This window comes from Blastococcus capsensis (assembly GCF_030165005.1).
Classification (GTDB): domain Bacteria; phylum Actinomycetota; class Actinomycetes; order Mycobacteriales; family Geodermatophilaceae; genus Blastococcus; species Blastococcus capsensis.
Genome location: NZ_JASNNW010000001.1, coordinates 224,872 through 340,214, shown reverse-complemented (window position 1 = coordinate 340,214; position 115,343 = coordinate 224,872). Strand labels below are relative to the sequence as shown.

Sequence of the window (115,343 nt, the reverse complement as noted above, 5' to 3'; positions counted from 1 at the left end):
ATGGCCGCGCGGGTGGGGGCCCGGCTGCGGAAGTCCGCGTACTCCGGGCGGACCGTCACCGTCAAGCTGCGCCGCTACGACTTCACGACGCTCACCCGCTCGCAGACGCTGCCCCAGCCCACCGACGACGCCCGGCTCATCGCCGCCACGGCCCGCCGGCTGCTCGCCGAGGCCGGCGCCGCGGGCGGGCTGCGCCTGCTCGGCGTCGGCGTCTCGGGGCTGTCGCTCTACGCGCAGGGTGACCTGTTCGCGACCGACGACGGGCCGGAGCCGGAGCTCACTGCCGCGCCCGAGGCCGAGCCGGAGCCCGAACCGGCCGAGCTGCCCATCGAGAAGCGCTGGTGGCCGGGGCAGGACGTGCGCCACGACGAGCTCGGTGCCGGCTGGGTGTGGGGCCGCGGGCTCGGGCGGGTCACGGTCCGCTTCGAGGGGCCGTTGACGCCGCCCGGACCGGTGCGCACGCTGGCCGCCGACGACCCGCTGCTGCACCCCGCCGAGCCGCCCGACTGGAGGACGACCGAGTGACCGGAACCGCGGAACGCTCCTGGTGGGGCTGGGGCACCACCGACCGGGCGCTGAGCGACGACGAGTGCGCCGCGGCCGGCGCGCTCCTGCCAGGGCTCCCCGACCGGCCTCGACCGGTGCCGGCCCTGGCCGAGCTCGCCCTGCCGGAGTCGCGGGTGTCCCCGCCGTCCTCCCTGCCACTGTCCCGCTCCGTGCCGGACCGCGCCCGGCACACCTACGGCAAGGCCTGCCGCGACGTCGTCCGTGCGCTTTCGGGCAATCTGGTGGGCGCGCCGGACGCCGTCGGCTTCCCGCGCGACGAGCGCGACGTCGTCGACGTGCTCGACTGGGCCGGGTCGGCCGGGATCGCGGTGGTGCCCTTCGGCGGTGGCAGCTCGGTGGTCGGAGGCGTGGAGTACCGCGGGGAGCGGCCGTGGGTCTCGCTGGACCTCACCGGCCTGGACCGGGTGCTCGAGGTGGACCCGGTCAGCCGGGCGGCCCGCATCCAGGCCGGCGCGCTCGGTCCGGTGCTGGAGGACCAGTTGCGGCCCCACGACCTCACGCTGCGGCACTTTCCGCAGAGCTTCGAGTTCTCCACGCTCGGCGGCTGGCTGGCCACGCGGGCGGGTGGGCACTACGCCACGCTGCACACGCACATCGACGACCTGGTCGAGTCGCTCCGCGTCGTGACCCCGACCGGGGTCAGCCAGTCGTGGCGGCTGCCCGGCTCGGGAGCCGGGCCGTCCCCGGACCGGCTGTTCCTGGGCTCGGAGGGGACGCTGGGCGTCATCACCGAGGCGTGGATGCGGCTGCAGGACCGGCCCCGGTCCAAGGCGTCGGCGTCCGTGACGTTCCGCGAGGCCGGCGCCGCGGTGGACGCCGTCCGGGCCATCGCGCAGTCCGGGCTGCACCCGGCGAACTGCCGGCTGCTCGACCCGGGCGAGGCGGAGCTGGCGGGGACGTCGACCGGGGAGTGGGTGCTGGTCCTGGGCGTGGAGTCGGCGGCGCACCCGGTGGCGCACCGGCTCGACGAGCTGACGGACCTGGCCCGGAGCTGCGGGGGAGCGGTCGCTCCGCGCGACGGCGGCCGCGATGCCGCCGCCGACACCTGGCGGACGGCGTTCCTGCGGATGCCCTACGTGCGCGACGGTCTGGCCCGGATGAGCGCGATCGTGGAGACGTTCGAGACGGCGTGCACCTGGGACCGGGTGGCCGAGCTCTACGCGACGGTCGGCGCCGAGGTCGGGGCCGCGGTGCGCGAGGTGACCGGCGGCCCGGGGCGGATCACCTGCCGGTTCACCCACGTCTACCCCGACGGGGCGGCGCCGTACTTCACCGTCGTCGCCGCCGGCCGGCCCGGATCGGAGGTGGCGATGTGGGACGAGGTGAAGACCGCGGCGTCGGAGGTGCTGGGCCGACTCGGCGCGACGATCACCCACCACCACGCCGTCGGCCGCGACCACCGGCCCGGCTACGACCGGCAGCGACCGGAGCCGTTCGCCGTCGCCCTCCGGGCCGCCAAGGCCGTCCTCGACCCCGCCGGGGTGCTCAATCCCGGCGTGCTGATCGACCCCGTGTAGAACGGCGTCATGACCGAACCGAGCATGTGGACGCGGCTGACCGAGGAGAACCCCGAGCACTCGGCCGCCTACATCCAGCGCTTCCGGGACCTGGCGCAGGCCGGGCACGACCTCGTGGGCGAGGCGCGGCTGGTCGACGCGATGCTCCCGCGGGGGGCGCGGGTGCTCGACGCCGGATCGGGCACCGGGCGCATCGGCGGCTTCCTCGCCGCCGCCGGCCACCGCGTGGTCGGCGTGGACGGCGACCCCGTGCTGGTGGCGGAGGCGCGGGGGCAGCACCCGGCGGCCCGGTGGCTGGTCGGCGACCTCGCCGAACTGGAGCTTCCGGCGGCGGGGGAGGCCGACCCGTTCGACGTGATCGTGTGCGCCGGCAACGTGGTCACCTTCCTGGCGCCGTCGACACGGGGCGCGGTCCTCCGCCGGCTTCGGGCGCACGTGGCCCCCGACGGCCGGGCCGCGATCGGGTTCGGCGCGGGGCGCGGATACGAGTTCGACGAGTTCCTCGACGACGCCCGCGCCGCCGGCTGGACGCCGGACCTGCTGCTGGCCACCTGGGACCTGCGGCCGTTCACCGGTACCTCCGACTTCCTGGTCGCCCTCCTCCGGCCGGCGTGAGCAGGAGAGATCGCCGCCTGTCTCGGCCTGGCTGCTCACCGCTGGCGTTTAGTCTCAGTTCACGACCAGCCGCTTCACCCCACAGGCCACCGAGTACGCGGCGACGATCAACGCCCGCGTCATCCTGATCGACGGCGACAAGCTCGCCCGGCTGATGATCCAGTACGGCGTCGGCGTCCAGACCAAGCACATGTACCGCCTGGTCGAGGTCGACGAGGACTTCTTCGAGTAACCGCTAACCTCGGATCATGAGCACCGCAGATGGCTGGGAGCTCACCGTTCCCGAGGACGCCGCTGAGCTGCTGGCTGAGCTGCTTCGCCATGGCGTGCGACCCGGCCAGCGCCTGCACGTGGTGAAAGCCACCGGGTCCGGCGAGGAGGCAGCGACGCAGCCCGGGCCGGCCGGGACGTCGCCTCGGAGCTTCGACTTCGCTGCGTCCTTCTCTGCGGAGCCGGATCTCTCGGAGCGCACCGATGAGTACCTGCGGCGGGATTTCGGTCGCGAGTGATCCTGGTCGATACCAACGTCCTCGTCGCAGTGGCCAACGCCGCCGACTCTCACCATCGCGCGGCTCGCGAGCTGCTGGAGGCCGAAGCCGACCGACTGCTGGTGCCGGCCACAGTGATCGCCGAGGTCTGTCACCTCATTGGCAGCCGGGACCGCGGTGGCGCGGCCGCCGAGGCCCGGTTCCTGCGGTCGTTCTCCGCCGGCGTGCTCGAGCTTGCCGAGCTGACCCCGACTGATCTGGCACGATGGCCGAGCTGGTCGATCGGTACTCGGATCTCGGCCTCGGCGGCACCGACGCGTCGGTGATCGCGTTGGCCGAGCGGTTGGGAGTCGAGCGCATCGCCACATTCGACCGCCGACACTTCAGCGTCGTGCGGCCCGCCCACATCGAGGCGTTCACGCTCCTGCCTGCGTGAGCACCGACTCGGCTTCTACGGCCCGCCATTGTCCATCGGTCCAGACGTCACGTGAAGGCGTCACTGGGGCAGGCCACTGCCGCCAAGCGATCTTCCGTGGGCCGACCTCGGCGACACGCCGACCGACCTCATGGAACCAATCGGCCAGCTCGTCGGTCTCCTTCTCGGAGCACACCGTCACAAGACGCCGTTGGCCCGCAGGAGCACCAGGGCCTGCACGGTGGAGTGCCCGCGCCACTCCAGCGTCGCCGCCGGCGAGTAGCTGTCGAAGTCGACGGACCACCCGCCGTCCGGCTGCTGCGCGGCCGCCAGCCGGTCGAGCTCGGCCTCCACCACGTCGGGAGCGAACAGACCGCGGGCCGGGCCGCCCGGGAGAGGCGCGAAGTCCAGCGGTCGCATGAACTCCCCCTCCGCACCGCCCGCCACGTGCACCAGCCCGTCGGCGGGGACGTGGCTCCGCAGCTGCTCGACGAGCTCGGTCGCACGGGGCTCGGCCGGCACCGCGGCGTCCAGGAACTGGGCGCTGAAGGCGAGCACCATCGCGTGCGGATCGTCCCCGAGCCCGCCGATGGCGGCCAGGCAGTACTCCGTCGCCCGGGCCAGCCACGGGTGTCCGGCCACCGCGTGGTCGACCGCGGCGACCCGGTGGGCGGCCGCGGCCACCCCGGCGGTGATCTGCAAGGAGGAGGCGCCGGCGTTCGCCCCGGCCCAGAACGGGGCGCACGCCACCGGGTCGGGGACCGGGAGCGCGAAGGGCAGCCCCCCGTCGGGCAGGCTCACCGCCGCCAGCCAGTCGCACAGCTCCACGGCTCGTGGGGTGGTGGCCGGAACCACGTCGGCGAACGCCTCGAGCGCGTGCAGTGCGCCGCCCGGCTGACTGGTGGCCGAGCGCAGGTCCGGCTCCAGGCCCCAGCCGTACCCGCCGTCCGGGTTCCGGTAGCCGTCGACGGCGGCCAGGACGGGCTCGGGCCCGCCCGCACCGGTCAGCAGGTCGAACCGGCGACGGTCCAGCACGCGGGCGGAGGTGGCGAGGAACCCTGCGGCAGCGGCCAGGTCGACGGTCATCCCGTCACCCTGCCGTCCGGTGCCCGCTCGACACCAGACCGGGCGGACGGCGGTAGTAGCTGCACCGCTCCGGCCGAGTGCGACGAACTCGTGGCCATCACGGCCCGATCGCCACGACGTCGTCGCATTCGTGGCGGGGCCGACGTCGACGAGCTGCCGGCGGTGGTGCGGCTGACCCGCGCCGAGCTCGAGCACGTCGTCGCCACCAACGACCAGCGCCGGTTCCGACGGGACAGCGAGACGGTCACCAGGCGTTCCCCGGCACCTCGCCGGTGGGAGTCACCGCCCCCAGCGCGACGGTGAGATCCAGGACCGTGCGCGGGTCCTCCAGCTTGGGTCCGTAGAGCTCGCGCAGTTGCGTCATCCGGTAGCGCACCGTCTGCGGGTGGACGAACAGCGCCGCGGCCACCTGGTCACGCCGGCCCTGGTGCATCAGCCAGCTGCGCAACGTCTCGGTGAGCTTCTCCCGCGCGGTGTCCCCGACCGACTCCAGGGGCGCCAGCACCCGGGCCCGCAGGTCGGCCAGCGCCTCCTCGTCGGCGCGCAGGACCAGCTCGGCGAGGTGGGCGTCGGTGTCCACCGGCCCGCCGTCGACGGAGGTCATCCCGAGGCGCAGCGCGCGGAGCGCCCGGCCGTAGGAGGCATGCGCGTGCCACCAGGTCCGTGCCGGCCCCACCACCGCCTCGCGGCCGCCCAGACCGCGCAGCAGGGCGCCCCTCGCGGCGCCTTCCGCGTCGGGCACCAGCAGCACCGCGAGATCACCGGTCCGGTCCAGGTCCGGGACGTCCTCGGCGGCGACCAGGGTGCGCGGGTCGAGGGACGCCAGTGCGCCGCGCGCCCTGCCCTCCGGGAGCAGCACGACGGTCAGGGTGCGCGGCGACGCCCACTCGGCGCGCTGGGCCATGGCGGCCAGCTCGGTGCGCGGGCTGCCGGTGAGCAGGCCGTGCGCGAGGCGCTCCAGCAGCCGCTGGCGGGCCCGGCCGCTGGAGGCGAGCTCGTCGGCGTGCCCGGCGACGCTCGCCGCCGACAGCCGGTCGATGTAGGCGAAGACCAGCTCGGCGAACCGGGCCACCGGCTCCGGGCCCAGGCCGGCGGCGACCGCGGCGGCGCTCATGTCGCGCCAGGAGACCCGCGCCCCGACGCGGTAGGCGGCCAGCAGCGCGTCCATCGAGCGGCCGCCGCGCGCCTCACCCCGGCCCAGGGCGTACGCGGCCTCGACGACGGACCCGCCCGGGGTGGCGGCGTCGGCGTTGCCTCCGGCGGAAGCCAGCTGGAGGAACCCGCGCAGGGTCAGCTCGACGGCGGTGGATATCTTGCGGCCCATCGGGCCGAGAAAGGCGTCGGCGTAGCTCGGCACCGCGACGATGATCTCTTCGACCGCCCGCTCGGCCACCTTCGGCAACTCGGCGCGCATCGCCTCCGCGACCGCTTCGGGGAACGGAGGGAGGTCCGGCGTCATCTGGGCTCCTTTGTCCTCGGCGAACAGAACCTACCCGTCGATTCACGTCCCGGGCACAGGTATTTGGTCGCCGCACCGGGAAAACTGAGTACATGACAGCCACCGCCCCGCGTTCCGCCGTGACCCGCACGCCGGCGCGGACCGCGCTGCGCGATCGGGTGCTCAAGTTCGCCGAGCTGGTGACCACCCCGCTGCTGCCCGTCGACTACCTCGACCTGTTCGACCCGCTCCGTTCCGGGGCCGCCCTGCGCGGGCGGATCGAGGCCGTCCAGCCGGAGACCCGGGACGCGGCGACGATCGTCATCCGCCCCGGCCGCGACTGGCTCCCCCACGTGCCGGGCCAGTACGTCCGCATCGGCATCGACGTGGACGGTGTGCGCCAGTGGCGCGCCTACTCGATCACCTCGATCCTCGATCGCGCCGACGGCTGCTTCACGATCACCGTGAAGGCCATTCCCGACGGCAAGGTGAGCAACTACCTGGTGCGCCGGGCGCGCCCGGGCACGATCATCCAGCTCGACCAGGCCACGGGGGAGTTCTGCCTCCCGGAGCAGGCGCCGGCCAAGGCGCTGTTCGTCACCGCCGGCTCCGGCATCACCCCGGTCATGGGCATCCTGCGCAACTCCGCCGAGCAGCTGACCGACACGGTCCTCGTCCACTCGTCCCCCACCGCCGACGACGTCGTCTTCGGCGATGAGCTGCGCCGCCTGGCCGCCGAGGGCCGGATCCGGCTCATCGAGCAGCACACCGACACCGCCGGGATGCTCGACGCCCGGTCCATCGCCGAACTGGTGCCCGACCTGCACGAGCGCGCCACCTGGGCCTGCGGCCCGGTCGGGATGCTCGAGGCGCTGGAGGAGCACTGGGCGGAGGCGGGGCTGGCCGACCGGCTCTACACCGAGCGGTTCCGCCCGCGGATCCTGGTCACCGGCGAGGGCGGCACCGTCACGTTCACGAAGAACGGCACGACGATCGAGGCCGACGGCGCGACGCCGATCCTCGACGCCGCCGAGGACGCCGGTGTGCTCATGCCGAGCGGCTGCCGGATGGGGATCTGCTTCGGCTGCGTCCTCCCCATGCGCGAGGGCGCCGTCCGGGACCTGCGCAACGGCGAGATCACCACCGCCGCCCCCGGGGACGGCGTCCTCATCCAGACCTGCATCAGCGCCGCCGCCGGCGCCTGCGACATCGACCACTGATCCAGCCCGACCAGAGGAGCGCCGGACCATGACCGTCATCCAGAAGAAGCCCGAGAACCCGATCGAGCACCTCACCCGTGAGGACATCGAGCTCATCGGCAAGGAGCTCGACACCATCCGCCAGGAGGTGCGCGACAGCCTCGGCGCGGACGACGCGAAGTACATCCGGACGGTCATCGACGTGCAGCGCAAGCTCGAGCTGGGCAGCCGCGCCGTGCTGCTGTTCTCGAAGTTCCCGCCGGCCTGGGTGCTCGGTACCGCCGGTCTCTCGGTGGCCAAGATCCTCGAGAACATGGAGATCGGGCACAACATCCTGCACGGTCAGTGGGATTGGATGCGCGACCCGAAGATCCACTCCACGACCTGGGAGTGGGACATGGCCAGCCCGGCCGAGCAGTGGAAGCACTCGCACAACGAGCTGCACCACACGTACACGAACGTGATCGGCAAGGACAACGACCTCGGCTACGGCATCATGCGCGTCGACGAGGACCAGAAGTGGCACCCGATGTACCTGGCGCAGCCGCTGTGGAACTTCATCAACGCCTGCTTCTTCGAGTACGGCATCGCCGCCTACGACCTCGAGCTGGGCAAGAACCTGGCCACCAAGAAGCGCCGCAACGACCCGAAGTTCAGGGCCGCCACCAAGCAGGTGCTGAAGAAGATCCGCAACCAGGCGGCCAAGGACTACGTCGTCCACCCGCTGCTGTCGGGCCCGTCGTTCCTGCCGACCCTGGCCGCGAACTTCACCGCCAACGTGGTGCGCAACCTCTGGTCGCACTCGGTGATCATGTGCGGACACTTCCCCGAGGGCGTCGAGACCTTCGAGAAGACCTCGATCGACGGCGAGACCCGCGGTGAGTGGTACGTCCGGCAGATGCTCGGCTCGGCCAACATCTCCGGCAGCAAGGCCATGCACATCATGACCGGGAACCTGTCGCACCAGGTGGAGCACCACCTGTTCCCCGACCTCCCCAGCAACCGGTACGCCGAGATCGCCCCACGGGTGAAGGAGATCTTCGACCGGTACGGCCTCACCTACCACTCCGCCCCGCTCTACAAGCAGGTCGCGAGCGCCTGGCACAAGGTCATCCGGCTGTCGCTCCCCAACGGCTGGCTGGCCGAGACCACGCCGAAGAACGCCCCGGCGCAGGTGGTGAAGCTGGTCCGCATGACGACCGGGGGCAAGAAGGTCCGCCGCCAGCTGATGCGCGCCGCCGCCTGAGGAAGGACCCCACCTCTCCGGGCGGGGCAGTGAACGGGAGAGGCCCAGAACCGAGACGGTTCTGGGCCTCTCCCGTTCAACCGCGATCGGTCAGGGGCGCGTTGCGGGGGAGGGGTAGTTCAGCGGCAGCAGCAGAGCCGGGTCGCTGATCGGCGCTTCCCACACCGGGCCGAGGCCGTCGGGATCGACCACCTGGTCGTTGCCGAGGAACTCGGCGACCTGCTCCTGCGCCTGCAGCGCCCCCGTCGGGAACTGCGGCACGTTGAGCAGGAAGCTGTGCGGGTTGAGCTCTCTCTGGGCCGTCAGGTCGTTGCGGTACAGGCTGGTCCGCGACCACAGGCCGCCGGCGTCGACGAGGGTGTAGGACGTGGGGTTGGGCACCGTCTCGTCGCCGAACGCCACCTGCACGAGCACCCGCTCCGGCTCGATGAGCGGCGCGAAGGTCTCCGGGCTGCCCGAGCGGGACAACCACGTCGCCCGCGCCAGGTACTCCTGGATCTCCACGGCACCGTCCACGGTCACCGTCACCGGGCCCTCACCACGCAGCGGCAGCTGCTCGTGGAAGAAGTTGCGGGTCGGGTCGTCGCTGTTGAGCAGCCCGGCGGCGCGCAGCGCCTTCGTGGTGAGCGGGCGGAAAGCCGGCGAGAGCCGGGCGATCTCGCTGATCGGGCCGCCGGGGACGTTGAGCACCGAGCGGGCGACCTGCCCGTCGACGCCGGTGAGCATGGTGCCGTAGATGCCGCCGAAGCTCTGCCCGAAGTAGGTCACCTCGTCGCCGGAGAGGTCCGGCGCTCCGTCGCCGTCGACGTCGGCGCCGCCCAGCGAGCGCACCAGCGTCATGACGTCCGCGGCGGTCTGCCGGAGCGCGTCGCGGGACGAGGCGGGCGCGGCGTCGCCGGTGGCCGATGACCCCTCGGTGCTGCCGATGACCCCATCACCGTTCTGGTCGACGCCCCGGCCGTAGGTGAGCAGTCTCGTCTGCTCGGTCCCGCTGCTGATCAGCCACGCGCTCTCCGGCCCGGTTCCGTGCCCGACCACGTTGGTCGCGATGGTGGCGATGCCGCTCTGCGCGTTGGTGATAGCCGCCAGGAGGACGTCGGCGGTCGACCGGGTGAAGCCGTGCCCGAACACCGCCGTCGGCCACCCACCGGCCGGCGGCGCGCCGGGCGGCAGGACGGCGAGGAACGGCAGCCGCTCCGCCTCGACGGGCTCGGGCCCGGCGTCCCGCGTAGGCGTCTGCGGGAGGGTGACGTCCGGGCCCAGCCAGGAGGGCGCGAGGAACGAGCCGAAGGCCAGCGTGCTGGTGGGCGGCAGCTGGGCGAGCGGCTGCGGCGCCGGATCCGGATCCGTGGTGCCACCGTCCTTGGCCCAGGTGAGCGTCGTGCCGCCCACGGGGAAGACGCCGTCCACCTGCAGGCCGGGCTGCTCGATGCCGACGGCGGCGAAGGCCGCGCCGCTGTCGATCTGGCGACGCAGGTCGAGCAGCCCGTCGGTGGCGCTCATCGTCGTGAACGTCTCGTCCGTGGCCTCGTGGCCTGGAGCGTCGTGCACGCGGAGCCGGTAGGTGGTGCCGGGAGCCAGCTGCTCGGCCGGGTGTGCGTAGAGGGTGTTCGCCGCCGGGTCCCAGACGACCCGGTCGACACCGGTCCGCCCACCGTCGGGGGCCTCGAGGGTGATCCGCTGGGCGGCCCCCTCCGGGTCGACCGGCTGGGTGAACCGGACGGCGATCCGCGGGTCGAGGTCGAAGCCGTCGAGCTCGTTGAGCTCGCGGACCAGCCCGCAGAGGACCGGCTGCGCGCAGTTCCCGGCGGGCAGGGCGATCCGGCGTCCGGTCAGCTGATTCGGGTCGCGGACCGTGAGGTCGTCGGACGGGAAGACCGAGACCACCATGGGCTTGAGGGGGTCGGCCGCCGCGGGAGTGGCGGTGACCGAGACGGTGGCCGTCAGGGCCAGGACGCCGAGGACCGAGCCTGCGACGTGACGCCGTGAGGGATAGGGCACTGGGTCTCCAATGTTTCAGGGGACCTCTTCCTAACCGGCCGTGATGTGAGCCACAACTCGCCGTAGGGCCGTCGCGACAACTCGTAGCGCAGCGCTGAACGGAACGGTCCTCCCAGAGTGCTCCCAGCCCAATGACGCGCCATGGCGCGATCCCTGCGGCCTTCCGGCACCCATCGTGGCCGTACGGCGCGGGGTCCGGGACCGACTCGTCCCGGGCCCCGCAGCGCTGCGTGCCGGTCAGTTCGCCATGTCGACGAAGCGGCTGTAGTGACCCTGGAAGGCGACCGTGACGTTCGCGGTCGGGCCGTTGCGGTGCTTCACCAGCATGATGTCGGCCTCGCCGGCCCGCGGAGACTCCTTCTCGTACATGTCCTCGCGGTGGATCATCATCACCATGTCGGCGTCCTGCTCGATGCTGTTGTGGACGGCGATTCCCTCCGCCACGAAGTTGTGGCCACCGAGCACAGTGGCGTCGTAGACCTCCTCCACGGCACCCGCCTCGATGGAGACTATTTCGTCCCAGAGCAGGTCGTTGACCGCCTGCATCTCCAGGTCAGCGGCGCCGAGGATCTCGGCGACCCGCCCCAGACGCTCCCGACTGGGGGCGTGCTTCCACATCGTGCTTCCGCAGAACGCGGACCCCATGGCGGCGGCGAACGCGCGGTGGCTCATGCCCCGCTCCGCCAGGACGTCACGAACGCGCTCCCAGACCTGCGTGGGGATGGTGTCCACGTTCGTGTTCCCGGAGAGCCCCCGCACGATCTCCAGAAGGCGCTCAGCGGCTTCACCGCGTGCCCCGTGGACGCCGACCTCCCCGAGGAACCGCCGCTGGTCGTCGCAGCCGCTGATGTCGAGCGTCCAACCGTCGCGGTAGCCGCTCTTGCTGACCCGGCGGACTCGGCAGGAGATGCCAAATCGGAGCAGCAGGCGGGAGACGTCGTCGACGAGCTGCCGGCTGGTCGACGCGTAGTAGACACGGCCGCCACGGCCGTTCTTGTTCACCGTCACCGATCCGTCGGTGGCCCAGAGGTGGCGCAGGAACATGGCGATCTGCTTCTTGGGAAGGCAGAACACGGGCTCCGGCACGAACTTCTCGTGGCTCCGCAGCCCGATCAGCCCCAGCTCATCGAGCCAGGCGGCGATCGGATTGCGGTTTCCGTGGGTGAGGGGGAACGGTGCCCGCAGCCGCAAGGTCGTGCACCGAGCCGCGGGGTACTCGTCGCGAACCGCGACCACGCCGAAGTGGAGCGCCGCCGTCGTGACCGCTCGGAGGTTGGCCTCGTCGATCGACGCATAGCGCAGCGGCTGTCGCTTGACGAAGCTGCCATCACCAATCAAGTGCGCCAGGAGGGTGACCTTCTCGTCCTCCCAGACCGTCATCCGATCGGGGGCCGGCACATGGCGGGGGACCGCGATGCGGTCACCCAGTGCCAACTCCCCCAGTGCCCGGAAACCGTCGAAGGTGAGGAAGGGGTGGTTGGCCGTAGCTCGCACCGTCTTGCCCGACGACGTCGTCAGCTGGAAGACCTGCTTTCGGCCGGTCGAGAAGACGTGCGTGAGGTGGCGCCGGACGTAGCGAAGGTTGTCGTCGAGCGACCACACCGGCACGTCGGTAGCCCCGGTCTCGAACAGCTGCCCCATCGTGGTCTCCGCGCCGGTGTCCGCGCGCAGGATCCGCGTGTCGGCCGTCAGGCAACCGGACTCGCGGAGGTCGGAGAGCATCGGCTTCTTGTCCTGACGCTGCTCCGAGCCACGGTTGAGCTGCGACATCGCGATGACCGGGACCTCGAGCTCCTTGGCCAGCAGCTTCAGCGCTCGGGAGAACTCCGAGACCTCCTGCTGCCGGCTCTCGACGCGCTTGCCCGAGGTCATCAGCTGGAGGTAGTCGATGACCACGAGCTTGAGGTCGTTGCGCTGCTTGAGCCGCCGCGCCTTGGCCCGGATCTCCATCATCGTCATGTTCGGCGAGTCGTCGATGTAGAGCGGGGCGTCGGCCACCTCGCCCATCCGGCGGGCCAGCTTCGCCCAGTCCTCGTCCGAGAGCGTGCCGGCGCGCATGTGGTGCAGCGGCACCTTCGCCTCGGCCGAAAGCAGACGCATCGTGATCTCGTGCTTGCTCATCTCGAGCGAGAAGATCACCGCGGGCATCTGGTGCTTTACCGTAGCTGACCGAGCGATGTCAAGCCCTAGCGTCGATTTGCCCACCCCAGGCCGGGCCGCGATGACGACCATCTGACCGGCCTGCAGACCGTTGGTCAGCTCGTCGAGGTCGCGGATGCCGGTCGGCACGCCGCGGGCGGTGCCGCCGCGGGACGCGATGGCGTCCAGCTCGTCCATCGTGGGCTGGAGGACGTCCTCGAGGCGCGAGTAGTCCTCGCTCATCCGCTTCTCGGTGACGTCGTAGATCTCCTGCTGGGCGCGGTCGACGATGTCGTCGACGTCGCCCTTGCCCCCGGCCGCGCCGTACCCGAGCTGGACCACGCGGGTACCCGCCTCGACCAGGCGGCGGAGCACGGCCTGCTCGGCGACGATCGCCGCGTAGTAGCCGGCGTTGGCCGCCGTCGGCGTCGAAGCGATCAGCGTGTGCAGGTAGACCGCGCCGCCCATCTTCGACAACTGGTCGGTGCGGTTGAGCTCCGCGGCCACGGTGATCGCGTCGGCCGGCTCGCCCCGCCCGTAGAGGTCGAGGACGCAGTCGAAGACCACCTGGTGCGCCGGCCGGTAGAAGTCGTTGCCGTGCAAGACCTCCACGACGTCGGCGATCGCGTCCTTGCTCAGCAGCATGCCGCCGAGCACCGACTGCTCTGCCGCGACGTCCTGCGGCGGCTGCCGGTCGTACTCGGGCGCCGTCGGGGACGGTCGGCTGAACTCGTCGGCCACCGCCACGGGGGTACCTCCTTCTCCTTGCGGGCGCGCTCGCATCACCACTGCGCGCAGGGGAAGTACGCGAGCTCGGCGGGCGGCGCCGGACCGAACGTCCGTTCGGTCATTGCCTACCGGAGCGGACTGACAGTTCCGTCCCGCCGGCGGCCAGAGAGGACGTTAGGAAGCTGCGGCGGGAGAGTCCACCACCGCTGTGCACCCCGATCTGCACAACTTGTGGACAAGTCGGTGGACGGAGGCGTGTCGACATGTGGACGGATCGGGGGACGCAGCGGCCACCTGTGCACCAGCCACCGGGCTGACCTGCACGGACGCCGCACGCCGGATGTGGACCCAAGATTCCCCGGAAGAAATCTTCCCGCGTCGCACCACGAGTCACAGCGGTGCGCGGAAGCGACCGGCGCGGTCCGACCCGCTCTGGTGGCGCTGCTCCCGCAGTGGGCGTGCTGCAGGCCCACCAGGGGCAAGGAACCCACCCTGCGCCGCATCGGCGGTCCCCGCACGGCCCATACCGAGCTGTCCCCCGCAGGGACCCTGAGACGCCCCGAGGGGCGCCGGACCGCAGTCCGACGCCCCTCGGGGACGGTGCACGCCACATGGGCGCGTCAGGCCCTCCTGCAGGGTCCCGCCGCGAGCGTGCGAGCGGTGGGGGCAGGAGGGTCCTTGAATCAGCCGGCGACGACGTCGATCGTCAGCTGGGAGGTGACCTCTGGGTGCACCCGCACGGTGACGGTGTGCTGGCCGGTGGTCTTGATGCTGCTGGGCAGCTCGATCCGGCGACGGTCGAGCTCCGGGCCACCGGCCGCGGTGACCGCGGCGGCGACGTCGGCGGTGGTGACCCGGCCGAACAGGCGGCCGCCGTCACCGGCGCGAGCCGGCACGCGGACGGTGAGCCCGCCCAGGCGACCGGCCACGGCCTGCGCCTCCTCGAGGGACCGCACGTCGCGGGCGGCCCGCGCCCGGCGCAAGGACTCGACCTGCTTCTCGGCACCCCGGGTGGCCTGGATGGCCAGCCCGCGGGGCAGGAGGTAGTTGCGGCCGTAGCCGCCCTTGACCTCGACGGTGTCGCCGGAGGAGCCGAGACCGGTGACCTCCTGCGTGAGGATCAGCTTCATCGTGCTCATGATCAGCGCGCCGTCGAGGTGTAGGGCAGCAGCGCCATCTCACGGCTGTTCTTCACGGCCGTTGCGACGTCGCGCTGGTGCTGGCTGCAGTTGCCGCTGACGCGGCGGGCACGGATCTTGCCGCGGTCGGAGATGAACTTCCGCAGCAGGGTCGTGTCCTTGTAGTCGATGTAGGTCGCCTTGTCCTTGCAGAACTGGCAGACCTTCTTCTTGGGCTTGCGAACAGGGGGCTTGGGCACCTGGTTCTCCAGAGAGATTCAGTGAAAGAGGAAGTGGGGGATCAGAACGGCGGTTCGTCGGACGGCCCGGCGGGCGTGGACCACGGGTCGCTCGCCCCGCCGCCGCCACCACCGAAGCCGCCACCGCCGCCACCGCCGCCGCCGCCGAAGCTGCCACCGCCCTCACCGCGCGAGGCGCGGGTGACCTTGGCGGTCGCGTAGCGGAGCGACGGGCCGATCTCGTCGACCTCCAGCTCGATGACGGTGCGCTTCTCGCCTTCCTTCGTGTCGAAGGAGCGCTGCTTCAGCCGGCCGCTGACGATGACCCGCGATCCGCGGGTCAGCGACTCGGCGACGTTCTCGGCCGCCTGGCGCCACACGTTGCAGCGGAGGAACAGCGCCTCGCCGTCCTTCCACTCCTGCGACTGACGGTCGAAGGTCCGCGGCGTGGAGGCCACGGTGAAGTTGGCGACGGCGGCGCCCGACGGCGTGAAGCGCAGCTCCGGATCGGCGGTCAGGTTGCCGATGACGGTGATGACGGTTTCGCCGGCCATGGTCAGTGGACCTCGGGCCGCATCAGCTTCGTGCGCAGGACCGACTCGTTCAGGTTGAGCTGCCGGTCGAGCTCGGAGACGGCGGCGGGCTCGGCATCGATGTCGATGACCGCGTAGATGCCCTCGGCCTGCTTGTCGATCTCGTAGGCCATGCGGCGACGGCCCCAGATGTCGACCTTGCCGACCGTCCCACCGGACTTGGTGATGACGGTCAGGAACCGGTCGAGCGAGGGCGCGATCGTGCGCTCCTCGAGATCGGGGTCGAGGATGACCATCAGTTCGTAGTGACGCACGGAGAACCCCACCTCCTCTGGTCTCAGCGGCTGCAGGACATCTGCAGCAGGAGGGTCGTACACGCGTCGCGCGCCCCGGCATGAGCCGGAACGCGCGCTCACCACCCTACCAGCGCCGCGGAGCGCCCCGGCCGGCGGACGAGCGCGGCCGCCGTCCCCTGGGGGGACGACGGCCGCGTACCGGCGCATGTCCGGGTCCGGGCGACTGCCCGGCGGCCGGGACGGATGTGCTCAGGCTCAGCGCGATTCGCGGGCCGCCTGCGAGGTGCGGACGAGGGCGGTGGTGACCGCGGCCAGTGCGACGACCGCGGCGAGCGCGGCGGCCGGCAGCGTCAGCGGTCGGGCCTCCGACGCCGTGACGACCTCGCTCGTGGCGCCCTCGTCCGGGGCGGGGGGGTCCAGGCCGGCCAGCTGGCCGAAGACCGGGACCGAGGCCCCGTCGTAGGAGCCGGCGACCCCACCGGCACCGGCCGAGCCGGCCCGGTCGGCACCGCCGAGCCTCTGCCCTGGCACGACGAGACGCGAGGGGTCGAAGGCTGCGGCCGCAGTGGTGTCCGAGGGGGACAGCCGGACCGCACCGGCGCCGACGTCGTACGTGTACTGGCTGCCCGGCGGGTCCTGCATCGCCGGAGGGGCGGCGGGCGGGGTCTGGACGACCGCCTCCTCGCGGTCATCGCCGGGCGCGGGCGGCGCGAGGGGCGCGGACGGCGCGGGCGGCGCGGGTGGCCTGGTCGGCAGCGGCGGCAGGCTGACCGCCGGCAGCGGGGGCAGGTTCGCTCCCTGCAGGTTCGGCACGGCCGGCAGGATCGTGTTGACGACGAAGGGCGTGGGCGCGGGCAGCGGCGGGAGGGCCTCGAGCGCGGCGTCGGTGAGGGGCGCGGTGAGCGAGCCGTTGCTCTGCAGCTCGTAGGCGTAGGTGATGGTGCAGGTGGCGCAGCTGCGGTCGAAGCGCTCGGTGACCGAGGCCCCGGGGGTGCCGGGTGCGGTGAGCAGCTTCTCGCCCGAGGGGAGACCGAGCGTGACCTCGGTGGACGCCGTGACGCTGACCAGCGTCGGCAGCAGGCCGCCGCCACCGACCTGGACCGTCTTGTCCTGGATCTCGTTGACGAACGTGACGGAGCCGCCGGCGTCCACGGAGACCACCGGTGCGGTCAGGTCCCGGATCGGGACGGTGACCGAGGGGGTGGCGAGGGCGAGTGGCGCCACGACGGAAGCCCCGGCCACGCCCAGCCAGGCGAGGACGGCCACGGCGATACCGCGACGGGCCGAGCGACGGATGCGACCCGTTGCCATGTTTGCCTACCTCCACCTGGACACCTCACCCTTACCGGTGAGTAACCCTCGTCACGTTGAGAACGATGATGTGGCCCGGGCGATACGGATGAACCTCGAGCTGATCCGGAATCGGGAGTCCGAGCATGGGTCTGCACCCGATCGGCGTACACGTGGGCGACGTGCTGGTCGTGGTCCACGCGCCCTACCTGCTCGACGTCGCGTCGACGAACAACCGCATCCGCCAGCCGCAAGCTGCTCGACCAGCATGCGCGGGCGGCCGCCGCCGTCGGCGCCCGCGGCCTGGTGGTGCACGGCGAACACGTGCTGGCGAAGGGCGACCCGGCCGTCGGCGTGGACAACTGGCACAAGACCTTCGCCCGCCAGGCCGACCAGGGTGGCTTCCCGGTGCCGGTGCTGATCGAGAACACCGCCGGCGGTGGCAACGCCATGACCCGAGACCTGGACGTGATCGGCCGGCTGTGGGAAGCGGTCGGCGAGTTCGGCACCGGTTTCGTGCTGGACACCTGTCACGCCTGGGCCGCTGGCTGGGACCTGGCCACCGTCGCCGAGGCGGTGCGCGCGGTCACCGGCCGCATCGACCTGGTGCACCTCGACAACAGCCGCGACCGCGCCGGCTCGGGGCGGGACCGGCACGCGCCCCTCGCCGGCGGTGAGATCCCGGCCGACCTGCTGCTCGAGGTGGCACGGCGCGCCGACTGCCCCGTCGTGCTGGAGACCCCCGGCGACGAGGCGAGCCACGCCGAAGCGATCGCCCTCCTGCGCGAAGCGCTGGCCTAGCGTCCGTCCTCCCGCACCTGGGGCAGCCCTCCCTCACTGCCCACGCTGAGGTATGACCATTGATGATCAGGTGAGCTGATCATGGCGCGCCGGCCGCGGGGGGACGCGGTCGGGGGCGTGGTCCAGCGGGCCCCCGCCCGGGTCGTCGACGCCGGGCCAGCTGGTCCGGACGACGTCCCGGTCGGGGTCGAGCACGTCCCGCACGACCAACGCCATCAGCACGACGACGGCGACGTCCCGCACGGTCACCGCGAGGAAGAACCACTCCACGTCGACGCCGTTGTTCTCCGGGGCGAGGTACCAGAGCATCCGGGGCACCCACAGCAGCGCCTCGGTGGCCTGCCAGGCGAGCAGCGACCGCCACCGCGGGCGGGCCAGCACCGCCAGGGGCAGCAGCCACAGCGAGTACTGCGGGCTCCAGACCTTGTTGGTCAGCAGGAACACCGCCACCAGCAGGAAGGCCACCTGGGCCACCCGTGGGCGGACCGGGGCGACGCGCGTCAGCCACGCCACCGCGGCCACGCCCGCCAGCAGGGTGACGGCGACGACGGAGTTCAGCACGGTCGGCGTCTCGCCCTCGGCCAGGGGCCCGTCGAACAGCCGGTTCCCGCTCAGGTGCAGGGCGATGTTCCAGAGGCTGTCCGGGTCGACCGGCCGGGTGCGGTTGAGGCTGAAGAAGCGGGACCAGGTCTCCGGTGCCAGCAGCGCGACGGGCACGTCGACCGCCAGCCAGGCCACCAGGGCCGCCGCGGCCGTCCGCACCCACGTGCGCAGCCGGCCCGCCCGCAGGCAGAGCAGGAACAGCGTCAGCAGCAGGAGCACCGGGTAGAGCTTGGCGGCCGCACCCAGGCCCAGGAGGGTGCCGGCCAGCACCGGTCGCGAGCGCGCCCAGGCCCACAGGCCCAGGCCGGCCAGAGCCACGGCGAACAGGTCCCAGTTGGTGAAGGCGTGCACGACCAGCAGCGGGGACAGCCCGATCATGGCGGCGTCCCAGGGCCGGCGACCGGCGAGCGCCAGCGTGCTCCGGACGACCAGGAAGGCGCACGCCGTCAGCAGCAGGCAGGTGACGGCGTAGTAGCTCTGCACCTCCGGCACGGCCGGCAGCAGATCCGAAGCGGTCGCCGCACGGTCGTACAGGGCGGAGAGCGCGGCCGCCACGGCCATGAAGCCGCCGGTGAGGACCGGGTACTCGACGGGGGAGTCCAGGTAGGGGAGCGCCCCCTCACCCAGCCCGTACAGGGCGAACAGCGGAACCCCGTCCGAGTAGCAGAGGTGGGTGTACTGCAGGAAGCCCACCCAGTTGCCGTCGGAGCACGGCGCCTGCTTCAGCCAGGCCACGGCCGCGGCGAGCGTGGTGAGGAGCAGGCACACCCGCAGCGGCGTCCAGAACAGCGCACGGCCGGTGTCGGCGAACCGGCCCCACGGTCCTCCGACGGCCTCGCTGGCCTGTCGGACGACCGGGTCGTCCCACGACGGGATCACCCGGTCCGGCCGCTCGGCCGCCCGCGTTCCACGTGGAACGACCACGGGCCCGTCCGCGGTGGCGGACGGGCCCGTGGTGGTGCTGCTCATGGGAGCAGTGTGCGGGATGGAGGATCAGCCCTGGCTGCCGTTCCCGCCACCGTTGCCGCCACCGTTGCCGTCACCGGGCGGCGCGGGCGCGCCCGGTAGCTGCTCAACCGGCTCCTCGACCACCGGCTCCGGCGCTGGCTCCGGCTCCGACTCTGGCTGCGGATTCGGGACGTTGGCGTCGTTGTCGTCGGGATCCTTGTCGGACAGGACCCCGTCCCCGTCGGCGTCCACCAGCTTCGGCTTCGGCTTCGTGGTCACCGAGGGATCCCGCGGCGAGTAGTCCTTGTCGTCCGGGACGCCGTCCCCGTCGGTGTCGACGACCACCGGCCGGGGCGCCGGCTCCGGCCGGGGCTCCGGCCGGGGCGCCGGCTCGGGCTCCGGGAGCTCCACGCCGTTGCCCGTGTCCCCCTTGATCAGGGCCTTGTCCGGCAGGTCCTCCTCCGGCGTCCCGGCGAGGACGGCGTTCATGTACTCCTGCCAGATGGCGCCGGGCAGGCCGGCGCCGTAGACGATCCGCTCCCGGGAGTCGATGATCGGGTCGCGGGGGGAGTCGTTGCCCATCCACACCGCGGTGGCGACCGACGGGGTGTAGCCGACCATCCAGGCGTCGGAGTTGTTGTCCCGGTCGAGCCCCTGGGTACCGGTCTTGGCGGCGACCTCCCGGTCACCGTCCAGGTCCCGGCGCGAGTAGGACGCGACGTCCTTCAGGGCCACGGTGACGTCGTTTACGACGTCGGCCGGCAGCACCTGCTCGCCCGCCTGGCCCGGCTGCTCGTGGAGCACCGCGCCGGCGCCGTCGGTCACCTTCGACACGAAGTACGCGTCCCGGAAGACGCCCCCGGCTGCCAGGGTGGCGAAGCCCTGCGCCTGGTCGAAGGGGCGGAGCTCGTACTCGCCGATGCCGATCGAGGACCCGGTGGAGCCTTCACCGCTCACCAGGACCTTCTTGTCCGCCAGGATCCCCGAGTCCCACACGTCCGGCAGACCGGTGGCCGCGCGGATGACCTCTCGCACCTTCTCCGGGCCCACCTCGTAGGCCAGCCCGTAGAAGGTCGTGTTGAGCGACTTGGTCATGGCCTCGGTCAGCGTGCAGGCCGCGCAGCTGGCGTTCCCGGAGTTGGTCACCGGCAGACCGGGCCGGTCGTCGAACTCCTGCGGCGAGCTGCCGTCGCGGCGCGCCTGGATGCCGATGCCCTGCTCCAGGGCCGCGGCCAGGACGTAGGGCTTGACCGAGGATCCGGGCTGCCGCTGCGCTGTCGCGTAGTCGATGACTCCCTGGCCGGCGCCCTGCGGACCGCCGTAGTAGGCGATGACCGCGCCGGTCTGCGGGTCCATGGAGACCAGCGCCTCCCGCAGGTTCTCGGGCTCACCCTCCATGACCTGCTGCACGGCGGCCACCGCGGCGTCCTGCGCCGGCTTGCTGATCGTCGTGGTGATCTGCATGCCGCCGGCGTTGAGCTGCTGCTCGTCGTAGCCCTTCCCCAGGAGCTCGTCGATCACCTGCTGCACGATCAGGCCCTCCGGGCCCTCGGGGATGCCCAGGGCGCTGCCGGTCCTGGGCAGCACGGTCGGGTACACCGAGGCCGCCCGCTCCTCGGCGGTCAGCCAGCCCTCCTCGACCATCGCGTCGAGCACCAGCCCCCAGCGGTCCTGCGCACCCTCGGGGTTGGTCTCCGGGTCGTAGCCCGACGGGCTGCGGACGAGTACGGCGAGCACGGCGCCCTGCTGCGGGGTCAGCTCGGCGGCGGGGACCCCGAAGTAGGTGTTCGCCGCGGCCTCGATGCCGTAGGCGCCACGGCCGTAGTAGATGGTGTTCAGGTAGTTCTCGAGGATCTGCTCCTTCGAGAAGTTGTTGTCCAGCTTGATGGCCAGGAACAGCTCCTGGAACTTGCGGCTGAACGTCTGCTCGTGGGTCAGGAAGGCGTTCTTGACGTACTGCTGGGTGATCGTCGAACCGCCCTGGGTCTCGCCACTGGTCAGGTTGTTCCAGGCCGCCCGGACGATGCCGGTGAACGAGATGCCGGGGTCGGTGTAGAAGCTGCGGTTCTCCGCCGCGAGCACCGCGCGCTGGGCCGCCTCGCTGACCTGGTCGAGCGGAACGTTCGTCCGGTTCTCGTCGCCGAGGCGGGCCATCTCGGTGACGCCGTCGGAGTAGTGGAGGACCGTCGTCTGCTTGGTGGAGACGGAGTCGGGGCTCGGCACCTCGGTGGTGGCGTAGACGACGCCGACGAAGACGCAGAGCAGCGCGAACAGGCCACCCATGACGCCGGCGGCCATCTTCAGCCGGCGGTTGCGGCGCTGCTTCGCGGTGCGGGCCGCCTTGCCCTTGCCCTTGCCCTTGCCCTTGCCGGCCGGACGGGCGGCGGCGCTGCCACCGCGGGACGCCGGCGGGCGGCGGGAGGCGGGAGTGCCGCCCCGGGATGCGGTGGTGCCACCGCGCGAGCCCGGGCGCCCCGGGACCGGCGGGCGACCCGACCCGCCGGCGGGGGGGCGGCCGGACCCGCCTCCACCACCGGTGCTGCGGGTACGGGCGGCCGACGGCCGGCGGACCGAGCCGGCCCGCGGTGCTACGGGCGAGGTCTCGTCGTGGCTGGGCACGAGCACACCCCTTCCTGAACTGTCTTGGTCGACGCCGGGCACCTGCCCGGGACGCGCGGTTGTATTCAGCTGTGCGGAGCGGGTGGGACCGCCTGGTGCGATCCCAGGTCCGCGCGTCGCGCGGGCCGTCTGCCGGTCGGCCGGCTACTGCTCGGTGGCCGTCCGGCGCCGGCCGCGACGGGGCTGGCGCCCCGGCTCCGGCTCGGCACCCAGGACGTACGAGCAGTCCAGGTGGTTCCAGCCGCATCCGCGGCACACCTCGACCCGGTACACGGAGAACTCGTCCTGGGCGGCGTCCATGCGGGCGAGTTCAGCCTCGGTCTTGGCCTGACCGGCCACCGGCCCGAGGTGCTCGCCGTACACGTAGTTCACCAGGGTGAGGCGCTCCCTGCGGCACACCGGGCAGGCCACGTCGGTCGGCTGCCCGTGGTACTTGGCGGCCCGGGACAGGTAGGGGCTGGCGTCGCACACCTCGAACAACCCGGTGCGACCGGCATGTACTCCCGCGAGGACGGCTCGCCGCTGCAGCGAGTAGTCCACGACGGAACGACGTCCGGGCACGGCGGCCAATGTACGCACCGGCCCCGCGTCCGTGCGGTTCCCGAGCACGAGCCACGTCCCGCGCGGCCCATCGGCCCCACGACTCCGGGCTGCGCCCGTCGTGCGCAGCCGATGTATCGTCCCGATACATCGGCGCAGGGCGGAGCGAGGGAGGGCGACATGCTGGAGTTCGCCATCCTCGGTCTGCTGCAGCAGACGCCCATGCACGGCTACGAGCTGCGCAAACAGCTCGCGCAGATGCTCGGGGGACTGCGCAGCATCTCCTACGGGTCGCTGTATCCCGCGCTGCGGCGGATGCAGGGGGCCGGGCTGATCACCACCGATGAGCCACCGCCGCGTGCGCTGCTCCTGGCCGACGCGCCGCCGCTCACCGGCCGGCGGGGAAAGGTCGTCTACACGATCACCGCGGACGGCAAGGAACGCTTCCACGAGCTGGTCGGCCAGACCGGGCCGGAGGCCTACGACGACGGCGGTCTCTTCGGCGTCCGCCTGGCGTTCTTCCGGCACACCGCCCAGGACGTGCGGCTGCGGATCCTCGAGGGCCGCCGCCGCACCGTGGAGCGGCAGCGGGAGGGACTGCGGTCCTCGCTGAGCAGGACCCGCGAGCGGCTCGACCGCTACACGCTCGAGCTCCAGCGCCACGGCCTGGAGTCGGTGGACCGGGAGGTCCGCTGGCTCTCGGAACTGATCGACAGCGAGCGCCGGGAGGCGTCGGAGCCGAGCACAGCACGCCGGGAGGCGTCGGAGCCGAGCACAGCACGCCGGGAGGCGTCGGAGCCGAGCACAGCACGCCAGGAGGCGGGCGGGACCACGCAGCCCGACCCGACCGAGGCGGAGCCACCGCCGACCACTTGAACGAACCGACGGGGTGTCCGTCCCCGCCGGCAGACAGCACCGGACCGCTCGCGGTTCATGTACACGGGACCAACGGTCCAGGGAGAAGGAGAGTCATGGGGTCAGTCAAGGTCGCCATCGTCGGCGTCGGCAACTGCGCCGCGTCGCTCGTGCAGGGCGTCCACTACTACCGGGATGCCGACGAGACGGCGTCCGTACCCGGACTGATGCACGTCCGGTTCGGCGAGTACCACGTCTCCGACGTCGAGTTCGTCGCCGCGTTCGACGTGGACGCCAAGAAGGTCGGCCGCGACCTCTCCGAGGCGGTCGTCGCCAGCGAGAACAACACGATCAAGATCTGCGACGTGCCGCCACTGGGCGTGACCGTGCAGCGCGGCACCACGCTCGACGGGCTCGGCAAGTACTACCGCGAGGTGGTCGAGGAGTCCGACGAGCAGCCGGTCGACGTCGTCGCCGCCCTGCGCGACGCGCAGGCCGACGTCCTCGTCTGCTACCTCCCGGTGGGCTCCCAGCAGGCCGCCGAGTTCTACGCGCAGGCCGCGCTGGACGCCGGTGTCGCCTTCGTCAACGCGCTCCCGGTCTTCATCGCCGGCACCAAGGAGTGGGCGGACAAGTTCACCGCCGCCGGTGTGCCGATCGTCGGTGACGACATCAAGAGCCAGGTGGGCGCCACCATCACCCACCGGGTGCTGGCCAAGCTGTTCGAGGACCGTGGCGTGCAGCTCGACCGCACCATGCAGCTCAACGTCGGCGGCAACATGGACTTCAAGAACATGCTCGAGCGGGAGCGCCTGGAGTCCAAGAAGATCTCCAAGACCCAGGCCGTCACCAGCCAGATCGAGCGGGACATGGGCGTGGGCAACGTGCACATCGGCCCGTCGGACCACGTGCCGTGGCTGTCGGACCGGAAGTGGGCCTACGTGCGCCTCGAGGGCCGCGCGTTCGGCGATGTCCCGCTGAGCCTGGAGTACAAGCTCGAGGTCTGGGACTCGCCCAACTCCGCCGGCATCATCATCGACGCCGTCCGCGCCGCGAAGATCGCCAAGGACCGGGGCATCGGCGGCCCGCTCCTGTCGGCGTCGGCGTACTTCATGAAGAGCCCGCCGGTGCAGTACCGCGACAGCGAGGCCCGCGACATGGTAGAGGCGTTCATCCGGGGCGACTAGAAGGACCACCCTTCCCCCCACGCCTCGCACGCTCGGCGCGGGACCCTGAAGGGTGGCCGCTCCAGCACCTCACCAGGGCCCACGCCCCGCACGCTCGGCGCGGGACCCTGAAGGGTGGCCGCTCCAGCACCTCACCAGGGCCCACGCCCCGCACGCTCGGCGCGGGACCCTGAAGGGTGGCCGCTCCAGTACCTCACCAGGGCCCACGCCCCGCACGCTCGGCGCGGGATCCTGCAGGGTGGCCGCTCCAGCACCTCACCAGGGCCCGCATTCCTTCGGGGATGCGGGCCCTGCGCGTTCCTGCGCCGGATCGGGTGGCCTCCCTGCAGGGACCCGCCGCGAGCCTGCGAGTGGCGGGGAGCAGGGGGGTCCTTTCACTACCCTTCGGCCATGCCTGCCCGCCGTGCGCTCCTCCCCCGGGCGGGGCTGGTCGTCGTGCTCCTCGCCGGCTGCGACTCCGACGAGCGCGTGGCCGGTGAGCCGGTCACGGCCGAGGACGCCGCCGTGCTGGCCGGGCTGCTGCACCGCAACCACGAGGAGGGCGGCGCGGACTTCGTCGCCACCGCGCCGTTCTCCGACGACGCGGTCCTGACCCTCACCGGCGAGATCGACTTCCGCCGCGGGGTCGGGCAGGCGCAGGCGGTGACGACGGTGGACGACGAGGAGGTCGACACCCGCACCCTCTTCTTCGACCGGGACGAACTCTGGACCGGTGACCTGCCCGGACTTCCCGAGGCCCTCGCCGGGGACGGCGCGCCGGCGGCCAGCTACCTCCGCCGCTCCCTGCCCGCCGGGACGCCGGAATCCCCGCTGATCGACGTGGTCGTGCAGGCGCTGCAGAACCTGACCGCCGGGACCGCCGACGAGCCGGAGAGCTTCCTGACCGGTCCGTACAGGTGGCAGGGCGAGCAGGCGATCGACGGCCGGCCCACGACCGTCTACCGGCTGCGGGAGGGGCGCACGGTCGCGGTCGACGACGTCGACACCACCCTCGTGCAGTACCGCAGCCCGCTCCGCGACGACGGACCCGAGCTGACGATCACACTGGCCGACCACGGCGCCCGCAGGCTCGCGCTGCCCACCGAGGAGGAGACCGCCGCCGCGGCGGACCATCCTGGGATCGCCGACACGTTCGGGGTCTGACGGACCCCTTCGCCGTCGGCGTGGGCGCTGACGCCCGGTTCTCGTGCCGCGTACTTCGCCTGAGCGCACACGCTCGCCGCGCGGTCAGCCGATCGCGGACAGCGGAAAGGGGCGGCCTCTTCCCCAGACCGCCCCTTCCCGGGCTCTTTCCTACCAGATAGCCGGAGATCACGCTGCACGGCGCGCCGGGTTCAGTTGGCGGTCGGGTCAGCCGTTGCGGAGGAGAGCACGGCGAGCCGGCCGGTCTGGCGGCCCATCACCAGGCGCCACAGTTCGGGCCCCGGGAGGTCGCCGAGCACGTCGCCGGGCCGGCTGGGGACACAGGCCCAGGCTCCCTCGGCGATCTCGCCGGCGAGCTGACCCGCGGACCAGCCCGCGTAGCCCGCGAACACACGCAGCCCCTGCAGGTGCCCGACCAGGGCCTCGGGGTCGCCATCGAGGTCGACGAGGTGCACGTCGCCGGCCACCGGGCGCAGTCCGGCGGCCGGAAGTTCCGGCAGCGCGGTCGCCAGGCACAGCGCGGTGTCGGTCTCGCAGGGTCCACCCACGTGGAAGACACCGGGCGGGACGGCGAGATCGGACCAGCCCGGCAGGACGTCGCGGATCTCGACCTGGCTGGGCCGGCCGAGCACGACGCCGACCGTCCCGGTGTCGGAGTGGTCGAGGACGAAGACGACCGCCGCGGCGAACGTGGGGTCGGTCAGGACCGGCATGGCCACCAGGAGGGAGCCCGGGGCGACGTCGTCCAGACCACCCACCGACAACGCCGGGACCGCACCGGCACGTCGACGTCCTGTCGCGGGACGCACGGGCGGACCGGACTCGGGTTCGGGCGACGCAGGGACCGGCGACATCTTTCCCAGTGTGCCCCAGATGAGGCCGGCTGCGACGGGCCCGGCCGCCGTCCGGGGGTCCGGCTCACCGAACCGGGCGTCCCCCGGCGTGCCGGCGACGCGGTCGTCCCGGGCGCCCGGGGTGGCGGTGACCCTGGGGGCCGCGTGGATCGCCTTAGGGTGACCGGGTGGCCGAGGCGGGGACGACCGTGCGCGGCCTCCTCGTGCGACGCGACTTCCGCCGTCTGCTCGGAACCCGGCTGCTGTCCCAGTTCGGCGACGGCGTCTTCCAGGCCGCGCTCGCCGGCACCGTCCTGTTCAACCCCCAGCGGGCCGCCGACCCGGTCGACATCGCCGCGGGCTTCGCCGTCCTGCTGCTGCCCTACTCCCTCGTCGGGCCGTTCGCCGGGGTGTGGCTGGACCGGTGGAGCCGGCGTCACGTGCTGCTGCGCGCCAACGTGCTGCGCGCGGGCCTGGTGGCGGTGGTGGCCGCCCTCGTCCTGGCCGGGGTGCAGGGCCCTGCCTTCTACGCCGCCGGGCTCGCCGTCTTCTCGGTGAACCGGTTCATCCTGGCCGCGCTGTCGGCCGGGTTGCCGCACACCACCGACGAGTCGTCGCTGGTCTCGGCCAACGCCGTGTCGACGACCTCCGGTGCGGTGGCCACGGTGGTCGGCGGCGGTGCCGCCCTGGCCCTGCTGCAGTGGACCGGGTCCGACGATGCCGGTTACGCCGGGCTCGCCCTGTCGGCCGCTCTGCCCTACCTGGCCGCCGCCGCCGTCGTCGCGGGGTTCTCACGCGGCCACCTGGGTCCCGACCACATGGCCCGCTCCGCACGGCTCTCGGCCGGGCAGGTGCTGGCCGGCATGGCTTCGGGCGCGCGGCACGCCTGGCGGCACCGCCGCGCGGCGGCCGCGCTGACGGCGATCAGCCTGCACCGCGTCTGGTTCGGCGTCCTCACGCTCATGGCGCTGCTCCTCTACCGCAACACCTTCGTCGAGGCCTCCGGGCCGTTCCCCGGCGGGCTGGTGGGCCTCGGTGAGGTGGTGGCCGCCGGTGCCGTGGGCACCCTCACCGCCGCGGCGGTGACGCCGGCCGCGGCGCGCCGGATGGGCAAGGCGCGCTGGATCGGTCTGCTGCTGGCGGTCGGCGGCGTGGCGCAGGTGGGGCTCGGGCTGCTGCTGCAGCCACCGGCGGCGGTGGCCGCGGGGTTCGTGCTCGGCTTCATGGGCCAGGGCGTCAAGATCTGCGTGGACACCACGCTGCAGGAGTGCATCGACGACGACCACCGCGGCCGGGTGTTCTCCGTCTACGACACCCTGTTCAACGTCGGGTACGTCGCGGCGCTGATGGCCGGTGCGTTCGTCCTGCCGGAGTCCGGGGTCTCCCGCCCGCTGCTCCTCGTGGTCGGCGTCGGGTACGTGGCCACCGCCGTGCTGCACGGCCGCATGGTCCGCCGCTGAACGCCGGTCACAGCTCCGGAACGCACGGCCCCTGGCCGAGAACCGCCAGACCGGTGCGGTCGCCGTCGGCGAAGTCGGCGACTCCCCGCCGCGCCTCGGGGAACATGAGCTCGCGGTCGTCGTCGACGTGGGAGAGCCCCACCAGGTGGGCCAGCTCGTGCAGGATCACCGACCGCAGCGTGGCCGCGCCATCCGGCTCGGCCAGGATGTCAGGGGCCTGCACGGCGTCCAGGCTCACCGTGCCGGTCACGTAGACCCGCGGCCCGTCCCCGAGGGAGACGGCGGTGCTACCCGCCTCACCGACCACGTTCCCGGCCAGCGCGGGGTTCTCCGCCTCGACCTGCCAGCCGATCAGCACCGGAGCCCACTGGTCGCCGTAGCGCTCCGGCTGGAAGGGCGGGCGGTCACCTGTGAGCGGCTCGTCGGTGTAGCCGTCGAAGACGAATGCCAGCCCGGTGAGCTCGGTGATCCGGGCGACCGCGTCGTGCACCAGCCCCTCGGTGCCCGGCGGGGCCGCGTCGGGCCGCAGCACGTAGTGGATCTCCTGGCACGGGTCGTAGGTCACCGGGGTGACCCCGTCCTCCTGCAGCGAGGCGTAGGCGTACGCCCCACCCGCCGGCGGGGGGAGCGGCGGGCGACCCAGCGGGGTCCTCGCCCCCGCCGGGGTCGGCCGGTCGGTCGGCGTCGCCGACGAGGTCGCGGCCGGCGGGACCGGGGCGGCGGCCGGTGCGCCCGGCGTCCACTGCCAAGCCGGCGGCTCGGAGAAGGCCAGGCCCGCGGCCACGCCCGCGACGACCAGCGGGATCGCCCACCGGCCCCGCCGGCGACGGCGGGGGAGCGGAGGCGTCGCCGGCGCTGCCGTGCCGGTCGCCTCGTCGACGACCCACTGCGGCGTCCGCCCGCTCGGCGACATGGGCATGCGGGGAGCGTCGACCCCGGGGTCCTGCGGGTGCACACCCGTCATGTCGGCACCACCCCTCCTCTCCTGGAGGGCGCAACGCCCACGACGGGCCGCCCGTTCCGCACCCGGCGGCGATCTCAGCCGGTGCGGCCCGCCCACCACTCCCGCAGCGCCGTCTCGGCCTCGTCGCGATCCAGCGGCCCGCGCTCGAGCCGCAGGTCCTTGAGGAAGCGCCAGGCCGCACCCACCTCGGGGCCGGGAGGCAGGCCGAGCAGTTCCATGATCACGTTGCCGTCGAGGTCCGGCCGGACCCGTGCGAGGTCCTCCTGCTCGGCCAGCTCGGCGATCCGCTGCTCCAGGGAGTCGTACGTGGCCGACAGCGCCGCGGCCCGCCGCTTGTTGCGCGTCGTCGAATCCGACCGGACCAGCTTGTGCAGGCGGGGCAGCAGGCTCCCGGCGTCGGTCACGTACCGGCGGACGGCGGAATCGGTCCAGTGACCCTCGCCGTACCCGTGGAAGCGCAGGTGCAGGAAGGTCAGCCGGGCCACGGCCTCGACGACGTCCTTGGGGTAGCGCAGCGCGGTGAGCCGCTTGCGGACCAGCTTGGCGCCCACCACCTCGTGGTGGTGGAAGGAGACCCGCCCCCGGGGCTCGTGCCGCCGGGTCGCCGGCTTGCCGATGTCGTGCAGCAGCGCCGCGAGCCGCAGCACCAGGTCCGGCGACTCGTGCTCCGGATCGGCCCGCTCCAGCGCGATCGCCTGGTCCAGCACGGTGAGGGAGTGGGTGTAGACGTCCTTGTGCTGGTGGTGCTCGTCGATCTCCATGCGCAGCGCCGACAGCTCGGGCAGGACGACGTCACCCAGCCCGGTGGCGACGAACAGCTCCAGGGCGGCCCGTGGCGACCCCTGCAGCAGCGTCTTCGAGAGCTCGGTGTTGACCCGCTCGGGGGTGATCCGGGCCAGCTCGCCGGCCAGCGAGGCCATCGCGGTGACGACCGCCTCGTCCGGCGTGAGCCCGAGCTGGGCCACGAACCGCACCGCGCGCAGCATCCGCAGCGGGTCGTCGGCGAAGGAGTCGACGGCCGCCCCGGGAGTGCGCAGCCTCCGGGCGAGCAGGTCGCCCAGGCCACCGAAGGGATCGGTGACCGTGCGGTCCGATCCCAGGGAGACGGCCATCGCGTTGACCGTGAAGTCCCGGCGGGCCAGGTCGTCGACCAGGGAGTTGCCCCATGCCACCTCGGGATTGCGCGACTCGCGGTCGTAGCGGTCGGCCCGGAAGGTGGTGATCTCCACCCGGATCCCGCGGACGTCGGCCCCCACGGTTCCGAACGCGATCCCGGTGTTCCACGTGGAACGCGCCCAGCCGCGCAGCAGCTCCAGCACCTGGTCGGGGCGCGCGTCGGTGGTGACGTCGAGGTCGCCGGGCGGGTGGGTCGGCTCGTGCCCAGCACTCCCGGCACCGGCCGCGAGCAGGGCGTCCCGCACCGAGCCGCCGACCAGGTGGGCCTGGTGACCCGCGGCCGCGAACCGCTGTCCCAGCTCGGTGAGCACCGGGGAGAGCTCCACGAGCTCCCGGACGGTCTCCTGGACCGCGGACGGCACCGGGTCGGGGTCGGCGGGGTTCGACGGGGTGGCGGACACGACGAGGCAGCGTAGTGCGGCGGCGGAGCGACTCCGGTCCGGCTCCGCGCCCCGTAGAAGGACCCCGCTGCCCCCCACCGCTCGCACGCTCGCGGCGGGCCCCTACAGCGCGGCCACCTGATCGCTCGCCGGACTCGCGCTACCCTCCTGACATGGCTGGATCGGGCGGGCGAGGGCGCCCGGGCCGCCGGCTGCGCCGGGTCGACGAGACCTCCGCCGGGGGCCTGGTGGTGGCCGACGACGGGGTGACCGGGCCCCGTGCCGCCCTGATCGGCCGCACCGACCGCCGCGGTCGACTGCTCTGGTCGCTCCCCAAGGGCCACATCGAGGCGGGCGAGACACCCGAGGACACCGCCGTCCGCGAGGTGGCCGAGGAGACCGGGATCATCGGCGAGGTGATGGCCCCGCTGGGCATCATCGACTTCTGGTTCGTCGCCGAGGGCCGCCGCGTGCACAAGACCGTGCACCACTTCCTGCTCCGGGCGGTCGGTGGCGCGCTCTCCGACGCCGACGTCGAGGTCACCGAGGTCGCCTGGGTCCCCCTGGACGAGCTGAGCACCCGGCTGGCCTACGCCGACGAGCGCGCGCTGGTCGAGCGCGCGCCCGGGCTCCTGGCCGACAGCGCGTGACACGGCCGGCTGCCGCACGCCCCGGCGGCCGCCCCGCCGCCGACGCATCCGCCCGGCCGGGCGCCGCCCGGCGTGCGGCCGCGCTCGCCCCGCTGCTGGCCGGAGCGATGGCCGTCGTCGGGCCCGGGCTCGCCGCCGTCGCCGTGCCGGCTCCGGCGGCAGCCGCACCGGGTCCGACGACCGCGGACGAGGCGACCGAAGCCGACCGCCAGGTGCACATCGACGTCGCCCGGTTCGAGCCCCGGACCGTGACGCCCGGATCGTTGATCACCATCACCGGCACCCTCACCAACACCGGGACCGAGCCGATCACCGACCTGGCCGTCCGGCTGCAGCGCGGCACCGTGCTCACCGGCCGGCAGGATCTGGCCGAAGCGGTCGGTGATCCCGATCCGGCGACCGCCGTCGAGCCTCCCTTCGTCCCGCTGCCGGGCGCGCTCGCCCCGGGCGCCAGCATGGAGTTCAGCTACACGCTCGACTCCGCCGAGCTGCGGCTCCAGCAGGACGGCGTCTACCCCGCGCTGATCAACGTCAACGGCACCGTCGGCGGCGACCTCGAGCGCCGGGTCGGGGAACTGCCCACCTTCCTGGTGCAGCAGCCGGTGGTGCCGTCGTCCCGCACCACCGTCGCCTGGCTGTGGCCCCTGTCGGAGCCGAGCCACCGGAACGCGGCCGGAGCCTTCGTCGACGACGGGCCGATCGAGGAGATCAGCTCGGGCGGCCGGCTCGACCGCGCCCTCACCGTCCTCGAGCGGCTGCCCGCCGGCCCACCCGCGGGCGGGACCGGGGAGGCGGCCCCCCTGCCGGTCACCCTGGCCCTGGACCCGGCGCTGGTCGAGGAGCTGGCACTCATGGCCGCCGGTCCGTACGCCGTCGGCGGGGTGCCGGGCGCGGGCACCGGCACCGAAGAGGCGCGGGCCTTCCTCCAGCGCCTGCGTGCACTGGCCGCCGTCCACCCGGTCGTGGCCCTGCCCTACGGCGACGTCGACGCCGACGGCCTGCAGTCCGCCGGGCTGGGGCAGGTCGTCACCCGCAGCCTGCCCGGGACGCCGGAGGGCACCGCGCAGGCCCGGCAGCTCTCCCGGCCCGACCCGGCGACCGGGGACGGTGCCACCCCGACCACCCCCGCCGAGACGCCGACGACCGGTGCCGGAGCGCAGATCCTCGCCGATGTCCTGGACGTCACCCCCGTCACCGACCTGGCCTGGGCCGCCGACGGCGCCTACAAGCTGCAGACGCTGGACACCCTCCGCGACGGCGGGATCGACCGGGTGGTGCTGGGCAGCGGCGCGCTCACCGCCGGGGACTCCGCCGTCGGCCTCGACGGCTCCGACGCCGTGGCCCGCACCGTCGTCGGCACCGGGGAGGACCCGCTGGACGTACTGGTCGCCGATCCGGCGCTCAGCGCGGTCGTGGGCGCAGCCGAGGTGACCCCCGGTGGCCCGCGCATCGCCGAGCAGCGCTACCTGGCCGAGCTGGCCGCGCTGACCATGCAGGGGCCTCCGGGCAGCGAGCAGACCGTGCTGGTCGCCCCGCCGCGCGACCTGGTGGCCGGGCTGGATGGCGCCGGGGCGATGATCTCCGACACCGTCGGGCTGCCCTGGCTGCGGCCGGGCAGCGTGGCCGGGCTCGGCGGCGTCCCGCCTGCCGACGCCGGGTCGCTGGCCGACCCGGCGCAGGAGACGGAGCTGGACGGCGTCGGGATGGCCGCCCTCGGCGAGGCCGTGGCGGCCCGGGAGGACCTGGCCGCAGCGGTCGCCGGGGACGCCGGCCTCGCGCTGCGGCCCTACGACGCGGGCATCGCCCGGGCCGCGTCGGTGCTCCGGCGGGAAGCCCCCGACGAGTTCACCGAGGCCGCGGCCGACGTGCGGGCGACCATGGCCGCTCTCCGGGGACGGGTCACCGTCGTGGCCCCGGTGGACGGGACCTACAGCCTCGCCTCCAGCGATGCACCGCTGGTCCTGACGGTGGACAACCCGCTCCCCTTCCCGGTCCAGGTGCGCCTGCAGGTGCAGACCCCGGGCGATCGGGGGATCTCCGTCGGCGACATCGGCATCCAGACGCTCGCCCCCGAGCAGCTCACCACCCTGCAGGTGCCCACCGAACTGCGGCGCTCCGGCGGCTTCTCCGTCACCGCCCAGCTCACGACGCCGTCGGGCAGTCCCCTGGGCGATCCGGTCGAGATCCAGGTGAAGAGCACGGCGTACGGCCCCATCACGCTGATCATCACCGTCGGCGCGGCGTCGCTGCTCGGGCTGTTGTTCCTCCGCCGGCTCGTGCGCTTCGTCCTCCGTCGGCGCCGGGGGGCTACCTCGGGCGCCGACGCGTCCGGCCCCGTGTCACCCGATCTCGCCGAGCCGCCCGCACGGAGCCCCGTGTGAGCGACGATTCCCGACCCGCCGCCGGCGACTCCGCATCACCGCTCCCGGCCGAGGCTCCCGCGCGTCCGCAGCCGGTCCGCCTGCCCCCTCCGCCGGCGCCGCTCCGTGCCACGGGCGAGCGACGTCCGTGGGGGACGCCGGCGCCGTTGCCACCCGCCCCCTACCTGGCGACCCCGCCCAGCGACGCGGCGTTCGCCGCACCCCCCGTCGCCGACGGCGAGCCGGCCGGAGCGGCCACCGACAGCGCCGTCCCGCCACCGGTACGTGCGGCGTCCGCGCTCCCGCCGGTCCCCCCGCCGGCAGCACACCGGACCGCCGTTCCCCGGCCGGCGACCCCGGTCCCGCCGCTCCCGCCGCTGCGGCACCGCTGGGTGCCGGCCGCGGACGAGACCCAGGTCTTCCCGATGCCGGTGCTCCCGCCGGTGCCCCGCACCGAGCAGGAGACCGACGAGGACGTCGAGCGGCGCGAGGGCGCGCCGGGCGCCGCCGGAGGCATCCTGCGGGCCGCCGGGACGATGGCGGTCGCGACGCTGGTGTCCCGCATCACCGGGCTGCTGCGCACGATGGTGCTGGCGGCGGCCCTCGGCGTCGGTCTGGTCGCCGACGCATACAACACGGCCAACACGCTGCCCAACATCGTCTACGAGCTCCTGCTGGGCGGCGTCCTCACCTCGGTGATCGTCCCGCTGCTGGTCCACGCGCAGGAGCGCGACCGCGACGACGGAGTCGGGTACGCGCAGCGGCTGGCCACGCTGGCGATGGCCGGGCTCCTGGGAATGACGGTGCTGGCCGTCCTGGCCGCCCCGCTGCTCACGGCGCTGTACGGCCTGGACGAGGACCCCGCTCAGTACGAGCTGGCCACCTGGCTGGCCCGGATCCTGCTGGTCGAGATCGTGTTCTACGGGCTGGGCGCCTTCGCCCAGGCGCTGCTCAACTCCCGGGGAATCTTCGGACCCCCCGCCTGGGCCCCGGTGCTGAACAACGTCGTCGTCATCGCCACCGGCCTGGTGTTCCTCGCCGCCAGCGGCCCCGGACCCCTGCAGCCGGCCACGATCGCGCCGGGCCTCGTCTGGCTCCTCGGCCTGGGCACGGTGCTGGGCATCGCGGTGCAGGCGCTGGTGCTGGTGCCGCTGCTCCGCCGGGCCGGCATCCCGCTGCGCCCTCGCTGGGGTGTGCGGGACACCGGGCTCCGGGAGGCGGGCGGGCTCGGGTTGTGGGTGATCGGGTACGTGGCGGTCAGCCAGGTCGGGGTGCTGGTGGCCCTCCGGGTCGCCAACGAGGCGCAGCGCGACGGCGGCCTGGGCTCCTCGGCCTTCCAGTACGCCAGCCTGCTCTTCCAGATGCCCTACGGGATCATCGGGGTCGCGCTGCTCACCGCTCTGGTGCCGCGGATGAGCCGGGCCGCGGCGCGCTCCGACGTCCCCGGTGTCATCGAGGACCTGTCCCTGGGCACGCGGCTGTCGGCGGTCGGACTGCTGCCCGTCACCGCCCTGCTCACCGTCCTCGGTCCGGCGCTCGGCGTCCTGGCCTTCGCCCGCGGCAACACCTCCGTCGACGAGGCGCAGGCGATCGGGACCGCGCTGGCCGTCGGGGCGTTCGGCCTGCTGCCGATGGCCGTGACGCTGCTGCAGCTGCGGGTCTTCTACGCGATGAAGGACGCCCGGACGCCGACCCTCATCCAGATCGGCATGGTGGCCGTCCGCGTGCCGCTGCTGCTGCTGGTGCCGGTCGTCGTCGAGGCCGAGCACGTCGTCGCGGGGCTGATGCTGGCCACCAGCCTCACCTACGTCGCCGGGTGGGCCCTCGGCGACCTGGCGCTGCGCCGCCGGCTCGGGGGCCTGCGCACCCGCGAGACGTTCGGCCCCGTCGCGCGGGTCGCCGCCGTCGCCCTGGTCGCGGGCCTGGTGGGCGGTCTTGTCCAGATCGTGACCGACGACCTGCTCGGACGCTCGACCGCAGGGTCGCTCCTGGAGGTGCTCATCGGTACCGTGGTCGTCGGCGGCGTCGCACTGGTCGGTCTGGCGGTGGCCCGTGTTCCGGAAGTCCGAGAGCCCCTGACCGCGGTCAGGGCCCGGCTGGGACGCGGGTGACCGGAGACCGCCCACCGGGGCCGACCGTGCCGGAGCGTCCGCCTCGGCGGCAGGAGCAGCACAGGGAGTCGACAGTGTCGATGGCGTCCACGACCACCGGCCTGCCCGACCGCTACCGGCCGCTGGACCAGATCGGTCCCGACGAGGTCACCCCTACCGGCATCATCCAGAGCTGGCGGGCCAAGGACCGCGTGCTCAACCGGGACGTCGCCATCCGGGTGCACATCCCGGCCGGGCCCGCGGCGCACACCTGGATCACCCGGGCGCTGACCGCCGGCGGCCTGGCGACCCCCGCGCTGGCGATGGTCTACGACGCCTCCGAGGGCAGCCTGGGACAGCCGGGGGACGACGGCACGGAGGAACGGGTCGGTGGCCACGCCGCCTACGTCGTCAACGAGTGGATCGACGGCGAGACGCTGGCCGACCGGCTGCGCTCGGGGCCCATGCCGGAGCGCGAGGTGCGCCTGGTCCTCCGCCGCCTGGCCGAGGGGGTCGCGGAGGCGCACCGGGTCGGGCTGGCCGTCGGCGGCCTGTCGCTCGAGAACGTCGTCCTGCGGCCCAACGGTCTGGTCGGGTTGCGTGCGGTCCCCGCCGCGGCCGGCACCGTCGACGGCGACATCGCAGCCCTCGGGGCGCTCCTGGAGGCGTGCCTCTCCGGGGTCGGCCCGGGCGCACGCCCCATGTCCGGCCCGTCCGACCTGGTCGCGCTGGCCCGCCGGGCGCGGTCCACCGAGCCCGGCCAGGGGTTGTCCAGCGTGGCCGCGATGGCTGCCCTCCTCGCCGAGCGGCCACGGACCGGCCCGACCCAGTCGATCACCCCCTCCCGTCCCGGGGACGGCGACGGCGGCCGGTGGCGCCGTCCGCGCGACCGCCGGGGCGGTTCCGAAGCCCCCGTCCGGCTGGAGCCGGGTGCGCTGCCCCCGGTGCCCCCGGTGCCCCCCGTGCGGCCGGTCCCGCAACCGCTCCCCGGCGCCGCACCCGGCGGGGACACCATCAGCGTCGGCACGGTGGGGCCGGTCGCCCGGAGCGCCCCCGGCATCCCCCGCGAGGACAACCCGTTCGGCGTGCTGCATGCCGACGATCCGGGGGCCGACGACGGGTACGGGGCCTATCCGGCCGACCCGTACGCCGCCGAGGACGATGACGCGGACGCCGCGCGCAGGCACCGGCTGTTCGTCGTCGGCCTGCCGCTGCTCGCCGTCGCCGTCGTGATCGCCATCGCATGGTGGTTCGGCTCCAGCGTCCTGTCCGTCGCCGACTCCGTCGACGAGAGCATCGACGGGTCCACCCCTCCGCCCAGCAGCGCGCCCGCCGCCGGTGAGGCCGCGCCGGAGTCCGTAGCACCGGGGGCGGTCGCCGCGATCGAGGCCGCCGAGGTGTTCGACCCGTTCGGCGACGGCGAGCCGGAGAACGACGGGGACGTGCCGCTGTCCTACGACGGCGACCCGGCAACGGGTTGGTCGACGCTGACCTACCGGGGGTCGCCGGCCTTCGGCAACCTCAAGCCCGGCGTCGGCGTGCTGTACGACCTCGGCAGCGTCCAGCAGCTGGCCGGCGTCTCCCTCGACAGCCCCTCCACCGGCGCTCCCGTCGAGGTGCGCACCAGCGACTCCACGGGCGCCGCACCCGAGGACTTCGCCCTCGCCGCCGACGGAACCCTGGACGAGTCCACCGATCTCCCGTTCGAGGAGCCGGTGACCGCCCGCTACGTCCTGGTGTGGCTGACCGGTCTGGTCGACGGGCCGGACGGGTTCTCCGCGCAGCTCGACGAGGTCGAGGTCCGCACCGCCGGGTGAGCCCGGCCCGGGACGCGACCGCACGGGAATGGGCACCCTACGATCAGGGGTTGTGCCGCCCGTGAGTGACTTCCCGACCCCTGGCCCCGCAGTGACGACCGAGGAGATCGAGCAGCCGACGATCCCGCCGGCAGAACACGACGGAATCCGTGATCTGATCATCATCGGGTCCGGGCCCGCCGGGTACACGGCGGCCACGTACGCCGCCCGCGCCAACCTCCACCCGCTGGTGTTCGAGGGCTCCCAGTTCGGCGGCGCCCTCATGACGACCACCGAGGTGGAGAACTTCCCGGGTTTCCCGGAGGGCATCCAGGGCCCGCAGCTGATGGACGACATGCGGACGCAGGCGGAGAAGTTCGGTGCCCAGCTCGAGCCGCGTGATGTCACCGAGGTCGACCTCACGTCCGAGCCCAAGATCGTCAAGGTCGGCGCCGAGGTGTTCCGTGCCCACGCGGTGATCGTGGCCACCGGGTCCAAGTACCGGTACCTGGGCCTGGACAACGAGCAGCGGCTGCTCGGCCGCGGTGTCTCCGCCTGTGCCACCTGCGACGGCTTCTTCTTCCGCGACCAGGACATCGTGGTCGTCGGTGGCGGCGACTCCGCGATGGAGGAGGCCACGTTCCTCACCCGCTTCGCGAAGAGCGTCACCGTGGTGCACCGGCGGCAGGAGCTGCGCGCCTCGAAGATCATGGTCAAGCGCGCGCAGGACAACGAGAAGATCCGCTGGGCCCTGGGGAAGCAGGTCACCGACGTCCTGGGGGACAGCACCGTGTCTGCCGTCGAGCTCACCGACACCGACACCGGCGCCACCGAGACGGTCCAGGTCACCGGCCTGTTCGTCGCCATCGGCCACGACCCGCGCAGCGAGCTGTTCGCCGGTCAGCTGAAGCTGGACGACGAGGGGTACATCGTCGTCGACCACCCGTCGACCCGCACGAACATCGACGGGGTCTTCGCCTGCGGCGACGTCGTCGACCACATCTACCGCCAGGCGATCACGTCGGCCGGCACCGGAGCCGCCGCGGCGATCGACGCCGAGCGGTGGCTCGCCGAGACCTTCGACGAGCGCTGACCCGGGCATAACCGGCGCCAGACGCCGGTTGTCCCCCGCAGGCAACCTCGTCAGCACCATCACCGAGCCAGTCGACCGAGAGGGAGAACGACCATGGCAGGCAACACCGTGACCGTCACCGACGCCAGCTTCGCCACCGACGTGCTGGGCAGCGACAAGCCCGTGCTCGTCGACTTCTGGGCGGAGTGGTGCGGCCCGTGCAAGATGGTCGCCCCCGTGCTGGAGGAGATCGCCTCCGAGCACGGCGACAAGCTCACCATCGCCAAGCTCAACATCGACGAGAACCCGCAGATCGCTCGGGACTACCAGGTCATGTCGATCCCGACCATGACCGTGTTCCAGGGCGGCAAGCCGGTCAAGAGCATCATCGGTGCCAAGCCGAAGGGTGCGATCCTCAGCGACCTCGCCGACTACCTGTAAGGGCTCCAGCACGTCACCAAGGCCCACCCGTTCACCTGGACGGGTGGGCCTTCGCCGTGACCGAGGGAGGGAGCCCTGCCCCGAGTGGGCCATCACCGGTCAGAAGGGCGACAATCGGTGACACGATGATGAGAACGGCGAAGCTCTCCGGTTCCCCAGCGGAGCTGTGCTGGGAACTGACAGCCGCATGCAGCCGCTGAGGCCGGGGGACCGTGGGCCGGCGGTGGCCGACGTGCACGCCGCCCTGCGCAGCCTGGGCCTCCTGCCGCCTTCCGACGGCGGCGACCCGGGCCTGGAGTCGGCGGAGTACGACTCGGGGACCGAGCTCGCCGTCCGCCACTTCCAGCAGGTGCGCGGTCTCTCCGTCGACGGCCGCGTCGGCGAGGAGACCTACCGGGCGCTCAGCGAGGCACGCTGGTCGCTCGGCGACCGGCTGCTGCGCTACGACCCCGAGCGCCCCATGCGCGGCGACGACGTCACCAACCTGCAGGAACGCCTGCTGGAGCTGGGCTACGACGCCGGACGCGCCGACGGCATCCTGGGCCCGGAGACCGAGGCGGGTCTGCGCGCGTTCCAGCGCGACTACGGGCTGACCGCCGACGGGACCTGCGGCCCCGCGACCCTGCGCGCCCTCCGGCAGCTCGGCCGCAAGGTCACCGGCGGCCGGCCGCAGCTGCTCCGCCAGAGCGCCTCGTTCGTGGAGAGCGGACCGCACCTCATCGGCCGGCGGATCGTCATCGACGCCGGGCACGGCGGCCCGGACACCGGGTTCACCGCGGGCGAGACCACCGAGGCAGACCTGGTGTTCGACCTCGCGTCCCGCATCGAGGGCCGGCTGGCCGCCGCCGGCGCCACCGTCTACCTCACCCGCGGCCGCTCGCAGGGGCCGGCGCTGGCCGAACGCACCGCGTTCGCGAACGACGCCCGCGCCGATCTCTTCATCTCCCTGCACATGGACGCGCACAGCTCCGAGCACGCCCGCGGGGTGTCGAGCTACTACTACGGCACCGGGTCGGGTGCGTCCTCCACGGTGGGGGAGCAGTTCGCCAACCTGGTCCGCCGCGAAGTCGTGGCCCGCACCGGCATGCTCGACCTCGGCTCGCACCCCAAGACGTGGGACCTGCTGCGGATGACGCGCATGCCGTCGGTCCGGCTCGACAGCGGCTACCTCTCGCACCCGGTCGACCGGCTGCTGCTGCTCGACGCGCGGGTGCGCAGCGCCATCGCGCACGGCGTCCTGGCCGCCGTCCAGCGGCTCTACCTGCCCGCCGATGCGGACCCCCCCACCGGCACCTTTGTGCTGCCCTGAGCCCGCACCGGCATAGGAACCTATGCATACGGATTCGCGGTCGAAACCGTATGCATAGGTTCCTATGCCCGGGAGCGGGAGGCCGGGTCCGTCCCTGCGAACGCTGCACGGCCCGCTGCCTACACTCGGCAGGGTGGTCACTCCTCCGCCCGGCTCGCCTGCCGGTCCCGGTCAGCCGGGGACGCACCTGACGCAGGGTGCGCATCCCCACGTCGTCCCGCGGCACCCGCGGCTGGACCCCCTGGCCGACCGCTACGCAGCACGCACGCACGGGATGAAGTCCTCGGAGATCCGGGCGCTCTTCTCGGTGGTGAGCCGGCCCGAGGTGGTCTCCCTCGCCGGTGGCATGCCCGCCGTCACCGCGCTCCCGCTGGACGCTGTCGGCTCGATGATCGGCGAGCTGGTCTCGGGCATGGGTGCCCAGACGCTGCAGTACGGCTCCGGCCAGGGAGACCCGCGGTTGCGTGAGCGAATCTGCGACGTCATGGCGCTCGAGGGCATCAACGACGCCTCGCCCAGCGAGGTCGTCGTCACCGTCGGCTCCCAGCAGGGCCTGGACCTGGTGACCCGGGTCTTCGTCGACCCCGGTGACGTCATCCTCGCCGAGGGGCCCTCCTACGTCGGTGCGCTCGGCGTCTTCCAGGCTGCACAGGCCCGGGTCCGGCACGTGGCGATGGACGAGCACGGCCTGATCCCCGAGGCGCTGGAGGAGGCGCTGGCCGACTGCCGCGCCAACGGCGACCGGGTCAAGTTCCTCTACACCGTGCCCAACTTCCACAACCCGGCCGGCGTCACCCTGTCCGAGCCGCGCCGCGAGGCGGTCATGGCGTTGGCCGAGCAGCACGACCTGCTCGTCATCGAGGACAACCCCTACGGCTTGCTCGGTTTCGAGCACGAGCCGTTGCGGGCCCTGCGAGCCCGGAACAGCCAGCGGGTCATCTACCTCGGCTCGTTCTCCAAGACGTTCTCGCCCGGCCTCCGCGTCGGCTGGGTCCTGGCTCCCCTCGCCGTCCGGGAGAAGCTGGTGCTCGCCACCGAGGCGCAGGTGCTCTGCCCGCCGTCGCTCACCCAGTACGCCGTCGCCCGGTACCTGGACACCCAGCCCTGGCGGGAGCAGATCAAGCTGTTCACGGAGCTCTACCGCGAGCGGCGGGACGCCACCCTGGAATCCCTGGCCGCCCTCATGCCCGCCGGCACCGCCTGGACCAAGCCCGAGGGCGGGTTCTACGTCTGGCTGAAGCTCCCCGCCGGACTGGATGCCAAGCTCATGCAGCCGCGGGCGGTCGCCGCCCACGTGGCGTACGTGCCCGGCATCGGCTTCTTCGCCGACGGGAACGGCCAGGAGTACATGCGCCTGTCCTACTGCTACCCGGAGCCGGACCAGATCCGGGAGGGTGTCCGCCGCCTGGCCCGCGTCATCGAAGCCGAGCTGGACCTGCACACCACGTTCGACAAGGTGGACACCGGTACGTTCCGGGCGGTGCGCGGCACGCCCGGGCACGAGGCGGAACAGATCGTCGGCCCCGCCAACAGCGACACCTACGAGGACCCGCGATGAGCGAGACGGCCCCCGCACCCGAGACCGCCGGCGGCACCCCACCGCACCCGCTGCGCGCCGTCGTCCTCGCCGGTGGCCTGACCTTCGAGCGCGAGGTGAGCCTCTCCTCGGGCACCCAGGTGGTCGAGGAGCTCACCCGTGCGGGCCTGGATGCCGAGCTGCGTGACGCCGATGCGGAGCTGCTCCCGGGACTGGCCGCCGCGCCCGCCGATGCCGTGTTCATCGCACTGCACGGGGCCACGGGGGAGGACGGAGCGCTACGGGCCGTCCTCGACCTGGCCGGGGTGCCCTACGTCGGGTCGCCGGCCGCCGCCTGCCGGCTGGCCTGGGACAAGCCGGCCGCGAAGTCCGTGGTTCGCTCCGCCGGCGTCACGACGCCGGACTGGGTGGCCCTTCCGCACAGCACGTTCCGCGAGCTCGGCGCGGGCGCCGTGCTCGACCTGATGGTCGCGCGGCTGGGCCTGCCACTGATGGTCAAACCCGCGTCCGGGGGCTCGGCTCTGGGCGTGCAGAAGGTCAGCCGGGTGGAGGACCTCCCGGCGGCCATGGTGAGCTGCTTCGCCTACGGGGACACCGTGATGGTGGAGCGGTTCGTCGAGGGCGTCGAGGTCGCCCTCGCCGTCGTCGACCTCGGCGACGGACCCGAGGCGCTACCCGCGGTGGAGATCGAGCCGGAGTCGGGCGTCTTCGACTACGCGTCTCGCTACAGCCCGGGGCTCACCGAGTACCACTCACCCGCCCGCATCCCCGACGAGGCGGCCGCCCGGGCGGCCGAAGTCGCCGTCCGGGTGCACGAGGTGCTCGGCCTCGCGGACCTCTCCCGGACCGACGCCATCGTCACCCCCGACGGAGAGGTCCACTTCCTCGAGGTCAACGTGTCACCCGGCCTGACGGAGACGTCGATGTTCCCCATGGCCGTGGAGGCGGCCGGTCACGAGCTGGGCGACGTCCTCGCCCAGCTCCTCGCCCGCCGGGCGTTCGCCGGGCGGTGAGTGAAGGCCCTCTGCGGACGGCCTGGGCGGGAGATCGGTACCGCAACGGGGATTCGCGCCTGACCGGTCATCCGAGATCTCTGCCGACAAGGGGATCCTTGACGATGACAACGCAAGGAATCTGCCCGCCCATGTGAGTTCTCCGATGTGGTCCGGCTTGTCCGGATCGGAGACATCGGTCATGAGTTCGGCCTGTCACCATTTCAGGTCCGGTAACTGGCCGATACCGGTGTCATCCCGTTCGAGCGCTCACCGGGCGGTCATCGGGTGTTCGATCCCGGCCAGGTCCGTAGCGCCTTGACGCGCGTCGCCACCAGTGCGGTGGTCGAGGGACGGTGGTCGAGTCCGGAGTGAGCGACGTGGCCCGCGGAACCCGCGTGCCCTGGGAAGCCGGCCCGGCCACCGACCGATGCTTGACGGACGTCTTCGCGGAGTACACCGACGAGGACCACGCGTTCACGCAGACACGGACTACCGTCCGCCTGTTCGGCTACGGGGTTCCGGTTCATCAGCCGCTCCGAAGCCCGAGCGACTGCTCCGGGGACTGGAACGCTCTCGCGAGGTCCGCGTCGGTTTCGCTGGCGTCGAGGAGGTGGGCCAAGGCTTCGTCGACGAAGTGTTCCACGTGTGGCCGTCGCAGAACCCCCGACGACAGTCGTGCCCTTCGGCATGGCCGGCCCGGTGAAGTTCATGGTGCGGAGAGGACTGCCTGGGGGCGAGCCGCTCCAACGATCGAGCTCACCGATCGGTCGGACAGGCTGCGACAGACTGACCGCGCGACAGCGGACGGCACGCGACCCGAGCAGGACGACCGACGCCCTGTTTCGTCAGTGACGCAATGCGCCCGTTTCCGTGAGTGAGCGTCGTTCAGGCGTCGGGACGGCGTCCGGTGATCTCCGGCGCCATGACGCCGATGATCCGCTGCAGGTCGTCGACCGACCCGAACTCGACGACGATCTTCCCCTTGGCCCGGCCGATCTGGATCTTGACCTTGGTCTCGAACATGTCGGAGAGGCGCGAGCCGAGTTCCTCCACGCCGGGGGCGCTGATGTTCCGCGCCCGCCGCTTGGCCGCAGGTTGCTCGGCGGCCGCCATGGCCACCGCTTCCTCCGTGGCGCGGACCGACATGCCCTCCGCCACGATCCGGGTGGCAAGGGCGTCCTGCGCCTCGGCATCGTGCAGCCCCAGCAGGGCGCGCGCGTGACCGGCGGAGATGACGCCCGCGGCCACCCGGGTCTGCACCTTCACCGGCAGCTTCATCAGCCGGATGGTGTTGGTGACCTGAGACCGGCTGCGGCCGATGCGGCCGGCGAGCTCCTCGTGCGTCGCGCCGAACTCCTCGAGGAGCTGCTGGTAGGCGGCCGCCTCCTCGAGCGGGTTCAGCTGCACCCGGTGGATGTTCTCCAGCAGTGCGTCGCGCAGCATGGCGTCGTCGGTGGTGTCGCGGACGATCGCCGGGACGCTCTCCAGCCCGGCCGCCCGCGCTCCGCGCAGCCGCCGCTCGCCCATGATGAGCTCGTACCGACCCTCGCCGGCTTCGCGGACGACGATCGGCTGGAGCAATCCGAACTCGCGGATGCTGTGCGTGAGCTCCTCCAGCGCCTCGTCGTCGAAGACCTGCCGCGGCTGCTTGGGGTTGGGCACGATGTCGTCGACGGCGACCTCGCGCAGCTGAGCACCGGGTACGCCCACCGTGCCGGTCTCCGGCGGAGCCGTGGGGGAGGGGACCAGGCTCACCGGGGAGGACGTCGCGGAGGCGGCGGCCACGTCGGCCCCTGCGCCCGGTGCCGGCTGCACGGCTGGGCGGTCGTCGCGGTCCGTCGGCTCCGTGGCCGGTGCGGGGACCGGGGACACGGCCGGCGACGGCGTGGGAGCCGGACCGGTGGGGATGAGCGCCGCCAGTCCGCGTCCCAGCCCGCCTCGCTTCGTCATGACTGCTCCTCGCTCGACCGGGTGCTCACTGCGAATCCTGGGTCCGGAAGGGGACCGCGGTCTCCCCGAAGGAGAGCGCCCCGACCGGTGTGGCTCCGTTGCTGCCCGCGGCGCCGTCGAGCGGCTGCAGGGCGGCACCGCGGTGCGCCAGCTCGCGCGCGGCCTCGACGTAGCTGGTCGAGCCCCTGGAGCCCGGGTCGTAGGTGAGCACCGACTGGCCGTAACCAGGGGCCTCGGAGACCCGGACGTTGCGCGGGATCACCGCGCCCAGGACCAGCTCGCCGAAGTGGTTGCGCACCTCGTCGGCGACCTGATCGGCGAGCTTCGTCCGGCCGTCGTACATCGTCAGCAGGATGGTGCGGACGGCGATTCCCGGGTTGAGGTGCTGGCGGACCAGGTCGATGTTGTTGAGCAGCTGCCCCAGGCCCTCCAGCGCGTAGTACTCGCACTGGATGGGGATGAGCACCTCGTCCCCGGCGACGAGGGCGTTGAGCGTGAGCAGCCCCAGCGAGGGCGGGCAGTCGATCAGCACGTAGTGCGGCCGGCGCTCCTGGGGCAGCGCCGCGACGTAGGACTCGATGGCGCGGCGCAGCCGGTGCTCGCGGGCGACGACCGCGACCAGCTCGATCTCGGCACCGGCCAGGTCGATGGTGGCCGGGACGCAGAGCAGGTTCGGGCTGGCCGTCGTCGGGTGCACCACCTCGGACAGCGTGCTGTCGCCGACGAGGGCGTCGTAGATCGACGGCGTCCCCACGGTGTGCTCCACGCCGAGGGCAGTGCTCGCGTTGCCCTGGGGGTCCAGGTCGATCACCAGCGTGCGGAGTCCGTAGAGGGCCAGGGCGACGCCCAGGTTCACCGTGGACGTGGTCTTCCCGACCCCGCCCTTCTGGTTGGCGATGGTGATGACCCGGATCCGGCCCGGAGCCGGGAAGGGCTCCTGGTCCGAGGCGTGCAGGACGCGGGTGGCCCGCAACGCCTCCATCGCGATGGGGCTGTCGAAGTCCGCCAGACCTCCGGACGGCGCGGACGACGCGGCCGGCGACTGGTCGGCGGCCAGACTGCTCCGTAGCCGCTCGCCCGGGTCGGTCATCGCGGATCCCTCCTGTGGCGCCGTTTCACGTGGAACGGGTCGGGTAACTGCGTCTGTTCCACGTGGAACGCCGACGGTGCGCTCGCGCGAAGGCATCGTCAGAGGTGTCCACGCGTCATGACCACCACGGTAGTGGCAGCGTCCCCCAGGGATGAACCGACGGCTCGCGTCTCGATGTCCCGCATCCCCGCGGCCCGGAGTTCGGGCAGGAGCGCCGGTAGCTGCTCCACGGCACGCGAGCCGACCAGGGCCACCAGCTGCGCGCCCGGCCGGAGCAGACCGCGACACCAGCCCACCAGACGGGGGAGCGGAGCCACCGCACGCGCGGTCACCACATCCACCCTGCCGACGGACGAGACCACCGAGCGGTCCTCTGCGCGGCCGCGGATCACCCGCCAGGGCTGACGGGCGTCGTCCACGAGCTCGGCCACGGCCTCCTCGAGGAACTCCACCCGCCGAGCCATCGGCTCGACCAGGGTGAGGGCGATGTCGGGCCGCGCCAGGCCGAGCGGGATGCCCGGCAGCCCGGCACCGCTGCCGACGTCCACCACCCGGGCGTCCGCCGGTACCGCCTCGGAGACGGCGGCGCTGTTGAGGACGTGCCGCTCCCACAGCCGTGGCACCTCCCGCGGACCGATCAGGCCCCGGGTCACCCCGTCGGTCGCGAGCCGGGCGACGTAGCGCTGCGCCGCCGCGAGGCCGGCACCGAACACCTCCGCCGCCGCGGCCGGCGGCGCCGGAGGTGCTCCCTCAACCGACCCGGACGCCGGCCGCCCCTCCGTCACGCGTCGGGCAGGACCACGACGCGGCGGTTGGGCTCCTCGCCCTCCGACTCGCTGTGCACCCCGGAGACCGAGGCGATGACGTCGTGGACGACCTTGCGCTCGAACGGGTTCATCGGGTTCAGCCGTTCCGGCTGGCGGCTGGCGGACACCCGCCGGGCGGTCTCCGCGGCCAGCGTGGTCAGGCCCGCCCGGCGCTTGGCGCGGTAGCCGCCGACGTCCAGCATCAACCGGCTCCGCACGCCCGTGGACTGGGCGACAGCGAGCCGGGTGAGCTCCTGCAGGGCCTCGAGGGTGCTGCCGTCGGAACCGATGAGGTCGGTGAGGCGACCGCCGACGATGGCCACCGATGCCCGGTCACCCTCGACGTCGAGATCGATGTCGCCGTCGACGTCCAGGATGTCCAGGAGGCGCTCGAGGTAGTCGCCGGCCACGTCGCCCTCGCGCACGAGCAGGTCGTCCCCGACCCCGCTGGACCCACGGGGACCACTGGTCTCGACGTCGACGGGCTCCACGACCGCGTCGTCGCCGGTGGCGTCGTCGTCGGGCAGGGCGGGCGGATTCTCTGTCACGGGCTGCTGCGGAGCACTCACGGGTGTTCCTCCCAGGTCGGTGCGGCGGCCGGGTTGCCCCGGTGGTCGATGTGCCGGACGAGCCGGCGGGGGTGCGATCAGGCGGGCGTCAGCGACGCTTCCGCTTGCCGCGGTTGGCCGGGCCCTGGCCGGCGCCGGGGCGGGAGCCGCCACCGGCGCGGGTGGCACCGCTGTTGCCGCCGGAGGCCGGGCCGGCGCCGTTGCCGTCAGAGGCCGGGCCGGCGCCGTTGCCGTCGACCGTGCTGCCGGCGACGTCGGTGACCGGGTCGGGGTTCACGACGGGACGGACCGGCTTCGGGCGGACCGGCTTCGCCCCGGGCTTCGGGGCCAGCGTCTTCGGGTCGACAGCGGGCTTGTCGGCGGCGGCCTTGGCCTTGGCGGCGTCGGACCCGGGCGGCGGCATCTTGCGCAGGACGAAGAACTGCTGGCCCATCGTCCACAGGTTGTTCGTCATCCAGTAGATGAGCACACCGATCGGGAAGATGAACCCGGAGATGAAGAGGCTGATCGGGATGCCGTAGAGCATCAGCTTCTGGACCATCGCGGCCTGGCCCTCGACCGGGCCGGAGCGCCGCATGATCTGCTTCTGCGTGAAGTAGGTGGTGAAGCACATCACCACGATCAGCGCGAAGGCGACGATCCGGATGTTCGTGTAGGTAACGCCCTGGATGCCCAGGATCGCCTGCTCCTTGGCGCCGTCCATGTTGAACGACGACGAGATCGGTGCCCCGAACAGCTGCGCCCGGGCGGCCTCCGCGATCTGCTCGGCACTGAGGCTGTAGTGCGCCTCCGCGCCCGGCGCGATGTAGCGCAGCACGTGGAAGAGCGCGAAGAAGACCGGGATCTGCGGCAGGATCGGCAGACAGCCGGCCAGGGGATTGACCCCGCGCTCCTTCTGGAGCTGCTGCATCGCGACGGCCATGCCCTGACGGTCGCTGCCGTACTGCTTGCGCAGCTTGGCCAGCTCCGGCTGGAGCTCCTGCATGGCCCGCTGCGACTTGATCTGCTTCACGAACAGCGGGAAGAGGATCACCCTGATCGTGATGACCAGGAACACGATCGCCAGCACCCAGCTCAGGCCGCCGAGGGCGGTCTCGGGCGCCGGATCACCGAAGACCAGATTCCACAGCGAGTGCCACCGGGCCATCACCCAGGCGATGGCAGTGTAGAGCGGGTCAAACAACGGAGGACTCCTCCTGCGGGGTCCGGCACGGGGCCGGCGCGGTGGCCTCGCGGCCGGGGTCATCGGAGGGCTCGCCGCACGGGCGTGCCCCTGAGCTGGACGAGCGGGCGGCCGCGCCGGTTCCGCGCAGCGCAGCAGCGGGCGGCACCAGATCGACGCCGCCGGCGTGCCAGGGCGCGCACTTGAGCAGCCGCACCAGCGCCAGCCAGGTGCCGCGACCGGCACCGTGCACGGCCACCGCCTCGGTGGCGTAGCTGCTGCAGGTCGGGTGGAACCGGCAGCGCGCCGGCAGGGCCGGGCTCACCGCCCGGGAGTAGAAACCGACCACGCCGATCAAGAGACGCGCGGCCGGCGAAGGCCGCCGGACCGCCCCGGGAACGCCGGTCATCGGACGCGGCCCCGGTCGCCGAGCAACCGGTCCAGGCCGGCGGACAGATCGCGGTGCAGCGCGGCCGAATCGGCGGCGGCTGCGTCCGGGCGCGCCCGCACGACGAGGTCCGCACCGGCCGGCAGACGGTCCAGCTCGGAACGGACGACAGCGCGCAACCGCCGGGTCACCCGGTGGCGGATCACCGAGTTGCCCACGCTCTTGCCGACCACGAAACCGGCCCGTGCAGCCACCGGCGACGAGGAGTCGCCGGCCGGCTGCTCGGGCCGTTCGGGGAGGTAGTGCAGCACCATGGTCGGCCGCCCGGCGCGTCGGCCGGAACGGACGACGGCGGTGAACTCCGGACGCCGGCGCAGGCGTGCCTGCGCAGGCAGCACGTCAGGCGGAGAGCTTCTCGCGGCCCTTGCGCCGACGGGTGGCGAGGATCGCCCGGCCCGCGCGGGTACGCATCCGCAGCCGGAAGCCGTGGACCTTGGACCGGCGACGGTTGTTCGGCTGGAACGTGCGCTTGCTCACGAGGTACTCCCACTACACGACATCGGCGGTGCGCCCCCGTCGGTGGACGGGCGCGCGCAGGGTGGCGGAGCGGCAGGACTGCCTTCCCCGGCACCCCGGAAGCTGACACTGCGGACGACCACGACCGGCACCCGACCGGCACAGGGACGCTGCAGCGGCCGGGAACGGGCAGCCCCGTCCACAGACTCCGCCCAGCATAGCCGAGAATTGCCGCGTCCCGGCGACCACCCGGACGACGACCGCCCATGGTGCCCCGGCGGGTCCCGCCGGGCTGCTCCGGCGCGCCGGTGGATCCGGTGCCCGCGCGCACCGGCCCGCCGGGAGCGACCCGCCGCCCCGATCGGCCACAGCGTTGCCGGGCTGTGGACGAGGCTGTTAGCGTCGCCGTCGCTCCGCGTCGGACGTCAGGGTCACGACGCGCGGGCCGACCCCGTCGGTCGACCGACCGCCGAGCCACTCCTCCAGCCGCCCGATCTGGGCCGTGACCAGCAGCGATGCTGTTCCGGCCGCAGCCCCGTGCGGGGCCGGCGAACCATCCCGCCGGCCGTGCACAGTCTGTGGACACCGGTGTGGACCACGTGCGTGCGTGTGTCCACAACCGGGTGCACCCAGCGGTGGACGGCGCACGGGGAAGCACGGCACGGACGCGCCGGCGCACCCGGACCGGCCGCAGGGTCGACTGCACGAGGAGGACGAGCGGCATGGCCGACACGCCGGATCTGCCAACGGTCTGGGACCAGATCCGCGAGCGGCTGGCCACCAGTCTCTCCCCCCAGCAGAACGCCATGCTGAACCTCACCCGCCCGGTGGGGCTGGTGGAGGGCACCGCGGTACTGGCCGCACCCAACGAGTTCACCCAGACCGTGCTCGAGTCCCGGATGCGCCGGGTCCTCGCCGAGGCGCTGTCCGAACAGTTCGGGCGCGACATCCACGTCGCCGTCCAGCTGGAGGACTCGCCCTCCGCGCCGCCGGCGGAGGTCCGCGACGACGAGCCGACGCGACGGCCGTGGTCGGCCGCCGAGGCCCAGCGAGCCGAGGAGGACCGCGCCACCCGCGACCGGGCCGACGACGGCCGCAGCGCCTTCGGGGTGCGGACCGACGTCGTGGGGACCGCGGCGCCGTGGGACCGCGGCGCGACGGCCGACCGCCCCTCGCCCGCGGGCTTCCCCCCCGTGCGCGAGCTGCACCCGGCCGATGGCCCGCAGCGGCCGCCCGTGGACCGCGGTGCCCCGGAGGACTGGAGCACCACCACGTGGGGCGCCGGGCCCGCCGGCACCGAGGCCGGCGGCCGCGACTGGGGCGGCGAGGACGACCGCACCGCCGACGTGCTGCCCTTCGACGTGGACGGGGCGGCGGGAGAGCAGCGCCGGTCCGGCGGCGGGGGGCGGGCGCGGCGTCCCGAAACCGGTCGCCCCGCCGGCCTGGACCCCGGCCTGAACGCGAAATACGTCTTCGACAGTTTCGTCATCGGCAACAGCAACCGGTTCGCCCACGCCGCGGCGGTCGCGGTGGCCGAGGCCCCGGCCCGCGCCTACAACCCGCTGTTCATCTACGGCGAGTCCGGTCTGGGCAAGACGCACCTGCTGCACGCCATCGGCCACTACGCCGCGCGGATGTTCCCCAACGTCCGCGTGCGGTACGTGAGCACCGAGGAGTTCACCAACGAGTTCATCAACCTGGTGCACTCCGGCCGGGCCGAGGACTTCCGCCGTCGCTACCGGGACATCGACTTCCTGCTGATCGACGACATCCAGTTCCTCGAGCGGGCCGAGCGCACACAGGAGGAGTTCTTCCACACCTTCAACACGCTGCACAACGCCAGCAAGCAGATCGTGATCACCTCCGACCGCCCGCCGAAGAAGCTGACGACGCTGGAGGACCGGCTGCGCACCCGCTTCGAGTGGGGCCTCATCACCGACGTCCAGGCGCCGGACCTCGAGACCCGCATCGCCATCCTCCGGAAGAAGGCCTGGGGCGAACGGCTGCAGGTGCCCGACCCGGTGCTGGAGTTCATCGCCAGCAAGGTGCAGACCAACATCCGCGAGCTGGAAGGCGCCCTGATCCGGGTCACCGCGTTCGCCAGCCTCAACAAGCAGCAGGTCGACCTGCCCCTGGCCGAGCTCGTCCTCAAGGACCTGATCAGCGACGAGCAGGGCCCGCAGATCACCGCGGCGATCATCATGGCCGCCACGGCCGAGTACTTCTCCGTGACGATGGAGGAGCTGCAGGGCACCAACCGCAGCCGAACGCTGGTCAACGCCCGGCAGATCGCGATGTACCTGTGCCGGGAGCTCACCGAGCTCTCCCTGCCCCGCATCGGCGCATCCTTCGGCGGCAAGGACCACACCACGGTCATGCACGCCGTCAAGAAGATCACCAACCTGATGAGCGAGCGCCGGGCCACCTACACCCAGGTGACCGAGCTGACCGCACGGATCAAGAGCCGCGCCCGGCAATAGAAGGACCCCCTCCCTCTCACCACTCGCACGCTCGTGGCGAGCCTCCGGAGGGGCCGGACGGACGACACCGCGGCCAACGGCCGTCCCCCAGTGGCACTGAGCGCGTCCGTCCCGCCTGCGCGGAGGCCTCCGGCCCCCACTCGGCGCGACCCTGCCTGTGCCGTTCCCCAGTCCCCCCTACGCGGCCAACAGCCGTCCCGACCTGAGCCGGCCCCATCCGTCCCCGGGTGATCCGGGGCCTTCGAGAGCGCCCGCGGGGACGCCGCTCCCCTCCCGTGGAGGGTCACCGTCCGCAGGGGATGCGGTCACCGTCCGGGCAGGCGCCACAGACCGTGCCGCACCGGTCGACAAGTCGTTGTCCACACCTGTGTGGATCCCTGGGGACGGCGGAATCGCTGGTTCGACGCCCGTCGACCTGCACGACAGGGACGGTCCACGTCGACAGATCGAGAAGTTGTCCCCAAGGATGTGCACAGCTTGGGGGAAAGTCGCGCGCGACCGATCCACCGCCGTCGATACAGGGACGCCGGACGCCGCGCGGATCAGCGCCCCACAAGCCTCGTCGCCCGACTGACCTGCGAGAACATGCTCTAACGCCGCATCCGGCCGATACCTGGGCCGCCGTGCCCGGCGGACGGCCGGCGCCTCCTGGGGACGGCACGGGGAGAGGCGGGGGACAGCAGGTGGATCGATGCGGAGCCCGGTGCACAACCGTCGATCTGTCCACGTGTCGACAACAGGAGGATGCTGACCGCCCACAATCGGCCAACAGCCCCATTCGACCGCTGACCTGGGGAAAGGAGCCCGATCCCCAGGTTCCACACCTGTGATGACGAGGATGAGGGAGTTATCTCGAGAAGTTCTTGAACCCCATTCTGGGTGGGGACGCTGCGCCGGCAGGGCTCCCGGACGGTCTCCAGCAGGAGCGAGCGCCCGTCGAGGGACCGGGGTTTCCCCACGGGGCACTGCAACAGGCACGATGAGCACCGCACCGGGGCCGTTGCGCTCCGCTGCACGACGAACACGAGCTCCGGGCCCGCACCGGTCGCCTCCGGGTGACCACGGGAACGGACCGAACATGGGTGGGTCGAGAGATGAAGTTCCGGGTGGCACGTGAGGTGCTCGCCGACGCCGTCGCCTGGACGGCGCGCAGCCTGCCCCCGCGGCCGTCGGTGCCGGTGCTGGCGGGCATCCTGCTCGAGGCCGACGGGAACCAGCTGTCGGTCTCCGGCTTCGACTACGAGGTGTCGGCACGCGCCGAGGTCGACGTCCAGACCAGCGAGAGCGGTCGCGTGCTCGTCCCGGGCCGGCTGCTCGCCGAGATCACCCGGGCGCTTCCTCCGCACCCGGTGGAGATCACCGCGGAGGGCCCGCGCCTGGCCATCACCTGCAGCAATGCCCGGTTCAGCCTCCCCACCCTGCCGGTGGAGGACTACCCCTCCCTGCCGTCGATGCCGTCGGCCGCGGGCATCGTCGACAGCGACGTCTTCGCCGAGGCGGTCGCCCAGGTCGCCGTCGCCGCCGGCCGCGACGACACGCTCCCGATGCTCACCGGTGTCCGGCTGGAGATCGACGACGACCGGATCACGCTGGCCGCCACCGACCGCTACCGCCTCGCCGTCCGCGAGTTCACCTGGCGGCCGGAGACCTCCGGCCTGTCGGCGGCCGTGCTCGTGCCGGCCCGCACGCTGGCCGAAGCGGCCAAGACACTGACCAGTGGCCCGGAGCTCACGCTGTCGCTGTCGTCGGGCAGCTCGGGCGAAGGAATCCTGGGCCTGTCCGGCAAGGACCGTCGGACGACGACGCGGCTGCTGGACGCCGAGTTCGTGAAGTACCGCGCGATCATGCCCAACGAGTCGCTGGCCAACGCCGCGCTGCCGGTCGGCCTGTTCACCGATGCCGCCAAGCGCGTCGCGCTGGTCGCCGAGCGCGGTACGCCGTTGCGGTGCGAGTTCACCCCCGGTCAGGTCACCCTGCGGGCCGGTGGCAGCGACGACGAGGGCCAGGCCGAGGAGCGCTGCGACGTCGACTTCGAGGGCGAGCCGCTCACCATCGGCTTCAACCCGACGTTCCTGCTCGACGGCCTCGCCGCGGTGCACACCGAACGCGCGCGGATGGACTTCACCAGCCCGCTCAAACCCGCGGTGCTCTCCGGTGTCGACGAGCCGTCGACCGACGACGCCGAGCGGGCGGCCCCGGCCGCGCCGCCCGGCAGCTACCGGTACCTGATCATGCCGGTGCGGCTGCCGGGCTGAGAAAGGACCTCCTCGCCCCCCACGGCTCGCGGGCTCGCCGCGGGGCCCTGCGAGGAGGCCGAGGTGTCAGGTCACCCGGGAGCGAGCACGATGAGCAGGACCACGACGACGGAAGGACGGCATCGTGCAGCTGGGGCTGATCGGGCTGGGCAAGATGGGCGGCAACATGGCGGAGCGGCTGCGCCGCGCCGGACACGAGGTCGTGGGCTACGACCGCGCCCCGGGCAAACGCGACGTCGACAGCCTGCCGGAGTTGATGGAGGCGTTGAGCGCACCACGGGTGGTCTGGGTCATGGTGCCCTCGGGAGAGCCGACGAAGGCGACCGTCAAGGAACTCAGCGAGCTGCTCAGCCCGGGCGACGTCGTCATCGACGGCGGGAACTCCAAGTACACCGACGACCAGCTGCACGACGTCATGATGCGCGAGAAGGGCATCGGCTACATCGACGCCGGGGTCTCCGGCGGGGTCTGGGGCCTGGAGAACGGCTACGCCTTGATGGTCGGGGGCACCAAGGAAGACGTCGCCAAGGCGCAGCCGATCTTCGACGCCCTCAAGCCGCCGGCACCGCACGACGAGTCCGGGCAGGAGATGCCGGGCGCCGGGTTCGTGCACGCCGGGCCGGTGGGCGCCGGCCACTTCAGCAAGATGGTCCACAACGGCATCGAGTACGCGCTGATGCAGGCCTACGGCGAGGGCTACGAGCTGCTGGCCGCCGTCGACCTCGTCGAGGACGTCCCGGGCGTCATCGCGTCGTGGACCCAGGGCACGGTCATCCGCTCATGGCTGCTCGACCTGCTGGTCCGGGCGCTGGACGAGGACCCGGAGCTCGAGGAGATCAGCGGCTACGCCGAGGACTCCGGCGAGGGCCGCTGGACCGTCGAGCAGGCGATCGAGAACGCCGTCCCCGTGCCGACCATCGCCGCCTCGCTGTTCGCCCGCTTCTCCTCCCGCCAGGAGGACTCGCCGACGATGAAGGCGGTCGCCGCGCTCCGCAACCAGTTCGGCGGGCACGCGGTGCGCGCCGTCCAGGCGCAGGAGGCCGAGCGGCCCGCGTGAGCAAGGACCCTCCTTCCCCCCACGCCTCGGTGGAACACGCCCAGGAGGACCTGAACGTTCGCGTGCTCAGGACGGGCCCCGGGGCTGGGCGGACCCTGAAGGGCGGCCGTTCCAGTACCTCACCGCAGGGGTGCTGAGGTGTACCTCAGGCACCTGCAGGTCGGGTCCTTCCGCAGCTGGGAGCGGGTGGACCTGGCCCTGCCCCCGGGACCGACCGTCTTCGTCGGTCGCAACGGGGAGGGCAAGACCAACCTCGTAGAGGCCGTCGGCTACCTCGCCACCATGAGCAGCCACCGGGTGTCCGGCGACGCCCCGTTGGTGCGGCACGGCGCCGGACAGGCGGTGGTGCGTGCCGCCCTCCGTCGCGGCGACCGCGAGCTGCTGGTCGAGATCGAGATCAACCCCGGGAAGGCCAACCGGGTGCGGGTCAACCGCGCCCCCCTGCCCCGCCCGCGGGAGTTGCTGGGCCTGGTGCGCACGGTGCTGTTCGCGCCCGAGGACCTCTCCCTGGTCCGCGGCGACCCCACCGAGCGGCGCCGCTTCCTCGACGAGCTGCTCGCCACCCGGACCCCGCGGCTGGCGGGGGTCCGCAGCGACTACGAGCGGGTGCTCAAGCAGCGCAACGCGCTGCTGAAGACCGCCCGGCTGGCCCGTGGCAAGGCCATGGAGACCCTCGACGTCTGGGACGGGCACCTGACCGACCTCGGCGGGCAGCTCCTGGCCGCCCGGCTACGGCTGGTCGCCGACCTCGCGCCCTACGTCGGTGAGTCCTACGCCGGTGTCGCCGGGAACGGTGCCGCCGTGGCGGGGCTCGGGTACAGCTCGACCGTGCCGCTGGCCGGCGACGGCGCGGCCCTCGGCGCCGGCGTCGAACTGCCGACGGTCGCCCAGCTCACCGAGGCGATGCGCGCGCGGGTCGCGGAGCGCCGGGGCGATGAGCTGGACCGGGGCGTGACGCTGGTCGGACCCCACCGGGACGACCTGGTCATCCACCTCGGGCCCGCCCCGGCGAGGGGATTCGCCAGCCACGGGGAGTCCTGGTCCCTGGCGCTGGCTCTCAAGCTGGCCACCTTCGCACTGCTGCGGATCGACGGGGAGGACCCGATCCTGGTCCTCGACGACGTCTTCGCGACCCTCGATGCCGAGCGTCGGGCCGCGCTGGCCGCCGTGGCCCGGTCGGCCGAGCAGACGCTGATCACGGCAGCGGTGATCGACGACGTGCCGGCCGAGCTGCGGTCGACCCGCGTCGAGGTGGGGAACGGGATGGCGCTCGTGGTCAAGGACGCCGTTCCGGCCGGGAACGGGGACCCGCCGTGAGCGAGCTTGCGAGCTCACCAAGGGGCACAGCAGCGTCGCGAACGCGGCCGACGAGCGCCAGCGAGGAGGACCCGTGAGCGAGCTTGCGAGCTCACCAAGGGGCACAGCAGCGTCGCGAACGCGGCCGACGAGCGCCAGCGAGGAGGACCCGTGAGCGAGCTTGCGAGCTCACCAAGGGGCACAGCAGCGTCGCGAACGCGGCCGACGAGCGCCAGCGAGGAGGACCCGTGAGCGAGGAACGCCCGGCGCGGCCCAGCGACATCGCCCGTGCCGCCCTGGATGCGGCCCGCGCGGCGTCGGCGGCCCGCCCGAAGCCCACCCGCCGCCGGATCGCCGGCCCGAAGCGTGCCTGGAGCGGTCCGGGACCCGGCGCCGACGACCCGCAACCGCTGGGCCGGCTGGTCGACTCGCTGGTCAGCCAGCAGGACTGGTCCTCGCAGACCTTGGTGGGTTCGGTGTTCGGCCGGTGGGACACGATCGTCGGCCCGGACATCGCCTCCCACTGCCGCCCGGAGACCCTGACGGAGGGGGAGCTCCTCGTCGTCGCGGAGTCCACGGCGTGGGCCACCCAGCTGCGGCTGCTGGCCCCCTCGATCCTGGGCAGGCTTCGCGCGCAGGTCGGCGGGGACGTCGTGACGCGGTTGCGCGTTGTCGGTCCGACGGCCCCGAGCTGGAAGAAGGGCCCGCGCTCGGTGCGCGGGCGGGGGCCCCGCGACACCTACGGATGAGGCGCCCGACCGCACGAGGTCGGCGCCGGGAGGACGATGAAGGCATGAGCACCCCCCGTGACGGTGACCGCGACGGATTCGACGACGGCGACGGCGGCGGCTGGCGCGAGCCGCCGCACCTCGGCGGCGGCGCCGCCGGCGAGGACGCGGACCAGCCCAACTTCGCCGACCGCCGGAAGAAGCCCCGGGACGACGAGCCGGCCGCGGGCCAGGCCTGGCAGCCGCCCGGCTGGGACCTGCCCCCGGCCGCTCCGCAGCGCCCGGTCCCGCCGTCGCCGGACGCCGCAGAACCGGCAGAACCGCAGGACGCCGCTCCGCAGGACGCTCCCCCGACGGCCCAGGGGTTCCCGCCACCGGCTCAGGCGCCGGCTCGCGGAGGCGGTCTGTTCGGCCGCCGCCGACGCGAACCGACCATCGCCGAGCGCGTGTTCCGCTACGAGGGCGACCTCGTCGGCGCCCAGGGGTGGGCGCTGCAGCAGGGGTGGACCGTCTCCGACGGCACCGCGCCGGAGGACGCCGTCCTCGCCGACCTGATCGCCGGCTCACCGGTGCGCGCGACCAAGGACCACCGGGCGGGCAACGTGCTGCGCGGCCGCGCCGGCACCCTGGAACTGGTCGCCTTCGACGTCGTCTACGCGTCGGGCCGGTACGTCGTCCCCGAGTACGCGATCACCGCCGTCCCGATGCTGGGTGCCGTGCCAGGTTTCCGGCTCAGCCCCGCCCGGTTCTGGCGGCACGGCACCGGCGGACTGCTGCCGATGCCCAGCGGTGACGATGCCTTCGACGCCCGCTGGCTCCTGCTGGCCGCCGAGGACAGCCCGCAGCTGCGCCGGCTGGTCCAGGACCCGGCCGTGCACGGCCTGCTGCTGGGCACCGACGACGGCGACGAGTTCTGGTCCGGAGCTGGTCACGTGGCGGCGGTCCGCCCCGACGGGCACCGGCCGCAGCTGCTCGAGCACCACGCCCGACTGCTGACGGCGCTCGTCGGTTCCCTCACCGTCGGCTGACGACGGACCCGTGGCCGCCCCGGTAGACCCCGAGAGATCCGCCGCGCCGGCGGCCGCCGGTCTGCGGGACCTGCTCCCGCTGCTGCGGCCGCACCGCCGCGCGCTGCTGATGGCCGCCGGCCTCTCGCTCGTGGGGGCGGCGGCTGCCCTGGCCCAGCCCGCGCTGGTCGCCCGTGTCATCGAGGTGGTGGGGGCGGGGAAGCCCCTGCTGCCCGCGGTCGGCCTGCTGGTCGTCGTCCTCCTGGCGTCGTCCGCGCTGCGCGCGCTGCAGCACTTCGTCCTCCAGCGCACCGCCGAGGGGTTCGTCCTCACCACCCGGCTGGTCCTGACCGACCGGCTGCTGCGCCTGCCGGTGGCGGAGTACGACCGCCGCCGCACCGGCGACCTGATGTCCCGGGTCGGCTCGGACACCACGCTGCTGCGGGCGACGGTCACCGCCGGCGTGGTGGAGGTGGCCGGATCGGTGGTGGTCGGGGTCGGCGCCCTCGTCGCCATGGCGGTGGTGGACGTCTGGCTGCTCCTGCTGACGGTGCTCGCCGTCGCGATCGGCGCCTCGACCGCGGTCCTCGCCTCGCGGGGCGTGCGCCGCATGTCCCAACGCGCCCAGGAGGAGGTGGGCGCGATGACCGCGGCGGTGGAGCGCGCCCTGTCCGCGGTGCGGACGATCCGGGCCAGCGGCGCGACCACCCGCGAGGCGGCCGCCGTCGGGGCCGGCGCGGAGCGGGCCTACGCCGCGGGTGTGCAGGTCGCGCGGCGTGAGGCACTGGTCTCGCCGGCCGGATCGATCGCCGTCCAGGGCGCGTTCCTGGCGGTGCTCGGCGTCGGCGGGTACCGGGTGGCCAGCGGCTCGATCGGCGTCGCCGATCTGGTCGCCTTCATCCTGTACCTGTTCCTGCTGGTCATGCCGCTGGGGCAGCTGATCGGCGCCTGGACGCAGTTGCAGACCGGTCTCGGCGCGCTCACCCGGATCCAGGAGGTGCTCGGCCTGGACCCGGAGGAGGACGACCGGCCAGAGCGTCCCGCCGTCGGTGTCCCGACCGCCCGGCGCGGCGAGGCTGCCCTGCTCGAGCTCGAGGACGTCTCGTTCAGCTATCCCGACGGAACTCCGGTGCTCCGCGGCGTCTCGCTCCGGATCGCCCCGGGCAGCCGGGTCGCCCTGGTCGGTCCCTCGGGTGCGGGGAAGTCGACCGTCCTGGCGCTGATCGAGGGCTTCTACCCGGTCGACTCGGGCACGATCCGCTGGGCCGGGACCGACGTGCGGGAGCTGCCGCGGGCCGTGCTGCGGGCCCGGCTCGGCTACGTCGAGCAGGAGGCCCCCGTCCTGGCGGGGACGGTGCGGGACAACCTGCTCCTCACCCGTCCCGACGCCACCGATCCGGAGCTGTGGGCGGTGCTCGCCGACGTCGGCCTCACCCAGGTCGTCCGGCGCTCCCCCCGCGGTCTCGACGTCGCGGTCGGTGACGAGGGGGTGCTGCTCTCGGGCGGGGAGCGCCAGCGCCTGGCCATCGCCCGCTCGCTGCTCGCCCGGCCCGAGCTGCTGCTGCTCGACGAGCCCACCGCCAGTCTCGACGCACGTAACGAGAGCTTGCTGCGGGAGACCCTGACGGCGGCGTCGGCCGGCCGGACGCTGCTCGTCGTCGCCCACCGGCTGTCCACGGTGCTCGACAGCGACGAGATCGTCGTGCTCGACCAGGGCCGGGTCGTCGCCCGCGGCACGCACGCGGAGCTGGTGGACCGCAGCCCGCTCTATCACGAGCTGGCCGCCGCCCAACTACTGGTCTGAGCGTGGCTGGGATCAGGTGCCCTGGTCGTCGAGCGTCCTCGCACACGGTCGCCGTCGAGGGAGGACGCCGAGGGCCGAGGGAGGACGCCGAACGGTGCGGGAGGACGGCGGCCACCGGGGCGCACCGCCACGTCATCGCTCGGCGGCGCGCGCGATGCCGCGGAGCATGCCCCCGAAGACGAACCCGTGGAAGGCGGCGACCGCCCACCAGTAGAGATGGCCGGCCAACCCCCGGGGGGCGAAGGTCGCCCGCTGGCGGACCAGGGCGCCGCCGGTGACCGGGTCGTGTTCCACGTGGAACTCCAGCCATGCCAGGCCGGGCAGTCGCATCTCGGCCCGCAGCCGGAGCAACCGCCCCTTCTCCAGCTCCTCGACGCGCCAGAAGTCGAGGGCGTCACCGACGTAGAGCCGGTCGGGGTCCCGCCGTCCCCGGCGCAGCCCCACCCCGCCTACCGCCCGGTCCAGCCAGCCGCGGACCCACCAGGCCAGCGGCCAGGAGTACCAGCCGCGTTCGCCGCCGATGCCCTCGACCACCTCCCAGACCGCCGCAGGTGGTGCGGCGGCCGGCCGGATCCGGTCGTCGACGTAGAGGCTGCCGCCGGCCCAGTCCGGATCGGTGGGGAGCGGGTCCGACGGTGCACCGGGTACCGACGCCGACGCCCAGCGCGTGGTCACCGCCGAGTCCTGGATCCGCTGGATGGCCAGCCGCACCGCGTCGTCGAAGCCCAGCAACCCCTCCGGCGGGTCGGGCACGTACGACGCGATGTCGTGCTCGTGGCAGACGACCGTGTTGCGCAGCGACTCCACCAGCGGCCGGGCGATCGACGCGGGCACCGGGGTGATCAGCCCGACCCAGTGGCTGGACAGCGACGGCGAGAACAGTGGCACCGGGACGATGCGGCGCCGCGGGAGCTCGGCCACGCCGGCGTAGCGCTGCATCATCTCGGCGTAGTTCATGACGTCGGGGCCGCCGATGTCGAAGCAGCGGTGCACGTCGGCCGGCAGCCGGGCGCAGGCCACCAGGTACCGGAGCACGTCGCGGATGGCGATCGGCTGGATCCGGCTGTGCACCCAGCGCGGGGTGACCATGACCGGCAGCCGCTCGGTCAGGTTGCGCAGCATCTCGAACGACGCCGATCCCGAGCCCAGGACGACGGCCGCCCGGAGCACGACGGTCGGTACGCCGGACCCCAGCAGGATCGCCGCCACCTCGGCGCGGGAGCGCAGGTGCGGGGAGAGCGCCTCGTCCTCTGGCTCGAGCCCGCCGAGGTAGACCAGCCGGCCGACACCGGCCTCGCGCACCGCCCCGGCCACGACCATCGCCGTGCACCGGTCGGTCTCCTCGAACTCCGGCCCGGTGCCGAGGGAGTGGATCAGGTAGTAGACGACGTCCACCCCGGAGCAGGCCTGGGCGACCGCCTCCGCGTCGCCCGCGTCGGCGCGCGCGACGTCGACGTCCGCGGCCCAGGGGTGGTCGCGCAGCCGCTCCGGGGAACGGCTCATGACCCGGACCCGGTGACCGGCGGCGAGCAGCTCCGGAACCAGCCGTCCACCGACGTACCCGGTGGCGCCGGTGACCAGGCAGGTGAGCGGCGCGGAGGCGGGCGGAGGACCGGATGGGTCGTCCGGTGCGGCCATGCGCCCGAGTCTGCGGGTCGCCCGGCCCTCCCGCCCGACGCGGTGGACCGCCCCATCGCGTCGACGACGGCGTGTCGGCAGCGGGGGTAAGAGCGATGGTGGCGTGACTTCCCCGAGAGGCGCAGACACGACGTCAGGGCGTGGACGGCGCTGTTCCTGTCAGACCTCGCGGTATCGTGGGACCCGGAAACCGTCAGCAACCGGCTCAGCGCCGCTCTGCGCCGTTCCGCCCCCTGTCCCTGTGTCAGGGGCGAGGGTCGCCGGTTGCTCGAGAGGAAGGCCCCACGTGGTCGCAGCACCCCAGACCGAGAACGCCTACTCGGGCAGCTCCATCACCGTCCTCGAGGGTCTCGAGGCGGTGCGCAAGCGCCCTGGCATGTACATCGGATCCACCGGTGAGCGCGGCCTGCACCACATGATCCAGGAGGTCGTCGACAACTCCGTCGACGAGGCGCTCGCGGGGCACTGCGACACCGTCCGGGTCACCCTGCTGGCCGACGGCGGCGTGCGGGTCGAGGACAACGGCCGCGGCATCCCGGTGGACATGCACCCGGTGGAGAAGCGGCCCACCGTCGAGGTGATCATGACCGTCCTGCACGCGGGCGGGAAGTTCGACGGCAAGAGCTACGCCGTCTCCGGTGGTCTGCACGGCGTCGGTGTCACCGTCGTGAACGCGCTGTCCACGGCGCTGGACGTGCGCGTCTGGCGGGACGGGACCGAGTGGCACCAGCACTACGACATGGCCAAGCCGGGTCCGCTGGAGAAGATCGGCCCCACCACCAAGCGCGGCACCCAGATCACCTTCTGGGCCGACGGTGACATCTTCGAGACGACGTACTACTCGTTCGACCACATCAGCCGCCGGCTGCAGGAGATGGCCTTCCTGAACAAGGGGTTGACGATCGTCCTGCGCGACGAGCGCCCCGGGAAGAGCAAGACCGAAACCGGCCTGGCCGAGGAGGTCTCGCTCGTCGAGGAGGCGCCGGCGCCGGCCGCCGAGCCGGAAGCCTCCGAGCCGACCGAGATCACCTACCGCTACGACGGCGGTCTCATGGACTACGTCGCCCACATCAACGCGAAGAAGAGCCCGATCCACAAGTCGGTCATCAGCTTCTCCTCCGAGGGCCTCGGCAAGAACGACATGCGCATGTCGGTCGACGTCGCGATGCAGTGGTCGGAGGCCTACTCCGAGTCGGTGTACTCGTTCGCCAACGTCATCAACACGCACGAGGGCGGCACCCACGAGGAGGGCTTCCGCACCGCGCTGACCTCCATCGTCAACCGGTACGCCGAGGAGAAGAAGCTCTTCAAGGCCAAGGACGAGAAGCTCACCGGTGAGGACATCCGGGAGGGCCTGGCCGCGATCGTCTCGGTGAAGATCGGCGACCCGCAGTTCGAGGGCCAGACGAAGACCAAGCTCGGGAACACCGAGGTGAAGGGCTTCGTGCAGAAGGTCTGCAACGAGCAGATCCAGCACTGGTTCGAGGCCAACCCCACCGAGGCCAAGACGATCATCAACAAGGCGTCGTCCGCGGCCCGTGCCCGTCGCGCGGCGCAGGACGCCCGCAAGCTGGCCCGCAAGAGCCTGCTGAGCAACAACTCTCTGCCGGGCAAGCTGGCCGACTGCCGCTCCACCGACCCGCGCTCCTCGGAGATCTACATCGTCGAGGGCGACTCGGCCGGTGGTTCGGCCAAGTCCGGCCGCGACTCGATGTTCCAGGCCATCCTCCCGATCCGCGGAAAGATCATCAACGTCGAGAAGGCACGCATCGACCGGGTCCTCAAGAACAACGAGGTCCAGTCGATGATCACCGCGTTCGGCACCGGCATCCACGACGAGTTCGACCTGTCGAAGCTCCGGTATCACAAGATCATCCTGATGGCCGACGCCGACGTCGACGGCCAGCACATCCGCACGCTGCTGCTGACCCTGCTGTTCCGCTTCATGCGGCCGCTGGTCGAGGCCGGTCACGTCTACCTGGCCCAGCCGCCGCTGTACAAGATCAAGTGGGGCGGCAAGCACGCCGACGACTACGTCTACACCGACCGGGAGAAGGACGCCGTGATCCGCGCGGCCGCCGAGTCCGGTCGCAAGGTCAAGGACGACGCCATCCAGCGGTTCAAGGGCCTCGGCGAGATGAACGCCAAGGAGCTGTGGGAGACCACCATGGACCCGGAGACCCGCATCCTGCTGCAGGTCACCCTCGAGGACGCCGCCACTGCCGACGAGTTGTTCAGCGTGCTCATGGGCGAGGACGTCGAGGCCCGTCGGAGCTTCATCACCCGCAACGCCAAGGACGTCCGATTCCTGGACGTCTGAGACGCACCTGCCGGTGTGGGACACGAGCAGCTCCGCTGCACTGACGAACCAATACAAGAAGCGTCGCCTGCGGCGAGGGATGAACGAAGCCGCAGACCCCACTCGCAAGCTCGCATTCTGCGGGTTCATTCACCCTGAGGACCTGAACCGTGACGGAGACCCCACCCCGCGACCGCGTCGAGCCGGTCGACCTCCAGCAGGAGATGCAGCGGAGCTACATCGACTACGCGATGAGCGTCATCGTCGGGCGCGCACTGCCGGAGGTCCGCGACGGCCTCAAGCCGGTGCACCGACGGGTGCTGTACGCGATGTACGACCAGGGCTTCCGGCCCGACCGCAGCTACGTCAAGTGCGCCCGCGTCGTCGGCGAGGTGATGGGTAACTACCACCCGCACGGCGACACCTCGATCTACGACGCGCTCGTCCGGCTGGCCCAGCCCTGGTCGATGCGCTACCCGCTGGTCGACGGCCAGGGCAACTTCGGCTCGCCGGGCAACGACCCGGCCGCCGCCATGCGGTACTGCACCGTCTCGGAGACGCTGATCCGCACCGTCGACGGGACCGTTCCCATCGGCGAACTGGCTCGGGGCATGGCCCCCAACAGCGACCGCGACCTCGAGCTCAAGGTCCTCGACCGCAATGGCGATCCAGTGCTGGCGAGCAAGGTCTTCCACTCCGGGACGCACCCGGTCAGGAAACTGACCACCACTGGCGGCTTCTCCCTCACCGGCACGGGCAACCACCCGGTGCTCTGCCTGGTCAGCGTGCTGGGTGTGCCCACGCTGCTCTGGAAGCTCCTGGACGAGATCGCGCCCGGCGATCGAGTGGTGCTGCAGCGCATGCCACGCGAGGAGCAGGACATTCCCTCTGCCGGCGATGCCGATGCCGCCCTGCTGGCCGGCGCGTTCGTGAGCGAGGGGTGGGTCTCCGGGGGGCGAGCCGGGTTCAACAACCTCGACGGCGAGTTCTTCGACGCCGTCCTGGCCGCCTACGACCGGCACGTGGGTGGCCGGCGATACGTCTCGTCCCGGGTGATCGCCTCCGGCAACGTGCTGCACGAGCTGGATGTTCAGGACCTCGCCTCGTTGCGGCGCACCGATCTGGCCGACATGGTCGGGGAACGCAGCGCGGACAAGCGCGTACCCGGGTTCCTCTGGCGGGCGACCATCGGCACGCGTCGGCTGTTCCTGCAGGCGCTCTTCGAGGGGGACGGCTCGTCATCCCTGCTTCCGCGCAACACGATCCAGATCAGCTACTCCACGCGCAGCGATCGGCTGGCGCGTGAGGTCCAGCAGCTGCTGCTCGAGTTCGGCGTCGTGTCCAGCCTGTGCCGGTACGGCAGCGGCGAGATCAAGGTCGTCGTCAGCAACCGGCGTGACGCGCGGCTGTTCGCGGCCAACGTCGGCTTCTGGGGACGCAAGCAGGACAAGCTCACCGCCGAGCTGGGGCAGGTGCCGGCCGAGAGCACCGCGATGTCCAGCGACCACGTGCCGTTCGTCGCCGACTTCCTACGCGCCACTGGGGCGGGCCGGTGGACCGAGCGGGACTGGCTGCGCCGGCACAACATCGATCGCGTCGAGCGGTGGGAGCGCGACCGCGACCTCATCGAGGCCAACGTCACGAACGCCGAGGCACTGGCCGTCGTCGCCCCGCTGGTCGACGGTCGCTTCCACTATGCCGAGGTGGCCTCGGTTGAGGCGGCCGGGGAAGCGCCCGTGTTTTCGCTGAAGGTGGAGTCCAAGGACCACGCCTTCCTCACCAACGGGTTCGTCAGCCACAACACCGAAGCGCGGCTGACCCCGCTGGCCATGGAGATGCTGCGGGACATCGACGAGGAGACCGTCGACTTCCAGCCCAACTACGACGGCAAGAACCAGGAGCCGCTGGTCCTGCCGGGACGCATCCCGAACCTGCTGATCAACGGCTCTGCCGGCATCGCGGTCGGCATGGCGACGAACATGCCCCCGCACAACCTGCGCGAGGTCGCGGCCGCGGTCTTCTGGGTGCTCGAGCACCCCGACGCCGAGCCGGAAGAGGCGCTGACCGCCTGCATGGAACGGATCAAGGGCCCCGACTTCCCGACCCACGGGTTGATCGTGGGCCGCGAGGGCATCGAGGACGCCTACCGGACCGGTCGCGGCTCGGTTCGCATGCGCGCCGTGGTCACCGTCGAGGAGGACGCCCGCGGCCGGGTCCAGCTCGTCTGCACCGAGCTGCCCTACCAGGTCAACCCCGACAACCTGGCCGAGTCGATCGCCGAGGCGGTCAAGGACGGCCGGCTGCAGGGCATCAGCGAGATCGCCGACGAGTCCAGCGACCGGGTCGGCCGCCGACTGGTCTTCACGCTCCGCCGCGACGCCGTCGCCAAGGTCGTGCTGAACAACCTCTACAAGCACACCCAGCTGCAGACCACCTTCGGCTGCAACATGCTCTCCATCGTCGACGGCGTCCCGCGGACGCTGCGGCTGGACGAACTCGTGCGCGAGTACGTGAACCACCAGATCGAGGTCATCCAGCGGCGCACCCGGTACCGGCTGCGCAAGGCCGAGGAGCGCGCGCACATCCTGCGCGGCTACGCCAAGGCGCTCGACCAGCTGGACGCGGTCATCGCGCTCATCCGCAACAGCGAGTCCGCCGACGCCGCCCGCACGGGCCTGATGGAGCTGCTCGACGTCGACGAGATCCAGGCGACCGCGATCCTGGACATGCAGCTGCGCCGGCTGGCCGCTCTCGAGCGGCAGCGGATCCTCGACCAGCTGGCCGAGATCGAGCGCGAGATCGCCGAGCTGCAGGCCATCCTCGCCTCGCCGGAGCGGCAGCGGCAGATCATCCACGACGAGCTCGCCGAGATCGTGGAGAGGTACGGCGACGACCGGCGCACCCAGTTCATCGCGAACGACGGCGACGTCTCCATGGAGGATCTCATCGCGGAGGAGGAGGTCGTCGTCACCATCACCCGCACCGGGTACGCGAAGCGGACGAAGAGCGATCTCTACCGCTCGCAGCGCCGGGGCGGCAAGGGTGTGATGGGTGCGGCCCTGAAGCAGGACGACATCGTCGACCACTTCTTCGTGGGCTCCACGCACGACTGGATCCTGTTCTTCACGAACAAGGGCCGGGTGTACCGGTCCAAGGCCTACGAGCTGCCGGAGGCCAACCGCACCGCCCGGGGCCAGCACGTGGCGAACATCCTGGCCTTCCAGCCGGACGAGAAGATCGCCCAGGTCATGCAGATCAAGGACTACTCGGTGGCGCCGTACCTCGCGCTGGCCACCGCGCGTGGGCAGGTGAAGAAGACCCGGCTGACCGACTTCGACTCCCCACGCCAGGGTGGCGTGATCGCCATCAACCTGCGCGACGGCGACGAGCTGGTCGGTGCCGTGCTGATCAACCAGGACCAGGACCTGCTCCTGGTCACGCGCAAGGCCATGTCCATCCGGTTCACCGCCGATGACGTCGCACTGCGGCCGATGGGACGGGCCACCGAGGGCGTCCGCGGCATCGCGCTGTCCGAGGACGACCGGCTGCTGTCGATGATGGTCGTCCAGGAAGGCGTGGACGTCCTCGTCGCCACCGAGCGCGGGTTCGCCAAGCGCACCGGCATCGAGAACTACCCGAACCAGGGGCGGGGCGGCAAGGGCGTGCTCACCGCCGACCCCAAGGCGCGGAAGGGTGCGCTGGTCGGCGCCCTCGCGGTGACCCTCGGGGACGAGCTGTACGCCATCACCTCCGGCGGCGGTGTCATCCGCACCCCGGTCAACGGCGTGCGGCACAACAAGGACCGGGCCACTATGGGTGTCAAGCTCATGAACTTGCCTGAGGACGTCAGCATCGTGGCAATCGCGCGTACGACGGACAACGACGAGCCCGCGGCCTAGGGTGAGTGGTTAGTCAGGCACGTGGCCATGGCTCCGCGGCGGTCGTAGACCGCCGCGGAGCGCGGTACCGAGGTAGCGGCATCGCCGCTGGGGAACGGGAGACTGGTATGAGCGACCGGACGCAGGGTTCGGTGCGCACCGACTCCTGGACCGGGGACGGGGCTCCCGCCGAGGGTGCCCCGACCGCCGGGGACGCCTCCACGACGCAGGCCATCCCGGCGACCGGCAGCCAGCGGGCCCAAGGGCCCGGCACCGGTGCCGGCGCCGTCCCGGTGGTCCCGCAGCCACTCGGCCCGCAGACCGGCGCGTCGCCGGCACAGTCCCCCGCAGGTGCCCCGCCGGCCCCTGCAGGTCCCCCGCCCTTGCCCGCGCCCGGCTCGCCCGCGGCCGGGGGAACCACCGCGGCAGCGTCCACCACCGAGGCCAGCGGACCGGCCACGGGGACGACGTCGGCCACCAGGCCGACCCGCGGTCGGCAGGCCGGTCGCGGTCCTCGGCGGGCCCGCCTCCAGCTGCGGCACATCGACACCTGGTCGGCGCTGAAGATCTCGCTGGTGCTGTCGATCGCCCTCTTCTTCATCTGGATGGTCGCGGTCGGGCTGCTGTACCTGGTGCTGAGCGGGCTCGGTGTCTTCGAGGCCGTCAACGACCTGTTCGGGCAGATCGGCAGCGCTTCGGGTGCCGAGGGCGGCGGTGACGTGCTCACGCCGGGTGTGATCTTCTGGGGTGCCGCGGTCGTCGGTGCGATCAACGTCGTCCTGCTGACCGCGCTGTGCACCGTGGGGACCTTCATCTACAACCTGTGCTCCGACCTCGTCGGCGGCCTGGAGGTCACCCTCTCCGAGCGGGACTGAGCTCTGTCCGTCGCGGTCCTCCGGACCGCACCGCGGGCGATGACATGGCGGTCCTCCGGACCGCACCGCGGCCAGGTGCCGTCCCCCGGGTGCGTTGAGCCCTGCTCGCGCACTCGTCGGGGAGCCTCCGGCTCCCACTCCTCGCACACGCCCCGCAGGGCGGCTCGCCCGAGGGTTCCGCAAGCGGGCGCCGTCTCCGGCTCATGATCCGCGCAGCCCGGCCCCTCTGGGGAACCCTCCGGGCCCCGCTCGACGGACCGGAGGACCCCCTCGTCGGGGCAGGGCCGGGGCCAGGTACGCTGTTCGAGGTTCACGGGCCTGTAGCTCAGGCGGTTAGAGCGCATCCCTGATAAGGATGAGGCCGGAGGTTCAAGTCCTCCCAGGCCCACCCGTGTGCCGGAACGTCGGTTCCGCGCTCCTCCGGTCGTCGCCTCCGCGGCGGGCGAATCGCTCGAGGAGGTTCTCCACGTGCTGAAGAAGCTGGCGCTCGTCGCCGTCGCAGCCGGGGCCCTGGCCGCTGTCCGGAAGCGCTCGGCGGGCCGCACCGAGGCCGACCTGTGGCACGAAGCCACCAGTGGGCCGGGGGCGGTCAGCACGCCGACCCGCTGAGCCACCGGCCTTCCGGGGCCACCCGGGGACGTAGCTCAATTGGCAGAGCACCGCCTTTGCAAGGCGGGGGTTAGGGGTTCGATTCCCCTCGTCTCCACCAGGACGTCGATACCAGCACGTCGATCCGCCCGCGGATCCACGTGGAACATCACCACGGGCAGAGGTCCCGTCCAGCCCCGCGACGCCTCACCGATGCAGCGGTGGGAGAGTGGAGGGCGTGACTGAATCGACTCCCGCCCGCCGCGCGGTCCTGCACACCAATCACGGCGACATCACCGTGGACCTGTTCCCCGACCACGCGCCCAAGACCGTGGCCAACTTCGCCGACCTGGCCGAGGGCCGTCGCGAGTGGACCCACCCTGCAACGCGCGAGAAGACCACCGACAAGCTCTACGACGGCACGGTCTTCCACCGCATCATCGAGGGCTTCATGATCCAGGGCGGTGACCCGCTCGGTCAGGGCATCGGCGGGCCGGGCTACCAGTTCGGTGACGAGATACACCCCGACCTGGCCTTCACCAAGCCCTACCTGCTGGCCATGGCCAACGCCGGCCCTGGCACCAACGGCTCCCAGTTCTTCATCACCGTGGCGCCCACGACCTGGCTGACCGGGAAGCACACCATCTTCGGCGAGGTGGCCGACCAGTCCGGCCGCGACGTCGTCGACCGGATCGGGAAGGTCGCGACCGGCCGCAACGATCGCCCGGCCGAGGACGTCGTCATCGAGTCGGTCGAGGTGCAGCGCAGCTGAGCACCGGACCTGACGGCGGGGGCGCCGGCGGCCAGCCGGTTCCCCCGCCACCGGCGTGCTACCGCCATCCCGGGCGGCCCACCGGCATCTCGTGCACGCGCTGCGGCCGACCGATCTGCCCGGAGTGCATGATCCCGGCGTCCGTCGGCTTCCAGTGCCCGGCCTGCGTCCAGCAGGGTGCGGCGACGACGCGCGCGCCACGCCGCACGTCCGGCATCCGCGGCGCCGCCGCGCGCTGGGGCACCGTCACCCTGTCCCTGATCGCCATCAACGTCGTCATGTTCCTGGTGACGGCCGTCTCGGCCGGGCTGGCCGGCTTCGCGCCGCTGGACAACTTCCGGTCTCCGGTCTTCGCGGAGTTCTCCCAGTACCCGCTGGCCGTCGAGTTCGGCCAGCCCTGGCGGCTGCTGACCGCCGCCTTCCTGCACATCGGGCTGCTGCACCTCGCGCTCAACATGCTGGCGCTGCTCGTCTTCGGTTCCGAGCTGGAACGTCAGCTGGGGCGGTGGCGCTACCTGGGCCTCTACCTGGTCTCCGCGCTGGGCGGCTCGACGGCGATCCAGCTCTTCGGTGACCCCTTGCGTCCCGTGGCGGGCGCATCAACGGCGATCTACGGCCTGCTGGGTGCGCTCGGGGTGCTGATGCTGCTCCGCCGGCAGGACGTCCGGGGGATCCTCGTCCTGCTGGCCATCAACGTGTTCATCAGTTTCCTTCCCGGGGTGTCCCTGCTCGGGCACCTCGGCGGGCTGGTGACCGGTGCCGCCGTCGCTGCGCTGCTTGTCTTCGCCCGCCGGCGCCGGCCGGTCCAGGCCGCCGGCCTCGCCGCGATCACCGTCGTCCTCCTCGCACTGGCGCTGGGCGTCTCGACCCTCGCCGTGGTCACCCTCTAGGCCTCGCTCCGCGCGCGGCGTCTAGGGCGCGGGCGACCTCGCGGGGGTCGGTGCCCAGGTCCCACCGGCCGAGGACGACGAGCAGGCCGTCGTCCTCACCGGCCGGCGGCCAGGCGTCCAGTTCCAGCGTGCGCACGGTGGTGCCCCACCGCCGGGCGGTGCGCACCTGCACCCGCAGCAGCCCCCACGGCAGCAACCGGCGGCCGGTCAGCGTGCGCACCTCGACACCGTCGGCCCCGGCCGCCAACCGCGGCCGCAGCAGCGCCTCCCGGACGGCCAGTGCGAGGAGCAGCACGGCCGCTCCGCCCACCAGGAACCGGCCGGCGGTGTCCAGCAGCAGAGCGGTCGCGCCCGACGCCACGCCGGCGACCGCGAGCGAAGCCGGCACGAGAGCGGGAGGAGACCACTGCACGCCCTCAGCCTGCCAGGTGTGGCGCGGGACATACGATCGCGACGGGGCAGCCGGTTGCCGGTGCCTGACCGTCGTCGACGAGGAGTGGGTCCATGCGTGATGCCGTCATCTGTGCCGCCGTCCGTACGCCGGTGGGCAAGCGCGGGGGAGGGCTGTCCGGCGTGCACGCCGTCGACCTGTCCGCCCACGTGCTGAACGCCATCGCGGAGCGCTCGGGCATCGACCCGGCCGTGGTCGAGGACGTCTTCTGGGGCTGCGTCAGCCAGGTCGGCGAGCAGACGTTCAACATCGGCCGCAACGCGCCGCTCGCCGCCGGCTGGCCCGAATCGGTGCCCGGCACCACGATCGACCGCCAGTGCGGTTCCTCGCAGCAGGCGGTGGCGTTCGCCGCGGCCACGGTGATCAGCGGTCAGGCCGACGTCGTCGTCGCCGGCGGGGTGGAGTCGATGAGCCGGGTCCCCATGGGCTCGGCCCGCGCCGACGGCTCGGCGGGCAAGCCGCTCGGCCCGCGTTTCCTCGAGCGCTACGACGGCGTCTTCCCCAACCAGGGCATCGGCGCGGAGATGATCGCCGAGCGCTGGGGCTTCTCCCGCACCCAGCTCGACGAGTTCTCGCTCACCTCGCACGAGAAGGCGGCCAAGGCGCAGGCCGACGGCGCGTTCGACGAGGAGATCGCCCCGGTCACCCTCGCCGACGGCACCGTGATCGACGCCGACGAGGGCATCCGCCCCGGCGGCACCCTGGAGAAGCTCGCCTCGCTGAAGACGCCGTTCAAGGAGGACGGCGTCATCAGCGCCGGCAACGCCAGTCAGATCTCCGACGGCTCAGCCGCCCTGCTCGTGACCACCAGCGAGAAGGCCCGCGAGCTGGGGCTGCGCCCGATCGTGCGGATCCACACCACCGTGATGGCCGGCGACGACCCCATCATCATGCTGACCGCCCCCATCCCGGCGACGCAGAAGGTGCTGGCCCGATCCGGGCTGTCGGTCGACGACATCGGGGTCTTCGAGGTCAACGAGGCGTTCGCGCCGGTGCCCCTGGCTTGGCTCGCCGACATCGGCGCCGACGCCGGGCGGCTCAACCCGCTGGGCGGCGCGATCGCCCTGGGCCACCCGCTCGGTGGTTCCGGCGCACGGATCATGACCACGCTGGTGCACCACATGCAGGCCACCGGCACCCGCTTCGGCCTGCAGACCATGTGCGAGGGCGGTGGCACCGCCAACGCCACGATCCTGGAGCTGCTCGACGCCTGATCTTGCCGCGTGTGGGACACCCCGTCGGTCCCACGATCGCGATGCCGCAGCCCCCGGCCGACCAATGGCCGGGGGCTGTGGCATCCCGGCTGTGGAGGGCCGTGTCCCTGGGTCGCCGTCCGCTCGCCGTCGGTGAGCGGACGGGTCCGTCCACATCCGGGTGCCTGCAGGTGTATCCGCTGGTCAGCGCGGACAACCGAGGGTCCGGCGAGCGACCTGAACGCACGGACATGTCGACTCGTCCACAACTGGGTACACAGCTGGGGACAGACTCACATTGCTGTAGTTACGCCGATGGACGCCCTGTCACACCCGTCCCATGCGGGGAGAAAACCCAGGTCAGCCGGGCACGACCCCCTCCATTTCCTCCACATTCGGTGGACAACCCTGGGGGTGGGGCGTCATGTCGACCTGTGGACGCTGCCCGACGACTGTGCACAGCATCCCCGGCCCCCCGCCGGCACCGGGCCGGAACGACCGAGGCCCCCGTCCCCGGACGGGGACGAGGGCCTCGGGGTCGGCCTTCTGCAAGGTCCCGCACCCAGTCTGCGAGAGGCGGGGGCAGGAGGGCCCTTGATCAGCGCCAGCGCATCGACATGATCAGCCCGGCGACCATGGCACCGAACCCGATCGCGAAGTTCCAGGCCTGCAGCGTGACCATGAACGGGATCTGGTCACCGGCGACGTAGTAGACGACGATCCACAGCAGCCCGAACAGCATGAGCGCCACCATGACGGGCGCGTACCAGCGCGGGCTGGGCTGCAGGGCCTTCGGCTGCGCGCCGCGCGACCGGCCGGCGTCCTCCGGGGGCGTGTACACCGACTTCTTGCGTACCTTCGACTTGGGCACGTACGAACTCCCTCCCGGGGGCCGGGCTCGTTCTCCCCGACCGGAACTGTCACCCAGACTAAACTTCGCGGCGACGACGACGGCGCCGCCTCACCCGAGCGAGCCGTCGCGCGTCGCGATCCGAGGAGGTGCCGGTGTCCCGCTCCCTGCTGCGTGGTGGTCGCCACTCCCCCTGGAGCGCGCTGGTGCCCGTCGTCGCCGTCGCCGCGGGCCTGCTGTTCGCCACGTCGGGGCGCACCGCCCAGGGCACCGACCTGCGCGCCGGCGACGTCACCGAGCTGTCGCAGCTGATCGAGGAACGGGAGGCGGCGGTCACCCGGCAGGGGCGGCAGCTGGCCGGGCTCCAGGATCGGGTGCAGCTGCTGACCGAGCAGGCCGCGAGCCGGGACGGTGCGGTGGCCGAGGCACAGGCCGTCGGCTCCGCCGGCGCGGTACCGGCCGGCCTCGTGCCGGTGTCCGGTGCCGGCGTGGTCATCACCCTCGACGACGCCCCCCAGCGCCCCGACGGCAGCCTGCCCGGCAACGCCCGCGCCGACGACCTGGTCATCCACCAGAGCGACGTGCAGGCGGTCGTGAACGCCGTGTGGGCTGCCGGCGCCGACGGCGTGGCGGTCATGGACCAGCGGCTGATCTCCACCAGTGCGGTGCGCTGCGTGGGGAACACCCTGCTGCTGCAGGGCCGCACCTACTCCCCGCCGTTCGTGGTGACGGCCGTCGTCGACGCGGCCGCGGTCGAGGCCGCTCTCGAGGCCTCTCCCCAGGTGGGCATCCTCGAGCAGGCCGCCGACGCGTTCGGGCTCACGTTCGAGGTACGCGACCGGCCCGAGGTCACCGTGCCCGCCTACGATGGCGGCCTCACCCTGCAGTACGCCGGCGCTCCCTGAGCGGACAGCGGATGCGGGACGAGGCCGCCGTCCCACCGTCCAGCGAGGAGTTCCGACCGCGATGACCGCCGCCGACCGTCCGGTCCTCGTCGTCGACAACTTCGACAGCTTCGTCTACAACCTGGTCCAGTACCTGGGACAGCTCGGCGTCCGCTGCGTGGTCCGTCGCAACGACGCCGTGGACGTCGACGAGCTGGCCGATCTGGACGTTGCCGGGGTGCTGCTCTCCCCGGGCCCCGGAACGCCGGCCGACGCGGGCGTCACGGTGCCGATGGTGCGGGCCGCCGCCGAGCAGGGCACGCCGGTTCTAGGCGTCTGCCTCGGCCACCAGGCGATCGCGGAGGCGTTCGGCGCCGAGGTGGTCCGGGCGCCGGAGCTGCTGCACGGGAAGACCAGCCAGGTGGTGCACGAGGGCCGCGGCGTGCTCGCCGGGCTGCCCTCACCGTTCACTGCGACCCGGTACCACTCCCTCGCCGTCGACCCCGCCACGGTGCCCGGCGAGCTGGAGGTCACCGGGCACACCCCCACAGGCCTGGTCATGGCGCTGCGGCACCGCGAGCTGCCCATCGAGGGGGTGCAGTTCCACCCGGAGTCGGTGCTCACCGAAGGCGGCCACCGGATGCTGGCCACCTGGCTGGCGGCCTGCGGGCTGTCGCCGGACGAGTCGGTCGTGTCCGCCGCCACGGCGGCCGCCCAGCGGCTGTCCTCCGCCATCCCCTGAGCAGCCCCGCCGGAACGACGAAGGGCTCCTCCCGTCGCGGGGAGGAGCCCTTCGTCGTGGTCCCGTCGGTCAGTCGGAGTCGACGGAACCTGGGCCCGCCTCCGGATTCAGCAGGACGGTGATCGGCGTGTCCCGGGCCTGCATGCTGCCGGCCGGCGGCTCCGTGCCGATCACCTCGCTCGGCCCCACGCCGGGGTCTCCTTCACCGTCCGCGCTCACGAACTGGATGTTGGTGAACCCGGCGTTTCGCAGATTGGTCTCGGCGTCGGCGCGCAACTGCCCCCGGACGTTGGGCACGGCGACCTGGGCGACCCCGCCGGAGACCTGCAGGACGATGCGCGTACCGGTGGAGGCGGGGCCGGCCGGCCCCGGGGTCGTGCTCACGACCGTCCCCGGCGCCTCCGCTGACTCGATCTCCTCCACGAGGATCTGGGCCTCGGTGAACCCTGCCTCGGTGAGGGTCGCGATCGCCTGGGCCTGCGGGACACCGGTCACGTCGGGCAGGTCGACCGTCCCCGTGGACAGGCCGAGGGTGACCGTCCCATCGGGGGGCACCGGCGCACCCACGGCCGGCTCGACGCTGGCGACCGTCCCCTCCTCCTCGAGGGAGTCCTCCTCGCGGGTGTCGATGCTGCCGGTGAACCCGGCCCGTTCCAGGGCTTCCCGGGCCTGGTCCTCGGTGAAGCCCACCAGGCTGGGCACGGTGATGCTGTCGGGGGCGACACCCACGACGAGCGCCACCTCGCTGCCGGGATCGACCTGCGCCCCGCCGGCGGGTGTCGTCTCGAGCACCACGCCCACCTGGTTCGGGTCGGTGGTGTCCCGCTCCGCCACCTCGCCGACCGCCAGACCGGCGTCGGTGATCGCCTGCCGGGCCTCGGCCACGGGCTGCCCCACCACCGGCGGGACCTGGACCTGCTGGGCGACGACCGGAGGGGGCTCCGCACCGCCGTTCAGCGCCACGGCCGCGGCGATGGCACCACCGAGCAGCAGGACGGCCAGGACGGAGACGATCGCGATGATCCGCCGCTTGCGACGCCGTGCCTCCTCGTCGCCGTCCCAGTCGTCGTCGGCGTATCGGTAGCTCCCGACCGGCGCACCGATGATCGCGGTCTTCTCGTCCTCGCCCATGACCGGCGTCGCCTCCACCCGCTGCCCGGCCAGCGCCCGCAGCAGGTCGTTGCGCATGTCGGCGGCCGACTGGTACCGGTTGGCCGGGTTCTTGCTCATCGCCTTCATCAGGATGGCGTCGAGCTCCGGCGGGACGTCGCGGTTGATCGACGACGGCAGCCGCGGATCCTCGCGCACGTGCTGGTAGGCCACCGAGACCGGCGAGTCACCGGTGAACGGCGGAGCCCCGGTGACCAGCTCGTAGAGCAGGCAGCCGAGGGAGTAGACGTCGGATCGGGCGTCGACACCCTCACCGCGCGCCTGCTCCGGGGAGAGGTACTGGGCGGTGCCGATCACCGCGGCGGTGGACGTCATGGTCGCCGCCGAGTCGGAGACCGCGCGGGCGATGCCGAAGTCCATGACCTTGACCGTGCCCTGGGGCGTGATCATGACGTTCCCGGGCTTGACGTCCCGGTGCACGATGCCGTTGCGGTGGCTGAAGTCCAGCGCGCCGCAGATGTCGGCGGCCAGGCTCATGGCGCGCTCGATCGGCAGCCGGCCCTCTCGGCGGAGGACGTCGCGGAGCGTCTCGCCCTCGACGTACTCCATGACGATGTACGGCGTCGCGCCGCTGGGGGTGCGGTCCTCGCCGGTGTCGTAGACGGCGACGATCGCCGGGTGGTTGAGGGACGCGGAGGCCTGCGCCTCCCGGCGGAACCGCACCTGGAACGACGGGTCGCGGGCCAGGTCGTTGCGCAGCACCTTGACGGCCACCTCGCGGCCGAGGCGCAGATCGCGTCCCAGGTGCACCTCGGCCATGCCGCCGCGGCCCAGGACTCCGCCGATCTCGTAGCGCTCACCGAGCACCTGCGGCGTGGTCATCGACGGTCCTCTCGGGCGGTTCGGTGCGCCGTCCGCACCCCGGTGTCGCGGGGCGTCCCGGCGGTGGCTCCCGCGGACAGGAGGCCGTCGGCGAGCCTAACCGCCGGATCGGCCGGAACCCGGGAGGCGAGGACCACCGGGCTCACTGGCCACCATCCGCCACTGGCGATGCATCGGTGGCCCCGTCTGTCGGGGTGGAGGACACCGAGGTCGGTGTCGTCGTCGGCGTAGGGCTGGGGGAGGGACTGGTCGTCGTGGGGGCCGGCTCGCCACCGAGCGACGGGCTCGCTCCGTCCTCGCCCTCCTCCTCGCCTTCCTCCTCGCCCTCCCCGGCGGGTGGCTGCACGGGCGCGGTCGGGATCGGCGTCGCCGGACGCGACGACGTGGTCGTCTCGGGAGCCGGCTCGGTCGTCGGGACGGGCTCCTCCTCGTCCACCTCGTCGTCCTCGGCCGCCCCGGGCACCCACCCGTCGACGGCGACGTAGAGCGTCACCTCGGCGCCCAGTGGCACGCGTCCCTCGGGCAGGAGACCGGCGACGGCGCCCTCGTCCAGCGACCGGCCGAGCGACTCCAGGAGGTCCTCGGGGGCGTCGTCCTGCGTGACCAGCAGGCCCGCGTCCCCGAGCTCCGCCTGCACCTCGTCGGCGTCCCGGCCGATGTAGTCGGCGGCCACCAGCGTCACCGTGGTGGGGGCGGCGCTGGTGGTGGTGACGTTCGGCGCGGGGTCGGCCTGCGTGCGGCCCGGTTCGTCGCCGTTCCCGGCCAGCAGCAGATAAGTGGTGCCGGCGAGCAGCAGGAGGAACACCACGGCCCCTGCCGCCCAGGCCCAGCGACGGCCGGAGCCGCGGTCCGGCGGTTCCTCGGCCAGCCACGCCTCGTCGCCGTCCGGCGGCGCGTGCAGGGGCGGCATGGGGCGGGCGCCGGTGGCGGCCGGGACCACGGGCATGCCAGCGGCCGGGGTGGCGAACACCTGGGTGCGCCCGTCGGCGGCGACGTCGACCACCCGGGTGGGTGCCGTGGCGGGCGCGACGACGGAGGCGGCCGGGGTCAGGTCGCCGCCGTCGGCCACCCGCCGGATGGCGTCGGCGAAGGCGCCGCCATCGGCGAAGCGGTCGGTCGGGTCCTTGGCCAGCGCCCGCTCGACGAGCAGCCGGACGGCGGGCGGGATGTCGCCCGGCAGCGGTGGTGGCGGGCGGTTGATGTGCGCCAGGGCGATCGCCACCTGCGAGGCGCCGTCGAACGGCCGCGCGCCGGCCAGGCACTCGAAGCCGACGACACCGAGGGAGTAGACGTCGGAGGCGGCGTCCACCTCCATGCCCTGCGCCTGCTCGGGGGAGAGGTACTGCGCGGTGCCCACGACCATGCCGGTGCGAGTCAGCGGAGCGGCGTCGCGGGCCTGGGCGATGCCGAAGTCGGTGAGCTTGACGACGCCGTCGGGCCGCACGATGAGGTTGCCCGGCTTGATGTCCCGGTGCACCACGCCCGCCCGGTGCGCGGCGGACAGCCCGTCGGCGGACTGGGCGAGCACGTGCAGGGTCCAGTCGACCGGGAGCCGGCCCTCCTCGTGCAGGATCGTGACCAGCGGCTGGCCCTCGACGAACTCCATGACCAGGAATGCCAGGGTTTGCAGGCCGCTGTCGTCGGTCGTCTCCCCGTAGTCGTAGACCGAGGCGATGTTCGGGTGCGACAGCGCCGCGGTGTGGCGTGCCTCGTTGCGGAAACGGGCCAGGAAGCTCGGGTCGTTCGTGTACTCGGTCTTGAGCACCTTCGCCGCGACGATGCGGTCCAGCACCTGGTCGCGGGCCTTCCACACCTCGCCCATCCCGCCGGTGGCGATGGGCGCGGTGATCTCGTAGCGCCCGGCCAGCAGGCTTCCGATGCCGAGTGCCATCAGTCCTGCCCCTCGAAGTAGGCCGCCATGACGTCGCGTGCGATCGGGGCGGACACATCCCCACCGGTACCTCCGCCGTTGGCCACGAAGACGGCGACGGCGATCTCCGGGTCGTCGGCCGGCGCGAAGCCCATGAACCAGTTGTGGTCGGGGACGCCCTCGCGCACCTGTGCGGTGCCGGTCTTGCCGGCGACCTCGATGCCGGGCAGCCGCGCGGCGCGGCCGGAGCCCTGCGCGACCACGCTGACCATCATCTCGGTGAGCTGGTCGGCGACCTCGGCGGAGATCGGCTCGCGCAGCGCCTCGGGCTCGGTCTCCGCCAGCACCGACAGGTCGGGTGCGCGCAGCTCGTCGACCAGGTAGGGCTTCATCTGCACGCCGTCGTTGGCCACGGTGGCGGCCACCAGGGCCGCCTGCACCACGGTCATCCGCACGTCGCGCTGACCGATGGAGGTCTGGGCCAGGGCCGCGTCGTCGACGATGTCGCCCACCGTGCTGGGCACCACCTCGAGCGGGATCTCCAGGCCTTCGTCGTCCAGCCCGAACGCCTCGGCCATCTCGCGCACCCGCTCCTCGCCGAGGTCGAGGCCGAGCTGGGCGAACGCGGTGTTGCACGAGATGGTCAGGGCGTCGAGCAGCGACTGCTCGCCGCTGGGGCTGCACGCCGATCCACCGAAGTTCGGGATCACCCGGCTGCTGCCGGGCAGGGGCAGCTCGCGGGGGGCCGGCACGACGGAGTCAGGGGTCAGCCCGTCCTCCAGCGCGGCGGCGGCGACGATCACCTTGAACAGCGAGCCGGGCGGGAAGTTGTCCTCGATCGCCCGGTTCACCCGGGGGTCGGGGTCCTGCCCGGTGATCAGCTCCATGTTCTCCCGGATGACCTCGGGGTCGTGGCCGGACACCAGGCCCGGGTCGTACGTGGGCGTGCTCGCCATGCCGAGGATCGCGCCGGTACGGGGGTCGAGCGCGACGACGGCGCCGGTGACGCCCTCCAGGCCGGCCATGGCGGCCGCCTGCACGGCGGGGTCGAGGGTCAGCACGACATCTCCGCCGGCCGGGTCGCGGCCGGTGAACAGGTCGGCGATGCGGCGGACGAACAGCCGGTCGTCGTCCCCGGAGAGCACGTCGTCCATGACGTCCTCGATGTACCGGTTGCCGTACACCAGCGAGTGGTAGCCGGTCACCGGCGCGTACAGCGGACCCTGCGGATACGTGCGCAGGTAGGTGAGCCGGCCGTCGGTGGGCACGGACAGTGCGATCTCGGTGCCGTCGACGATGATCGACCCGCGTTCGCGGTCGTAGGTCTCGGCCAGCACGCGGGTGTTGCGGTTGTCGTCGCGCAGCGCCTCCGAGCGGACCACCTGGATGACGTTGACGTTGATGATCAGCAGGGTGAACAGCACGAGGACGCTGATGGCGACGCGGCGCAGCGGGGCGTTCACGGCGTCACCACCTCGGTCGGGGCTTCCCCGAGCCGCACCGCCGGCGTGTGCGGGGTGGCCGGTCGCCGGGCGGCGTCGCTGATCCGGACGAGCAGCGCGACGAGGACGAAGTTGGCCACCAGCGACGAGCCGCCGTAGGCCAGGAACGGCGTGGTGAGCCCGGTCAGCGGGAGCAACCCGGTGACCCCGCCGAGGACGACGAAGACCTGCCAGGCGACGGCGAACGCCAGCCCGGCGGCCAGCAGCTTGCCGAAGGCGTCGCGGACGACGAGTGACGTGCGCAATCCGCGCTCGACGAGGATCAGATACACGACGATCACGGCCACGAGGCCGAACAGGCCCAGCTCCTCACCGACCGCGGCGGCGATGAAATCGCTCTTGGCGATCGGCACCTGGTCCGGGCGGCCACCACCGAGGCCGGCGCCGAACAGGCCACCGGTGCCGAGCCCGAACAGCGACTGCACCAGCTGGTAACCGGCGCCGTCGATGTAGGCGAACGGGTCCAGCCACGTGTCCACGCGCGCGCGGACGTGACCGAAGATCTGGTAGGCGATCAGCGCGCCGCCGGCGAACAGCGTGAGGCCGATGAACAGCCAGCTGGCGCGCTCGGTGGCGATGTAGAGCATGACCACGAAGATGCCGAAGAGCAGCAGCGAGCTGCCCAGGTCGCGCTCGAAGACCAGCACCAGGATCGACAGGATCCAGGCCAGCAGCACCGGGCCCAGGTCGCGGCCCCGCGGCAGCTCCAGGCCGGCGACCTTCTTGCTGGCCAGCGCCAGCACATCGCGCTTGTCGACCAGGTATGCGGCGAAGAAGACGACGAGGCAGATCTTGGCGAACTCCCCGGGCTGGATGGAGAATCCGGCGACCCGGATCCAGATCTTGGCGCCGTTGACCTCCGAGATGGAGGCGGGCAGCACGGCCGGCAGGGCCAGCAGCACGATGCCGAGCAGAGCCAGGGTGTAGGCGAACCGGGAGAGCGCGCGGTGGTCGCGCACGATGACCAGGACGGCCACGAAGAGGGCCACCCCGAGCGTGGCCCAGATCAGCTGCACGGGTGCGTCCTCGCGCGACGCCGTGTTCCCGGACATCTCGGCCGCCAGGTCCAGCCGGTGGATGACGGTGAGCCCCAGCCCCACGAGCAGGGCGACGGCAGGCAGGAGCAGCGGGTCGGCGTACGACGCCCAACGGCGGACGGCCAGGTGCGCCACGATCCACAGCGCGGTGATCCACGCGCTGAACATCGCCATCTCCGGCCGGAGCGAGCCGGTGACCGTGAGGTCCACGATGGCCTGGGCGGCCGTGGTGAGGACGACGGCGAACGCCAGCATCGCCGCCTCGGTCCCGCGCCGGGTCGGTGTGGCAGCCGCGGCGCCCCGCGGGTCGGTGACGGGACCGGGCATCAACACACCTCCGGAGGGGACCCGGGGCCTTCGGCGCTCACTGACACACCTCCGGTGGGGAACCCGTGCCTACGGCGCTCACTAGTCGGCCTCCCGGCAGTTCTCCCCCGCCTCGGACGACGAGGTGGTCCGGGCCGACGACGTGGTGGTCAGCTCCTCGGTCGCCGCCGCGCCCTCCGGCGGGGCCGGCTCCCCGGGGGCGGGCTCCTGCGCGGTGGTGGGCGCGGTCGCCGGCGGGAGCGCCGCGCTGGTGGACGCCGTGGCGTCCGTGGTCCGGGTGGCCGGGCGGCACAGCGGCAGCCGCTGGTCCCGCAGCGCCTCGAGGATGCGGTCGACGTCACCGGAGTCGTCGGCGGTGATGCTGCCCAGGACGTCGCTGCGGGCGGCCGGGGTCAGGTCGGACACCGCGAGGTCGGTGCCCCGGTCCAGGCGGTAGAGATCGAGGCCGACGATCGAGACGTCCAGACCGCGGAAGACGCCGACCTGCTGGTCGTCGCCGGGGCCGCTCACACCGACGAACCAGTGGTTGAGCGCCCACGCGTACACACCGATCGCCCCTGCCACCAGCACGGTGAGAAGGGCCCCCGCCACCAGGAGCATGCGTAGCGGGCGGCGGCGGGCGGAGGGGCCGCCGCCCGTCGGCAGTGTGGGTGGCGGCGGGGGAGGAGGGCCTTGATCGGCGAGCGCGGCCCGGCCGGCCGCGGACCGGGCGTCGACCTGGCGCTGACCGACGTTGTCACCGGCCGCGCCGTCGACGACCGGGTCGAACCGGCCGTTGCTGCCGGTGTCCTCGAGGACGTCGGCGACGATCACCGTGATGTTGTCGGGCCCGCCGCTGCGCAGCGCGAGCTCGACGAGGCGGTCGGCGGTGGCCTCCGGATCGGGGTCCTTCAGCGCCTCCGCCAGGGTCTCCTCGCTGACCACCCCGGAGAGGCCGTCGGAGCACAGCAGGTAGCGGTCGCCGGCGCGCGCCTCCCGCATGGAGAGGTCCGGCTCGACGTCCTGGCCGTTGAGCGCCCGCAGCAGGAGTGATCGCTGCGGGTGGTGATTGGCCTCCTCCGCCGTGATCCGGCCGTCGTCGATCAGCGTCTGCACGAACGTGTCGTCGTGGGTGATCTGGGACAGCTGGCCGTCGCGGAACAGATAGGCCCGGGAGTCGCCGACGTGGCACAGTGCCAGCCGGCCCCCCGCGAAGAGGATGGCGGTGAGCGTGGTGCCCATGCCCTCCAGCTGCGGCGACTCGCGGATGACCTCCCGCAGGTGCTCGCTGCCCTCGAAGACCGCCGACCGCAGCGCCTGCAGCATGTCGCCGGAGGGGGTGTCGTCGTCGAGGTGTTCGAGGGCGGCGATGACCACCTTGCTCGCGACGTCACCGGCGGCGTGGCCGCCCATGCCGTCGGCCACGGCCAGCAGCCGGGGCCCGGCGTACACCGAGTCCTGGTTGTTGCCGCGGATGAGGCCGCGGTCGGAGCGCGCGGCGTAGCGGAGAACCAGGGTCACGAACGCAGCTCCAGTGCGGTCTGGCCGATGCGGATCGGCTGGCCGGGGGCCACCAGCAGCGGTCCCTGCACGCGCTGCTGGTCGAGATAGGTGCCATTGGTGGAACCCAGGTCCTCCACGTACCACTGGCCGCCCCGGTTGGTCAGGCGGGCGTGGCGGGAACTGGCGAAGTCGTCGGTGAGGACGAGAGTCGAGTCGTCGGCCCGGCCGATGAGGATGGGCTGGTCAGCGAGGGTGATCTTGGTTCCGCTCAGCGGACCGGCGGTGACGACGAGGGACCGGGGGCCCTTCTGCCCGCGCTTCTTCTTCGGCGTCGCCGCCGAACGTGGCGGGACCGAGGCGACCCGGCCTGGCCGCGCGCCGAAGAGGTCGGCGCGCACCACGCGGAACGCCGCGAAGATGAACAGCCACAGCAGCAGCAGGAAGCCGAACCGGAAGATCTGCACCACGAGCTCCGTCACCGGACCACCGCCGCGGCTGGGGTCCCGCCGGCGTACCGGCGGAGGTGGTGCCGCCGGACCCCGTACTGCTGCGACGGCACGGATCCGGTCACGCCCCGTCCAGCCGGTAGACCAGGACGGAGTGGCCGATGCGGATGACGTCGCCGTCGCTGAGCGGCTGGCGGGTGACGCGGCGGCCGTTGACGAGCGTGCCGTTGGTCGAGCCGAGGTCCTCCACCGTGGCGACGTCCCCGTCGAGGACGACGTCGACGTGCTTGCGGCTCACGCCGGTGTCGGGGAGGCGGATGTCGGCCTCGGTGCCCCGGCCGATGACGTTGCGCCCCGTGGACAGCTCGTGCCGGGTGCCCGGGCCGTCGACGACCAGCACGTGGCTGTGGGTGGTGCGAGAGCCGGCCCGGCCGAAGATCGACGGGTTCTGCTTGCCGGTGTCGGTGGCCATGCGACCGCGCAGCGGGGGCAGCGGCGGGTGGCCGCCCACCGGCGCCGAGGCCATCGGCGGGAGGCCGGCGCGCGCGTCCGGGCGGACCCGGTCGGCGACCTCCGAGCTGACCTCGAAGATCCCGGTGGTCAGTTCGTCGTCCCGCTCGAGGGCGACGGTGACCTTGTCGAAGATCTGGTAGCCCTCGTCCTCGATGTGCTCGGTGACCATGTCGGCCAGCTCGCCGGCCAGCTGGTCCGACCACTGCCCCAGGTGGGCGAAGTCGGTCTCGCCGAGGCGGACCCGGTAGACGTTCGGCGCGAGCACGCGGCCCTCGCCGAGGACGGAGCGCTGCTCGTCGGCCTCGCGCTGCAGGGCCTTGGCGATCTCGGCCGGGTGCACCTTGCCCTTGAACAGGCGGGCGAAGGCCAGACCGACCATGCCTTCGAGTCGGCGCTCGAAGCGCTGCAGCACACCCACAGTCGCTCCTCTGCGCTCGCCGGACGTCCCACTCTGCCACCCGTGATCGTAGCCGGGACGAGCACGCCTGACTGCCCAGGAAGCTGCGACTCCCCGCACGGCGTTCTCGGGCCGGCCGGCGACCGACCCCCGCTCCGGGGTGTGGCGCACGGCTGCTACTGTCTCCCCTCGCCAGGGCAAGTGGCGGAATGGCAGACGCGCACGGTTCAGGTCCGTGTGTCCGAAAGGACGTGGGGGTTCAACTCCCCCCTTGCCCACTCCGGATTTTCGACGAGCGCCGGTCCCTCCGGGGGCCGGCGCTCGTCGCGTCTGGCGGTCCGGTCCCCTCCGACATGGCCGGACCCGGCGTGGTCGAGTCGGCGGCACGGTCGGAGTCGGCGGCGCACAGGTGCGGCTCGGGCATGGCGTTCTCCTCGCTCGGGGTTCCCCGAGTCTGGTCCTGCCGAGGGTGCCGGGTCCACTGACACCTGTCACCGGTTCCACGTGGAACCCGCCAGCTCCGGTGGACGGTCACCGACCCCGAGCCCACCGGGCGGGCGGGTCAGCCCGCGGGTGGCGCGGCCTCCGAGGCGAGGTGCCGGCCGATCACCATCCGCTGGATCTGGTTGGTGCCCTCGAAGATCTGCATGACCTTCGCCTCGCGCATGTAGCGCTCGGCCGGGTGGTCCCGGGTGTACCCGGCGCCACCGAGCACCTGGACGGCGTCGGTGGTCACCTTCATGGCGGCGTCGGTCGCGACCAGCTTGGCGATGCTGGCCTGCCGGGAGAACGGCTTGCCGGCGTCCTTGCGGCGGGCGGCGACCAGGTAGGTGGCGCGGGCGGATTCCACCGCGGCGGCCATGTCGGCCAGCAGGAAGGCCACCCCCTGGTGCTCGGCGATCGGGCGGCCGAAGGTCTCGCGCTCCACGGCGTACCGGACGGCGACATCGAGGGCCGACTGCGCCAGCCCGACGGCGACGGCGCTGATCCCGAGCCGGCCGGAGTCCAGCGCGCCCAGCGCGATCGCCATGCCGCGACCGGGCTCGCCGACCAGCCGGTCGGCGGGGATGGGCACGTCGTCGAACCGGATGGCCGACGTCGTGGAGCCGGTGAGGCCCATCTTCTCCTCGGGCCTGGCGGCGCTGAACCCAGGCAGGTCCGGGGTGAGGTGGAAGCAGGAGATGGCGCGGTCGCCGTCGGCAGGGGTGCGGAGGAACGTCGAGTAGAAGTCGGCGTGCCCGCCGTGGGTGACCCAGGCCTTCTCACCGCTCGCGAGCCAGCCGTCGTCGGCCGGCACCGCGCTGGCGCGCATGGAAGCGACGTCGGAGCCGGCGTGCGCCTCCGACAGGGAGTAGGCGCCGATCAGGCCGCCGCCGACCATCTCGGGCAGGAGGCCGCGGCGCTGGGCCTCGGTGCCGAAGTTCGCGATGGGGGAGCAGGCCAGGGTGTGCACGCTGATGCCGAGCGCGACGCTGGCCCACCGGGCGGCGAGCTCCTCGACCACCTGCAGGTAGACCTCGTAGGGCTGGCCGCCACCGCCCACCTCCTCGGGGAAGGGCAGCCCCATGAGGCCGGCGTCGCCCAGCAGGCGGAACACCTCGCGGGGGAAGCGTTCCTCGCGCTCGTACTGCGCTGCCTTCGGGGCGAGCTCGGCATCGGCGATCTCGCGGGTGAGCGCCACCAGGTCGGCGGCCTCGGGGCTGGGCAGTTCGCGGTCGACCGGCACGGTGCTCCTTCGGTGGGGTGCTCCGCGGACGGTACCGCCGGGACGCCGGGCCGGTCCTGCGAGGATCCGGTTCGTGATCATCGAGGCGGCTGCCTGGGACGACCCGGACGTCCAGCGCCTCACCACCGACCAGCAGACCGAGATCCGTGCGCGCTACGGCGGCAAGGAGGAGCCCGGCCGGCCGCCTTCGGCCGCGGACATCAGCGTGACGCTGGTGCTGCGGGACGACGACGGGACGGCGGTCGGCTGCGGCGCCCTGCGCGACCTGGAAAACGGCGTGGCCGAGGTGAAGCGCATGTACGTGGCACCCGCTGCGCGGGGGCGGGGTCTGGCGAAGGTCGTGCTGACCGGCCTGGAGGACGCCGCCCGCGCCCGGGGCTGGGCCACGCTGCGGCTGGAGACCGGTCCGCTCCAGCCGGAGGCGGCCGGGCTGTACGCGGGCGCGGGTTACCGGCGTACCGGGCCGTTCGGGGCGTACGCAGACGACCCCGACGCCGCAGACTCCCTCTTCTTCGAGAAGGACGTCGCCACCGCTTGAGCGCCCTTCTGGTGCTGGACGGACGGAGCCGGTCCGCGGCGCGGGTGTGTGAGGGTGTGCACGATGGCATCGACGGCGGCCGCGCCGGTAGCGCTCCGGCCGCACCCGGAAAGGGAATCTCATGCGTAGGAAGCTCGCCCTGGTCGTCGCCGCGGCCACCCTTCCGTTCGGCCTGACCGGCTGCGGCGGCGCCAGCGTGGCCGATTTCTGCGAGCAGTACGAGGCCATCGAGCAGATCGAGGCGGCCGACGCCGACCGGGCGAAGGACGAGCTGGAGGAGCTCGCCGGGAACGTGCCGGACGAGGCCGGCGACGACGTCCGGGAAGCCGCCGAACTCATGGCCGAGACCTTCCCGTCCGACGGCGACCTCGGAGCCGCCATCGAGAGCGGGGACCTGACCGAGGAGGACGCGCAGGAGTTCCTCGCCGCCGCCGAGACGGTCACCACGTACGGCACCGAGACCTGCCAGGAGTGATCCGCGTCCGCGTCCCCGGTCGACCCGGGACGCGGCCCCTTCGGATCGTGAACCGGATCCGGCGCTCCGGACATCTAGGGGTGTGACGACTTCACCCCTCGCGGCCGGATCATCACCAGCCGTGACTCCCACGGCGATGCGCCGGGCGGCCGGGCCACCGGGCGAGCCCCCGCGGCTGCGCGCTCTCCCTCATGCCCCGCCCAGTGACGCCGAACTGATCGCCCGGTCGGTCGACGACCCGGCGGAGTTCGCTCTGCTCTTCGACCGGCACGCCACCACGGTGCACCGGTACCTGGGGCGCCGGGTGGGTGAGCTCGCCGACGACCTGCTGAGCGAGACCTTCCTGATCGCCTTCCGGCGCCCCGCGGCCTACCGGCCCGAGCACGTCCAGGTGCGGCCCTGGCTGCTGGGCATCGCGACCAACGTCGTGCACGGGCACGTCCGCACCGAGCAGCGCCGGTACAGGGCGCTCGCCCGGGCCGCCGCCGAGTCCGAGCGGCACGGCACGGACCCGGGGGACTCCGCGGACCGGCTGGACGCCCAGGCGCTGCGCGGTCAGCTGGCCGCCGCACTCGCCGGCCTCGAGCCCCGGGACCGCGACGCCCTCCTGCTGCTGACCTGGGGTCAGCTCGGCTACCAGGCCGCCCGTACGGCGCTGCTGGCCGAGATCGAGGGCCCGGCTCCCCGGCGTTCCCGGGTGCCCAGCCGGAAGGTCTCGCTCCGCGTCGGCCTCGCCGCCGTCACCGCGGCGGCTGCCTGGGCCGCCGCCGTCGTCATCGCCGCCCCTGACGGCCCAGGGACGCCGGCGGAGAGCGTCACCCTCGTCGACTTCCAGATGCCGGCCTTCCCGCTGTCGCTCGATCCCGAACCCGAGGGGCTGAGGCCCGCCTTCGACGGCGACGGTGACGGGGCGCGGTTCGCCAGCTATGAGGAGCCCAGCGGCCGGAACGGGTTCTACGTCTCTGTCGGCGACGAGTCCGGCGAAGGCGCGGAAGACGACGCGCCTGGCTACCGCGAGCTGGCTTCCGCGGAGGTGTCCGTGGACGGTCGCGACGCCGATCTCGTCCGGTACTCCCGGGACTGGTGCGCGGGCGACCTCGGCGAGACATGCGAACGGCGGACGTTCGCCCAGCTGGACTGGGAGCGGGCCGACGACCAGTGGGTGAGGATCCTCGGGCACGGGCGTTACGGCACCGCCGACGCGGTGATCGAGATCGGCGAGTCGCTGGTCGACCGCCCGCAGCGGGCGACGCTCACCGCCGGACTTGCGCCGGCCGGCTGGTCGCTCCAGTTCTTCAAGATGGGCCGCGTTCTCGCTCTCGTCAACGACGCCTACGAGCAGCAGACGATCACCGTCCACGTGCCGCTGCCCGAGGACGTCCCCCCGCCGGGGCAGGTGCGAGAGAGCCTCATGGGACCCGTCGGGCCGCAGCTCGACGTGATGGTGCAGGGCCGGCCGGCGGCGCTGGTGCGGGTCGACAACGGGCCGCGGGACCGCGGTTGGTTCCTGCAGGGCCAGTTCGAGGACGGGACCACCTTCACCCTCCAGGTGCCGGACGCGTTCACCCAGGAGCAGGTCCTGCAGTTCGCGGAGCAGGTCACCTACCACCCCTGATCGAGTCACCCGCACACGTCTCGCGGTCGTTCCCCCAGGTCTGGAAACCACCGCGAGACGTATGCGGGCGCTCCGCGTGTGGTGAGCTGACGCCATGCCCGACACCTGGCCCGACAGCGAACGCACCGAGGTGCTGCTCACCGCAGGCGACGCGCGGCTCGCCGTCGACCTGCGCGGCGGGGCGCTGCGCCGCCTCACGGTCGGGGCCTGGGAGCTCCTGGACGGCTACGCCCCCGGCGCGGCCGCCCCCGGTTGGCGCGGCGCCGTCCTGGTGCCCTGGCCCAACCGGACCCGGCACGGCCGGTGGTCGTGGGAGGGCGAGGAGCTCCAGCTCGAGGTCCAGTCACCGGCGGAGCCGCACGCCATCCACGGCCTGATCGCCTGGCAACCGTGGGCGGTGCTGGGAGAGGCGGACCGTTCCGTCACGGTCGGGACGACGGTCGAGCCGCATGTGGGCTACCCCTTCCGGCTCGCCGTCGCGGTGGACCACACCCTGGCGGCCGACCGGCTGACCAGCACGCTCCGGGTGCGGAACGCCGGCGACCGGCCGGCGCCCTTCGGCGCCGGCTTCCACCCCTATCTCTCCGTCGGCGCCACCGAGGACGGCGGCGTCTCCGACGCCGAGCTGACCCTCCCGGGCCGCACCGAGCTGGTCCTCGACAGCGGGATGCCCACCGGCGAGCGGCGGGCCTTCGACGGCGCGGTCGGCCGGATCGGGAACCGGGCGCTGGACACCCCGCTCACCGACCTCGACCGGGACGCCGAGGGCTGGGCGCACGTCCGGCTGCGCGGTCGCGCCGGGGAGCTGGTGGTCTCGGCCGATGCGGCTTGGCCGTGGCTGCAGGTGTACAGCGGCGACACGCTGCCGGCCGGCCAGTGGCGCCGCAGCCTCGCCGTCGAACCGATGACCTGCCCGCCGAACGCGCTCGCCGACGACGTCGACCTGCTGGTGCTCGAACCGGGCCAGGAGTGGGCCGGCAGCTGGTCGCTGGCCTGGAACCCGGCGGCCTGACGTGCGGGTCCTCGAGCTGTGGCGCTACCCGGTGAAGTCGCTGCAGGGTGAGCGGCTGACCGAGGCGCAGGCCGGCGTCCTCGGCGCCGTCGGCGACCGCCGCTGGGCGATCTTCGACCGCGACACCGGCCTGGGCCTCACCGCCCGGCGGGTGCCGGAGCTGCTGTTCGGCGCGGCCCGGGTGCGCCCGGACGGCGGCGTCGAGGTCGTGCTCCCCGACGGCACCGTCACCGCCGAGGAGGGCGTGCTCTCCGACTGGCTGGGCCGCCGCGTCGAGCTCCGCGAGGCGATCGCCGGCGGCGCAGCACCCACCTACGAGACGCCGGCCGACGAGGAGGTGCCCGACCCCACCGAGTGGCTGCAGTGGGAGGGCGCCCCCGGCCCGTTCCACGACAGCCCCCGGATCCGGCTGTCCCTGGTCTCGACCGGGACGCTCGGCACCTGGGACCGCCGCCGGTTCCGGGCGAACGTCGTCCTGGACGGCGCCGGCGAGGACAAGCTGCAGGGACGGGAGGCGGACCTGGGCGGGGCCCGCCTGCGGCTGGGCGCCGGCATCCCGCGGTGCGTCATGACCACCCGACCGCAGCCGGGTGGCATCGGCCGGGACAGCTCGGTGCTCAAGTCGATCCACCGCGAGCGCGACGGGCTCCTGGCCGTGCGCGCCGTCGTGCTCGATCCCGGTGTCGTCCGGGTCGGCGACGAGCTCGTCCCCGACGGCCGGGCAGACTGATCGGCGTGCGCACCATCGATCTGCGTCCCGGCGAGGACAGCATCCGGCTCGGCCAGCTGCTCAAGCTCGTCGACGCGGTGCCCACCGGCGCCCAGGTGAAGGACGTGCTCCTGTCCGGCGCCGTCACGGTCAACGGCGAACCGGAGGAGCGGCGGGGCCGGCAGCTGCGCTCCGGTGACGTCGTGGCGATCGAGGGGTACGACGATGTCCGGATCGGTTGAGCGGTTCCACGTGGAACCGTTGGGCAGGAGAGCCGTATGACCGCCCCGCTGGCGTCCCGGCTGCGGGGCTTCGGGACGACGGTCTTCGCCGAGATGAGCGCGCTCGCCGTCGAGACCGGTGCCCTCAACCTCGGTCAGGGGTTCCCCGACTACCCCGGGCCGCCCGAAGTGCTCGACGCCGCCCGTGCCGCCATCGGCACCGGCGCGGACCAGTACCCGCCCGGCCCCGGCATCCCCGAGCTGCGCGCCGCCGTCGCCGAGCACCAGCAGCGGTTCAGGGAGCTGAGCTACGACCCCGACACCGAGGTGTTGATCACCGCCGGGGCCACCGAGGCGCTCGCCGCCGCCATGCTGGCGCTGCTCGAGCCCGGCGACGAAGTCGTCCTCTTCGAGCCGATCTACGACAGCTACAGCGCGTCGGTCGCGATGGCCGGTGGCGTGGTGCGCCCCGTCCCGCTGCACCCGCCGGCGGACGGCGAGGGTGCCTGGACCTTCGACGAGGCCGAGCTGCGCGCCGCCGTCACCCCGCGCACCCGGCTGCTGCTGGTCAACACCCCCCACAACCCCACCGGCACGGTGCTCAGCCCCGCCGAGCTCGCCGTCCTCGCCGAGCTGGCCACCGCGCACGACCTCACCGTGCTCACCGACGAGGTGTACGAGCACCTGGTGTTCGACGGCGCCCGGCACGTCTCGCTCGCCACGCTGCCCGGCATGCGCGAGCGCACGATCGTGGTGTCCAGCGCGGGCAAGACCTTCAACGTCACCGGCTGGAAGATCGGCTGGGTCTGCGGGCCGGCGCCGCTCGTGGCCGCCGTCCGCACCGCGAAGCAGTTCCTCACCTACGTCAACGGCGGCCCGTTCCAGCCGGCCGTCGCGGCGGGGCTGCGGCTGCCCGACGCCTACTTCGACGGGATCGCCCGCGACCTGCAGTACCGGCGCGACGTCCTGGTCGCGGGGCTCCGGGAGGCCGGGCTGCCGGTGGTGAGCCCGCAGGCCACCTACTTCGCCACGGTCGACGTCCGCGGCGTCCGGCCCGACGGCGACGGCCTGGCCTTCTGCCGGGAGCTGCCGCACCGCGCCGGGGTGGTCGCCATCCCGACCGTGGTCTTCTACACACCGGGACACGCGGACCTGGGGCGGCACCTGGTGCGGTTCGCGTTCTGCAAGAACGATGCGGTGCTCGCCGAGGCGGTCGAGCGGCTGAGGAGGCTGGCATGAGGGTCGCGGCGGTGCAGCACGACATCGTGTGGGAGGACCGGGAGGCCAACTTCGGCCGGCTCGGCCCGCAGGTGGGGCGGGCAGCGGCGGCGGGGGCCGAGCTGGTGCTGCTCACCGAGACGTTCTCGACCGGGTTCTCCATGACCCCGGGCATCGGCGAGCCCGAGGGTGGCCCGTCGGCGCAGTTCCTCGCCGCCCAGGCCGCCGAGCACGGCGTCTGGGTGGGCGGCAGCTGCCCGGAGATCGCCGGCGACGGCGACCTGCCGTACAACTCGTTCGTCCTGGCCGGCCCGGACGGGACGACGCACCGTTACCGCAAGCTGCACCCGTTCACCCACGGCGGCGAGCACGAGCGCTTCCGCGCGGGCGAGGGGCCGGTCACCGTGGAGATCGGCGGCCTGCGGGTGACCCCGTTCGTCTGCTACGACCTGCGCTTCGCCGACATCTTCTGGCGGGCGGCGCCGGACACCGACCTCTACGTGGTGGTGGCCAACTGGCCGGCCGCCCGCCGGCTGCACTGGCAGACGCTGCTGCAGGCGCGGGCCATCGAGAACCAGGCCTACGTCGTCGGCTGCAACCGGGTGGGCACGGCCGGGGACGGCACGGAGCACGCCGGTGACAGCCGGGTGGTGAGCCCCATGGGTGAGCTGCTGGCCACCGCCGCGGGTGCCGAGACGCTGGTGCTGGCCGACGTCGACCCCGCGGAGGTGGCGGCCACCCGGGACCGGTTCCGGTTCCTGCCCGACCGGCGCGGCTGACCGGCCGTCAGCGGCCCGCCACGCCGCTCTCGTCGACGGCGATCTGCTCGCGCTGCACCTGCTCGGTCACGGTCTCCTGGCCCTCGACGAGCTCGGTCCGCACCCGCACTCGCTCGACGGGCACCACCTCGACGGTGATGACCGGCCGCTCGCTGTGCAGGATGACCTCGCCGGGCAGCCCGCCGGTGGTCGCGTCCGCGGGGACGAGCGACTCGCCGCCGATCGCGTCCCCGGCCGTGTCCGCATCGCCGAGCGGGACCTCCTCCAGGCGGATCTCCTCGCGCCGGATCGGCACGGTCACCTGCATCTCCTCGGTGACCACGTACTTCACCAGCCGCACCCGCCGGGCGGCCACCTGCTCGGAGCCCACCCGCAGCCGCTCCTCGCTGCGGGTCATGGCGCCGTCCGTCTCGCCCGTGGTGGCGGTACCGGCCGCCGGGGGCGGGACCGGGGCCACCGCCGGCACGGCGACGGTGTCGGTGGGGCCGGCCAGCGGCGCGTCGGCGACCGGCGCCGTGGTGTCCGCGTCCGCACGGCCGCCGTCCGTGATGCCGTAGTGCCGGCGCAGCTCCGCCTCCTCGCCGGGATCGAGGTGGTTGCCCTGCATGGCCGGGGCGCTCTTGACCGCCTCCGCGCTCACCGGCAGGCGCAGCGCGCCGTCGTCCCACGTCGCCTCCCGGGCCGGTACGACCGAGTGCCGGGTGCCGAAGAGCCCGGTGGTGACGGCGACCCACGTGGGCTCACCGGTCCGGTCGTCGACGAAGAAGCTCTCGACGGTGCCCAGCTTGTCGCCACCGTCGCCGTAAGCGGTGCTGCCGATCGCGGCGGCCACCTCGCGCTCGCTCAACATGGGTCGGCTCCCTCCGTGGGGCACACGCCGGTGCGCGCCCCTCCTCCCACGCTGCCCAGCCGGGTCGCCCGGTGAACATCGTCACCGGCGGCGTCAGTGCGCGGGTAGCACCAGGTCGACGACGAGAGCGCGGTGGTCGCTGCCGGCCACCGGTACGTGGGCGCAGCCGGCGACGGCAGCGCGCGGGTCCACGAGCACGTGGTCTAGGGTCAGCCGGGGGAACCGCAGCCGGAGCGGGCGCCAGGTCCACGCCCATCCCCGCCCGAGCTCGCGGGCCGCGTCGACGTAGCCGCGGGCCAGGACGGCCCGGAGCGCAGCGTGGTGGAGCGTGGCGTTGAAGTCGCCGGCCAGCACCCGGAGCGCGTCGGGGGCGGGGGAGGGGAGCGCGGCGAGGTCCGCCGTCCAGCCCCGGACGGCGGCGGGCGAGGTGGCCGGCGGACGGGTGTGCACCGCCGTCACCTCGAGGTCGGGGCTCCCGACGGTGGGCAGCCGGGCGGTCGGCTGCTCGAAGCCACCGGGCGCGGCGCCGCGCGCGGTCACGGGCCACCGGCTCCAGACGGCGCCGGAGGCGGAGACGACGCTGCCCGGCCGGGCTGGGACGACGTGGGAGTGCGGCAGCTCCCGGTGCAGGCCGGCGTCGGTGAGGCGCCGTTCCGCGTCGGGGGTGAGCTCCTGCACCGCCAGCACGTCGACGGCGTGCCTGCGGACGAGCTCCAGGACGGAGCCGGCCGGGACGAGTCCCAGCCGCAGGCTCACCGTGGCGATCCGCACCTTCGTGCCTCCGGCCGGCACTGGTCCCGTCCGCCCACGCGAGGCGAGCACCGCGGCGCCCAGGACCGCGCCGGCTCCGGAGGCCAGCAGCGCGCCGGTGCGGGATCCGCTCCGGATGGCCGCGGCCAGCGGGACGACGGTGGTGAGCGCGGCGTGGGGGGTGAACGCCAGCGCCGGCACCAGCGGGAAGCCGCGGTCGGTCCCGGTTCCACGCACCAGCGCCCACACCGCCCAGGGCAGGGCCATCGCCGGTGCCCACCGACGGTCGGGGCGCTTGGAGGCCATGGCGGTCAACGTAGCCAGCGGGCGGAGGAGCCGCTGGCCGGCGGAGTGACCTACGGTCGCTCCGTGGTCCCCGAGCAGCTCGAGGTCGAGCGCGAGTTCGACGTCGACGCGACGTTCGTGGTGCCCGCGTTCGGTGGCGTTCCCGGTGTCGCCGTCGTCGGCCCTCCGGTGACGCACGAGCTGGCAGCGGTCTACCACCGGGCCGTGTAGTCGTCGAGGTCGGCGGAGGGCGTGCGCCGGGCCGCACGGGCGAGGGGGGTCGAACGCTCGCGGTACTGGCGGTGTCGCTTCAGCGACTCCCTCAGCGCGGACTTGATGTTCTGCCTCGCCACAGCACCCCCCGTGTCGACGTCCAAGACGAAACCTAGGGGAACGGTGGTGTGAACGAGGCGATGCCCGCGGCCCGCCCGCCGTCCCGTGCACCGCGCTACCGCCTGGGAGAGTGGTCCCCGTGCGCGCGCTGCAGATGCTGGGGACGGTGCGCCGGTGATCGGTCTGCTGGCTTTCGGGACCGTCGTCCTGCTGGCCGTGGCGCTGCTGCACGCCTACCTGTGGTTCCGGCTGGTCCGGAGCACCACCGGGCCCGGCCGGCTGCGCCGCCGGCTGACCGCGCTCACCGTGGTGCTGGCCGTGCTGCCGGTCGCGGCGGTGCTCTCCCGCGGGGCGCTCTCGATCGACGCCGCCACCCCGTTGAGCTGGCTCGGCTACAGCTGGCTGGGTATCGCCCTCTACGCCGCCCTGGCGCTGGTCGTCCTGGAGCCGGTCCGCCTGCTGGGCAACGCCCTCATCCGGCGGACGGAGAGCGGGGTCGTCCCGAGTGGGCCCCGGAGGGGTCCGCGCAGGGACGACGCAGCGGCTCCGCCCGACAGGGGAACGGCACCTGGCCGCGGTGCCGTCCGGGAGGACGGCGGTGTGCAGAGCGGTGCCGTCCGGGAGGACGGCGGTGTCGCAACCGATGTGCACAGCGAGGACAGGGATCCCGCGGCCATCGACCGGCGGCGCTTCCTCGCCCGGGGGCTGGCGGTGACCGCCGGTGCGGTCGCGCTGAGTACCGCCGGGACGGGCGCGTACTTCGCCAACTCGGCGCCGGTGGTGCGGCGTGTCCCGGTGACCCTGCGCGGGCTGGACCCGGCGCTGGACGGGCTGCGGATCGTCACCTTCTCCGACGGCCACCTGTCGGCCACCTACGGCGGCCGGCGGTTCGAGCGGGTGGTGGAGCTGGTCAACGAGCAGCGGCCCGACGTGGTGGCCATCGTGGGCGACCTGGTCGACGGCGGGGTCGACGAGCTGCGTGAGGACGTCGCCCCGCTGGCGGACCTGGTCAGCGAGCAGGGCGTCTACTTCGTCACCGGCAACCACGAGTACTTCGTCGACACCCGGGCCTGGATGCGGCACCTGCCGACCCTGGGCGTGGACGTGCTGCGCAACGAGCGGGTGGCGATCCGCCGCGGTGGCGCATCCTTCGACCTGGCCGGGATCGACGACCGGACGGCGGCCGCCTCGGGGCTGCCCGGCCACGGCGCGGACCTGGACGCCGCGCTGGACGGCCGGGACGGCAGCACGCCCGTGGTCCTGCTGGCCCACCAGCCGGTGCAGGTGGAGCAGGCCGCGGCCGCCGGGGTGGACCTGCAGCTCTCGGGTCACACCCACGGCGGGCAGCTCTGGCCCTTCGACTACGCCGTGCGGCTGGACCAGCCCGCGGTCGAGGGCTGGTCGCGGCACGGCGACACCCAGCTGTACGTGACCTCGGGGGCCGGCTACTGGGGCCCGCCGATGCGCGTCGGGGCCCGTCCGGAGGTCACGGTCGTGGAGCTCCGCGCTCCTGGGCGCTGACCGGCGTCAGCACGTCGAGCCGCTGCACCGGACGTCGAGCCGCGCCGTGACGCGGCTCAACGCTCGGTGGCGCGGCCCGACCCCTGTGCCGACCGGGCTGCCAGCTTCGGCACGGCGGACTCCCTCCAGCAGCGCCGGCCTCTCATGGCGGGCGGGGACTCCCCCGCCGGTCGGGTGCCTACCAGCCGCCGCACCGCAGATCCCCAGGTCGGTGGAAATGGCGCACACCACCGCACACGGGATGTGACGTCCCATACGACATGACGACCAGACGTCCGTTCTGCCACTACCTTTGACCGCGTGGTGAGCCCCGTCTCCGGACCGAAGTACCTCTCGGTCCGCGAGCATCTGCGGCGCCGGGTCGCCGCGCTGCCCGAGACGACGCTGCTGCCACCGGAGCCGGTCCTGTGCGCCGAGTACGGCGTCAGCCGGATAACGCTGCGCCGCGCGGTCGACGGCCTGGTCGCCGACGGGCACCTCGTGCGCGAGCAGGGCCGGGGAACCTACGTGACCCGCCCGGCCATCCGGCACGAGTACCGCGAGAGCTTCGTGCACCGGATCGCGGGCTTCAACTCGGTCATGACCGAGCAGGGCGCCCAGGTCGGGACGACGGTGCTCACCCAGCGGATCGTGCCGGCCCCGGCCGCGGTCGTGACCGAGCTCAGGCTGGACTCCGCGGCCGACGTCGTCGAGCTGGTCCGGCTGCGCAGCGTCGACGGCGCCCCGAACCACGTCGCGCACAGCTTCCTGCCGGCGGAGCTCTACCCCGCGGCCGCGGTCGAGGACTTCCGCCAGGGCTCCCTGTACGACTACCTGCGGCGCGAGTACGGCGCCGACCTCGCCCACGGGCGCATCGTCGTCGACGTCGGCACGGCCGCGCCCGAGGAGGCCGAGCTGCTCCGGGTGGTGGCCGGTTCCCCGTTGCTGGTGGTGCGCACCACCGTCCGCGACAGCGACGGCCGCCCGCTGGTGCACAGCTTCTCCCGGTTGCGGCCGGACGTCAGCCAGGTGGAGTTCGAGGTATCGGTGGGAGGGCGCTGAGATGACCACGGCGATCGGCGTCCGCGAGGTTTCCCAGCCCCCGGCCGAGGTGTGGCGGGCGCTGGCGGTGCTCGAGCCGTACTGCGCCGTCTGCGACGTCTCCTACGTCGTCGACCGGCCGGGCTCCGGTCCAGGGGTGGGGACGACGTTCGTCTGCGCCCCGGGTCAGCTGGCCGGCGGTGCGCCCCGGCCCGGGTCCCCGCGCGGTGAGATCCTCGCCTGGGACGAACTCCGGCTGGTGATCACCCGGCTGGATCTGACCCCGGAGACCTGGACGACGCGGATCGAGCTGGCCGGCACGCCCGCTGGTGGGACCCGGGTCTCCATCACCGTCACGCACGAGCCGGTGGGCGGCAGCCGGGTAGTCCGGCGGCTGCAGCGCGGCGCGATGCGGCGGCTGGTGCAGCGGACCGTCGATGCGGAACTGGCGAAGGTGCCCGCCCACGTGGCCCGCGCCGCCCATACGTCCTGAGCAGCGCTGATCGCCACCCCATCGGGGAAATGACGCATCACCGTAACGGGAGTGGGTAGTGGAGCGGATCGTGCACCGGCGTGATGCACCCGGCTCCCTGCCGGTACCGCAGCGCCGGTCGAACGAAGGAGAACGCCGTGCTGTTCGACATTCTCGGTCTCATCGTGATCGGCCTGATCATCGGCGCACTCGCCCGGCTGATCCTTCCCGGCAAGCAGTCCATCAGCATCGTCGCCACCCTGGCACTGGGCGTCTTCGGGGCGGTCATCGGCGGGTTCATCGCGAGCCTGCTCGGCACCGGTGACATCTTCGAGCTGAACGTCCTGGGCTTCGTGCTCGCCGTCATCGCGGCCATCGTGCTGGTGGGTGCCTACGCGGGCATGGCGGGCCGGTCGAACCGCGCCGTCCGGCACTGACCCGGCCGGTCGCCGGGGGAGTCAGAGCTCGACGGTCTCCCCCGGGGCCAGCCGGCCGACCGGGGTCGGGGTTCCCGGACCCCGTTCCCCGAGCAGCCCGCCGACGACGCCGAGCCCCACGTCGTTGAGCAGCCCGTCGTGCACCGCGAACGCCTGGTCGGCGTGGACCTCCCGCACGTAGTCGATGACGTCGGCCGTCCGGGACCACGGGGCCTGCAGGGGCAGGAGCAGCGTCGCGACGGGTGTGTCGGGCACCGTGAAGGCGTCGCCCGGGTGGAAGACCAGGCCGTCCACGAGGAACCCGATGTTGGCCACCCTGGGCAGGTCAGGGTGGATCTCGGCGTGCAGTTCCCCGTGCACCCGGACGTCGAAGCCCGCGACCGTGACCGCGTCGCCGTGACCGACCACGTGCACGCGGTCCCCGGCCCCCTCCAGCAGGGCCGCGACCGAGCGGTTGGTCCACACCTCCAGGCCCGGGGTGGCCTCGAGCGCGGCGCGCAGCCGGTCCGGCACGACGTGATCCGGGTGCTCGTGCGTGATCAGCACCGCGCCGGCGCCCTCCAGCGCGGCCGGGTCGGTGAAGGCGCCCGGGTCGATGACCAGACGCCGGTCCCCGTCGGTGAGCACGACGCAGGCGTGCCCGTGCTTGGTGAGCTCCATGACCGCATCCTGCACCCGGCCACCGCACCGCGCGCCGGGTGTTCCCGGCACGGACCTCCTCCTTTCGGGGGAATCCGGCGCCGCACCCGTTACCCGGACCGGCGGCGCTGCCGACGTCCTTCCCATGATGCTCGTGACGACCGTCTTCGCCGCCGCCCGCAGCCGGGCCCACGGCCCGACGGCTGCCTTGTGGCACGCCGTCGAGGTGCACCGGCCCGCGGCCGAGGTGGATGGCGCCTGCGAGCTGACCGTCTGCGGCACGCTGGCCCGGGTCAGCCCGGGCGAGCAGTGGCCGGTGCGCGCCACCGACGTCTGCCCGGCCTGCGTGACGCTGGCCCGGTGAGCACGTCGCCGGCGACGGCGACCCTCTGACGCCCTGCTGCCGGGTCGGCCCGCCCGCCCGGCGGTAGGTGCACACGTCCCGGTGCGGCACGAGGAGGACTCAGCCCTGCCCGGAGAGCTCCGCACGCAGTCGCGCGAGGAGATCGGAACGGTTGCTGGCCCCAAGTCGTTGCCGCATCCGCGACACGTGGTGCTCGACCGTCTTCGCCGAGATGTAGAGCTGCGCACCGACCTCTCGGTAGGTCAACCCCTCGATGACCAGTGCGGCGATCTCGCGCTCCCGTGCGCTCAGTGCGCCGCCTGGCTCGGCCTGCGCCCGGCCGTGCCCGCCCGTCGCGCCGGGCGACACGTTGCGCGGCTCCTCGTCACCGGACAAGCTCCGGGCGCACTGGAGCAGGCAGCTCCGGTCCGACGAGACCGTGGCCCGGGCTGCGGCCTGACCGGCCAGCCGGGAGCCGTCCCAGGTCAGCCCGATCCCCGCGAGCCGCTCGGCGGCGGTGAGCACCACCGCCGCGTCGATGTCCCCGACCAGGACCCGCAGCCAGCTCCGTCCGGCGTCGGCGAGCACGGCCGCGTAGAAGCTGGTGCGCGCGGCCCCGACGAGTGCCGTGGCGTGCGGCTGCAGCATGGCCGGGTCGCCCATGACGATCGCCGCCTGAGCGCCGCTCCAGTGCAGGGAGGTCGACCACAGCGGCGGGTTCCCCAGCCGGGCGAGCAGCGCCTCGGCCTCGGCCAGGTGCGGTGCGAGGCGCGCGGTCTCGCCCAGGCGGGCGGCGGCGACCACCAGCTCCCCCAGCGGCAGCAGGCTGAAGAGGTCGACCGGGTGGCGGACGACGGCCTCCCGTACCCGGCCCCACGCCCGCAGAAGGGCGGGTAGGTCGCTCGCGCGGCGGGCCAGCCCCACCTCGAGAGCGCGCAGGAAGAGCTCGTCGCGCGGCTCCAGGGGTCCCTGTCCCGACCGGGCCTCGTTCATCCGGTCCACGGCGGTGGGCATCCGTCCGCGGAGCATCGCCGTCCAGGCCAGGAGCAACAGGTGGCGTGACCGGGCGGGCGGCCCGCCGATGTCCGCGGCGAGCGCCCGCTCGAGGACCGATTCCGCGCTACCCAGCTCCCCGGTGTGCAGGGCGACCAGCGCGGCGAGCGCGGAAGGGGTGTCCATCAGCAGCGCCGTGCGCCCGACCGGTTCGAGCAGTGTGGCGGCCCGGGTGAGCGTGGAGAGTGCGGTCGTCGCCGTCTCGGCCGTGCTCGGCCCCGGCCGGATCGACTCCAGCACGCCGCGGGCCATGAGCGACTCGCACCCGGAGACCAGGTGCGGCGACCAGCGTTCGGCCGCTGCCTCGGTCGAGGCGAGCTCCGCTGCCGCCTCCTGCGGGGCGCCCACGGCGAGCAGTGCCAGCGCCGTCGAGCCGGCCCGCTGCGGCCCGGCCAGCCGGTAGAGCTCGGCGGTGCTGGTGAGCAGCCCCCGCTGCGCCAGGACGGCGGCGGTGACGCCGGCGGCCTCGCGGTGGTCGGGGGCCGAGTCGTCCCGCAGCGCCGGATCGGCCCACTGCAACGCGCTGTCGAAGTCCCCGACGAGGGCGGCCGCCAGCGCACGGCGCACGGCCAGCTGGGCGGCGGGTGCGCCGGCGTCCACGGCCTCCGACAGCAACGCCCCGGCCAGCCCCGGGTCCTCGCTGAGGGCCGCGTCGGCCTGCTCGAGCAACAGCTGCGCCGCCCGCGGCTCCCGCACCCGGTCGGCGGCGAGCGCGCGGGCCAGCTCGACCGGTTCCTCGCCGCAGTCGAGCAGCAGCGTGAACAGGCGACGACGCACCGACCGCGTCATGTCGTGCGGCGTGGTCGACAGCAGTGCGCTGCCGATGGCCGGCACGACGTGTCCGGTGGCGAGCAGGGCACCCGTCGCCTGGACGCGCTGGACGAGGTCGGTGGCATCCGTGACGCCCACGAGCTGAGCCAGCAGGTCGGCGTCCAGGGGCGCGCCCGCGGCCAGCGCGTGGAGCACCGACCGGGTGCACGGGTCGAGGTCGGCGAGGCCGGCGCCGATGCGCTCGCTCACGGCACCGGGCATCGTGGCGACCCCCAGCGGCCCGGGAACGGCACCCCGTGCTGCGGGCACCGGGCCCTGCCGTCCGGCACCCGACGCGGCGAGCGCACGGAGCATGGGCTCCACCAGGGCCGGCAAGCCACCGGTCTGGCGCAGTACCGGGTCGGCCACCGCCGCAGCGGCCGAGCCGAGGTGGTGTTCCGCGCAACCGCGGACGGCGTCGCGGTCCAGGTGACCGAGCACCACCAGTCGCCGGTCACCCGCCATCGTCTCGATCAGTTCCTGCAGGGCCGGCGGCCGGGGCCACGGGCGGTAGGCCACCGCGATCCGGACGAGCGGTTGCCGTAGCAGCACCCGCAGCCGATCGGCGGTGCCGGGGACGAGCCGGTGTGCGTCGTCGACCAGGACCACCAGCCGGTCGGTCACCGCGCCCGGATCCGGCGCGGACTGGGCGTCCACGACTGTCACGCCGGCCGCCCGGTAGAGCCTTCCCAGCTCTGCGAGCAGCGTGGTCTTTCCGGTGCCCCCGGGCCCGAGCACGGCGACGTGGGTGGCACCGTCGCCGGTGACCTGCTCGCCCACCACCCGGCGGGCGACCGCCAGGGGGGAGCCGGGCCAGCACGAGGCCTCCTCGGTCCCGCGGATGGGCCTCGGGACGGCGATGCGGAGGTCGACGCTCATACCGCGGTTCCCTGACTGCTCCCGGTGGTCTCGGCCGGCGGGCCGGTCGCCGTCTCCGGCGCGGGATCGGGCTGCGGCACCGAGCTGGTGTCCGTCGCCGGCTCGGGAGCGCCGGTGGTGGGGGGCGCCGCCGGCTCGGGGGCGCTGGTGGTGGGGGGCGCCGCCGGCTCGGGGGCGCTGGTGGTGGGGGTCGACGGCGGCGGGGTGCTGGCCGGTGGGGTGGTGCTCGGGGGAGTGGTGCTCGGGGAGGCGGTGGTGCTCGGGGGAGTGGTGCTCGGGGAGGTGGTGGTGCTCGGGGGAGTGGTGCTCGGGGAGGTGGTGGTGCTCGGGGGAGTGCTGGCCGGCGGGGTGCTGGTGGTGGGTGTCGTCCCGGTGACGGGTGCCGGGCTGGTGGGCGTACCGGGCGCCACGTCTGCCGACGGGTTCGGATCGGTGGTGGTTCCCCCGGGAACGGGGCTGCCGGCAGCGGTCGCTGCGTCGGGATCCTCGGTGCCGGGATTCCCGCCGACCGGTCGTGCACCGGACGTGGCGCGGCGGGGCTCGTCCGTCGGGTCCGCGCCGGCGGGGGTGGCAACCCGCCGGGCTGCCGCCAGGAACATCCCGGTCACCTGGTCGGCGCCCGCGGCGGCCGCGGTGCTGGGGGTCACCTCACCGGCCTGGTCGCCGACGGACCGGTCCGTCGGGGCCGGCCACCAGGAGGGAGGCCATCCGGCGTCGCGGTCCTCGGCCGCGGGGATCGCGTCCGCCGTCGAGGTGCCGTCCGCCTCGCGGGTCTGCGGTGCCCCGAAGGCGGCCGGTACCGCCAGCAGTCCCACGAGCAGCCCGCCGACGAGGACGACCCGGCGGCCACCTCGCCGGCCGGCCGGCGACCGGGTGCGGGACGGCTGCGCGGCGGGTGGGCGCCGGACGGCGGGCCGCCGGTGGGCCACCGGGGCGGCGGGACGACCCACGTCGTCGCCGCCGCGGTCGGGTGCGACCGCGAGGGTTGCCCCGCGGCCGTCGTCGGCCGGCGCCGCGCCGCCCCCCACTCTGGCCTCGGCGACCAGGACGTCCAGACCCAGCCGTGCGGCACCGAGGGCGCCGGCCAGCGCGGGATCCTCGGGCACGAGCAGCGGTCGGCCCAGCTCCGCCGAGAGCAGTTCGGCGACCAGGGGCATCCGCCCGGCCCCGCCGACGAGGAGCACTCCGTCGAGGTCGGCCACCCGGAGCCCGGCGTCCTCGACGGTGCGGCGCAGGGCGTCGACGGAGCTGCGGACGGCGTCGGTCAGCAGTTCTTCGAGGTCCTCCCGGACCACTCGGAGCGTCGTCGTCCCGGACGGCAGGTCGACGTCCAGCCGGACGTGGGTACCGGAGGACAGGGCCTCCTTGGCCGCCACGCACTGCGCGCGGAGCCCGGCCAGCGCCTCCCGGACCACAGGTGCCCTTCGCGGTCCTGCGGCCGCCGGGGCCAGCGCGGCCACGACGTGGCCCAGGACGGCGTCGTCGATGTCACGGCCCCCCCACGCGAGCGGAGCGGGCGGCACGGCGACGTGCGCGGGGCCGCCGTCGGTGGCAGTCCGGACGACTGCCGTGTCCAGGGTGCTCGCGCCCAGGTCGTAGACCGCGATGGTGCGTCCGGCGCCCCCGTCGTCCGCCAGCTGGTGGCGGACGGCCGCCACCGCGCCGGACGCCAGGGAGATCAGGCCGGTGCAGTGCGTGGCCAGCGCCTCGGCCAGGGCCGTGTGCCGGTGCGGACCCCACGACGGGGGCAGGGTGAGGACCGTCCAGGAGGGCGGACGTCCCTCCTGCGCCGCCGCGAGGGACTGGATGGCGGCCACGACCGCGGCCACGATGTCGGCGGCCTGCACCGGGTGCCCCGCCACCAGCAGGGGGACCGGGACGCCGACCCGGGACATCAGGTGGCGGGTGAGCGGGGTCGTCGTCCCCGGACGGGGATCGGCCGGATCGTTCAGGTCGGGGCCCCCGACCGGGGCCAGCCGGACGGCGGCCGCGGCGAGGACCGCGTCGCCGACCGGCACGGGGGCCGGCGTGCCGTCCGGGTGGCAGACGGCGGCGGTGACCGTCTCGTCACCGATGTCGACGCCGAGCGCATAGGGCTCGCCGAGGTCCTGGTCCCCCGTCTGACGGCTGCATCCAGAGGCGACCTCGCCAGGGGAACTCCGTTGTCCGCGATGCACCGGGGGAACGTAACTCTGGGCAACCCGATTGGGAGGTGCCTGACGTCTTCTGGGGTGGATGGGACCTGAGGGAGAGGCGACACCCCGGTCCCCCTAACCCTCCGTCAGCACCCGATCCCCCATAGGGGGTCGGCGAGAGGGGGGTCGTTCCCCGATGGGCGGCCGCCCGTGCGGTGCGTTGACTGCTCCCGGCAGCCGGCCACGACGGACGGCCCGGACCTCAGGAGAAGCAGCGATGTCTGACCTCTACACCTCCCTGCTCGACTTCATCCTCAACCTGCTCCGCGACCCGGAGGCGGCCGAGCGGTTCGAGGAGGACCCCGCGGGCGAGCTCGAGGCCGCCGGCCTCGAAGACCTGACCGCGGCCGACGTCGACGCGATCATGCCGATGGTCGCCGACTTCGCCCCCGTGGCCGTGGCCGCCGGTGCCGGCGCCGGTGGTGGTGGCGGCCACGCCGGCTGGGGCAAGGACGACGACCACCACATGCCGCCGATGAAGGACCACCGCGACGATGACGAGAAGCCGGTCGAGAAGCCGGCGAAGTGCGAGGAAGAGCAGAAGCCGACCGAGGGCGGCGGCGGCCACGAGCCCGCCGCGATCGAGCACCTCAAGTACATCTCGCAGAACTACCACTACGAGGTCGACGCGTCGCACAACGTCTGGGGCGACAGCTACAAGGTCTTCGGCGAGGACATCGTCCTGAACACCGGTGACCACGCCGTCGTCGCGGGCGACGACATCAAGGACACGCGCGTCGACAACAGCGACAACTCCCTCGACGTGGACATCAAGGACTCGCTGAACGGCTCGTACAACGACAAGTCCGACCACTCCACCACCGTCGGAACCGTCGTCGGCGGCAGCGACAACCACGCCTACGTGGACAACAGCCAGAAGTACGAGCTCGACGTCGAGGACGTCTTCATCGGCGACGGCACCACCGTCATCGAGGACTCCACGAACGTCGGCAACACCTACACCGACTCGTACAACGACAAGTCGGACAACTCGGACCACTCGGACAACTCCGACAACTCGGTCCACATCGAGGACTCGTTCCAGGACAACTCGGACAACTCGGTCGACAATTCGGTCGAGATCGACGCCGAGATCGAGGACTCGTTCCAGGACAACTCGACGAACGTCAGCGACTCGGGTAACGACAACTCCACGAACAGCGAGGTGGACGTCGAGGACTCCTTCAACACCGACAAGTCGGTGCACGACTCGGGCAACGACAACTCGGTGCACGACTCGGGCAACGACAAGTCGGTGCACGACTCGGGCAACGACAACTCGACGAACGTCGACATCGAGGACTCGTTCCAGGACAACTCCACCGAGGTCGAGGTCGACGACTCGTTCAACGACAACTCCGACCACTCCGACAACTCGGACCACTCGGACCACTCGGACAACTCCGACAACTCGGACCACTCGACGAACACCGAGGTCGACGTCGACGACTCGTTCAACGACAACTCCGACAACTCGACGAACACCGAGGTCGACGTCGAGGACTCGTTCCAGGACAACTCCACGGAGATCGAGGACTCGTTCCAGGACAACTCCACGGAGATCGAGGACTCGTTCCAGGACAACTCCGACAACTCCACCGAGGTCGACGTCGAGGTGGAGGACTCCTTCCAGGACAACGACCTGGTGGACGACTCCGGGAACAACAACGACACGACGACGACCCTCGAGGGCGCCGCCTGACAGTCGGTCGCCAGGCCGGATGGGAACGACCCGGCGGCGGTGGCGGACCACGCGCCGCCGCCGGGTATCCGTCCCGAGCCCGGCCCCCTCGCGCCCCAGCGGGCAGGAGGGGGCCGGGCTCGGGACGCCTGTGCGGTGGGGCGATCTCCTGGTGTGATGTCGGCAGGCACGTCGGAAGGGGCACCGTGGCAACGCCGCTCGAGTTGATCGACCGGGCCCGGGCCCTCGCGGGGACGGGTGGCCGGGCCGACCTGGAGCGCCGGCTGGCCCTGGTCCGCGAGCGGGTCGGGGCGGCCAGCGTCCGGGTGCTCGTCGTCGGCGAGCCCAAGCAGGGCAAGAGCCAGCTGGTCAACGCGCTCGTCGGGGCCCCGGTCTGCCCGGTGGCCGACGACGTCGCCACCGTCGTCCCCACGGTGATCCGCGAAGGCGCGGCACCCCGGGCAGTGCTGGTGCACAGCGGGGCGACCGGCGGCGCGGGCGACGGCCGAGCGGCGCCGGCGGCAGAGGAACCGGTCGAGCGCACTCCCGTACCGATCGAGTCGCTGTCGGCGCGCACCACCCGCGGTGCGGACGACGACGACGGCCGGCACCTCGTCAGGGCCGAGGTGGAGCTGCCCCGTCGCTTCCTGGCCGGGGGCCTGGAGCTGGTGGACACCGCAGGGGTCGGGGGCATCGGGACCGGCCACTCCCTGCAGACAGTCGACCTGCTCCCGAGCGCCCACGCGGTGCTCGTGGTGTCGGACGCGTCGCAGGAGTACACCGGCCCGGAGATGGCCTTCATCCGCCAGGCCGTGGCGCTGTGCCCCACCGTGGTGTTCGCGGTGACGAAGACCGACGTGCACCCGTCGTGGCGGTCGATCGTCGAGCTGGACCGGGCGCACCTCCGGCGGCAGGGGATCGAGGCGCCGCTGTTCCCGGTCTCGGCGTCCCTCGGCATCCTCGCGGTGCAGCACAAGGACACCGAGCTGCACGCCGAGTCGGGGCTCGCGCCGCTGGCAGAGCACCTGCGCCGGGAGGTGCTGGGCCGGGCCGAGGCGCTGCGCCAGCGGTCGACGGTGCACGATCTCCGCTCGGTCGCCGAGCAGCTGACGCTCTCCCTGCGCGCCGAGCTCGCCGCCCTCGAGGACCCGGCCGGCAACGACGCCCTGGTCGAGGAGCTGACCCAGGCCCGCGCCCGGGTGGAGGAGCTGCGCCGCCGGTCGTCGCGCTGGCAGCAGATGCTCGGCGACGGCGTCACCGACCTGATGGCCGACATCGACTACGACCTGCGGGACCGCTCCCGGGTGCTCATCCGCGAGGCGGAGGAGGCCATCGACGCCCGCGACCCGGGGCCGACCTGGGCCGAGTTCACCGAGTGGCTCGACGAGCGGCTGGCCACGGCGGTGACCGACAGCTACGTGTGGGCCGGGCAGCGGTCGGAGTACCTGGCCGAGCAGGTGGTCGAGCAGTTCGCCCGCGACGGCGGCGTCGTCGCTCCCGAGCTGGACATCGGTTCGCCCGCGGAGGCGCTCGGCGCCCTGGTCGACGTCGCAAGCATGGACGACGGCTTCCTTCCCGTGCGGGAACGGCTGCTGATCGGCCTCCGCGGTTCCTACACCGGCGTGCTGATGACCGGGCTGGTCACCAGCCTGGCCGGGCTCGCCGTCATCAACCCGCTCTCGCTGGCCGTCGGCGTGGTCCTGGGCCGCAAGGCCTACCAGGACGACAAGGCCGCCCGGCGGCAGCGGCGGCAGACCGAGGCCAAGCAGATCGTCCGGCGGCACCTCGACGAGGTGGTCTTCCAGGTCGGAAAGCAGCTGAAGGACCAGCTGCGCATGGTCCAGCGGACCCTGCGCGACCTGATCACCGACACCGTCGACGAGCTCTCCCGCACGCTCGGCGACGCTCTCGCCGCGGCGCAGCGGTCGACGAAGGCCGCCGCGGCCGAGCGCACCGCCCGGATCCGGGCGGTGCGGGCCCAGCTCGAGGTGCTGGACCGGTTCGCCAAGGAGGTCGCCCGGCTGGAGGCGGCACCGGCGGCCCTCCGGTGACCGCCCCGCCGGGCGGCGTGCAGGCCACCACGCTCGTCGACGACGTCCGCCTGCTGCTCGACGAGTCCCTCGACGCCTACCGCGACGATCCGGACGCGCTTCCGGTCCTCCGAGCGCAGCGCGAACGGCTGGACGAGCCGTTGCGGATCGCGCTGGTCGGCCGGGTGAAGGCCGGCAAGTCGACGCTGCTCAACGCCCTGGTCGGTGAACGGCTGGCGCCGACGGACGCGGGCGAGTGCACCCGGGTGGTCACCTGGTACCGCCACGGCGCCGTGCCGCGGGTCGCGCTGCACCCGGTCGACGGCCTACGGCGGGTGCTGCCGGTCCGCCGGGTCGACGGCGCGCTGCGACTGGACCTCGCCGGGACGCCACCGGAGGATGTCGAGCGCCTCGTGGTCGACTGGCCCACCGCCGGGCTCGCCGCGGCGACGCTGCTGGACACCCCCGGCATCTCGTCGCTGGACGTCGGCACCAGCGCCCGCGCGTGGGAGCTGCTGGACCGCGACGAGCTGCCGGTCGCCGACGCGGTCGTCTTCCTCACCCGGCAGATGCAGCCCGAGGACCTCGACTTCCTGGCCCGCTTCCAGGAGGCGACCGGTGGGCCCGGGGTGCACACGACGACGATCACCGTGCTGTCGCGCGCCGACGAGCTGGGCGCCGGCCGGGTGGACGCGCTGCTGGCCGCCCAGCAGGTGGCCCGGCGGATGTCCGGGGACCCCGCCGTGCGGGCGCGCAGCCAGGCGGTCGTGCCGGTGGCCGGCCTGGTCGGGCTCGCCGGCCGGATGCTCCGGCACCGGGAGTTCGTGGCCCTCCGGAGCCTCGCCGCGGCCGAGCGGGCCGACCTCGAGGCGATGCTGCTGAGCGCGGACCGGTTCTGCCGCGACGACGCACCGGTCCCGGTCTCGAGGGAGCTGCGGGTCACGCTGCTCGAACGGCTCGGAATCTTCGGCATCCGGCTGGCGGTGGCGCTGATCCGCACCGGCGTCTCCGACGCCGGTGAGCTGGGCGACCAGCTGGTCCGCCGCAGCGGGCTGGCGGAACTGCAGCGGCTGCTCACCGTCCACTTCCTCCGGCGCAGCGCCGCGCTGCGGGCGGCGACCGCCGTCCGGCTGGTCGAGCGCCTGCTCCGCGAGCGGCCGGTCGCGGACGCCGTTCCGCTGTGGGCGCGGGTCGAGCGGCTGCAGATCGGCACCCAGGAGCTCGTGGAGCTCGAGCTGCTGGCGCGCTCCCGGGCCGTCGATGGGCCGATCCCGCCCGAGTTCCGGGCCGAGGCCGAACGCCTCCTCGGCGCCGAGGGGCCGGACCCGGCCGATCGGCTCGGCCTCGCGGCGGATGCTCCGCCGGAGGAGCTGCGTGCCGCCGCGCTGACCGCGCTCGACCGCTGGCGGGCGCGGGCGCTCGACCCGCTGGCCGGGCGGCCCACCGTGGACGCCTGTGCGGACCTGGCGCGGTCCTGCGAGGCGGTGGTGGCGACGCTCGATGCCGCCGGCTCAGGGGCGCCGGCCGCGCAACCAGCTCCGTGACGACCCGAGGAACAAGGTCACCAGGGCGGCCACGACGAAGACAGCCTGGGCCAGGAACGACAGCTCGTCGACCGTGGTACTCCCGGCGACCAGGCTGAGCACGAGGGGCAGCAGGAAGAGCGTCAGCACCCCGGCGACGGCAAGCACCCACCGCATGCCGGGTGTGCGCCGCAGCGCGAGCACCAGGCAGAGGGCAGCCACGACGACCAACCCGGCGGCGGCGCCGAGCACGCCGTCGACCGTCACGGTCACCCCGGTCTCGAGGACGTCGGGGGTCAGGGACGGATCGGCCTCCAGCGCCGCGTCGGTGACCCGCGCCCGGATGGTGTCCCGGTTGACGAGGGCGGTGGCGAGACCCAGGGCTCCGGCCGCGAAACTGCCCGCCCAGAACCAGATCGAGGTCCGCAGTGCGGCCGGGCGCCGCCCGTCGACCGGCGCGTCCGGAGGCGGCGGCGCGGGGCTGAACGCCGGCCGCGGTGGTGGCCGGCGGGGGAGCCGATCACCGGGCGCCCCGGCCGGGCCGGGCCGCACCGGCCGACTGGACGGATCGGACACGGAACCTCCTCGACGGGAGCCTGCCGGTCCAGCGTGGGGTACCGGCCGGTGGGTTGTCACGCGCCGCCGCGATGCGCCTGCGATCCGGCGTGGGGGTACGGCCGGTGGCCGGCTCAGCTACCGGTGAATCGCGGCGCGCGCTTGGCGAGGAAGGCCTCGACCGCCTCGCGGTGGTCGGCGCTCTGCCCGACCTCTGCCTGGAGCCGTGCCTCCAGCGCGAGAGTGTCCTCCAGCGAGTCGGTGGCGGCGGTGGCCAGCACGGTCTTCACCGCCCGGTACGCGGCCGTGGGGCCGGCCGCCAGCCGCGCGGCCAGCTGCCGGGCCTCGGGCAGCACCTCCTCCGGCGGGACCACCCGGTGCACCAGCCCCCACTCGACGGCGGTCTCGGCCAGGAACGGCTCGGGCATCAGCAGCAGCTGCGTCGCCCGGGAGCCGCCCACGCTGTGCACCAGGCGCGCCGCCAACGCCGAGTCGCTGGACAGCCCGATCCCGGTGAAGGCGGTGGTGAACTTGGCCCCTGCGGCGGCGATCCGCAGGTCGCCGGCGAGCGCCATCCCCAGCCCGGCCCCGGCGCAGGCCCCGTTGATCCCGACGACGACCGGTACCCGCAGCCCGGCCAGCGCCAGCACCAGCGGGTTGTACTCCCGCTCCACCACCGACAGCGGGGCGTCCCCCCGGTCCTCGCCGGCGCCACCCTGCAGCTTCTCCAGGTGCTCGCCCAGGTCCTGGCCGACACAGAAGGCGCGGCCGGTGCCGGTCAGCAGCACGGCACGGACAGAGTCGTCGGTCGCCACCTCCTCCACCGCGGCGCGCAGGTCGCGACGCAGGGTGGAGGTCAGGCCGGCGCGGAGCAGGGTGAGGGTGGCGACGCCGTCGGCGTCCTCCCGGGTCACGGTGTCGGACATCGTCGCCCCGCCTTCCGGCTCGGTGGTGTGCCGCGGCTGCGGCACTGTCGCCGGTCACCTTGCCAGGTCCGCGAGGAGCCGAGCACCTCCCCCGTGCCCGCTGTCCCGCGGTGCGGGGTCCGGACAGCTCCGAGCTGCGGCGCGGCCCTCCACCGGTGGGCACGCCCGGAGCGACGGCGTGGCATGCACGCTGCGCAGTCGGCGCGCCACGGTCGTGGTGCGGGAGTGATCCTTGTTTCCGGTGGAGATCGGCGGTCCGCGACGATGCATCCCTGCGGCGATGTGTAGGTGGCGGCAGGAATGGACAAGGAGAGCCGGGCAGCGGTGCGCCCCTGGTCGGTCATGTGCCGGCCTGTGCGCAGGGCCCGGGCAGACGAGGAGTGACCACCGTGGTGGAACCAGGACGCAGGTGCCTGGGCGACCGCTACGAACTGGACCAGCTCATCGCCGTCGGCGGGATGGGGCAGGTGTGGCGGGCGCTCGACACCGCCCTGCACCGGCCGGTCGCCGTGAAGGTCCTCCGCAGCGAGTACACCGGTGATGCGACGTTCGTCGCCCGCTTCCGGGCCGAGGCCCAGCACGCCGCCGCACTCAGCCACCCGCACATCGCCGCGGTGTTCGACTACGGCGAGGAGACGGCCGGGGACGGGTCGGGGGAGACCCTCGCCTACCTGGTGATGGAGCTGGTGGAGGGGGAGCCGTTGTCGGCCCTCCTCCGTCGCGAGGGCGCGCTCGGCCCCCAGATCACCCTGTCGGTGCTGCACCAGACGGCGGAGGCGTTGGCCGACGCGCACCGGCTCGGGATGGTCCACCGCGACGTGAAGCCGGGGAACATCCTGGTGCGCCCCGACGGCACCGTGAAGATCACCGACTTCGGCATCGCCTGGTCGGCCCGGAGCGTGGCGCTGACCCGCACCGGCCAGGTCATCGGCACGCCGCAGTACCTCTCCCCCGAGCAGGCGGAGGGGCGGCACGCGACCCCCGCCAGCGACGTCTACGCCCTCGGGTTGATCGGCTACGAATGCCTGACCGGTCACCCGGCGTTCGAGGGCGACAACGCGGTCACCATCGCGCTCAAGCAGCTCCGCGAGGACCCCGAGCCGCTGCCGGCCGAGCTGCCTCCTGGCGTGCGGACCCTCATCGGTCGGGCGCTGGTGAAGGATCCCGGCGCGCGGATCCCCGACGGTGCCGGCTTCGCCGCGGCGATCGCCGACGTGCAGGCGGGCCGCGAGCACTCGCCGGGCAGGGCGGCGCCGGCGGCGCGTCGGCGCGGGGCGTCGCCGCGTCCGGCCGGATCGCGTCCCGCCAAGGCGGCCGTCGAACCCGGCGTCGCGCGTCCGCCGGTCGCCCGCCGGCGCAGCCGGCTCACCGTCGTCCTACTGCCGCTGATGGGGCTGCTGGCCGGCGCCGGCATCACCGCCGCGGCGCTCCAGTCGCTCGGCCAGGGCACGCCGTCGTCCACCGCTGCGGCGGCCGAGGAGCGCACCAGCGGGAGCATCGTCCTCGCGGCGGAGGACTATGTCGGCCAGCCCGTGGGAAAGGTGGCCGAGCGGCTGACCGCACTCGGCCTCACGGTGACCGTCCGTGCCGAGGTGCGCGACGACGTGGTGCCCGACCGGGTCATCCGCATCGCACCCGCGGGCCGTCCGCTGCGCGGCGGCGACCGCGTCGTCGTCCACTACGCCGCGGCCCAGCAGCGGGAGGAGCTCCGCCGGGGGGCGGCGGTGACAGGGGCGGCCGGCGACCCGGTGACGCCATCCAGGGCGCAGCCCCCCGATCCGCCCGCGCCGTCGACCACCACGCCGCCGGGCAGCACGGCCCCGACGACCACGGCGGAGGCCACCTCCCCGAGTCTCCCGGCCACCACCTCCGCCGCGACCTCGACCTCGACCTCGACCTCGACCTCGACCTCGACCTCGACGTCGACGTCGACCTCGTCCTCGACCTCGACGTCGACCTCGTCGTCGTCCTCGACCTCGTCCTCGACCTCGTCCTCGACGTCGACGTCCACGGCGTCGGAGACGACGTCGAGCCCGAGCACCACGACCGCGACGACGCAACCCCCGGCGCCGTGACGCCTGGGCGTCCGCCGGAGGCCACCCGGCTGCTCGGAGGTCGCTACGAGCTGCTCTCCCTGCTCGCGACCGGCGGCATGGGCCAGGTGTGGCGGGCGCGCGACATCGTCCTGCAGCGCCCCGTGGCGGCGAAGGTGCTGCGCAGCGAGTACACCGGCGACGCCACCTTCCTCGCCCGGTTCCGGGCGGAGGCGCAGCACACCGCCCAGGTGACCCACCGCAACATCGCGGCCCTGTTCGACTACGGCGAGACGTCCGCCGCCGACGGCGAGCAGCTGGCGTACCTGGTGATGGAGCTGGTCGAGGGGGAGTCCTTGGCCCAGCTGCTGGCCCGGGAGGGGCGGCTCGATGCGGACCGCACCCTGGACGTCCTGCGCCAGGCGGCCGCCGGCCTGGCCGTCGCGCACGCCGCCGGGCTGGTGCACCGCGACGTGAAACCGGGGAACGTGCTGGTCGGCGCCGACGGCACCGTCAAGCTCACCGACTTCGGCATCGCCTGGTCGGCTGCCAGCGCCCCGCTCACCCAGACCGGGCAGGTGGTCGGCACCGCCCACTACCTGTCCCCGGAGCAGGCCGCCGGGAGCAAGGCCGGGCCGGCCAGCGACGTCTACGCGCTCGGCATGATCGGCTACGAGTGCCTGGCGGGGCACCGCGCCTTCGACGGCGAGAACTCGGTGCAGATCGCCCTGCGCCAGCTGCGCGAGTTCCCGGCCCCGCTCCCGGACGACGTCCCGGAGCAGATCCGCACGCTCGTGGATCGAGCGCTGCTCAAGGAGCCGGCCGATCGGTTCGCGGACGGAGCGGCTTTCCGGGACGCCGTCGACGACGTCCTGGCCGGGCGTCCCCTGCCGCCGGTGGGGCCACGTGGCGGCACCCGGCCCCTCGCCGCTCCCCCGCCGCCGCAGCGAGCGCGGCGGCGTCTGGCGGCGCCGCTGGCTGCCCTGCTGGTGGGCGCGGGGCTCGGCGTCGCCGCACTGCAGGTGTGGGGGGAGCCGCCGGCCGATTCGTACGCCGGTACGACTGAGGCCTCGGAGTCGGTGCTGCTGAACGCGGTGGACTACCTCGGCCGACCGGTGGCGGAGGCGGCGGCCGAGCTCGGCGCGGCGGGACTCGTGGTCGAGCTGGTCGCCCGGGAGAGCACGACCGCGCCCGACGACTCCGTACTGGGCGTGACACCGGTCGGATCCGTCCCCCGGGGCACGGTCGTCACCGTCACCCACGCGACCGCCCCCCCGGAACCGGAACCGGAACCGGAACCCGAGTCGGAGCCCGAGTCGGAGCCCGAGCCCGAGCCCGAGCCCGAGCCCGAGCCCGAGCCGGAGCCCGAGCCGGAGCCGGAGCCCGAGCCGGAGCCGGGGCCGGAGCCGGTCCCGGAGGGGGAGCGAAGGCCGGTCCCGGAGCCGGTCCCGGTGCCCGCTCCCGTGCTGCCGCAGCCGGTGCAGCACGGAGCGCCCGCTCCGCCCCCTCCCGGGCGCGGGAACGACGGCGCGGACGGCGCACCGGCTCCCGGCAACGGCCAGGGGAACGGCAGCGGTGCCGCGAACGGCCAGGGCAACGGCAGCGGTGCCGCGAACGGCCAGGGGAACGGCAACGGTGCCGCGAACGGCCAGGGCAACGCCAATGGCCCGGGGAACGGCCGGGCCCGTGGGAGGTCGGCGGGCTAGCCGCTTCCGCGCCGGCCGCGCGGAGCCGGGCGCTCAGTCGTCGCGGCCGGCGGCGAGCCAGACGGCGCCGCCGAGGGCGCCCAGCGCTGCGGTGAGCAGGAAACCGCGGTCGCTGTCGGCGGCGGGGAGCACGACCAGGACCCAGAAGACGGCGAGGCCGGTGAGGCCCCCCGCGGCGATCCGCCAGCCGAGCCGCCGGTCCAGCCGTCCCCCACGGGGCAGGACGGCAGCGGAGGTGGCCAGCCCCAGTACGACGCAGCCGGTGGCGAAGACCGACCACAGCGGGAGCGCCGACCAGAAGGACGCGGTGCCGAAGTCGAGGGACAGCCCGAGCTGGAGCAGGACCAGGGAGAGGAGGACCAGGCCTGCCCTGACGAGCGCGCCGCGGTCCCGGGGGCCCCGTTCTCGCGACCCGGTCTCCTCCCCCTGTGCCTCGGCCCCGGACTCCAGCGTCTCCGGCCACGACGGGCCGGCCGCGGCCGGCGGGGGAGCGGACCCGGCGCCGGGTAGCCCCGGGACGAAGTCGACCGGCCCCGTGGGCTGCGCGACCGGGACGGGGGCCGGCTGCACGGCGGTCGCGGGCGGAGGGACGGGGGCCGA

General features: G+C 73.2%; 99 protein-coding genes, 3 tRNA genes and 1 pseudogene (2 of these 103 only partly in view). 61 read left to right on the top strand and 42 right to left on the bottom strand.

What is annotated here, in order from left to right:
• The 6 genes and pseudogenes from QOZ86_RS01585 to QOZ86_RS01560 form a co-directional block, all read left to right on the top strand.
• Positions 1-525 carry the 3' end of a DNA polymerase IV gene (locus QOZ86_RS01585; RefSeq protein WP_284490186.1) on the top strand. The gene continues 819 nt to the left of window position 1, outside the view, so only the last 525 of its 1,344 coding nucleotides appear in the window; the start codon falls outside the window, past its left edge; its stop codon occupies positions 523-525.
• The gene (locus QOZ86_RS01580; RefSeq protein WP_284490185.1) at positions 522-2,084 is read left to right on the top strand and encodes an FAD-binding oxidoreductase; all 1,563 of its coding nucleotides are present in this window, start codon (positions 522-524) and stop codon (positions 2,082-2,084) included. Before QOZ86_RS01585 ends, QOZ86_RS01580 begins: the two co-directional genes overlap by 4 nt.
• Positions 2,085-2,093: 9 nt before the next feature.
• The gene (locus tag QOZ86_RS01575; protein WP_284490184.1) at positions 2,094-2,699 is read left to right on the top strand and encodes a class I SAM-dependent methyltransferase; all 606 of its coding nucleotides are present in this window, start codon (positions 2,094-2,096) and stop codon (positions 2,697-2,699) included.
• A 103-nt stretch (positions 2,700-2,802) separates the two neighbouring features.
• Positions 2,803-2,931: pseudogene (locus QOZ86_RS21105) on the top strand (restriction endonuclease); the annotation flags it as partial.
• A gap of 16 nt (positions 2,932-2,947) precedes the next feature.
• Entirely contained in the window at positions 2,948-3,208 is a 261-nt protein-coding gene (locus QOZ86_RS01565; RefSeq protein ID WP_284490182.1) for a hypothetical protein, read from the top strand.
• On the top strand, positions 3,205-3,513 hold the full coding sequence (locus QOZ86_RS01560; protein ID WP_284490181.1) for a type II toxin-antitoxin system VapC family toxin: 309 nt from the start codon (positions 3,205-3,207) through the stop codon (positions 3,511-3,513). Before QOZ86_RS01565 ends, QOZ86_RS01560 begins: the two co-directional genes overlap by 4 nt.
• A gap of 287 nt (positions 3,514-3,800) precedes the next feature.
• Here the strand turns inward: QOZ86_RS01560 and QOZ86_RS01555 are convergent, their stop codons facing one another.
• A complete protein-coding gene (locus QOZ86_RS01555) occupies positions 3,801-4,688 on the bottom strand; it encodes a hypothetical protein (RefSeq protein WP_284490180.1) in 888 nt (295 codons plus the stop codon).
• A gap of 244 nt (positions 4,689-4,932) precedes the next feature.
• Entirely contained in the window at positions 4,933-6,147 is a 1,215-nt protein-coding gene (locus QOZ86_RS01550) for a PucR family transcriptional regulator (RefSeq protein WP_284490179.1), read from the bottom strand.
• Between the two features lie 92 nt (positions 6,148-6,239).
• Between QOZ86_RS01550 and QOZ86_RS01545 the strand changes: the two genes are divergently transcribed.
• Together QOZ86_RS01545 and QOZ86_RS01540 are read left to right on the top strand one after the other, a co-directional pair.
• Entirely contained in the window at positions 6,240-7,346 is a 1,107-nt protein-coding gene (locus tag QOZ86_RS01545; protein WP_284490178.1) for a ferredoxin reductase, read from the top strand.
• A gap of 28 nt (positions 7,347-7,374) precedes the next feature.
• Positions 7,375-8,571 carry a fatty acid desaturase family protein gene (locus QOZ86_RS01540; RefSeq protein ID WP_284490177.1) on the top strand — a complete coding sequence of 399 codons (1,197 nt, stop codon included), beginning with the start codon at positions 7,375-7,377 and terminating at the stop codon, positions 8,569-8,571.
• Positions 8,572-8,661: 90 nt separating this feature from the next.
• Here the strand turns inward: QOZ86_RS01540 and QOZ86_RS01535 are convergent, their stop codons facing one another.
• The 7 genes from QOZ86_RS01535 to QOZ86_RS01505 all read right to left on the bottom strand — a co-directional run bounded on the left by QOZ86_RS01535 (position 8,662) and on the right by QOZ86_RS01505 (position 16,937).
• Positions 8,662-10,572, bottom strand: coding sequence for a hypothetical protein (locus QOZ86_RS01535; protein WP_284490176.1), 1,911 nt, complete (start codon positions 10,570-10,572; stop codon positions 8,662-8,664).
• Positions 10,573-10,809: 237 nt separating this feature from the next.
• Positions 10,810-13,458, bottom strand: coding sequence for a replicative DNA helicase (locus QOZ86_RS01530; protein ID WP_284490175.1), 2,649 nt, complete (start codon positions 13,456-13,458; stop codon positions 10,810-10,812).
• 665 nt (positions 13,459-14,123) lie between these two features.
• Positions 14,124-14,570 carry a 50S ribosomal protein L9 gene (rplI, locus tag QOZ86_RS01525; RefSeq protein ID WP_284490174.1) on the bottom strand — a complete coding sequence of 149 codons (447 nt, stop codon included), beginning with the start codon at positions 14,568-14,570 and terminating at the stop codon, positions 14,124-14,126.
• 11 nt (positions 14,571-14,581) lie between these two features.
• Positions 14,582-14,818, bottom strand: a complete 237-nt coding sequence (gene rpsR, locus QOZ86_RS01520; protein ID WP_073422051.1) for a 30S ribosomal protein S18 — start codon at positions 14,816-14,818, stop codon at positions 14,582-14,584.
• Between the two features lie 41 nt (positions 14,819-14,859).
• Positions 14,860-15,351, bottom strand: a complete 492-nt coding sequence (locus tag QOZ86_RS01515; protein ID WP_284490173.1) for a single-stranded DNA-binding protein — start codon at positions 15,349-15,351, stop codon at positions 14,860-14,862.
• A 2-nt stretch (positions 15,352-15,353) separates the two neighbouring features.
• Positions 15,354-15,644, bottom strand: a complete 291-nt coding sequence (rpsF, locus tag QOZ86_RS01510) for a 30S ribosomal protein S6 (protein WP_284490172.1) — start codon at positions 15,642-15,644, stop codon at positions 15,354-15,356.
• Between the two features lie 237 nt (positions 15,645-15,881).
• On the bottom strand, positions 15,882-16,937 hold the full coding sequence (locus QOZ86_RS01505; protein WP_284490171.1) for a hypothetical protein: 1,056 nt from the start codon (positions 16,935-16,937) through the stop codon (positions 15,882-15,884).
• Positions 16,938-17,171: 234 nt separating this feature from the next.
• Between QOZ86_RS01505 and QOZ86_RS01500 the strand changes: the two genes are divergently transcribed.
• Positions 17,172-17,717, top strand: a complete 546-nt coding sequence (locus QOZ86_RS01500) for a TIM barrel protein (protein WP_284490339.1) — start codon at positions 17,172-17,174, stop codon at positions 17,715-17,717.
• Between the two features lie 66 nt (positions 17,718-17,783).
• Here the strand turns inward: QOZ86_RS01500 and QOZ86_RS01495 are convergent, their stop codons facing one another.
• The 3 genes from QOZ86_RS01495 to QOZ86_RS01485 all read right to left on the bottom strand — a co-directional run bounded on the left by QOZ86_RS01495 (position 17,784) and on the right by QOZ86_RS01485 (position 22,448).
• Complete coding sequence (locus tag QOZ86_RS01495; RefSeq protein WP_284490170.1) at positions 17,784-19,289, bottom strand: glycosyltransferase family 87 protein; 1,506 nt, start codon at positions 19,287-19,289, stop codon at positions 17,784-17,786.
• Between the two features lie 24 nt (positions 19,290-19,313).
• A complete protein-coding gene (locus tag QOZ86_RS01490; RefSeq protein ID WP_284490169.1) occupies positions 19,314-21,887 on the bottom strand; it encodes a transglycosylase domain-containing protein in 2,574 nt (857 codons plus the stop codon).
• Between the two features lie 144 nt (positions 21,888-22,031).
• Positions 22,032-22,448, bottom strand: coding sequence for a DUF5318 family protein (locus QOZ86_RS01485; protein WP_284490168.1), 417 nt, complete (start codon positions 22,446-22,448; stop codon positions 22,032-22,034).
• A gap of 159 nt (positions 22,449-22,607) precedes the next feature.
• Here QOZ86_RS01485 and QOZ86_RS01480 point away from each other — a divergent pair, with 159 nt between their 5' ends.
• The 3 genes from QOZ86_RS01480 (at position 22,608) to QOZ86_RS01470 (ending at position 25,612) form a co-directional block, all read left to right on the top strand.
• Positions 22,608-23,303 (top strand): PadR family transcriptional regulator, encoded by a 696-nt coding sequence (locus tag QOZ86_RS01480; RefSeq protein WP_284490167.1) that lies wholly within the window; start codon positions 22,608-22,610, stop codon positions 23,301-23,303.
• 95 nt (positions 23,304-23,398) lie between these two features.
• The gene (locus QOZ86_RS01475) at positions 23,399-24,469 is read left to right on the top strand and encodes an inositol-3-phosphate synthase (RefSeq protein ID WP_284490166.1); all 1,071 of its coding nucleotides are present in this window, start codon (positions 23,399-23,401) and stop codon (positions 24,467-24,469) included.
• Between the two features lie 390 nt (positions 24,470-24,859).
• Complete coding sequence (locus tag QOZ86_RS01470; protein ID WP_284490165.1) at positions 24,860-25,612, top strand: hypothetical protein; 753 nt, start codon at positions 24,860-24,862, stop codon at positions 25,610-25,612.
• A 191-nt stretch (positions 25,613-25,803) separates the two neighbouring features.
• On the opposite strand, the gene QOZ86_RS01465 is transcribed toward QOZ86_RS01470, so the two are convergent.
• A complete protein-coding gene (locus QOZ86_RS01465; protein ID WP_284490164.1) occupies positions 25,804-26,421 on the bottom strand; it encodes a YqgE/AlgH family protein in 618 nt (205 codons plus the stop codon).
• A gap of 212 nt (positions 26,422-26,633) precedes the next feature.
• On the opposite strand from QOZ86_RS01465, the gene QOZ86_RS01460 reads away from it, so the two are divergent.
• On the top strand, positions 26,634-27,905 hold the full coding sequence (locus QOZ86_RS01460) for an MFS transporter (protein ID WP_284490163.1): 1,272 nt from the start codon (positions 26,634-26,636) through the stop codon (positions 27,903-27,905).
• A gap of 7 nt (positions 27,906-27,912) precedes the next feature.
• Here QOZ86_RS01460 and QOZ86_RS01455 read toward each other — a convergent pair whose 3' ends face one another.
• Positions 27,913-28,824: a matrixin family metalloprotease gene (locus tag QOZ86_RS01455; RefSeq protein ID WP_284490162.1), complete on the bottom strand. Its 912-nt coding sequence runs from the start codon at positions 28,822-28,824 to the stop codon at positions 27,913-27,915.
• A gap of 119 nt (positions 28,825-28,943) precedes the next feature.
• The gene (locus QOZ86_RS01450; protein ID WP_284490161.1) at positions 28,944-30,446 is read right to left on the bottom strand and encodes a CCA tRNA nucleotidyltransferase; all 1,503 of its coding nucleotides are present in this window, start codon (positions 30,444-30,446) and stop codon (positions 28,944-28,946) included.
• A 152-nt stretch (positions 30,447-30,598) separates the two neighbouring features.
• On the opposite strand from QOZ86_RS01450, the gene QOZ86_RS01445 reads away from it, so the two are divergent.
• From QOZ86_RS01445 to QOZ86_RS21100, 10 genes are all read left to right on the top strand, one after another.
• Entirely contained in the window at positions 30,599-31,075 is a 477-nt protein-coding gene (locus QOZ86_RS01445) for an NUDIX hydrolase (RefSeq protein ID WP_284490160.1), read from the top strand.
• Positions 31,072-33,456, top strand: coding sequence for a DUF6049 family protein (locus QOZ86_RS01440; RefSeq protein WP_284490159.1), 2,385 nt, complete (start codon positions 31,072-31,074; stop codon positions 33,454-33,456). The genes QOZ86_RS01445 and QOZ86_RS01440 overlap by 4 nt, the downstream gene beginning before the upstream one ends.
• Positions 33,457-33,602: 146 nt before the next feature.
• Entirely contained in the window at positions 33,603-35,546 is a 1,944-nt protein-coding gene (murJ, locus tag QOZ86_RS01435) for a murein biosynthesis integral membrane protein MurJ (RefSeq protein ID WP_284490158.1), read from the top strand.
• 80 nt (positions 35,547-35,626) lie between these two features.
• The gene (locus QOZ86_RS01430; protein WP_284490157.1) at positions 35,627-37,342 is read left to right on the top strand and encodes a protein kinase family protein; all 1,716 of its coding nucleotides are present in this window, start codon (positions 35,627-35,629) and stop codon (positions 37,340-37,342) included.
• A gap of 61 nt (positions 37,343-37,403) precedes the next feature.
• Positions 37,404-38,414 carry a thioredoxin-disulfide reductase gene (trxB, locus tag QOZ86_RS01425; protein WP_284490156.1) on the top strand — a complete coding sequence of 337 codons (1,011 nt, stop codon included), beginning with the start codon at positions 37,404-37,406 and terminating at the stop codon, positions 38,412-38,414.
• Positions 38,415-38,507: 93 nt separating this feature from the next.
• Positions 38,508-38,834: a thioredoxin gene (trxA, locus tag QOZ86_RS01420; RefSeq protein ID WP_284490155.1), complete on the top strand. Its 327-nt coding sequence runs from the start codon at positions 38,508-38,510 to the stop codon at positions 38,832-38,834.
• A 223-nt stretch (positions 38,835-39,057) separates the two neighbouring features.
• Entirely contained in the window at positions 39,058-40,143 is a 1,086-nt protein-coding gene (locus QOZ86_RS01415; protein WP_284490154.1) for an N-acetylmuramoyl-L-alanine amidase, read from the top strand.
• A 133-nt stretch (positions 40,144-40,276) separates the two neighbouring features.
• The gene (locus QOZ86_RS01410) at positions 40,277-41,701 is read left to right on the top strand and encodes an aminotransferase-like domain-containing protein (RefSeq protein WP_284490153.1); all 1,425 of its coding nucleotides are present in this window, start codon (positions 40,277-40,279) and stop codon (positions 41,699-41,701) included.
• Positions 41,698-42,693, top strand: coding sequence for a D-alanine--D-alanine ligase family protein (locus QOZ86_RS01405; RefSeq protein WP_284490152.1), 996 nt, complete (start codon positions 41,698-41,700; stop codon positions 42,691-42,693). Before QOZ86_RS01410 ends, QOZ86_RS01405 begins: the two co-directional genes overlap by 4 nt.
• 409 nt (positions 42,694-43,102) lie before the next feature.
• Positions 43,103-43,378, top strand: a complete 276-nt coding sequence (locus QOZ86_RS21100; RefSeq protein ID WP_431521192.1) for an STAS-like domain-containing protein — start codon at positions 43,103-43,105, stop codon at positions 43,376-43,378.
• Positions 43,379-43,560: 182 nt separating this feature from the next.
• Here QOZ86_RS21100 and QOZ86_RS01400 read toward each other — a convergent pair whose 3' ends face one another.
• The 8 genes from QOZ86_RS01400 to rpmH all read right to left on the bottom strand — a co-directional run bounded on the left by QOZ86_RS01400 (position 43,561) and on the right by rpmH (position 49,177).
• On the bottom strand, positions 43,561-44,625 hold the full coding sequence (locus QOZ86_RS01400; RefSeq protein ID WP_284490151.1) for a ParB/RepB/Spo0J family partition protein: 1,065 nt from the start codon (positions 44,623-44,625) through the stop codon (positions 43,561-43,563).
• A gap of 25 nt (positions 44,626-44,650) precedes the next feature.
• A complete protein-coding gene (locus tag QOZ86_RS01395; protein WP_348637939.1) occupies positions 44,651-45,715 on the bottom strand; it encodes a ParA family protein in 1,065 nt (354 codons plus the stop codon).
• Between the two features lie 98 nt (positions 45,716-45,813).
• Positions 45,814-46,428 carry a 16S rRNA (guanine(527)-N(7))-methyltransferase RsmG gene (rsmG, locus tag QOZ86_RS01390; protein ID WP_284490150.1) on the bottom strand — a complete coding sequence of 205 codons (615 nt, stop codon included), beginning with the start codon at positions 46,426-46,428 and terminating at the stop codon, positions 45,814-45,816.
• Positions 46,429-46,496: 68 nt separating this feature from the next.
• On the bottom strand, positions 46,497-47,090 hold the full coding sequence (locus tag QOZ86_RS01385; RefSeq protein WP_284490149.1) for a Jag family protein: 594 nt from the start codon (positions 47,088-47,090) through the stop codon (positions 46,497-46,499).
• An 88-nt stretch (positions 47,091-47,178) separates the two neighbouring features.
• Complete coding sequence (gene yidC, locus QOZ86_RS01380; RefSeq protein WP_284490148.1) at positions 47,179-48,273, bottom strand: membrane protein insertase YidC; 1,095 nt, start codon at positions 48,271-48,273, stop codon at positions 47,179-47,181.
• Positions 48,266-48,661: a membrane protein insertion efficiency factor YidD gene (gene yidD, locus QOZ86_RS01375; RefSeq protein ID WP_284490147.1), complete on the bottom strand. Its 396-nt coding sequence runs from the start codon at positions 48,659-48,661 to the stop codon at positions 48,266-48,268. Before yidD ends, yidC begins: the two co-directional genes overlap by 8 nt.
• Positions 48,658-49,038, bottom strand: coding sequence for a ribonuclease P protein component (rnpA, locus tag QOZ86_RS01370; protein ID WP_284490146.1), 381 nt, complete (start codon positions 49,036-49,038; stop codon positions 48,658-48,660). Before rnpA ends, yidD begins: the two co-directional genes overlap by 4 nt.
• A 1-nt stretch (position 49,039) precedes the next feature.
• The gene (gene rpmH / locus QOZ86_RS01365; RefSeq protein WP_014378710.1) at positions 49,040-49,177 is read right to left on the bottom strand and encodes a 50S ribosomal protein L34; all 138 of its coding nucleotides are present in this window, start codon (positions 49,175-49,177) and stop codon (positions 49,040-49,042) included.
• Between the two features lie 701 nt (positions 49,178-49,878).
• Between rpmH and dnaA the strand changes: the two genes are divergently transcribed.
• The 7 genes from dnaA to QOZ86_RS01330 all read left to right on the top strand — a co-directional run bounded on the left by dnaA (position 49,879) and on the right by QOZ86_RS01330 (position 59,783).
• On the top strand, positions 49,879-51,636 hold the full coding sequence (gene dnaA, locus QOZ86_RS01360; RefSeq protein WP_284490145.1) for a chromosomal replication initiator protein DnaA: 1,758 nt from the start codon (positions 49,879-49,881) through the stop codon (positions 51,634-51,636).
• Between the two features lie 1,094 nt (positions 51,637-52,730).
• Positions 52,731-53,891: a DNA polymerase III subunit beta gene (dnaN, locus tag QOZ86_RS01355; protein ID WP_284490144.1), complete on the top strand. Its 1,161-nt coding sequence runs from the start codon at positions 52,731-52,733 to the stop codon at positions 53,889-53,891.
• Between the two features lie 124 nt (positions 53,892-54,015).
• Positions 54,016-54,948, top strand: a complete 933-nt coding sequence (gnd, locus tag QOZ86_RS01350; RefSeq protein WP_284490143.1) for a phosphogluconate dehydrogenase (NAD(+)-dependent, decarboxylating) — start codon at positions 54,016-54,018, stop codon at positions 54,946-54,948.
• Positions 54,949-55,086: 138 nt separating this feature from the next.
• Positions 55,087-56,265, top strand: coding sequence for a DNA replication/repair protein RecF (gene recF, locus QOZ86_RS01345; RefSeq protein WP_284490142.1), 1,179 nt, complete (start codon positions 55,087-55,089; stop codon positions 56,263-56,265).
• A gap of 227 nt (positions 56,266-56,492) precedes the next feature.
• On the top strand, positions 56,493-56,993 hold the full coding sequence (locus QOZ86_RS01340) for a DciA family protein (RefSeq protein ID WP_284490141.1): 501 nt from the start codon (positions 56,493-56,495) through the stop codon (positions 56,991-56,993).
• Between the two features lie 44 nt (positions 56,994-57,037).
• Positions 57,038-58,000 (top strand): hypothetical protein, encoded by a 963-nt coding sequence (locus tag QOZ86_RS01335; RefSeq protein ID WP_284490140.1) that lies wholly within the window; start codon positions 57,038-57,040, stop codon positions 57,998-58,000.
• A 10-nt stretch (positions 58,001-58,010) separates the two neighbouring features.
• Entirely contained in the window at positions 58,011-59,783 is a 1,773-nt protein-coding gene (locus QOZ86_RS01330; RefSeq protein ID WP_284490139.1) for an ABC transporter ATP-binding protein, read from the top strand.
• 132 nt (positions 59,784-59,915) lie between these two features.
• On the opposite strand, the gene QOZ86_RS01325 is transcribed toward QOZ86_RS01330, so the two are convergent.
• Positions 59,916-61,421 (bottom strand): SDR family oxidoreductase, encoded by a 1,506-nt coding sequence (locus QOZ86_RS01325; protein ID WP_284490138.1) that lies wholly within the window; start codon positions 61,419-61,421, stop codon positions 59,916-59,918.
• Positions 61,422-61,707: 286 nt separating this feature from the next.
• Here QOZ86_RS01325 and gyrB point away from each other — a divergent pair, with 286 nt between their 5' ends.
• From gyrB to QOZ86_RS01285, 8 genes are all read left to right on the top strand, one after another.
• Positions 61,708-63,741: a DNA topoisomerase (ATP-hydrolyzing) subunit B gene (gyrB, locus tag QOZ86_RS01320; protein WP_284490137.1), complete on the top strand. Its 2,034-nt coding sequence runs from the start codon at positions 61,708-61,710 to the stop codon at positions 63,739-63,741.
• 149 nt (positions 63,742-63,890) lie between these two features.
• Complete coding sequence (gene gyrA / locus QOZ86_RS01315) at positions 63,891-67,619, top strand: intein-containing DNA gyrase subunit A (RefSeq protein ID WP_284490136.1); 3,729 nt, start codon at positions 63,891-63,893, stop codon at positions 67,617-67,619.
• Positions 67,620-67,726: 107 nt separating this feature from the next.
• Positions 67,727-68,473 (top strand): DUF3566 domain-containing protein, encoded by a 747-nt coding sequence (locus QOZ86_RS01310; protein WP_284490135.1) that lies wholly within the window; start codon positions 67,727-67,729, stop codon positions 68,471-68,473.
• A gap of 314 nt (positions 68,474-68,787) precedes the next feature.
• A tRNA-Ile gene (locus QOZ86_RS01305) sits at positions 68,788-68,861 on the top strand.
• A gap of 80 nt (positions 68,862-68,941) precedes the next feature.
• On the top strand, positions 68,942-69,082 hold the full coding sequence (locus QOZ86_RS01300; protein WP_284490134.1) for a DLW-39 family protein: 141 nt from the start codon (positions 68,942-68,944) through the stop codon (positions 69,080-69,082).
• A 24-nt stretch (positions 69,083-69,106) separates the two neighbouring features.
• Positions 69,107-69,182 (top strand) — tRNA-Ala (locus QOZ86_RS01295).
• Positions 69,183-69,299: 117 nt separating this feature from the next.
• Entirely contained in the window at positions 69,300-69,833 is a 534-nt protein-coding gene (locus QOZ86_RS01290) for a peptidylprolyl isomerase (protein WP_284490133.1), read from the top strand.
• A 128-nt stretch (positions 69,834-69,961) separates the two neighbouring features.
• Entirely contained in the window at positions 69,962-70,723 is a 762-nt protein-coding gene (locus tag QOZ86_RS01285) for a rhomboid family intramembrane serine protease (protein WP_284490132.1), read from the top strand.
• Here QOZ86_RS01285 and QOZ86_RS01280 read toward each other — a convergent pair.
• Entirely contained in the window at positions 70,713-71,135 is a 423-nt protein-coding gene (locus tag QOZ86_RS01280; RefSeq protein ID WP_284490131.1) for a PH domain-containing protein, read from the bottom strand. The genes QOZ86_RS01285 and QOZ86_RS01280 overlap by 11 nt on opposite strands.
• A 92-nt stretch (positions 71,136-71,227) precedes the next feature.
• Here QOZ86_RS01280 and QOZ86_RS01275 point away from each other — a divergent pair, with 92 nt between their 5' ends.
• Complete coding sequence (locus QOZ86_RS01275) at positions 71,228-72,388, top strand: thiolase family protein (RefSeq protein ID WP_284490130.1); 1,161 nt, start codon at positions 71,228-71,230, stop codon at positions 72,386-72,388.
• A gap of 577 nt (positions 72,389-72,965) precedes the next feature.
• Here QOZ86_RS01275 and crgA read toward each other — a convergent pair.
• Complete coding sequence (crgA, locus tag QOZ86_RS01270) at positions 72,966-73,238, bottom strand: cell division protein CrgA (protein ID WP_284490129.1); 273 nt, start codon at positions 73,236-73,238, stop codon at positions 72,966-72,968.
• A gap of 134 nt (positions 73,239-73,372) precedes the next feature.
• Between crgA and QOZ86_RS01265 the strand changes: the two genes are divergently transcribed.
• Positions 73,373-74,122, top strand: coding sequence for a DUF881 domain-containing protein (locus QOZ86_RS01265; RefSeq protein ID WP_284490128.1), 750 nt, complete (start codon positions 73,373-73,375; stop codon positions 74,120-74,122).
• Positions 74,123-74,183: 61 nt separating this feature from the next.
• The gene (locus QOZ86_RS01260) at positions 74,184-74,843 is read left to right on the top strand and encodes an aminodeoxychorismate/anthranilate synthase component II (protein ID WP_284490127.1); all 660 of its coding nucleotides are present in this window, start codon (positions 74,184-74,186) and stop codon (positions 74,841-74,843) included.
• Positions 74,844-74,912: 69 nt separating this feature from the next.
• On the opposite strand, the gene pknB is transcribed toward QOZ86_RS01260, so the two are convergent.
• From pknB to QOZ86_RS01225, 7 genes are all read right to left on the bottom strand, one after another.
• On the bottom strand, positions 74,913-76,835 hold the full coding sequence (gene pknB, locus QOZ86_RS01255) for a Stk1 family PASTA domain-containing Ser/Thr kinase (RefSeq protein ID WP_284490126.1): 1,923 nt from the start codon (positions 76,833-76,835) through the stop codon (positions 74,913-74,915).
• A 142-nt stretch (positions 76,836-76,977) separates the two neighbouring features.
• Complete coding sequence (locus tag QOZ86_RS01250) at positions 76,978-78,726, bottom strand: protein kinase domain-containing protein (protein ID WP_284490125.1); 1,749 nt, start codon at positions 78,724-78,726, stop codon at positions 76,978-76,980.
• Complete coding sequence (locus QOZ86_RS01245) at positions 78,726-80,168, bottom strand: peptidoglycan D,D-transpeptidase FtsI family protein (protein ID WP_284490124.1); 1,443 nt, start codon at positions 80,166-80,168, stop codon at positions 78,726-78,728. Before QOZ86_RS01245 ends, QOZ86_RS01250 begins: the two co-directional genes overlap by 1 nt.
• Positions 80,165-81,571, bottom strand: a complete 1,407-nt coding sequence (locus tag QOZ86_RS01240) for an FtsW/RodA/SpoVE family cell cycle protein (protein ID WP_284490123.1) — start codon at positions 81,569-81,571, stop codon at positions 80,165-80,167. The genes QOZ86_RS01245 and QOZ86_RS01240 overlap by 4 nt, the downstream gene beginning before the upstream one ends.
• An 81-nt stretch (positions 81,572-81,652) precedes the next feature.
• Positions 81,653-83,071 carry a PP2C family protein-serine/threonine phosphatase gene (locus tag QOZ86_RS01235; protein ID WP_284490122.1) on the bottom strand — a complete coding sequence of 473 codons (1,419 nt, stop codon included), beginning with the start codon at positions 83,069-83,071 and terminating at the stop codon, positions 81,653-81,655.
• Positions 83,068-83,532, bottom strand: a complete 465-nt coding sequence (locus QOZ86_RS01230) for an FHA domain-containing protein FhaB/FipA (RefSeq protein ID WP_284490121.1) — start codon at positions 83,530-83,532, stop codon at positions 83,068-83,070. Before QOZ86_RS01230 ends, QOZ86_RS01235 begins: the two co-directional genes overlap by 4 nt.
• Before the next feature lie 88 nt (positions 83,533-83,620).
• Positions 83,621-84,430: an FHA domain-containing protein gene (locus tag QOZ86_RS01225; protein ID WP_284490120.1), complete on the bottom strand. Its 810-nt coding sequence runs from the start codon at positions 84,428-84,430 to the stop codon at positions 83,621-83,623.
• A 174-nt stretch (positions 84,431-84,604) separates the two neighbouring features.
• Here QOZ86_RS01225 and QOZ86_RS01220 point away from each other — a divergent pair.
• Positions 84,605-84,687, top strand: a tRNA-Leu gene (locus QOZ86_RS01220).
• A 284-nt stretch (positions 84,688-84,971) separates the two neighbouring features.
• Here QOZ86_RS01220 and QOZ86_RS01215 read toward each other — a convergent pair.
• A complete protein-coding gene (locus tag QOZ86_RS01215) occupies positions 84,972-86,135 on the bottom strand; it encodes an acyl-CoA dehydrogenase family protein (RefSeq protein ID WP_284490119.1) in 1,164 nt (387 codons plus the stop codon).
• 73 nt (positions 86,136-86,208) lie between these two features.
• Between QOZ86_RS01215 and QOZ86_RS01210 the strand changes: the two genes are divergently transcribed.
• The 8 genes from QOZ86_RS01210 to QOZ86_RS01175 all read left to right on the top strand — a co-directional run bounded on the left by QOZ86_RS01210 (position 86,209) and on the right by QOZ86_RS01175 (position 92,702).
• Complete coding sequence (locus QOZ86_RS01210) at positions 86,209-86,673, top strand: GNAT family N-acetyltransferase (protein WP_284490118.1); 465 nt, start codon at positions 86,209-86,211, stop codon at positions 86,671-86,673.
• A 121-nt stretch (positions 86,674-86,794) separates the two neighbouring features.
• A complete protein-coding gene (locus tag QOZ86_RS01205) occupies positions 86,795-87,148 on the top strand; it encodes a hypothetical protein (RefSeq protein WP_284490117.1) in 354 nt (117 codons plus the stop codon).
• 121 nt (positions 87,149-87,269) lie between these two features.
• On the top strand, positions 87,270-88,763 hold the full coding sequence (locus QOZ86_RS01200) for an RNA polymerase sigma factor (protein WP_284490116.1): 1,494 nt from the start codon (positions 87,270-87,272) through the stop codon (positions 88,761-88,763).
• A 94-nt stretch (positions 88,764-88,857) separates the two neighbouring features.
• Entirely contained in the window at positions 88,858-89,775 is a 918-nt protein-coding gene (locus QOZ86_RS01195) for an aldose epimerase family protein (RefSeq protein WP_284490115.1), read from the top strand.
• A gap of 1 nt (position 89,776) precedes the next feature.
• Entirely contained in the window at positions 89,777-90,505 is a 729-nt protein-coding gene (locus tag QOZ86_RS01190) for an MOSC domain-containing protein (protein WP_284490114.1), read from the top strand.
• A 5-nt stretch (positions 90,506-90,510) separates the two neighbouring features.
• Complete coding sequence (locus QOZ86_RS01185) at positions 90,511-90,726, top strand: RNA-binding S4 domain-containing protein (RefSeq protein WP_284490113.1); 216 nt, start codon at positions 90,511-90,513, stop codon at positions 90,724-90,726.
• 36 nt (positions 90,727-90,762) lie between these two features.
• Positions 90,763-91,944, top strand: coding sequence for a pyridoxal phosphate-dependent aminotransferase (locus QOZ86_RS01180; RefSeq protein ID WP_284490112.1), 1,182 nt, complete (start codon positions 90,763-90,765; stop codon positions 91,942-91,944).
• Positions 91,941-92,702: a carbon-nitrogen family hydrolase gene (locus tag QOZ86_RS01175; protein WP_284490111.1), complete on the top strand. Its 762-nt coding sequence runs from the start codon at positions 91,941-91,943 to the stop codon at positions 92,700-92,702. The genes QOZ86_RS01180 and QOZ86_RS01175 overlap by 4 nt, the downstream gene beginning before the upstream one ends.
• A 7-nt stretch (positions 92,703-92,709) precedes the next feature.
• On the opposite strand, the gene QOZ86_RS01170 is transcribed toward QOZ86_RS01175, so the two are convergent.
• The gene (locus tag QOZ86_RS01170; RefSeq protein WP_284490110.1) at positions 92,710-93,552 is read right to left on the bottom strand and encodes a PRC and DUF2382 domain-containing protein; all 843 of its coding nucleotides are present in this window, start codon (positions 93,550-93,552) and stop codon (positions 92,710-92,712) included.
• A gap of 93 nt (positions 93,553-93,645) precedes the next feature.
• Positions 93,646-94,608, bottom strand: a complete 963-nt coding sequence (locus QOZ86_RS01165) for an endonuclease/exonuclease/phosphatase family protein (protein WP_284490109.1) — start codon at positions 94,606-94,608, stop codon at positions 93,646-93,648.
• Positions 94,609-94,671: 63 nt separating this feature from the next.
• On the opposite strand from QOZ86_RS01165, the gene QOZ86_RS01160 reads away from it, so the two are divergent.
• The 5 genes from QOZ86_RS01160 to QOZ86_RS01140 all read left to right on the top strand — a co-directional run bounded on the left by QOZ86_RS01160 (position 94,672) and on the right by QOZ86_RS01140 (position 98,370).
• Positions 94,672-94,818 carry a hypothetical protein gene (locus QOZ86_RS01160; protein ID WP_284490108.1) on the top strand — a complete coding sequence of 49 codons (147 nt, stop codon included), beginning with the start codon at positions 94,672-94,674 and terminating at the stop codon, positions 94,816-94,818.
• 276 nt (positions 94,819-95,094) lie between these two features.
• Positions 95,095-96,441 carry a metallophosphoesterase gene (locus tag QOZ86_RS01155; protein WP_284490107.1) on the top strand — a complete coding sequence of 449 codons (1,347 nt, stop codon included), beginning with the start codon at positions 95,095-95,097 and terminating at the stop codon, positions 96,439-96,441.
• Between the two features lie 300 nt (positions 96,442-96,741).
• Entirely contained in the window at positions 96,742-97,482 is a 741-nt protein-coding gene (locus QOZ86_RS01150) for a GntR family transcriptional regulator (RefSeq protein ID WP_284490106.1), read from the top strand.
• 1 nt (position 97,483) lies between these two features.
• The gene (locus QOZ86_RS01145) at positions 97,484-97,954 is read left to right on the top strand and encodes an SRPBCC family protein (RefSeq protein ID WP_284490105.1); all 471 of its coding nucleotides are present in this window, start codon (positions 97,484-97,486) and stop codon (positions 97,952-97,954) included.
• 137 nt (positions 97,955-98,091) lie between these two features.
• Positions 98,092-98,370 carry a GlsB/YeaQ/YmgE family stress response membrane protein gene (locus QOZ86_RS01140; protein ID WP_284490104.1) on the top strand — a complete coding sequence of 93 codons (279 nt, stop codon included), beginning with the start codon at positions 98,092-98,094 and terminating at the stop codon, positions 98,368-98,370.
• A 21-nt stretch (positions 98,371-98,391) separates the two neighbouring features.
• Here QOZ86_RS01140 and QOZ86_RS01135 read toward each other — a convergent pair whose 3' ends face one another.
• Entirely contained in the window at positions 98,392-99,081 is a 690-nt protein-coding gene (locus tag QOZ86_RS01135) for an MBL fold metallo-hydrolase (RefSeq protein ID WP_284490103.1), read from the bottom strand.
• A 76-nt stretch (positions 99,082-99,157) separates the two neighbouring features.
• Here QOZ86_RS01135 and QOZ86_RS01130 point away from each other — a divergent pair, with 76 nt between their 5' ends.
• A complete protein-coding gene (locus QOZ86_RS01130) occupies positions 99,158-99,373 on the top strand; it encodes a hypothetical protein (protein WP_284490338.1) in 216 nt (71 codons plus the stop codon).
• 99 nt (positions 99,374-99,472) lie between these two features.
• On the opposite strand, the gene QOZ86_RS01125 is transcribed toward QOZ86_RS01130, so the two are convergent.
• Positions 99,473-102,094: a LuxR C-terminal-related transcriptional regulator gene (locus tag QOZ86_RS01125; protein WP_284490102.1), complete on the bottom strand. Its 2,622-nt coding sequence runs from the start codon at positions 102,092-102,094 to the stop codon at positions 99,473-99,475.
• On the bottom strand, positions 102,091-104,271 hold the full coding sequence (locus tag QOZ86_RS01120; protein ID WP_284490101.1) for an Hsp70 family protein: 2,181 nt from the start codon (positions 104,269-104,271) through the stop codon (positions 102,091-102,093). The genes QOZ86_RS01125 and QOZ86_RS01120 overlap by 4 nt, the downstream gene beginning before the upstream one ends.
• Before the next feature lie 235 nt (positions 104,272-104,506).
• Between QOZ86_RS01120 and QOZ86_RS01115 the strand changes: the two genes are divergently transcribed.
• The 3 genes from QOZ86_RS01115 to QOZ86_RS01105 all read left to right on the top strand — a co-directional run bounded on the left by QOZ86_RS01115 (position 104,507) and on the right by QOZ86_RS01105 (position 109,544).
• The gene (locus tag QOZ86_RS01115) at positions 104,507-105,991 is read left to right on the top strand and encodes an IniB N-terminal domain-containing protein (protein WP_284490100.1); all 1,485 of its coding nucleotides are present in this window, start codon (positions 104,507-104,509) and stop codon (positions 105,989-105,991) included.
• A gap of 185 nt (positions 105,992-106,176) precedes the next feature.
• Positions 106,177-108,021, top strand: coding sequence for a dynamin family protein (locus QOZ86_RS01110; RefSeq protein ID WP_284490099.1), 1,845 nt, complete (start codon positions 106,177-106,179; stop codon positions 108,019-108,021).
• On the top strand, positions 108,018-109,544 hold the full coding sequence (locus QOZ86_RS01105) for a dynamin family protein (protein ID WP_284490098.1): 1,527 nt from the start codon (positions 108,018-108,020) through the stop codon (positions 109,542-109,544). The genes QOZ86_RS01110 and QOZ86_RS01105 overlap by 4 nt, the downstream gene beginning before the upstream one ends.
• Here QOZ86_RS01105 and QOZ86_RS01100 read toward each other — a convergent pair.
• Together QOZ86_RS01100 and QOZ86_RS01095 are read right to left on the bottom strand one after the other, a co-directional pair.
• A complete protein-coding gene (locus QOZ86_RS01100; protein ID WP_284490097.1) occupies positions 109,512-110,099 on the bottom strand; it encodes a hypothetical protein in 588 nt (195 codons plus the stop codon). The genes QOZ86_RS01105 and QOZ86_RS01100 overlap by 33 nt on opposite strands.
• A 113-nt stretch (positions 110,100-110,212) precedes the next feature.
• On the bottom strand, positions 110,213-111,004 hold the full coding sequence (locus QOZ86_RS01095) for an enoyl-CoA hydratase-related protein (protein ID WP_284490096.1): 792 nt from the start codon (positions 111,002-111,004) through the stop codon (positions 110,213-110,215).
• Between the two features lie 389 nt (positions 111,005-111,393).
• Between QOZ86_RS01095 and QOZ86_RS01090 the strand changes: the two genes are divergently transcribed.
• Positions 111,394-113,079 (top strand): protein kinase domain-containing protein, encoded by a 1,686-nt coding sequence (locus QOZ86_RS01090; RefSeq protein WP_284490095.1) that lies wholly within the window; start codon positions 111,394-111,396, stop codon positions 113,077-113,079.
• On the top strand, positions 113,076-114,743 hold the full coding sequence (locus QOZ86_RS01085; RefSeq protein ID WP_284490094.1) for a serine/threonine-protein kinase: 1,668 nt from the start codon (positions 113,076-113,078) through the stop codon (positions 114,741-114,743). Before QOZ86_RS01090 ends, QOZ86_RS01085 begins: the two co-directional genes overlap by 4 nt.
• 33 nt (positions 114,744-114,776) lie before the next feature.
• Here QOZ86_RS01085 and QOZ86_RS01080 read toward each other — a convergent pair whose 3' ends face one another.
• Positions 114,777-115,343, bottom strand: partial view of a hypothetical protein gene (locus tag QOZ86_RS01080; RefSeq protein ID WP_284490093.1) — the 3' portion only. Its footprint extends 126 nt past the window's final position; 567 of the gene's 693 nt are visible here — the last part of the coding sequence; the start codon falls outside the window, past its right edge; its stop codon occupies positions 114,777-114,779.

Excerpts from the sequence above, each read along its gene's own strand:
- QOZ86_RS01275 (WP_284490130.1), top strand. The coding sequence starts at position 71,228 with ATGCGTGATGCCGTCATCTGTGCCGCCGTCCGTACGCCGGTGGGCAAG.
- QOZ86_RS01130 (WP_284490338.1), top strand. The coding sequence starts at position 99,158 with ATGCTCGTGACGACCGTCTTCGCCGCCGCCCGCAGCCGGGCCCACGGC.
- QOZ86_RS01540 (WP_284490177.1), top strand. The coding sequence starts at position 7,375 with ATGACCGTCATCCAGAAGAAGCCCGAGAACCCGATCGAGCACCTCACC.
- QOZ86_RS01095 (WP_284490096.1), bottom strand. The coding sequence starts at position 111,004 with ATGTCCGACACCGTGACCCGGGAGGACGCCGACGGCGTCGCCACCCTC.
- trxA (WP_284490155.1), top strand. The coding sequence starts at position 38,508 with ATGGCAGGCAACACCGTGACCGTCACCGACGCCAGCTTCGCCACCGAC.
- QOZ86_RS01145 (WP_284490105.1), top strand. The coding sequence starts at position 97,484 with ATGACCACGGCGATCGGCGTCCGCGAGGTTTCCCAGCCCCCGGCCGAG.
- QOZ86_RS01115 (WP_284490100.1), top strand. The coding sequence starts at position 104,507 with ATGTCTGACCTCTACACCTCCCTGCTCGACTTCATCCTCAACCTGCTC.
- QOZ86_RS01545 (WP_284490178.1), top strand. The coding sequence starts at position 6,240 with ATGACAGCCACCGCCCCGCGTTCCGCCGTGACCCGCACGCCGGCGCGG.
- QOZ86_RS01480 (WP_284490167.1), top strand. The coding sequence starts at position 22,608 with ATGCTGGAGTTCGCCATCCTCGGTCTGCTGCAGCAGACGCCCATGCAC.
- QOZ86_RS01505 (WP_284490171.1), bottom strand. The coding sequence starts at position 16,937 with ATGGCAACGGGTCGCATCCGTCGCTCGGCCCGTCGCGGTATCGCCGTG.
- QOZ86_RS01325 (WP_284490138.1), bottom strand. The coding sequence starts at position 61,421 with ATGGCCGCACCGGACGACCCATCCGGTCCTCCGCCCGCCTCCGCGCCG.
- QOZ86_RS01515 (WP_284490173.1), bottom strand. The coding sequence starts at position 15,351 with ATGGCCGGCGAAACCGTCATCACCGTCATCGGCAACCTGACCGCCGAT.
- QOZ86_RS01205 (WP_284490117.1), top strand. The coding sequence starts at position 86,795 with ATGCGTAGGAAGCTCGCCCTGGTCGTCGCCGCGGCCACCCTTCCGTTC.
- QOZ86_RS01470 (WP_284490165.1), top strand. The coding sequence starts at position 24,860 with ATGCCTGCCCGCCGTGCGCTCCTCCCCCGGGCGGGGCTGGTCGTCGTG.
- QOZ86_RS01495 (WP_284490170.1), bottom strand. The coding sequence starts at position 19,289 with ATGAGCAGCACCACCACGGGCCCGTCCGCCACCGCGGACGGGCCCGTG.
- QOZ86_RS01125 (WP_284490102.1), bottom strand. The coding sequence starts at position 102,094 with ATGAGCGTCGACCTCCGCATCGCCGTCCCGAGGCCCATCCGCGGGACC.
- dnaN (WP_284490144.1), top strand. The coding sequence starts at position 52,731 with ATGAAGTTCCGGGTGGCACGTGAGGTGCTCGCCGACGCCGTCGCCTGG.
- dnaA (WP_284490145.1), top strand. The coding sequence starts at position 49,879 with ATGGCCGACACGCCGGATCTGCCAACGGTCTGGGACCAGATCCGCGAG.
- pknB (WP_284490126.1), bottom strand. The coding sequence starts at position 76,835 with ATGACCACGCCGCAGGTGCTCGGTGAGCGCTACGAGATCGGCGGAGTC.
- QOZ86_RS01400 (WP_284490151.1), bottom strand. The coding sequence starts at position 44,625 with ATGACGAAGCGAGGCGGGCTGGGACGCGGACTGGCGGCGCTCATCCCC.
- QOZ86_RS01335 (WP_284490140.1), top strand. The coding sequence starts at position 57,038 with ATGAGCACCCCCCGTGACGGTGACCGCGACGGATTCGACGACGGCGAC.
- QOZ86_RS01430 (WP_284490157.1), top strand. The coding sequence starts at position 35,627 with ATGGCGTCCACGACCACCGGCCTGCCCGACCGCTACCGGCCGCTGGAC.
- QOZ86_RS01475 (WP_284490166.1), top strand. The coding sequence starts at position 23,399 with ATGGGGTCAGTCAAGGTCGCCATCGTCGGCGTCGGCAACTGCGCCGCG.
- QOZ86_RS01405 (WP_284490152.1), top strand. The coding sequence starts at position 41,698 with ATGAGCGAGACGGCCCCCGCACCCGAGACCGCCGGCGGCACCCCACCG.
- QOZ86_RS01310 (WP_284490135.1), top strand. The coding sequence starts at position 67,727 with ATGAGCGACCGGACGCAGGGTTCGGTGCGCACCGACTCCTGGACCGGG.
- QOZ86_RS01180 (WP_284490112.1), top strand. The coding sequence starts at position 90,763 with ATGACCGCCCCGCTGGCGTCCCGGCTGCGGGGCTTCGGGACGACGGTC.
- QOZ86_RS01555 (WP_284490180.1), bottom strand. The coding sequence starts at position 4,688 with ATGACCGTCGACCTGGCCGCTGCCGCAGGGTTCCTCGCCACCTCCGCC.
- QOZ86_RS01550 (WP_284490179.1), bottom strand. The coding sequence starts at position 6,147 with ATGACGCCGGACCTCCCTCCGTTCCCCGAAGCGGTCGCGGAGGCGATG.
- QOZ86_RS21100 (WP_431521192.1), top strand. The coding sequence starts at position 43,103 with ATGCTTGACGGACGTCTTCGCGGAGTACACCGACGAGGACCACGCGTT.
- QOZ86_RS01175 (WP_284490111.1), top strand. The coding sequence starts at position 91,941 with ATGAGGGTCGCGGCGGTGCAGCACGACATCGTGTGGGAGGACCGGGAG.
- QOZ86_RS01240 (WP_284490123.1), bottom strand. The coding sequence starts at position 81,571 with ATGCCCGGTCCCGTCACCGACCCGCGGGGCGCCGCGGCTGCCACACCG.
- QOZ86_RS01250 (WP_284490125.1), bottom strand. The coding sequence starts at position 78,726 with ATGGCACTCGGCATCGGAAGCCTGCTGGCCGGGCGCTACGAGATCACC.
- yidD (WP_284490147.1), bottom strand. The coding sequence starts at position 48,661 with ATGACCGGCGTTCCCGGGGCGGTCCGGCGGCCTTCGCCGGCCGCGCGT.
- QOZ86_RS01445 (WP_284490160.1), top strand. The coding sequence starts at position 30,599 with ATGGCTGGATCGGGCGGGCGAGGGCGCCCGGGCCGCCGGCTGCGCCGG.
- QOZ86_RS01285 (WP_284490132.1), top strand. The coding sequence starts at position 69,962 with ATGATCCCGGCGTCCGTCGGCTTCCAGTGCCCGGCCTGCGTCCAGCAG.
- QOZ86_RS01565 (WP_284490182.1), top strand. The coding sequence starts at position 2,948 with ATGAGCACCGCAGATGGCTGGGAGCTCACCGTTCCCGAGGACGCCGCT.
- QOZ86_RS01260 (WP_284490127.1), top strand. The coding sequence starts at position 74,184 with ATGACCGCCGCCGACCGTCCGGTCCTCGTCGTCGACAACTTCGACAGC.
- QOZ86_RS01395 (WP_348637939.1), bottom strand. The coding sequence starts at position 45,715 with ATGACCGACCCGGGCGAGCGGCTACGGAGCAGTCTGGCCGCCGACCAG.
- QOZ86_RS01195 (WP_284490115.1), top strand. The coding sequence starts at position 88,858 with ATGCCCGACACCTGGCCCGACAGCGAACGCACCGAGGTGCTGCTCACC.
- QOZ86_RS01455 (WP_284490162.1), bottom strand. The coding sequence starts at position 28,824 with ATGCCCATGTCGCCGAGCGGGCGGACGCCGCAGTGGGTCGTCGACGAG.
- QOZ86_RS01575 (WP_284490184.1), top strand. The coding sequence starts at position 2,094 with ATGACCGAACCGAGCATGTGGACGCGGCTGACCGAGGAGAACCCCGAG.
- rplI (WP_284490174.1), bottom strand. The coding sequence starts at position 14,570 with ATGAAGCTGATCCTCACGCAGGAGGTCACCGGTCTCGGCTCCTCCGGC.
- QOZ86_RS01170 (WP_284490110.1), bottom strand. The coding sequence starts at position 93,552 with ATGTTGAGCGAGCGCGAGGTGGCCGCCGCGATCGGCAGCACCGCTTAC.
- QOZ86_RS01165 (WP_284490109.1), bottom strand. The coding sequence starts at position 94,608 with ATGGCCTCCAAGCGCCCCGACCGTCGGTGGGCACCGGCGATGGCCCTG.